The sequence below is a fragment of the Martelella sp. NC20 genome (assembly GCF_013459645.1).
GTDB lineage: Bacteria > Pseudomonadota > Alphaproteobacteria > Rhizobiales > Rhizobiaceae > Martelella.
This window is the reverse complement of sequence record NZ_CP054861.1, coordinates 801,274-912,947: the sequence shown is the minus strand read 5'-3', so window position 1 is coordinate 912,947 and position 111,674 is coordinate 801,274. Positions and strand designations below refer to the sequence as shown.

Genomic DNA, 111,674 nt, shown 5'->3' with positions numbered 1-111,674 from the left:
GCAGTAGTCGCAGGCGAGGGAGCCAGGCTTTCCTTCGCGGAAGGCGTACCAGACCTTGGGATGCCCGAGCTGTGGATCGGCCCCATTGCATGACACGCGGGTCTCTCGTGTGATCACGACGTCGGTAAAGAGCGGGGTGTCGTTCTGGGTTGGGGGCTGTTTCCGGAGCGTTGCCGCGACGATCTCGGGAAACGCAGATGCGCAAGACTCGATTGTGCCATTTGGTTCGACAGGCTCGACCGCGTAGGAGGACCTGATCGGGATGGTTGTCCGCGTCGTCGGCGACCCGTTGCCGATCGAGAATGCTTGTATTGCCGCGTCGAGCTGCATTGCGACGAGGTGGGCAGCGTGTGTGGATTCGGCGTATACGATAATCTCCGCCCATGCGGGATGCCTGACATGCTCCGGCTGGTCGCACGGCTCCTCGGGCTGAATTCGCCACAGCGACGTTGGGCGTTTGAATTGCGTCCGGTCGGCGTGCATTCAGAATATCCCAAGGACAATCGCGATGAGGAAGAGGAAGGCTGCACCGGCAATCAGGTGAGGAGCGAGAAAGGCGCATCGGGAGCGTACGGTGTCCGTCGCTCTCAACCACATATCTGGGCGGAAACCCGCTTGATGCGCACGGCATGCGTGTCCAGCAACAGTGGTGGTCATCGATCGGGCTCCCGCTCGTCGGAAGCTGATGGGAGGCGGGCATCGGCAATGGCAGGATCGTGAGAGACGATATGCTCGGCTTGCCGAGGCGGCTCGGTCCAGGTCAAGCGCGGTGTCTGGCGATGCAAGAAGACGTCGAAGCGGCGGGCAATGTCAGGTTGCGATGTTCGCAGCAGCGCGTAGGTGCGGCCGGCGAAACGGCATGCCTTTTCGGCCTCTCCGGCTTGAGCCAGGCTGCGGAAGCTTTCGAGAAGAAGATCGGCAATGGGGAAGGCCGGTCTAACCGGCTCGTTACGGGCCGCGATACGGTGCTTGGATGTCGAGTTCATCGTCAACCAGCCCTCAGCGAATGCCAAAATGCACCTTGGCGTCGTCGCTCATCAGCTCTGGCGACCAGCGCGGTTCATGGGTCAACGTGATCTCGGCCATTTCGACGCCCTCGACAGAGGCCGTACACGCCCGTGCACCTTCGGTGAGATAGCTGGTGGCGGGACAGCCGGGCGTCGTGGTCGTCATGATGACCGAGGCGACGCCATCGGCATCAACATGCACATCATAGATCAAGCCGAGATCGACGATATTGTAGCCGAGCTCGGGATCGATGACTCGACGAAGGGCGTCCTTGATCTTCTGAGAGACTGCGTCCGTTTCGGTCGGCGCTGCGGCGTCGACGGATTGTTCGATGATGATCGGCGCGCCAGCCATGAAATGTTCCATGATCGCGCCGAGGAGAGCCGGCTTGAGATGTTGCCACTCACCCTTGTTCTTGGTGACGGTGATGTAGTCCGACCCGAAGGACAGGGCCGCAACGCCAGGCACCTCGAACAGCTTTGCGGCGAGCGGAGAGTGAGCGGCTTTGCTTCGATCAGAGATGCTTAGGGTTCGGCCCGGAAGCACGTCTCTGCCAGGGAGGAACTTCAGGCTCGCCGGGTCGCTTGTCGCTTCGGTCTGGATAAACATCGTGAGACTCCCAAGGGGTCGGCGACGGGCAGCAGGCTCTCAAGCCGCCGGTTTCTGGCCTTCGCCGACGCGCACGAGGATCTTGTAGGTGGTGCCGTCCGGCTCGAAACCGCCCCGCCATGCATGCCCTCGCTTGGCGAGTTCGGGGAACAGAAACATCGGTTCGCGGCAGAGCAGCGCTTCGAGAACGTCGCCTGATCGCATCGTCTCCAGCGCCGCCAGGATGCGGACCATCGGCTCGGGTGGCTCGAGGTCGCGATTGTCCATCTGCTGGGCAGGCTCCGGCCAATCATGCATGTCGGGGGCTTCGGCCGCAGCGCTTGCCCCGCCTTCGACGGGGGCTTCAGCACGCCTGAACAGGACTTCCCAGTCGCCGCCCTCGATCTCCCTGGCTTCGTGAGCAAAGCCCTTGCGACCGAGCACCTGGAACAGCGGAACCGGCTTGAATGTCGCGTAAAGCCGCAATCCTTCGTCGGGGGCGAGAGCATCGATGGTTTGCATGATCTTTTCGAATGGCTCACCGCCGCCGCGGAGGATCGGACGAACGTCGAGGTCGACAAAGGTCTGTGGCATGGGGGTTGGCCTCCTTTCCGATCAGGTTGACTTCGGCAGGGATACGAGGAGATGCGGCCGGTGCGTGCCGTCGGGCAGCGGAACCTCTGCCGTCAGGTCCGACAGCAGCCGTGTGCGCAGGAGCTGCGCCGCAATCGCGAGTGTGGCGACAACCATCACTCCGCTCGCCATTCTGAAAGCTGTGGCATGCGCGAAGAGCAGAGCCGCGGTCGCGCCCCAGACGGACAGAAAATAAAGGAGGAACCACGGCCGAGCGCGTCGTTCGTTGACGAGATCCTGCACCCGAGGCGTTGCAGTCTTGCCGAGCACCGGGCCGTAGCATTCGAGCCAGGTCAGGAAGGCAACGATCTTGTAGAGCTTGGCGAGCCCGAGGCCGGTCAGCCAACCGAATGCTGCGAGGAAGACGACGGCGTCTATCTGCTCTGAAAGACGATTCGTCGCGATCAGAACGACCATCAACGCGACGGCTGCGGCGAGCGAGATCAGCGCGAGCGCGGCCATCTGGCTGTTGAGCTCAATGATGCGGCGCTTGCGGGCGCGGTAGAGATAGAAGATGTCGGCGCCGTAGAGAGCCAGACCGGCAAGCCCGAGAAGGGCGCCGATGGAGAGCGCCGGCAGGATCGTCACGTCGCGAAGGAGCTGCGCAACCCCGCCGAGGATCAGCACGGCGAGCGCGCCCGTCCCAAGCCAGAAGACCGCACGGGGACGGGCGCCTTCCAATTCCGGTGCGAGCATGAACATCGCCAGGAGACGGTAGCTCACGCCCATAGCGGCAAATGTGAGCCAGCCGCCGAGCCCGGCGATGACGTGCAGCGGCAGACCGCCCGCGGCGGTCGTCAGGAGCGCCTCGGAATGGACCGGTCCGGCGAAGGCGAGACTGAAGGTTGCGCCGAGTGCGACTGTTGCGGCGAGGCAAAGGAGAGCAACCGCGACGAAACGCGCTGGCAGGGGGAGAGGTCGCGCCTGCCAGAGCGTGCGACCGAGATTATAGAGGAGGAGCGCAAATCCGGTTGCAAGCAAGCCGGCGGCGAGCGGGAAGAGCCATGTGCCCACGTCGATCGTGCCGGAGAGCTGGAGAAAACCGGAAAGCAGCGCGGCGAGCCCCGCCACAAGCAAGACAAGGGTTGGTAGAGGCAGCGAGTTGCTGTGAAGGGGCCGTGCGATGAGAACCGGGACAAACTGGAAGAGCGCCCCGCAGAGCAGAAAACTGAGCCAGCCGATGGCGATGAGATGGACAAGAACGAGCGTCTGCGGAGCCCGGATCGGCGCGGACGGAAAACCATATCCCGCCGTCATCAGGCACTCGCCGAGGATCAGCGACAGAAGCGCTGCCGCGAAATAGGACATGGTCCAACGTGAGAGCGTGACACCCATCTTGAAATTTTCCACCGGACGCGACGCCGGCCAGAGCCGGCGTCGCGTCGAAGCGCCTCAGACCGCCTTGGCGTGCTTGCCGATCTCGACGCGCCAGACCTGCGGCCCCTGTTCGACATAGGTCCAGGAGAACTGGCCCGGATACTCGGCTTCGAGCTGATAGTAGAGCGGCTTGGGATCGTGATCGTTGACCAGGACGAAGGACGTGCCCGGTTCCAATGCGTTCACGAGCTCGAAGATCTTGGCGTGGCGTTTCGCCGGCACAAGGCTCCGCAAATCAACGACATCGGCCGTGTTTGTAGGCTCACTCATGGCATTCTCCTTGTCTTGATGTGAGGTCTTGAGAGCAGGTCATGGCCGAAGCGGCTCTGCCCAGCGTCGCTGGTCCGCCGCATGGTGGCGAAGGCCCTCGCCAGAAGCCTTCCCGTCGCTTCTCCGCGCAGCAGCCATCGATTTTGTGCCGTGGCGCCAAACGGCGCCGCGGATCGAAGGGTCGGATAGGTGTGGTCGTTGTGGTTCATGGCAGCGCGTCTCCAGTGGCGGCATTCACGCTTTCCAGTCTTCCCGCTAAAAGATGTATTGTCAATATATCTTTTATGGATTAGGAGAAATGGGACGGAAGCGGAGGGGCCGGCCGGTTGGTCGGCGAGGCCGCTGAACAATCCTACGGAGGTGCGCCATGAACATGATGGTAAGCGGGATCAAACCGATGCATGCCGCCGGATCAGGACAGGTGGCGGCCCTCATGGATGGACTTCGTGAGCCGCCCCCCTCGCTCGCCGCCGACGTCATCGCAGAGCTGCCGATATCGGAGTTGGCGGCGATCGTCGTGTCGCATTTCCGTGCGCATGGCCACATCTGCAATGTGATGACGCACATTTCCGGCGCGCGGTGGGATCGTGTGGAGGAGGCGATCCGCGTGATCCTCGATCCCTGCGCCGGCAAGGGTCAAATGACGCCGCTCGCCGAAAACATCGTCGATCTTCTGTGCGCCGAGCGGGGAGTCACGGGGCGGATCGTCAAGCCATATTTCGAGACGTTCCTGGGCCGACTGCTGCCGGCTGAAGTCGCGGCGCGGTTGTGCGCCCATGTGGCATGTCTGGGCGGCGAGCAGTCGAGATAGCGTCATGCGTGAGCAGGCTTTGTCCAAGGAACGGGTCGTGGACGTTCGAGAGATCGGTCCAAGCGTTCGGCATACGGTCATAACTCAACTGGTCACGCATCTCGCGGCGGGCGAGACGCTGCAGCTCATCGTCGACCACGATCCGCGCCGGCTGAAGCTGCAGCTCGAGGCCGGCCGCGACGGCGGTATTTGTTGGGAATACCTCGAGAAGGGTCCCGACATCTGGCGCGTTCGCCTCGGTCGGGGAGCGAGCACATGAGCTTGGGGAAAGCCGTCACTCCGGTTTGGAACCGGTTCCGCCGGGCATGCGGCGTGGGGACGCCTGCACTGTCCAGGCCGTCGCCGCAGAGGCTGCAGAACGACCGCAGTACGGATTACCAGGACCGCCGGCTCGATCAGCTGGAGCGAATTTACATGGCTGCGAAATGGGGGGCTGTGGGGTGACATAAGCGTGATGGTTGCGGTGGCTGAAATGCTCGAAAGAGACAGATTTGCGGAGACGAGGAGCGAGCGATGATGCGATCGACCGAAGAACGGTTCCACATGTCAGCAAATGGAATAAGACAGCCAATCGGCCCGGACGACGCCGGCATCCGTCCCTACCACGAGTCGCTTATTTGCGCGGATTACGAGCGGTGCCATCCGGACGACTCTTTCGAGGATCTGAAGCATCGCGCCCGGTTCTCGAAAGAGGACCAGGGCTTGCTGCGCGACTGGATGGCGGTCGCCGCCGGGCGGGCGCGGCAACAGCAGACGGATGCGACGCCTGAGATCAGGCGGCCTTCGATTGCGGCCTAGCGCAGGCCGTTCACGTGGAACAGCGCCTGGTTGGGCGCGGATCGTTTTTGATCAGCAAGAGGACAGACCGATGCCCGAAAAGATCTTGTACACGGCCGTGGCGACCGCTCGAGGTGGGCGCGAGGGCCAGATCCGCAGCGACGATGGCGTGCTCGAGGCTGCGCTCTCGGTGCCGAAGGAGATGGGCGGTCGGGGCGGCGCACGAACCAATCCGGAGCAGCTGTTTGCGGCCGGCTATGCGGCGTGCTTCGAGGGAGCCGTGCGACTCGCAGCCAAGGAAGCCGCTCTTCAGGTCGGTCCCGACACGAATGTCACGGCCCATGTCGGCATCGGGCCGCGGCAGGCGGGCGGCTTCGAGCTTGCGGTAACGCTGGAGGTCCATGTCGACGGCGTGGCCAAGGATCGGGCGGAAGAGCTCGCAAAGACGGCACATTAGAAAATCTGCCCCTATTCCCATGCGACGCGCGGAAATGTCGAGGTTCAAATCCGCGTGATCTGAAATTATGACGCACCAGGCCAAACAGGGCTACGTCTTCTTCCGCGCCCATGCACGAAGGAGCATCGGCCCGTAGAAAACCACGAAGGCGACAAACGCTGCCGTCCAGGCGGCGGCGGCCAGCTCGTGCAGCGTGGCGGTCCGGTCGGGGAGGATAATCGTTGCCAGGCGCAGAACCACCGAAAGGATCACGAGCAGATAAATCAGCGTCGTCGTCCGGGGAGACGTGAGGGGGCGGCCGGAATGCCCGCGAGTCGCACGCGTCATCACCCCCACCGCGCCAGCGGTCCAAGCATGAAGCGCGACGGCGGGCGGAACGGCCTGCGGCCATATATTCGAGATGCCGACAGGATACCGATTCGCCCGGCCAGCCAGAGCGTGAAGAGAGCAAGCAATGGCATGCCGCGAATCGGCAGTCGGCCGGTCCAGTTCGGAACCGCCGTCAGCAGGAAACCTGCCACGACGGCGGCGCCGTAACCGAAGAGGAGCTCGTGGGCGTGCCAAGCAACGGCGCCTTAACGTGACGCAAAGCTCAGATGCCCGGTCAGCAGCGCGACCCATAGAACCATCGCGAACGCCGTCCAGGTGGCGGCACCGAGGAAGAACGGGCGGAAGCCATAGCTGAAGAGCGCGAAGCGCGATGAGGCCATCGGCATATGTGTCACCATGGGAGCAGGCTCAGCGGGTCGGGATCGATGAGCAGCCGATGACCCTGGAGGAGAAACCACAGATAGGCGGCGAGGCTGACGGCCGTGTGCAGCATGAATGGCCCGGAGAACCGGATACGGGCATTGCGCGAGGCGATAGCGAGAAAGGGCAGGACGGAGGTGCCGCGCGAAAGCGCCTTCCAGCGCTCGTCTCCGAGACGCGCTCGCGCACGACGATCGATGAGGGGCATTCCCGCCACAGCCAATGCGGCCATGTCGCCGAAGAGAATGAGGGACACGATGTCGCCGTTGGGCGGAAGATGCGCTCCAGCCCAGATCAGGAAGCCCCGAAGCACGGGATGCCGCGTTATGATGACAATCGGCGCAAGCGGGAGCGTCGGATCGCGGCGGCGAAGCGAAATCGATAGGGGATTGGGTTCGGCAATCCCGGCGACGACAAACCAGAAAGCCAATGGCATGGCGACGACAGGTATGACGGACTGCCATGGCGCGAAATTCCAGAGCGCCATGTAAGGCGCATTTCTCGCAGTGACGACGATCCAGACGAGCAGCGTGAGCGAGAGAACGGAATATGCCAGAAGGTATCCGCGGCGGCCGAGGAGCGCGACCAGTCGACGGCGGACCGGCGGTGCTGGCGGTACGATGTACGCGGTCAGAAAGAGAAGGATCGCAAGGAGAAACTGGGCCATGGTCGGGGAAACGTCAGCGATGAGTGGACTCTAGAATAAGATTCATCTATTATCCATCATATATCTGGTGCAGAGGAATTTCATGTATTCCGCGAACAGTCGAGACGAGGCAGATTCTGAACGAGGCGCGGGGCGTGCGGCGCGCTCTCGGCTCCCCTTGCCAACCCGTGCGCGCTGATCGTCGCGATGCCGCATTGCGGACCAGGTAGAAACACATGCGTCTAACCACATTCTCCGACTACGCACTGCGCGTGCTGATGTACGCCGGATCCGTTGGTGACCGCCTGATCACCATTGAGGAGACCTCGAGGGTTTACGGTATCTCCCGCGCGCACCTGATGAAGGTCGTCAATATCCTGACGAAGACGGGATATCTGAAGGGGGTTCGCGGGCGATCGGGCGGTTTCACGCTCGCCAGACGGCCCGAAAAGATAAATCTCGGGGCGGTCGTGCGGGCGACCGAGCCGGATTTCATCTTGGTCGAATGCTTCGCAACCGGCAATCAGTGCGTGATTACCGGTTGCTGCCGCCTGCCCAACGTCCTCAATGAAGCATTGACCTCATTCGTCACCACATTGGACCGCTATACCCTTGCCGACATCATGCTGGCGGAACGCGATTTCAGGGTGCCGAATCCGCCGGTTGAGGAAACGCGCGGGCCCGATTTCGCGGCTGTCGGGACGCGCCGCAAGTCGGGACAAGGGGCCGGTGCGGGGCAAGCCTGATACCGGCCTGCACGGACCGCGAAGCGAGATGTCGCTTGCTAAAAGATATATATAGCATATATCTTTTAGCATCGGAATGAGGATGGGTATGACCCACGTTGTCACTGACAATTGCATCATTTGCAAGTTCACCGATTGTGTGGAGGTCTGTCCTGTAGACTGCTTCTACGAGGGGGAGAACATGTTGGTGATTCATCCTGACGAATGCATCGATTGCGGTGTCTGCGTTCCTGAATGTCCGGCGGAAGCGATCTTTCCGGACAGCGATCCGGCGGCCGAGTCGCAATGGCTTCGCCTGAACCAGGAATACGCTGACAAGTGGCCGAATATTACCCGGAAGAAAGACCCCATGCCGGACGCGGACGCCTTGAATGGTGTTCCGAGCAAGCTCTCGGAGTTCAGTCCGAATCCAGGCGAGGGCGACTGAGGTCACCGAGGCGTCTCCTTGCACCTCCCACGCGGACAGGGATTGCCTTGTGATGAGATAAATGATACATTTTTGATGTATGTTATGGCTTGAGCGACGCCCATCAAACATGGTCGAGCCTGCGCGTGCTGCGAAGCGGGCGGTGAGTTGGCGTTCGGCTTGGAGGCGGATGCGCATATCGAGGGAAAGGACGGCATGTCACAGAAAAACCGGCGCGCGCTTATCAGGGCTGAAATCGTATCGAACACGGGGATCGATGAAGAACTGATCCACCGGCTTGTGCATGCTTTTTACGCTCGCGTTCGTGAAGATTCCATTCTGGCGCCGATATTCGACAGTCACGTTGATGATTGGGGCGCGCATCTGGAAAACATGTGCGCGTTCTGGTCGTCGGTCGCGCTGTTGACCGGACGATACCATGGTCGTCCCATGGAAAAGCACTTGCCGCTCCCGATCGATGCGCATCATTTCGATCGGTGGCTGGCCTTGCTCGAGGACACGGCGAGACAGGTATGCGGGCCTGCCGCCGCAGATCATTTTATCGAACGCGCCCGACGCATCGCCGAAAGTCTGGAGATGGGAATCGCTACCCAGGCGGGCGTTCTCCTGGGCAAAGGAGAGCGTTACATAAGCAATGACTTGAAAGGCGCAAGAGTCGGCAGAATAGCGGAGGTCTACCGTGGCGAATCAGGAGAATGAGAATGGGCAATACGCCTCTCCGTCATGTCTCATGCACGAGATTGAACCCGGTTATTCCGGTCTGCCGGTGTTAGATCCGAAACAGGAGGAGGTCGACGTCGGTCGCTGACGCAAAGCCGAACGGTCCACTACCCGACGGATTTCGCCGCGATGCCCATTGCGTGGATCGACCGGATCAGCTTGCGCGGGGAACAGTTGACCAAGGCACTTATCCGCGAATATCAGCCGCACCTGCTTGGTGGTTAGCTGTTCACAGACTCAAACGACCACTACGATTGAATGTTGGTATCGGTAGTTGCGAGCCCCCGCAACCAACACTGTTTTATCAATAATATCAAAGGCTTAACTCTCAACGGGTGAGGCCTTTTTGGCTATTTTGCGCCGATACACCCGTTGCAAGGGGTAGGAGACCTGCAATCGCACCATAGAGGTCGATATCGAGACCGGCGCCGTCTTGCGATGGCGTCAGAACGATCTTCTCGATCAGATCGCGCAGAGCTTCCTTCGAGCCTAGAGCGTTTCTGTGCTTTTCTGAATCAGTTGGGATTCCCAAATCGGTTTTGTTCTGATTCATTGATGCTGGCTGGACAGGAGGCCAGCATCGTATGACCGCACCGATTTCGAATGATCTTCGTGAACGCGTTGTTGCTGCCGTCCAGAATGGCGAAAGCGTTCGTTGTGTTGCGAGCCGGTTTGAGGTTGCCGTGTCGTCCGTGGTGAAGTGGTCGCAGCGTTACCGTGCCACCGGTTCGGTCGCGCCGGGCAAGATGGGCGGGTATCGCAAACGCATCCTGGAACCGCACCGGGCCTTCATCATCGAGCGCATCAACCAGACGTCGCATCTGACGCTGCATGGGCTGAAGGCAGAACTGGCCGCGCGTGGCGTAAAGGTCTCGCACGATACGGTCTGGAAGTTCCTGCGGCGCGAGGGTCTCAGCTTCAAAAAAAACACTGTTCGCCCTTGAGCAGGCACGCGCCGACATCGCCAGACGGCGTCAACGCTGGCAGTCTTTGCAGGCCGGGCTTGACCCCAGCAGGCTGGTGTTCATCGATGAAACCTGGATCAAGACCAATATGGCGCCGCTCAGGGGGTGGGGCAAACGCGGAAAACGCCTTCGGGGCTTTGCGCCGCATGGCCATTGGCGGACCCTGACCTTTCTCGGCGCGTTGCGCTGCGACCGGCTGACGGCCCCTTGCGTCTTCGACGGTCCGATCAACGGCCAGTGCTTCCAAGCCTATGTCGAACAGATCCTCGTGCCGGTGCTCAAGCCGGGCGATATCGTCGTCATGGACAATCTCGGCAGCCACAAGTCAGCCGCGGTCCGCAAGGCGATCAAAGCGGCAGGCGCAAGGCTCTGGTTCCTGCCGCCCTATTCGCCCGACCTCAATCCGATCGAACAGGCGTTCGCCAAAATCAAGCACTGGATGCGAATGCTTCAGAAGCGAACCGTTGAGGATACATGGCGCGCCATCGGCAGCCTTGTCACCACCATCAAGCCGCAAGAGTGCGCCAACTATATCGAAAATGCAGGATATGCTTCCGTCAAAACCTGAAACGTGTCAACGGCGGCGTAAAAACCGGCCACGGGGCGGAGCAAAAGTCGGCCACCTCGGGCGCAGGTATGAGGCCCGCGGGAGGGCGTAGCCCGAGCGGGGGCCTCATACCTGCGTAGCGATTTTTGAAGGGTTTCAGCTGGCCTTTCGGGCACGGCTTTGGGCGAGACGATAGCTGTCGCCATTCATTTCGAGAATGTTGACATGGTGCGTGACGCGGTCGAGCAGAGCGCCGGTCAGGCGCTCGGATCCCATGATTTCTGTCCATTCGTCAAAGGGCAAATTGCTGGTGATCAGGGTGGCGCCCCGCTCATAACGTTGCGAGATCAACTCGAACAGCAGTTCCGCGCCAGTCTTGGAGAGCGGCACGAAGCCGAGTTCGTCGATGATCAGCAACTTGTACCCTGCCATCTGCTTCTGGAAACGCAAGAGGCGCCGCTCGTCACGGGCTTCCATCATCTCACTGACCATGGCTGCGGCTGTGGTGAAGCCAACGGACAGGCCCTTCTGGCAGGCTGAAAGGCCGAGGGCGAGCGCTATGTGCGTCTTCCCGGTTCCGCTGGGGCCGAGAGCGATGACGTTCTCGCGACGCTCGATCCATTCGCAGCGGGCCAGCTCCAGCACCTGCATCTTGTTGAGCTTCGGGATGGCGGCAAAATCGAAACTGTCGAGGCTTTTGACAACCGGGAATTTGGCTGCCTTGATACGCCGCTCGACCTTGCGGCGATCCCGTTCGATCATTTCCCGCTCGGCAAGCCGGGTGAGGTATCCGATGTGGTCGACACCCTCGGTGGCGCAAAGCCGGGCCAGTTTCTGATACTCCCGCTGGAAGGTCGGCAGCTTCAGGCTCTTGAGATAGTGGGCAAGCAGGATCTCGGGTGCTTCGGCGCTCATGCCGCTTCTCCCTTCCCCGATGACAGGAGGCCCATATACGCCTTCGCCGATGTCGTCTCGACGGTTGCTCTCGGCAGATAGGGATAAATCGACAGATCCAGTCGCGGCGGCCGGCGCTCTATCCGGCAAAGAATCAGATGTTTGACGGCGTCGAAGCCAATCGCCCCGAGTTGCAGGGCTTGCTTGATCGCCGCATGCAGGTCAGCCATATCGAAGCTTTCCAGCAGACGAAGAACCTGCACGTATTCCCGCCTGCCATGTTTTGCCATGCGGCCTTCCATCAGGCGGCACAGTGTGGCGAATTCCTCCGGGAGATCCCAGCCCTGCAAAGGGGCTGCCTGATCCAGCGCATTGATCTTCCGCTCGATCAGCGGCAGGTAATGCACAGGGTCGAAGATGACATCCTCCCGGTCCCAACTCCGGGGATGGCGGGCGATGATCTCGCCGCGGCAGCCGATCACCACCTTGTCGACATAGCCTCGAACCCAAACGTCCTGATGACCGTAGGCGACAGGCACGGAATAGTCGTTGGTCTTGTAGCGAACGAGAGACTGGGCCGTCACCCTGGCGCTGGCTTGGTCGCAGGCGTCAAATGGCGACGCTGGCAAGGACTGCATGGCAGCGAGATCGCGCTGCAGCCGTTCACCGATCGTCTCGCTCTCACCGCGCAGCCTGTCACGTTGGCGCTTCCGGCACTGTTCTTCCAGAAAGGCGTTGAACGCATCAAAGGTCGCAAACTGCGGGATGGGGACCATGAAGTTACGCCGGGCATAGCCCACGAGGCCCTCGACGTTACCCTTGTCATTGCCCTTTCCGGGGCGGCCATAGCGATCCCGGATCAGATAATGGGACAGGAACCCGCTGAACAGTGTTGCCCGCTTGCGCGCGCCGTCAGGCAGGATCCTGGCCACAAGGCAGCGGTCATTGTCATAAACGATCGATTGCGGCACGGCCCCGAAGAAGGCGAACGCATGGACGTGGCCATCAACCCAGGCCTCGGCCACCGCCGCCGGATAAGCCCGCACGTAGCAGCCGTCGCTATGCGGAAGGTCGAGCACAAAGAACCGGGCTTTCTGCTCGACACCGCCGATCACCACCGTCGCCTCACCGAAATCCGCCTGCGCATGGCCGGGCGGATGAGAAAGCGGCACGAACACTTCCTGACGGCGCTGTTCCCGCTCCCGGATATAGTCCTTGATAATCGTATAGCCGCCGGTGAACCCGCACTCATCACGAAGCCGGTCGAAAACACGCTTGGCCGTATGGCGCTGTTTGCGCGGCACTTGTCTGTCTTCATCCAACCAGTGGTCGATCGTCGAAACGAACGCGTCCAGCTTCGGCCGCCGGACTGGTGATTGTCGCTGATAGCCAGGTGGCGTCGAATACGACAGCATCTTCGCTACGCTGTCGCGGGATATGTTGAAGTGTTTGGCTGCCTGACGCCGGCTCATCCCTTCCGAGACGGCCAGACGAACCTTCAGATAAAGATCCACGGTGTAAATCCTCTGTCCCTCCTGCGCTCATTGCAGAAGGAAGATAGGTGGCCGGATTTTACTCCGCCCGCGGACGAATTATTCCGCCGCTTCCGTGGCCGACTTTTGCACCGCCGATCTCATTTAGATCCTCTCAAGCCCTGTCGACTATCACACGGGCCAATGCCCCGGCGGGACCCTCGAGCGATGCGGTCACGTCCCCCCAGGCATCGACACCGACGCCGAGTGCGGTGCGAAACCATGCCAGGGTCAGGCGCTTGGTTGCTTCGAGGCTATCCGGCGCTTCGGTTTCGGTCTCCTTGGCATCCAGCCCCGCAATGCCGCCCAAGCCATGTCCGACCCCATGCAGGGTTACAAGAGCCTCGGCTCCGGGGCTGTCATGGAAGGCATCGGCATGCCATTCCGGCCCGCGCGGGGTGAAGTGTGGATTGTCGTCGGCGCCGCAGACGACGAGGCTGCGTGTCGTCATATGCGAAAAGTCCACGTCGAAGAATGGAAAGCGCGCCGCGCTTTCCGGGGTGAGATCGCTGCCGCCGCGACCGGGCGCCGCCAGCAATATGCCGGCGGAGATGCGCGGGTCGGCGAAACTTTCCTCCTGAAGCCGTGCGCCCAGAAGCAGCCCGACCGTGAAACCGCCGAACGAGTGGCCGGCAGCCGCTATCCGCTGATGGTCGAGACGACCTGCAATGGCGGGCGCCTGGCGTTCAATCTCATCCAGCCGATCGAGGCTCGTCGTCATTTCCGTCACGCGCTCGCGCCAGAAATAGGGAGCACCGGGGGCGCCACGCGGCAGACCAGCGACGGGGGAATTACCGTGTGTCGGCTGGATCACGGCAAATCCGCGCTCGGCCCAGAACTGCGCCAGCGGCGCATAGCCGTCCTTCGACGGGATGTATTTTGAAGGGCCCGCCCCGTGCGACAGCAGCACGATTGGCAGGCTTTCACCTTCGGCGGGTGCGGTCAGGCGCAGCTCCAGCGACGGTCGCCCCGCCATCGGCAGGGTGATCGGAGTATAGGCCACGGTCAGCCCAGGCTCTGGCGTCGGGATGGTCCGCGAGTGATCGATGAGGTTGTTCATGAGTTGTTATCCTTGTGACGCCCTTGCGGCCGGCAAGATCGAAGGGCGGAAAAGCTCAGTTCGCGTTGGCGGTCGTTTCCCGGAAGATCGCTTCCGCATCGGCGCCCGCCGGCAGGCGCATCGGAGCTTCCGGTTCCGTCACCGCCCGCCAGACGGCCTGAGCGGCATCCTCCGCGTCCGTCTTCTTCTCGCTCGAACCGCGCATGGTCGCGAAGATGTCCTGCACGAACGCGTCATAGGGAGCGGGGACGTCCATCCCCATCCGCGCTACCGCGTTCTTTCCGAAGGAGGTCGTGGGCGCCGAACCAGGCAGCACAAGTCGCGTGCGGATACCGAACTGCGCCGTCTCAAGAGCGAGGCTCTCCGTGAACGCATTCAGCGCGGCCTTACTGGCGCTATAGACCGACAGCGCCGGAAGCGGGCGCAGCGTTACGCTGGAACTGATGTTGACGATCACGCCCGCCTTGCGCGCCCGCATGCCAGGCAGGACCGCCTGGGTCCCGGCCATCGCGCCAAGGACGTTGGTTTCGAACAGCTCGCGGGCCTTCGCGATATCTACGCCCTCCAGCGCGTTCAGCATGCCGACGCCGGCATTGTTGACCAGCGCATCGAGAGGACTAGCATCCGCGACCGCCTGCGCGATGCTCGCGCCGTCAGTGACGTCGAGGGGCAGGATTTGCAGACGTTCGTGCCGGGGCATTTCGTGTGCGTCCGGGGTTCGCATGGTCGCGACGACCTCCCACCCCTGAGCGAGGAAGAGCTGCGCCGTGGCGAGGCCAAAGCCGGACGAGGCGCCGATGATGAGAATTCTGGGCATTGCTGTATCTCCTGTCGGTTCCAGAACACGAAGATGGACACATCGGCTCGGACTATCTATATTTGATAGTCCGTATTAATCCAGTGAAAGTCCGATTTGGTCACCAAATCATCTTCCGATCCGCTTGCCAGTGTTGTCGCGCTGCTCAAGCCGGAACCCTCGATCTCCAAGCTCGTCAGCGGGGGAGGCCGCTGGCTGGTCGAGCGCAGGAACATGCGAAGCCCGTTCTATTGCGCCATGACCGAGGGGACCTGTTTGCTGACCATCCGGGAGCACGCGCCCCTGATCCTCGAAGCGGGTGACTTCGTGCTGGTGCCCGAAGTGTTCGATTTCACCATGTCGAGCATCGATCCGCCGCCCCGGGGTGCACCGTGCCTGCCGCTGGAGACGGGGCCAGGCGTGTTCCGCCTTGGCGAACCGGATGCTCCGACCGAGGTGCGTTGCCTGGTGGGCCACTGCACCTTTGCCTCGCCGGACAGGGATCTGCTCGTCTCGCTCCTGCCGGAAGTGATCCATGTGCGCGCGCAGGATCGCCTGATCACGCTGATGCAGATGATCCAGGAGGAGACGCAGGATGATCGTGCGGCGCGCGACATGGTGCTCCGGCGGCTTCTGGAGTTGCTATTGATCGAAGCATTGCGGTCCGTCGAGAGCACGATGGCCGAGCCCGGCCTGCTCCGCGGACTTGCCGATCCCCAACTGGCATTAGCGCTGCGACAGATCCATGCCGATCCTGCCGCACCTCTGTCGGTGGCGGGACTGGCCGACGCTGCTGCCATGTCCCGTTCCACCTTCTTCGACCGCTTCCGCCGCGAGGTCGGAACAGCGCCCATGGAGTATGTCACGGCCTGGCGGATGGCGGTAGCGAAGGATCTGTTATTACAGGGCAACCTTGCGATGGCGGAGATTGCCCAGCGCGTCGGTTATGCGTCGCCAAGCGCATTCGGCATGGCCTTTTCGCGGCATGTCGGGATATCGCCCGGAGCCTTCGCAGGTAGCCGTCGAGCAGCGTGACACCGGCAAAAAGATCGGCAAAGCTGCTGGACGTTGCGCGACTGTGTCACGCCTTGTTGGCCGCCGCCTGTTCCAGGATCCGCTTGTAACCCTCGCGCGAAAGCCATTGCGCGCGTTCGAGATGGCTTTGCCAGCATCGGCGTGTTCTGAATTCGTCGCCGGCCGGATCGCGGTGCAACACGATCTCGGCCACTTCCTTCCAGTCAGCGTCTTCGGCCCTTGCGTCGAGCAAGCGCAGATAGGTCACGAAATGCTGCTCGTCATAGGGCGTGATGTCGTTCCCCGTTGGCGCTTCGTCCTCCACATCGGGATCGAGTTCGACGGGTGTTTGCATCGTCATTCCCCTTCTACCTGGAGGAGCCTGGCTTGCGGTGCGCCCCCGCAAATGGCCCCTCTGACCTGGTGATCGGGGAGTTAGTAACCGTGTTGGACGGCCCCATGGCCTTTAGCTCGGAAAGCCTGTTGTATACGCCACAGGCTCCCCGACCATAGGGTCAAGGAGTGTGGTGCCGTCACGGCCGACACCAACCGCCAACAGGGGTTACTACGCCCCGGAACAGCGCGTCTGCTCCGTGTTCAGTCTTAACTGACCAGCACGGAATTGTCTTCGCCTATTCGGCACGAAAGACAATGACACGCTGAATTTCCTCATCTTTTCAGTCTGATCCCTGCCCGGAGGGGGTGCCGCCAGCGCATGGGCGCAAATGCGGCACGCTACAGGCCGCCGGTCCCTCGCCATGGTTCGCCATATCCCGCCGCCGTCACCGGCAGCGCCAATAACTGACGAATCGGAGGTGATCCATGGCCAACCGCCGCAATGCGGACCTGCCGCCGCGCCTGCTACGCACACAGGAAGCCGCGCGCTTCCTCGGCATATCACTGCGCACCCTTGAGAAACACCGGACCTACGGAACCGGCCCGGTCTACCGCAAGATCGGAGGCCGTGTCCTTTACGCCCTTCGGGATCTCGAAGCCTGGACCGAGATCGGCGCCCGCAAATCCACCAGCGACGAGAACGCCGGGACGGTCTTTCCCGCACGCCCGCTGACGCCCGACGAGCGGAGCAAACTCTAGGATGTTGCGCGACGACGATCATAGCCCCGCGCAACCTGAGAACGACAGCGAGCGCAGCCGCCTCGACCCCTTCGTGGTCGCGACCGGCGATGCGAGCCCACGCGATCAGCGCGATTTGATGGAGCGGCCCTTCTTTTCGCTGGCGAAGCGGCCGCGTACCAAGCCCATTGTCTACAAAGCTGCCGATGTCGAGGTGCAAGTCTTCGCCATGCCCGAGCATGGCATGGCGACGATCTGGGATGCCGACGTGCTGATCTGGGCCGCCTCGCAGATCGTCGCGGCCGAGAACAGCGGCTTCACCACGTCGCGCTTCTTTCGTTTCATGCCCTATCAGCTCCTGCGCTCCATCGGGCGCGCGACGGGCAACCGGGATTATCTGCTGCTCAAGGCCGCGCTCGCCCGCCTGCAATCGACCGTCATCGCCACCACGATCCGCAACGGCAAACATTGGCGACGCCGGCAATTCTCCTGGATCAACGAATGGGAAGAGATGACGACGCGCAACGGTCGCGTCGAGGGCATGGAATTCGTCCTGCCCGAATGGTTCTACAACAGCGTCATCGACCGCTCGCTGGTGCTGACCATCGACCCGGCCTATTTCCGGCTGACCGGCGGCATCGAGCGCTGGCTGTATCGCGTCGCCCGCAAGCACGCCGGACGCCAGCCCGAGGGCTGGGCGTTTGAGTTTTCCCACCTCCATCAGAAATCCGGCAGCCTGGCGCGACCGTCCGATTTCGCACTTGGTCTGCGCGGCCTCACAGCCCGCCAGTCGCTGCCCAGCTATCGCCTCCAGATAGAATGGGAGGATGGGCGGGAACTGCTACGCTTTCTCCCGGAAAAACTATCCACAGTGCCTGTGGAAACCCCTGTGAATCCAATCGGGACATTAGGCGCACGCAGTATCGGGACATTAGGCGCAAATCGAGCGCCGGACTCTATAGAAGACTCTAACTTAGAATCTAACCTTGATTCTTATGCGCCGGGAAAACCCAGGCACGGTGCCGCAAATCGCGGTGTTGCGACGAGAGTGTCTTCTTCGGGGAGGCGCAGATGATCGTCGCGTTACTCAATCAGAAGGGTGGCGTTGGCAAAACCACCCTGGCGCTGCATCTCGCCGGTGAATTGGCCGGAAGGGGAAAGCGGGTCACGCTGATCGACGCGGACCCGCAAGGCTCGGCTCTGGACTGGTCGGAGCGCCGCGGCCATGAGGGCCTGCCACGCGCCTTTGGCGTCGTCGGTCTGGCCCGCGACACGCTGCACCGCGAAGCGCCGGAGCTGGCCCGCGACGCCGATCATGTCGTCATCGACGGGCCGCCGCGTGTTGCCGGCCTCATGCGCTCCGCGCTGCTTGCCGCCGACCTGGTGCTGATCCCGGTGCAGCCGTCCCCTTTCGACGGTTGGGCCTCGGCCGAGATGCTGGCGCTTCTGAACGAAGCCCGCATCTACCGGCCTGAGCTTGCCGCCCGCTTCGTCCTCAACCGGTGCGGCGCGCGCACGGTCATTGCGCGGGAGACGGCCGAGACATTGGCCGATCACGATCCGCCGGTACTCGCCGCCACCATTGGCCAGCGCGTCGTCTTCGCCGACGCCGCGCGATCCGGCCGGCTCGCCTCCGAAATCGACGCCGACAGTCCGGCCGCGCGCGAGGTCGCGGCGCTGGCCGACGAAACCGATCAGCTTCGCATCGGGAGGGGGGCATGACTGGACGCACAGGCAAACGCGGTTTCGCATCCCGGCCGGGCGATGTTGAACGCTGGATCAAGGCGGCCGAGACGCTGCCGCACGGCAACGCTGCCCGCGAAACGTTCACCGCGCGCCTGACCATCGACATTACGCCCGAGTTGCGCGGCCGCATCAAGGTTGCGGCCTTCCGGCGGGGAATCACCGTCGCCGACATGCTGCGCGATCTGCTCGCGCGCGAATTTCCATCCACCGAGGGAGCCCCGAAATGACCGGCAAGGCAGCACGCCGCATGCACGGCCGTCCGCTGCCGGACGGACCTGCGCCCTTCACCACATTGGTCGAACTGACCTTCCAGAAGCAGAAGGTCGAGCACTGGATCAGGTTCGGCCGCAAGAGCTACGAACAAATCATCGACCGCCGCCGCAGCATCGTCGGCTTCCCACCGAACAGCGTCTTTGCCTTCGTCCGCTGGGCATCCGGCGAGCATGGCACGATCATCTCGCGCATCGACATCGTGCGCGCGATCGGCCGTGGCGAGCCGTTCCAGACATTGCCCTTCGTGCGTCCCGGTGGCGACATCCTGTTGCGTCTCCATAGCTGGACGAAGGTGCAACACGCTTTGCAGGCTATAGACGCCGTGGAAGCGCTCGGCCTCGATCCGGCCGACATATCGCCGGAGTACTGGCGGCACGTCCACAACCGTCTGACCGCCGGTCTGGAGCCTCACGCCTACACGCCCGAGAGACACGCCGCCTGGATCGGCCACCAGAGGATCGACCCATGACGCGCCGCCGCATCCTCACGGTGACGGCGCTGGCTGTCATCGGCATCGTCGCCACAAGCGCTGTCGATTGGCCGACGAAATTGATCTGGAACGCCACCGCCAGCACGCCGGTCGGCTTCTACACGGTCGAGCCAGCAGACACGCTCGACGTGCCCGATCTGGTCGCCGTCATGCCGCCCGAACCGCTGGAGCGATTCATGGTCGAGCGCGGCTATGTCGGGCGCGGGGTGCCGCTCTTGAAGCGCGTCCTGGGCCTGCCCGGACAGCGCATTTGCCGCTTGCGATCTGCCATCACTGTTGATGGCGTTGAGGTGGGCCAGGCCTTGCAGCGCGACCGCATGGGCCGTGATTTGCCCGTCTGGCAGGGCTGCCGCGTCATCGGCGACGATGAAATCTTCCTCATGAATTGGGAGGTCCGCGACAGCCTCGACGGCCGTTATTTCGGACCCATCCCCGCAAGTTCCGTCATCGGCCGGGCGCTGCCGCTCTGGACCGATGAGGAAGGCGACGGCCGCTACCAATGGCGCGCGCCGACGCAATGAACCCGACCCGAAAATCCACAACCGCAGGAAGCTTTCCATGCCGCAGATCGGTCAATTCACGCGAGAAGTCACCGGCTTCACGGGCCGCATCCACACGCTGACTCTGTTCCGTGAACTCACCATCGTCCCCGCCGAGCACACTGATGCGGAGAATGCACCGGACTATCGCATCCACCATGGTGCGGACGACGGCCCGGAGATCGGCGCGGCCTGGAAGCGCACCGGCGAGAAGGCCGGCGAATTTCTTTCCGTGCTGTTGGACGATCCGGCTCTGCCACAGCCGATCCGCGCCAATCTGTTCCGTAACGACGATGCTGGCGCCTCATGGTCGCTGCATTGGAACCGTCCGAAGCCGCGCGACGAGCGCGACTGATGACAATGCGATCTCCTGGTCTCTTTCTCTTCGCGGCCTTGCTATCGCTTGGCAGCGCTGCGGAGCCGGCGGTCGCGCAAGCCTCGCCATCCGCTGAATCGATCATTGCACGTCCCTACGCTACCTTCATCGCGGAAGGCGCGCAGCGGTTCGGCATTCCGGAGCACTGGATTGCTGCCGTGCTGCGCGCCGAAAGCGCGGGCGATGTACGCGCGATCTCGTCGGCCGGGGCAAGGGGGCTGATGCAGGTGATGCCCGACACCTGGGCGGGCCTGCGTGACCGCTACAGGCTCGGTCGTGACCCCTATGACCCACGCGACAACATCCTCGCGGGCGCAGCCTATCTGCGCGAGATGTGGGATCGCTACGGCAATGTCGCGGCAATGCTGGGGGCCTATAACGCCGGACCCGACCGCTACGACGACTACCTTGCGTCCGGCCGAACATTGCCGGCCGAGACCCGGGCTTATGTCGCCGCGCTGGTGCCGGTCCTCGACGGCGCGGTTGCCTCCGACGCACCTTCGCCACCACCATCCGACTGGCGCGAAGCCCCGCTCTTCGTCACGCGCCCGACCGACAGGCGGACTGCAGCCGCGCCGCTGTCCGGGGAGCGTTCCGATGACACCCGTGCAACCGTGCCGGCGCTCGATCCCGACGATACCAAGCCGGAAACCGACGGCATTTTCGTGGCCCGCGCCAACGACGGAGGAACGCCATGAGGACTGTGTTCCCGCGCTCGGCGCGAGCCGTTCCAGTGTCCAGTCAGGCAGGTTTGCGCCTGGCTGAAATCCTGGCAAGAAGAGCGGAAAGGGCGAAAAGCAGGGAGGGCAAGATTGAAGGAACCGGCACCATATGGGGCCAGTTCTGGAAATTGTTGTTGTCTGCACACTGGTTAGGCGGCCGATTCCGGCACCATGGTTTTGAGGCGTGGAGTGCCGCGATTTCGCGCAAACCCTTGGCCTTGCGGGGTTTCATCCGGCACCATACCCGCCGATTGCCCGATTTTCCGCGATTTCGGCCGGAGGCGCATCTATGAGTGCCGACGACGAAAATCGCTTCCGGCCGAAGCCTGGCCGCATCCGCTCCGACACGCCGCGCGCGGGCAAGGCAAAGAGCTTTCTCACCCAGGCCAAGAAGATCGCCCGGCAGCAGCGCCGCACCTCGCCCCGTGTCGATTTCGGAACGGCGGCGTTCACGCCACCGCCTGCGGCTGGTCGTCATGCCGTGCTTTCGAGCGGAAAGGGCGTGAAGCGCGGGCGCGGCGCGGTCTTCGTGCGCACCCGCAATCTCGGCGGAGGCTGGCTTCACCGGCAGCCGGGCGCACGCCGGGTCATGGTCCAGCAGCGCTACATTCTCCATCCCGGAAAGAACCGCCGCGCCCAATCCCATCTGCGCTATATCCAGCGTGACGGCACCTCGCGCGACGGCGAGCGCGGTCAGCTCTATTCGGGCATCGATGATCGCGCCGATGGCGACGCCTTTCTTGAACGCGGCCAGGACGACCGTCACCAGTTCCGGTTCATCGTCTCGCCCGAAGATGGCGCGGAGCTGTCGGACCTCAGGGCCTATACTCGCGACCTCATGGGCCGGATGGAAGCCGACCTCGGCACCCAGCTCGATTGGGTCGCGGTCAACCACTACAACACCGGCCATCCCCATGTGCATGTCATGGTCCGGGGCAAGGACGATCTCGGGGAAGATCTGGTCATCAACGGCGATTACATCGCCCACGGTGTCCGCGAACGCGCCAGCGAATTGGCGACGCTGGAACTCGGTCCCATCCGAGAGATCGAGCAGACCCGCAAGCTCACCGCCGAGATAGACCAGGACCGGTTTACGCGCATCGACCGGGCGATGGTGGAAGAAGCCGATGCCCGTTTCCTCGACCTGCGCCATGAGCCTGGCGAGCCGAAACGGCAGTTCGAGCGCACACTTCGCCTTCGACGTCTCGCCAAGTTGGGGCGGATGGACCTCGCCACCGAACATGCGCCCGGCGTCTGGGAATTGAACGAACGGCTGGAACCGACCCTGCGGGAACTGAGCGAGCGCGGCGACATCATCCGCACCATGCAAAGGTCGCTCGCCGCGGATGGGCTTGAACGCGACCCCATGACCTTCCGCATCCATGACGGCGCACCCGCCACGCCCGTCACCGGCCGCGTCCTCGACAAATATCTCGCCAACGAGCTGGGAGACAATCTCACCGTGGTCGTGGATGGGATCGACGGGCGGACCCATCACATCGCCAATATCGACCCTATGCAGTTGGAGGATGCCCGGATCGGCAGCGTCATCGAAATCGGTCGCGCCGAGACGACGGCCCGACCGTCCGACCGCGCCATCTCCTCCATCGCCGAGGGCGGCATCTATCGACCGAGCCGCCATCTGGAGCAGGCGAAGTTCGAGGGCCGTGTTCCAGGCGGCGATCATGAGGGCTATGTTGATGCCCATGTCCGGCGGCTGGAGGCATTGCGCCGCGCGCGTGTGGTCGAGCGGATCGACGCCGATCAGTGGCGCATTCCCGAAGATTTCGAGAGCCGCGCCGCCGCTTATGATGCCGGTCGTAGTCGGCAGGCCAGCGTTCGCATCCTTTCCGCCTTCGATCTGGACAAGCAGATCGGCGCGGATGGCGCAACCTGGCTCGACAGGCGGCTGGTTTCGCCCGAGACATCGGATCTCGCCCCGGCCGGCTTTGGCCAGCAGGTGCGCGAGGCGATGGACCAGCGTCGCGAGCATCATGTCGAACAGGGCGACGCCACCCGGAGCCGGGATGGCCGCCTGTTCTATCGGCGCAATCTTCTCGCCACGCTGCGCGAGCGGGAACTCGCCGGCGTCGGTGCCGAGATAGCTGCCGACAAGGGGCTGCCGTTCCGGGCTGCCGCCGATGGCGAGAGCGTCAGCGGCAAGTTCACCGGAACCGTGCAGCTATCGAGTGGCAAGTTCGCGGTGGTCGAAAAGGCGCACGAGTTCACCCTCGTTCCATGGCGGCCGGTTATCGACCGTCAGCTCGACCGCGAAGTGATGGGTATCGTAAAGGGCGGTTCGGTGTCGTGGCAGCTTGGACGGCAACGCGGCTTGGGTCTCTAAGCCTCCTCTGTCGGGCCGGATGCTTCGCGTATCCGCCCGGCATGGCTGAAGATGGCCAGCCCCAGAGTGACCAACGCCAACCCCGCCGCAGCGGTGAAGGTCATCGAAAAGGCACGTGCAATATCCGCGACGGAAGCCTGCGCAGCATCCCCTGTTCCGAGGATGACGACAAACAAGGTGGACATGGCGGAGGCGCCGGTCATCAGGCCCAGGTTCCGCGAGAGGCCAAGCAGACCCGACAGGCGCCCACGCTGCTCTTTCGAGGCGTCGGCAAGTACCGCCGTGTTGTTGGCGGCAAGGAAGAGTTGAAAGGCCGGCGTCAACGTGATCAACGCGACAACATAGCCACTCACGCCGAAATATCGCGGCAGGAAGGCCAGGCACAGCAGTCCGAGCATGGTCTGCACCAGACCGATGACGATCACGCGGTTCGCGCCGAGCCGATCCGTCAGCCGCCCCGCCGGAATGCCGGAGAGCGCAGAGACCACGGGCCCGACCGCCATTGCCAGACCGATGAGCGCTTCGTTCAGCCCAAGCGCGAAGGCAAGGAAGAAGGGGCCGACAACCAGGGTGGACATCATGATCGTGCCGACAGCCAGGTTCATGACAAACCCAATGCCCGTCTTGCGGTCGCGAAGCAGAGCCATCGGCACCAGCGGTGAGGTCACGCGGTTTTCGACGATCACAAACAGGGCGATCGCGATCAGGGCGCCAGAAATCAATACGTTCGGTGGCAGGGGAATACCAGCGGTTCCCCCGCTGGTCGCGAGTGCATAGGACGCGAGCGCGATCACCAGTACAAAGGTCCCCGGAAAATCCAGTTCCCTCCACAACGCGTTTCTGGGCGCGGAATTCCTGGGGAGGGAGGCGACGGACAGGAGAAGCGTTGCACTGGCGACACCGGTGAGGAGCCAGAAGGCCATTCGCCAGTCGCCCCAGGCCAGCAGCACACCGCCCAGCGAAGGGCCGAGTGCCGTACCGACCGCAGATGTCGTCCCAAGCAGCCCCATCGCCGTGCCAAGCCGCTCTGCAGGGACGAGATCACGCGCGATCGACATAGGCAGCGCGATCAGGATCGCCCCGCCGAGCCCCTGCAACGCGCGTCCTGTGACCAGCCAGACGAGGTCCGGAGCAATCGCACACAGAACCGACGCAGTAACAAAGACAGCGAGGCCGGCAATCAGAACGCGGCGATGGCCGAGGATGTCTCCGAGCCGTCCGGCGGAGACGATAGCGATGGTCACGGACATGAGATAGGCCAACACAACCCACTGAACGTCTGACGCCGTCGCGGAGAAGCTGCGCGTCAAAGTCGGAAGCAGGACGGAAGCAATACTGATACCGAGAGACGCGGTCAGCGTTGCGGTGGCAAGGGCGATCAGGATGGGGATGGGAGTTCGGGTCTGTGCCGTGTCGGCCATGGTGTGTCCTCTTGTCATCGGCGGGAGTAGGCGATTACCTTGCCACTTCAAGCCAACTTGAGGTCAACCATGAAACTTCTCGATATAGGTGTTCTGTCGAAACGGAGCGGCGTCGCGCCGTCGACCTTGCGCTATTACGAGGAAATCGGACTGATCCAGTCGGTCGCGCGGCATGGGTTGCGGCGGCAGTTCGATACGCCGGTGGTGACGCAGCTCGCGCTGATTTCATTGGGAAAGATGGCGGGATTTTCGCTGGACGACATCAAGGGCATGTTCGCCAAAGACGGAACGCCGCAATTGCCGCGCGCTGAATTGCATCTGCGCGCAGATCTGCTCGACGAGCAGATCCGTGGCCTCACGAGGCTACGCGATGCGCTCCGACATGTGGCTGATTGTCCGGCGGAGACCCATATGGACTGCACGAAATTCAAGCGCCTGATGCAGTTTGCGTCGCGGTCCCCCGGGATCCAAAAGCGGTGAACGCCCCGGCGTCGATCCTGCTCGATACCTGATATTCGGATCGCGAGAAACATCGTGCAGTTTAGCCTCGAAGCCACCTATCGTTGCTCTCTCCACACGGATCTGTTTCGGGCTTGGCTGGTTCGTCCTCAACAAAACGGCAAGCCATCCTGGCACCTTCCGTCGTAACCATCGATGGATCCCTACGTCGTCGGCTTGAGCCATTAATTGCCTGGCGGCAAGCCATCTGCCAGCCCTTGAAAATCGAAGAGAACCGATATAATAGGGTCCTATGAATAGGAGCCTATTATAATGACCGACCATGAATAATATCCGAGGATCACAGGTCACCGTTGTCGGTGCAGGTCCTACCGGACTGATGTTGGCCTGCGAGCTTAAGCTGCTGGGCGTCAATGTCACCGTCGTCGAAAGGCGTTCCACGGGCACAGGGGAATCCCGTGCGCCGGGCATCAATGCCCGAACGATGGAAATCTTCGGACAACGCGGCCTGGCCGACCTCTTTCTCGAAAAGGGTCGCCCGCTTCCGGCTGTCCTGTTCTCAGGAATTCCTATGTTTCCGGGTGAGATTGAGGCCTGCTGGCCCGACGCGCTCATCCTGCCGCAGCATGAGACGGAGCGGATACTGACCGACCGCGCCATCGAACTCGGGGTAGCAATTGAGTGGGGGGCGGAACTGCTGCATTTCTCGCAGGACGCTGGAAATGTGAAGATGCTCGTGCAGACAAGGGATGGAATTCAGCAGTTGCATGCCGACTATCTCGTTGGCTGTGACGGCGGCCACAGCACTGTGCGGCGTCTGTGCGGAGCGACTTTCCACGGTGATGACCCGGTCTCGCACTGGGTGGTTGCCGACGTGCAGCTTGATTCACCGCCAAGCGATAAGGACTCCTTCGGGCGAAATATACGCGTCGGAACCTATCAGGTCTCCCGCATCGAACCTGACTGGTTCCGGGTCAGCCTGATGAGGATGACACCGCCGGCAGACCGTAGCGCTCCGGTCACCCTGCAGGAATTGCGTCAAACCTTGTTCGATGGTCTCGGCACCGATTACGGCTTGCGCCGGGCCCGTTGGATCTCGAGATTTGCCGACGGTTTTCGGCAAGTCGATCGGTATCGCAATGGTCGCGTCTTCCTTGCCGGCGATGCGGGGCATACGCACTCGCCGATCGGTGGCCAGGGTTTGAACCTGGGCATACAGGATGCGGTGAACCTCGGCTGGAAGCTGGCGACCGTTATCAACCATGGCGCCTCGGATACAGTGCTCGACACCTATCACGAAGAACGCCATCCCGTCGCAGAGGGCGTACTGCAAATCGCCAAGGCCCAGACAGCCCTGATAAAGCCCGGTTCCCAGATAGAGGCCTTGCGCCACATCGTTTCACAGATGTTGGCTGTCCCCGAGGTCACTCTGAACCTGGCGGGCACTCTGAGCGGGCTTTCCCTTCGCTATGCATGGGGCGACGGTCGGCACCCGCTTGTCGGGCGAAGGATGCCGAACCTCATGCTGGATACGCGTTGGGGGAAGAGGGACGTATTTTCCTTCATGCACGCGGCGCGTCCAGTGCTGTTTGGCTTCGGTGACTCCGCAGGCTTGGCCATTCCAGATCGCTGGGCTTCGCGGGTCGATGTGGTCGAAGGCTCTCCAGAGGTCGATCAGGAAGATTCGATGTGGCGGCTTCCTGTTACTGGTCGCGTTCCAGCCTTGGCGTCGGCTTTCGTTCGGCCAGACGGCTATGTCGCCTGGGTTGGATCGGCCGGCGAACCTTATTCGGTCAAAAATTTTCATGAAGCGTTTGACAGGTGGCTGGGATGACGAACGAGAAAGACACCGTTTCTGCAACGCAGGCCCGTGACCCCGAGCCTGTTGATGCGCTTGATCCCCGGCAGGCACCTTCCTTTTACATCAAGCTGCTGTCGCAGGAATTGACGCGCATTGCCGAGGCCGGGTTGCGGCCTCTCGGTCTGGGAATGGGGAGCCTGCACGTCCTGACCGCCCTCAAGACCGGGGAGGCGTCAACGCAGGCCGACCTCGTGAAACTCCTGCATGTGGAACAGCCATCGATGGCGCAGATGCTTGCCAGGCTCGAACGCGATGGGTTGATTGCAAGGTCGCCGCATCCCTCGAACGGGCGTCTCCAACTCATTGAACTCACACCTGTCGCGAAGTCGCTCCTGCCCCGTTCCAAGGAAATCCTGATGGAGGGAAACAAGCGCGCCCTGGCGGACTTTTCTGGCGAGGAGACCCAGCACCTGCTCGCGCTTCTCAAGCGCATGCACCGCAATCTGTCTGGCGGCGTCAACGAAACCTAGGTGATGGGGCGATATGTGGCAACTGGCGTCAGTCATGAAGATCGAAAAGAGAAGCGGTCCTCGTGCTCCCAACCAAGGAGGCTGGCGCGTGATAGGGGGCAGAGAGTGAATGCGAAGACGGCGGCATTCAGCACCCATGATCGACCGTCAAAGGGGAAGGGCGACCTTGCTGGGGTCGCGCATTCCTCTCGCCTCGCTGATCCAGGCGCTCGCGGTCGCCGAATATCTCAATTTCCGCCATGCTGCCAACGCGCTGGGTGTCAGCATTTCTAGCATCAGCACCCGCATGAAGGCTCTGGAGGAAGATCTTGGTGTTCTCTTGTTCGAGCGCCATGCGCGAGGGGTCCGGCTGACAGAGGCCGGTCGCCGCTTCGTCAAGCACGTCGCCGTCGGCGTGGATCAACTCGACCATGCTGTAAAGACGGCCGGCATGGCGGCATCGGGGGAATGCGGCCGCCTTCGCGTCGGCATCCACGCCCTGATTCCGGGCAGCTTCCTTGCCAAGCTGATCGGCCGGTATCGTGAAAGTCATCCTCGCCTCGACATTGAGATGACGGAAGGCACGGCCCGCGATGCGGTGATGCAGCTTCGCGCAGACCGTCTCGACCTTGTTTTCCTGGCTGGTGCGCCTGAGCTGCCCGACTGCCACTCTCGTCGAATATGGACCGAGTCGCTGGTCGTCGCGCTGCCGAAGCAGCATCGGCTGGCTCGTCGCGCTGCCGTCACGTGGTCCGACCTTTCAGGAGAAACGTTCCTGGCCAGGCATGGCGGCACCGGCCCACAAGCGCATGACCATATCGTTCTGCGTCTCACCGGGCGCTGGCCGGCTCCCTCGATCATTCGGTTCGATGTTGGGCACAGCACGCTGCTTTCGATGGTCGGGCAGGGTTTTGGTATCACCATCGTCGGGGATGCCACGTCGCTCCTGCCGAATTCCGATATCGTCTTCCTCCCGATTTCCGACGAGCCTGAGCCAATCCCTTTCTCAGCGGTTTGGTCGCCGCATAATCGAAGCACAACCCTTCGTAACCTTCTTGCACTCGCTGGAGCGATGGGTCGCCATTGCGAGTCGTCTCAGCCGGTCCGACAGCGGTAACGAGGGAGGTGCCAGCGAAAGGGCAACCGTCCTATTTGCCGCCGATAGTATCCAGCAGCCCTCCAGCATCCTATTTCCTGTTGCCTGTCGTGCAATTGCCCGTTCTCTGATCGGCTCCATCTCTTTTGCCGACTGGAGCCCGTATGCGCGGAGGCCGAATCCTTTGGGGTCAGATCGCTGTCGTCTTTACCATCGTTCTGGTGATGACGTGGGCGGCGACGCAATGGGTAGCGTTCCGCCTCGGCTTCCAGTTCCAGCTTGGAAGTCCATGGTTCGAGCTGGCTGGCTGGCCGATTTATTATCCGCCGGCCTTCTTCTGGTGGTGGTTTTGCTTTGACGCCTATGCGCCGGCAATCTTCGTCGAGGGCGCGGTCATCGCCGCGTCGGGTGGCTTCATCGCCATCGCCGGCGCCATCGTCATGTCCATCATCCGGGCGCGCGAGGCGAGGAATGTGGCGACCTACGGCTCCGCACGTTGGGCAGAAGACCGCGAAATCCGCACCGCTGGCCTTCTCGGTCCCGATGGTGTTGTGCTCGGCCAATATGACCACGACTATCTGCGCCATGATGGACCGGAGCATGTTTTGTGTTTCGCGCCGACACGCTCCGGCAAAGGCGTCGGCCTCGTGGTGCCGACGCTGCTGACCTGGCCGGGAAGCTGTATCGTCCATGACATCAAGGGAGAGAACTGGACGCTGACAGCGGGCTTCCGCGCAAAGCATGGCCGCGTCCTGCTGTTCGATCCAACCAACGTCAAATCCTCCGCCTACAACCCACTTCTGGAAGTGCGGCAGGGCGAATGGGAAGTTCGCGACGTGCAGAACATCGCCGATATTCTGGTCGATCCCGAAGGCAGCCTCGACAAGCGAAATCATTGGGAAAAGACCAGCCATGCCTTGCTGGTCGGCGCGATCCTGCACGTCCTTTATGCCGAGCCCGACAAGACGCTGGCCGGCGTGGCAAATTTCTTGTCCGATCCAAAGCGGCCGATCGAGGTTACGTTGCGCGCGATGATGGACACGCCGCATCTGGGCGAGGCCAGCGTTCACCCCGTTGTCGCCTCCGCCGCGCGCGAGCTGTTAAACAAGGCAGACAACGAACGATCGGGGGTGCTCAGCACGGCCATGTCGTTCCTGGGCCTCTACCGCGATCCCGTCGTTGCCAAGGTAACGCGACGCTGCGACTGGCGCATTGCCGATCTGGTCGGAAGCAACGAGCCGGTCAGCCTCTACCTCGTCGTACCGCCGTCCGACATCAACCGGACGAAACCGCTGATCCGACTCATCCTCAACCAGATCGGCAGACGGTTGACCGAGGACCTGAACACCTCCGGCAAGCGCCATCGTCTGCTGCTTATGCTGGACGAGTTTCCGGCGCTCGGCCGGCTGGATTTCTTCGGGTCAGCCTTGGCCTTCATGGCTGGCTACGGTCTCAAGAGTTTCCTGATCGCGCAGTCGCTCAATCAGATCGAACGGGCCTACGGCCAGAACAATTCGATCCTCGACAATTGCCATGTGCGGGTAAGCTTCGCGACCAATGACGAACGCACGGCCAAGCGCGTGTCCGATGCGCTCGGCACCGCGACGGAACTGCGTGACTCCACCAACTATGCTGGCCATCGCCTCGCACCGTGGCTGGGGCATCTCATGGTCTCGCGGCAGGAGACAGCGCGCCCGCTGCTAACGCCCGGCGAGATCATGCAGCTTCCGCCCACCAACGAAATCGTCATGGTCGCAGGTGCGCCGCCGATCCGCGCCACTAAGGCCAGGTATTTCGAGGATGCCCGGTTTCAGGAACGTATCCTGACGCCGCCCGATCTGGCCACCGTGCCGACTACCGCCCCCACACCGGCATCCGATGACTGGACAAGTCGGGTGATCGCGGCGGCAGGTCATTCCGAGAGGAACACCGACAACGGGACCGAGGGAGATCCGGCCAATGCCGGCATCCGCCGCGAACCGGAATTGCCCGAGCATGAGGACATCGTCCCCCCATCACCATCGCCCGCCCGCGAGTTCGATATCCTCGACGACGAGCCGGACGTAGATGCCGCAAAGGCGCGTGCCCTTCGTCAGCGTGTTCGGGTTGTGGCGCGGCAGGCATCGATGAACCCCGATGACGGTATTGAGCTTTGAGGAACTACTGATGGCCACACGAACCCGCATGAATGTCTACTTCGACCCGGAACTGCTCAAGCAGGTCGAAATGCTGGCGCTGCGCCGCAACGTCTCGAAATCCGCCATCGTGGAGGCGTCCGTCGCCTCCTTCCTGTCGGGCGACGCGGCGGACCGGCTGGAGGCGGCCATGTCGCGACGCCTCGACAGGCTCGGGCGCCAGATCGACGGGCTCGACGAGGATCTCGCAGTGCTCGGTGAGACACTCTCGCTGTTCATCCGCTTCTGGCTGACCGTCACGCCGCCAACCTCGGACACCGCACAATCGTCCGCCCGTGCCAAAGGCGTCGAGCGCTTCGAGGGCTTCATGCAGTCCCTTGGCAGACGCCTCGCCACAGGAGACAGGTTCCTCAAGGAACTGTCGCGCGACATACCGGCTCCATCCATGCCGGATGAACCGGCCGGCGAAATGGCTGCCGATGATTCCTTGAAAAACCCATCACGATAGGTTATTTACTCAATGGTCACGATTCACCGCGCGCACGGGCTACGTATCGTCATTTTCACCGATGACCATGAGCCTGCCCATGTGCATGTGTTCGGCGATGGTCACGCCAAGATCAACCTGACCGGCCCCGACGGCGGGCCGGAGCTGGTCTGGGCGGAGGACATGAAGCGGAACGAGCTGCGCCGCGCGATGCGGATCGTGAACGAGGAACGCGATGCCTTCCTGGCGCGATGGAGAGAGATACATGGCTGACCTGACCGATGCCGCAATCGACGCCGCCCTTGAACGGGGACGTGCCGCGCACGCCAGTGAGCCACGGGCCGCCGCCGCGCGCTATGACCGCGCCTCCGGACGGGTGATCGTCGATCTCGATAACGGCTGCACCTTCGCCTTCCCGCCGCGTCTGGCGCAGGGGCTTGAGGGTGCGTCCGACGACCAACTCGCCGCCGTCGAAATCCTCGGCCGGGGCTACGGTCTGCATTGGGAGGAACTGGACGTCGATCTGTCGTTGCCGGGGCTGATGGCCGGCATCTTCGGCACCAGGGCCTGGGTGGCCCGTCGCGCCGGACAGTCCACCTCGGCGGCCAAGGCCGCCGCCGCGCGCGCCAATGGGGCGAAGGGCGGCCGCCCGCGTAAATCCGCGAATCAATAAGCTGGCGCCGAGCATTGATTTCACACCGGTTCCTTCGGACCAAGCAATGCGAACCCATCCTATTTGCCGCCGATCACCGCCGATGGCCGCACGCGCGTAAATATCTGTTGAACCAGCCAAAAATCAGGTTCTTTTAATCGACCCCGATGCGGGGACCGTCTGTTGCGCGCCCCGCCGGAAGCGGGGCCGAGATGACTGCCACACACCACAAACCGGAAGCGATCGCCCGCGGCGCGCGCATGCTGCGCACGGCGCTCGGGTCCGCCATTGCCCGGTTTCTCGAAGACCCCGCCGTCATCGAGGTCATGCTGAACCCGGACGGCCGCATCTGGCTGGATCGGCTGTCCGAAGGTCTGGCCGACACGGGCGAGACCATGTCGTCTGCCGATGGCGAACGCATCATCCGGCTTGTCGCCCATCATGTCGGCGTAGAGGTGCATACGCGATCTCCGCGCGTCTCGGCCGAACTGCCCGAGACCGGCGAGCGGTTCGAGGGCCTCTTGCCGCCGGTGGTTGCCGCGCCCACCTTTGCCATCCGCAAACCCGCCGTCGCCGTGTTCACGCTCGACGATTACGTCGCCGCCGGCATCATGACGACCGATCAGGCGGAAACGCTTAGCGCGGCCGTTCAGTCGCGCGCCAACATCCTTGTCGCCGGCGGCACGTCCACCGGCAAGACCACGCTGACCAACGCACTGCTCGCCGAGGTCGCGAAGACCGACGATCGTGTCGTCATCATCGAGGATACGCGCGAGCTGCAATGCGCCGCGTCCAATCTGGTGGCGATGCGCACCAAGGATGGCGTGGCGACGCTTTCCGATCTGGTTCGTTCGTCGTTGCGCCTGCGCCCCGACCGCATTCCCATCGGGGAGGTGCGCGGCTCCGAAGCCCTCGACCTTCTTAAAGCATGGGGCACGGGGCATCCCGGCGGCATCGGCACCATCCATGCCGGTTCCGGTATCGGCGCGCTGCGCCGGCTCGAGCAGCTCATCCAGGAAGCCGTCGTCACGGTCCCGCGGGCGCTGATCGCGGAAACCATCGACCTCGTGGCCGTGCTTTCCGGGCGTGGCTCTGCGCGCCGACTGGCGGAACTTGCCCGCGTCGAGGGGCTCGGGCCGGACGGCGATTACCGCATCACCCCAGCCATCCCGAACACAGGAGACCCCACATGATCCACCACGCATTTCGCATCCGCCGTCGCATCGCCTCGGCCGCCGCCTTCGCCACGATCAGCCTGCTCATGGCGCCCGCAGCGCATGCGTCCGGCTCGTCGATGCCCTGGGAGGCGCCGCTGCAATCCATCCTCGAATCCATCGAGGGGCCGGTCGCCAAGATCATTGCCGTTATCATCATCATCGTCACCGGCCTGACGCTCGCCTTCGGCGATACGGGCGGAGGTTTCCGCAAGCTGATCCAGATCGTCTTCGGCCTCAGCATCGCCTTCGCGGCGTCGAGCTTCTTCCTGTCATTCTTCTCGTTTGGCGGCGGGGCGCTGGTCTGATGGCGGCCGGCTTCGAACAACTCGACTCGGTGCCGGGATTCTCCATTCCGGTCCACCGCGCGCTGACCGAGCATATCCTGCTCGGCGGCGCCCCGAGAAGCATCGCCATCATGAATGGCACGCTTGCCGGAGCCCTGGGCCTCGGACTGCGCCTTTGGCTGGTCGGCCTTGGCATCTGGGCAGTCGGCCACTTCCTGGCGGTCTGGGCGGCGAAGCGCGATCCGCTCTTTGTGGAAGTCGGTCGCCGGCATCTGCGTATTCCGGCCTTTCTGACGGTGTGAGGGCGTGGCCATGATGAACCTTGCCGAATACCGCCGCACCGCCGCACAACTCGCCGACTATCTGCCCTGGGCCGCGCTGGTCGGCCAGGGCGTCGTTCTCAACAAGGACGGGAGTTTCCAGAGGACGGCGAAGTTTCGGGGGCCGGATCTGGATTCCGCCGTCGCGGCCGAACTGGTCGCGGTCGCCGGGCGGATAAACAACGCGTTCCGCCGTCTCGGCTCCGGCTGGAGCGTCTTCGTCGAAGCGCAGCGCAGCGAGGCCGCAACCTATCCCGACGACACCTTCCCCGACGCCGCATCCGCGCTCGTCGATGCCGAGCGCAAGGCCGGGTTCGAGGAAGCCGGCACGCATTTCGTATCGGGCTATTTTCTGAGCATCCTTTATCTGCCGCCGGCCGAGGACGCGGCCCGCGCCGAAACCTGGCTCTACGAGGGCCGGGAGCAATCGGGCGTCAATCCATGGGAACTGCTGCGCGGCTTCATCGACCGCACCGACCGCGTGCTGGCGCTGCTCGACGGCTTCATGCCCGAATGCCGCTGGTTGGATGACAGCGCGACGCTGACCTATCTCCATTCCACCATCTCGACCAACCGGCATCGCGTGCGCGTGCCCGAGGTGCCGATGCACCTCGACGCGCTCTTGGCCGACCAGCCGCTGACCGGTGGGTTGGAGCCGCGCCTCGGCGGTGCGCATCTGCGTGTTCTCACAATCACCGGCTTTCCCTCCGCGACGACGCCCGGTCTCCTGGACGAGATGAATCGCCTGCCGTTCCCATATCGCTGGTCGACGCGCGCCATCCTCATGGACAAGACCCACGCGACGCGGCTGCTGACCCGGATCAGGCGGCAATGGTTCGCCAAGCGCAAGAGCATCGCCGCGATCCTCAAGGAGGTGATGACCAACGAACAATCCGCACTCGTGGACACCGACGCGGCGAACAAGGCCACCGACGCCGACATGGCCCTGCAGGAACTTGGGCAAGACATGGCGGGCATGGCCTATGTCACCGCCACGATCACGGTCTGGGATGCCGATCCGCGCATTGCGGACGAGAAATTGCGGCTGGTCGAGAAGATCGTCCAGGGCCGCGACTTCACCGCCATGCCGGAAGCCGTCAATGCCGTCGATGCCTGGCTCGGCTCGCTCCCCGGACACGCTTACGCCAATGTCCGCCAGCCGCCGGTCTCGACGCTCAACCTTGCCCACATGATCCCCCTGAGTGCCGTGTGGGCGGGGCCGGAACGGGACGAGCATTTCGATGCGCCCCCCTTGCTCTACGGCAAGACCGAAGGCTCGACCCCGTTCCGGTTTTCCCTTCACGTTGGCGATGTCGGGCACACGCTCGTCGTCGGCCCGACAGGCGCCGGCAAGTCCGTGCTGCTCGCGCTCATGGCGCTGCAGTTCCGGCGTTATGCCGGCGCCCAGGTTTTCGCCTTCGACTTCGGCGGATCGATCCGCGCCGCCGCGCTCGCCATGGGCGGCGACTGGCATGATCTCGGCGGCGGACTGACGGAGGGAGACGAGGTTTCGGTTTCGCTCCAGCCACTCGCCCGCATCCACAACACCTACGAGCGCGCCTGGACCGCCGACTGGATCACTGCCATCCTGATGCGCGAAGGCATCGCGATCACGCCCGAGGTGAAGGAACACCTCTGGACGGCGTTGACATCGCTCGCCTCCGCGCCGGTCGAGGAACGCACGATCACCGGCCTGAGCGTGCTGCTCCAGTCGAATGACCTGAAACAGGCATTGCGTCCGTTCTGCGTCGGCGGCGCCTATGGCCGGCTGCTCGACGCCGAGACGGAACATCTCGGCTCGGCCGATGTGCAGGCATTCGAGATCGAGGGGCTTGTCGGGACCGGCGCGGCTCCGGCGGTGCTGGCTTATCTGTTCCATCGCATTGGCGACCGGCTCGACGGGCGGCCGACGCTGCTCATCATCGACGAGGGCTGGCTGGCGCTGGACGATGAAGGTTTCGCCAACCAACTTCGCGAATGGCTGAAGACGCTCAGGAAGAAGAACGCCAGCGTCATCTTCGCCACGCAGAGCCTGTCGGACATCGACGGCAGCAATATCGCGCCGGCCATCATCGAAAGCTGCCCGACGCGGCTGCTTCTGCCGAACGAACGGGCCATCGAACCGCAGATCACGGCCATCTATCGGCGTTTCGGTCTCAATGACCGGCAGATCGAAATCCTCGCGCGGGCGACGCCCAAGCGCGACTATTACTGTCAGTCGCGGCGCGGCAACCGGCTATTCGAGCTGGGCCTCAGCGAGGTCGGCCTCGCGCTCTGCGCTGCATCCGCCAAATCCGATCAGACCCGCATAGCCGAACTCTTCGCCGAACACGGGCGTGACGGCTTCCTCGCTGCCTGGCTGCGCCAGCGCGGCGTCGATTGGGCGGCCGACCTGATCCCGAACCTCACCAATCTCGCGCTCAAGGCACCCGGAGGGGAGGTCACATCGTCTCCCGATGCACGGCCAGAGACCGAACCGGACGATTCCATTCCGACCAGAACGGACCCCAGCCCGAATGAAGAGGAGATCCTTCCATGACACATTTTGCCGTACCCCGCATCGCCGGTGCATCCATAATCGCGCTGGCGCTCGCCATGCCCGTAGCCATTTCGCCCATGCTGACAAGTCCGGCCCATGCGCAATGGATCGTCTACGATCCGTCCAACTACGCGCAGAACGTGCTCACGGCAGCGCGCACGCTCGAACAGATCAATAACCAGATCACCTCGCTCCAGAACGAGGCGACGATGCTCATCAATCAGGCCCGCAATCTGGCGAGCCTGCCATATTCCTCGCTCCAGCAACTCCAGCAGAACGTCCAGCGCACCCAGCAGCTTCTTGGGCAGGCGCAGAACATCGCCTTCGACGTGCAGAACATCGATCAGGCGTTCCAGCAGAAATACGGCAATATCTCACTGTCCGCGACCGACACGCAGCTCGTCGACGACGCCCGCTCCCGCTGGGAGAATACGGTCGGCGGCCTGCAGGACGCCATGCGCGTTCAGGCAGGCGTCGTCGGCAATATCGACGCCAACCGCACGGAAATGTCGATGCTGGTTGGGCAAAGCCAGGGCGCGACGGGCGCATTGCAGGCCACCCAGGCCGGCAACCAGCTTCTTGCCCTGCAATCGCAGCAGCTTTCCGACCTCGTGGCGCTGATGTCGGCCAACGGACGGTCGGAAGCCTTGATCGAGGCCGAGCGCGCGACGGTCGCCGAACAGGGGCGCATCCAGCGCGAGCGTTTCCTGACGCCGGGCGCGGGCTATCAGCCCGGCAACGCGCAGATGTTCAACGGCAACAACTGAGGCGGCGGGTCGCCGGAAAGGGGGAAGCGATGGAGGGCAAGACCCTCGCACGGATCGGAGCGATCGTCTTCGTCGCCTTCGCCATTACGGCGACAGTGATCGAGATGACGCGGAAGGACGAACCGGCGCCGGCCAGGGCCGTGCCGGTCCTTCAGTCGCCAGCCGATCCGCTGCGCGCGACGCTCCGTCGGTGCCAGCGGCTTGGTGAAGCGGCAACCGGCAATGCCGATTGCCTCGCGGCCTGGGCGGAATCCCGCGACCGCTTCCTCGGCCGCACGCCTGCGCCAGCCGCATCGAACAGCAACGAGGGGCGGTGAGCCGATGGGCGGAACGGGCGTTATAGATTCGTTTCTCGGAGTCTTCACCAGTTACATAGATTCCGGCTTCGGCCTGCTGGGCGGCGAGGTGGCGTTCATCGCCACGACGCTGATCGTCATCGACGTGACGCTCGCCGCGCTGTTCTGGAGCTGGGGCGCCGATGACGACATCATCGCCCGCCTGGCCAAGAAAACGCTGTTCGTCGGCGTTTTCGCCTATCTCATCGGCAACTGGAACAATCTCGCCCGCATCGTCTTCGAGAGCTTCGCCGGCCTCGGCCTGAAAGCTTCGGGCACCGGCTTTTCCGCCGCCGATCTGATGCGCCCTGGTCGCGTCGCCCAAACCGGCCTCGACGCCGGACGGCCGCTCCTCGATTCTATCTCCGACCTGATGGGCTATTGGGCCTTCTTCGAGAACTTCATCCAGATCGCCTGCCTGCTCTTCGCCTGGGCACTGGTCATCCTCGCTTTCTTCATCCTGGCCGTGCAGCTCTTCGTCACGCTGATCGAGTTCAAGCTGACCACGCTCGCCGGCTTCGTGCTGATTCCCTTCGGTCTCTTCGGCAAGACCGCCTTCATGGCCGAGCGGGTGCTGGGCAATGTGGTATCCTCCGGGATCAAGGTGCTGGTGCTCGCTGTCATCATCGGCATCGGCTCGACGCTGTTCGGCCAGTTCACCGCAGGCTTTGGCGGCGCGACCCCAACGATCGACGACGCCATGGCGATCGTGCTGGCGGCTCTGTCGCTGCTCGGTCTTGGCATCTTCGGTCCCGGCATCGCCGCCGGCCTCGTGTCCGGCGGGCCGCAACTCGGGGCAGGGTCTGCCGTAGGCACGGGCCTTGCCGCCGGCGGCATGGTGCTCGCGGGTGGTGCTGCGGCCGGTGGCGCGGCCATGCTTGGCGCAAAGGGAGGCGCGGCCGCGCTCTCCGGCGGCGCCGCGGCCGTTCGCGGCGGTGCGGCTGCCGCCGGAGCGACTTCCGCCGCCTACAGCCTCGGCTCGCTCGGCCAGCCCGGGGCGTCTGGTGTCGCCTCCGGCCTTGGCGGCGTCGCCCGCGCGGCAGGGTCCGCTGCCGTCTCGCCATTGAAACGCGCTGCATCGAAAGCGTCAGGCAGCGTCAAATCCAGCTTTGCCGAAGGGGCACGGGCAGGATTCGGCGCGAGCGGCGGCGCCACCATGGGCACCGTCGGCGGTGCCAGCGAAACCACAACCTCATCATCTTCCGCCCCTGCCGGTGGGCCACCGGCCTGGGCGCAGCGAATGCACCGCCGGCAGGCGCTCCATCACGGCACCACGATGGCTGCCCATGCCGTCCGTTCCGGCGACAGCCACGGTTCCGGCTCTTCCGTCAATCTCTCCGAAAGCGACCGTTCATGAATCTCTTCAAACGACCATCGACCCATTACAGCAAGACGCCGGAACCCGAGACCCCGTACCAGAAAGCCGCGCAGGTCTGGGACGAGCGTATCGGCTCGGCCCGCGTGCAGGCGAAAAACTGGCGCTATATGGCCTTCGGCTCCCTGATCCTTTCGGCCGGCTTCGCCGCCGCCCTGGTCTGGCAATCGGCACGCGGAACCGTGGTGCCCTGGGTGGTGCAGGTGGACAATCTCGGTCAGGCGCAGGCTGTCGCGCCCGCGAATGCCGACTATCGGCCGACCGATCCGCAGGTCGCCTTCCATCTCGGCCGCTTCATCGAAGAGGTCCGCTCGATCCCCGCCGATCCGATCATCGTGCGCCAGAACTGGCTGCGGGCCTATGAGTTTACCACCGATCGCGGCGCGGCCGCTCTGAACGATTATGCACGCAGCAACGATCCATTCGCGAAGGTCGGCCACCAACAGATCGCGGTCGAAGTGTCGAGCGTCATCCGGGCATCCCCCGACAGCTTCCGCGTGGCATGGACCGAACGCCACTATGAGAACGGCCAGCTCTCCACGACGGAGCGATGGACCGCGATCCTGACCATCGTCATCCAGACTCCGCGCACTGCGGAGCGCCTGCGCGCCAATCCCCTTGGCATCTATGTCAACGCGATCTCCTGGTCGCGGGAGATGGGCCAATGATCCGCACGTCCTTCCGTAAACGCGTCCTTCCGGGTTTTCGCAAATCCGCCTTTGCGGTTTCGCTGCTTTCCGCGAGCGTGCTGGCCGGCTGCGCTACCAATCACACGCCGCAATTCTCCTATGACGAGTCAGTGCCGCCGGTGCCCACGGTGCAGGCGGCCGCCACCGATGACCGTCCCCGGCCATTGCACACGCCGCCGGCCTGGACCGTCGCGCGCGGGGGACAGGCGGCCGGTACGCCGACCGGCCGGGTCGAGAACGCCAATGCCGCCGCTCGCGTCGAGCCACGACGCGAGGGCTACTACAACGCCATCCAGATTTATCCCTGGAGCGAAGGCGCGCTCTATCAGGTCTACGGTTCGCCGGGGCAGATCACCGACATCGCGCTGGAGCCCGGCGAGAGCCTGACCGGCGCGGGACCGATCGCGGCGGGCGACACGACCCGCTGGATCATCGGCGATACCGAGAGCGGGAGCGGCAACAGCCGCCGCGTTCATATCCTCGTCAAGCCGACCCGGCCGGACATCACCACCAACCTTGTCGTCACCACCGACCGCCGTACCTACATGATCGAGCTTCGCGCGCGGGAATCGCTCTACATGCCTTCCGTGGCCTGGGCCTATCCCGCGCCGCCGGCAGGGCAGCACCAGAGCGTGCCCGCAGCCCCGATCATTCCGGCCGAAGCCGCGCGCAAATACCGTTACGGATTGCAGGTGCAGGGTGATAGCCCGCCATGGCGGCCGGTCTCCGTCTTTGATGACGGGCGGCGCGTCTATGTCGTCTTCCCGGCCGGCATCGCGCAGGGCGAGATGCCGCCTCTGTTCGTCCTCGGCTCCGATGGTGAGCCGCAGATCGTCAACAGCCGCATCCATCGCAACGTCCTGATCGTGGACCGCCTGTTCGGCGCGGCCGAACTGCGTCTTGGTAGCGGCGAGCATCAGCAGGTCGTCAGGGTCGTGCGCATTGAAGAGCGGAAGGCGGCCGCTCAGCAACAAGGCGGCACGCACGACGGAGGGTCATCGTCATGAGTGACACCGAAACCGCAGCCCCGATGCGCCTGCGTGCGGAACCCCCGCGCGTCACGCGACTGTCCCGGAAGATGCTTGCCGGCGTCGGCGCGGTGGCCCTTCTCGGCATCGGCGGGGCGCTGATCTATGCTCTTCAGACGCCTGACAGAAGCGGGACCGACGAAGAACTCTATTCCACCGAGAACCGGCCCACCGCGGATGGCCTCACCGGCCTGCCGTCCGACTATACCGGGCCGGTCCTCGGTCCGGCACTGCCGGGCGATCTCGGCCGTCCAATCCTTGACGCGCAGGAACGTGGACAACCCGTCGCTTCGCCCGCCATCGCCACACCTGCCGTCGATCCCGAGGAAGAACGCCGACGCGCCGAGGAAGAAGCCGCGCGGCTCAGCAACGTGTTCTTCCAGTCCGGCCCGCGCGGGACCACACCTGGCGCCGCCGCACCCGGCGTTGCGAACCCCAACTCTGGAGGCCAGTCCGCAACGCAGGACAGGCATGCGGCATTCCTCAACGGTCCGGTGGACCGGCAGACCGTCGCGGCGGATCGCATCATGCTGCCGGCATCGCCCTATATCCTGCAGGCGGGTTCCGTCATCCCCGCCGCGCTCATCACTGGCATCCGTTCGGACCTTCCGGGCCAGATCACCGCGCAAGTCACCGAGAATGTCTATGACAGCCCGACCGGCTCGCTGCTCCTGATCCCGCAGGGGACGAGGATCATCGGTCAATATGATGACGGCGTGACCTTCGGTCAGCGCCGCGTGTTGCTGGTCTGGAACCGCCTGATCCTGCCGGGCGGCCGCTCAATCGTGCTGGAGCGCCTGCCGGGCGCGGATGCCTCCGGCTATGCCGGGCTCGAGGATGGCGTCGATTATCACTGGTGGGATGTGATGAAAGCCGCCGGGCTGTCCACCTTGCTTGGCGTCGGCACGGAACTCGCCACCGATGACGAGGACCGGCTGATCCGCGCCATTCGCGACGGCGCGCAGGATACCATCAATCAGGCCGGCCAGCAGATCGTCCAGCGCCAGTTGCAGGTCGCGCCCACGCTGACCATCCGGCCAGGTTTCCCGGTCAGGATCATCGTGACGCGAGATTTGGTATTCGAGCCCGCAGGAGGTTGATCATGACGAAACTGAAACTTGGGCCGCTGCCCGACGACAAGCCAGTGAAGGTGACGGTGGAACTGCCTGCGCCGCTCCACCGTGATCTCGTCGCCTATGCCGACGTGCTGGCCCGCGAAACCGGCCAGCCCGTCGCCGATCCCGTGAAGCTCATCGTGCCGATGCTGGAGCGTTTCATCGCTACGGATCGGGGGTTTGCGAAGGCGCGACGGATGACCGCAGATTAATCCGCGTCGGCGCGTGACGTGCGAACTTGAGCGCAATATCGAGGAATGCGCGTAAGGCTGGATTGCGATTGTGAGGAAACCAGACACCGACAAACGCAACATCTTCTGGTTCATCTAGAACTTTAAGATATCGAACTCCCGTTGTGCGAGCATCCGTTGCCGACTCGCATGTCAAGGTGACACCTTCATCTTCTGCAACCATTTGGGCTAGCGTATCGCGCCCAACAGCTCGTCTCTCGACACGCGGAGTGAGACCGCGTTCACCAAATCGTCTGATGACATGCTGATAAGCCTGTAGCGAGGCCCCACCACGACGAAACAAAAAAAGTTCGTCCAGAAGATCCGACCATTTGATTCCGCGCCCACGCTCCGCCAACGGATGCATTGCCGAGACCGTGACAATCATGGATTCGGTCCACAGCATGCGCGTGTGACAACTCGGTATATCCGACTGGCCAATCACCAAGGCGATATCGAGCGCACCTTCAATCACTTGCCGAATTAGTTCCGATCGCGCCCCCTCCACAAGAATCATTTTAATTCCGGGCAAGGCATTCTGATAGTGCTGGCGGAGTTCGGCTAAGAACCCGCCTGAAATTGGCGAGCAAACCCCCAACCGAAGCTGCCCAACTTCGCACCGAGAAACAGCACCGGCCAAATTTATTGCGTGGTCGAGCTGCTCGATGCCAACAGTGATTTCATCAATGAACCAACGACCTGTATCTGTCAGCCTCACGCCGTGGTGGCGGCGCTCAAAGATAAGGATGCCGAGTTCTTCTTCTAAATTTTTGATGCGGGTGCTCACGCTCGACTGGCTAACGCCGAGGGCATTGGCAGCGTGTCGAAAATTGAGGTGCTCGGCTACGACCACTGCTTGCCTTAGGGCTGCGAGCGGAATCCTGCTGACATCTCGAAGAACTTTCTTTTGAGAATCGGTCGGACGAGCATTCCTGTTCTTCTTATTACGCCTCATACCTGCCTATCGGCGCATTCTCTGATCAGCTTCTTTTCAGCAGACTGGCCGCAGCTGCCTGAACCATTTCCATATCGACGCTGGAAAGTTCTCCCGATACCACTGAGTCGATCCACGTGATTGCCTCTTCCACGCTGTCGAAGCACTTGGCCGGCACCCCAAACAGCCTTTCAGCATTCATTCGGCTTACCTCGTCAAGTTTGTCGGGCGGGACTACCGTAGCCATACCCTTCACAAGCAATTTTATCCGATCGCTGTTGGACTGGAGCCAGGCTTTTGCCTCCCGTGCCCCATCTTCCGGACGATGCAGAGATTCGGCATCGGCAAAAATTCGAAGCGTCACGAACGGATCGCCACGGTCCAGCCAGTCCGTCCAGTCGGCGAGGAAGGCAGCATTTTCCTCGCTCGTCATGGCGCCTTTCGCAACACTTATAACTAGGGGCCAATGGCTCAGATCGGTCTTTATCATTTGATTCAGTTCTCCGTTTGGCTGGAACTCGATCCAGGAAAGCGAGCCTCGAGCAACGCCGCCGCACCTCGGATCAACAGCAAAAGTTTCTTTCGCCACCATTCTTTTGGTTCGCCTTCGATCACGGCACTCATCAGGCATACATGCGTCTCAGTTTGATCGTCGGCGCCGGCCTGCCACGAGGCCCGAAGGCGCTCGGCAATTGTACCATCGGCGTTTTCGCGACGCAGACGCTCCCACATCGACGCGCTGTCGCTGGTCATGTCCATTACGCTGTCCATGATCAGTGCGGCGTCCTCAGTACCGAACCCCTGTGCCTCAAGATGACGGCAGGCCCGGGAGAAGGCGCGGATACCAGCAGGCGGCGTCCTGTCCATGGTGCGCATGGCCTCAGCCAAGCCGGGGTTACGGGCGTAAAGCTCCCATACGGCCTCCGCGGCCGCATGAATATAATCACGCCAGTCTTCCGTTTCTCGCTCCCAGTCGAGTGTCGCGATCGCCCGGTCCGCCGCCGCGAAGACAATATCATCCCAACCTTTGACGTGCCGGTAGAGCGAGGAATGATCGACGCCGAGGCGCCCGGCAATTGTTTTCACCGTTGCCGCGTGCAGACCAATTTCCAAGGCCGCGTCAGCGATATCCTCGCGCGAAATACGCGCTGGCCGACCAACCGATCTTGGACGCTCAAGCCTCATCGCGATGTTTCCAGTTCTGTGGCGACTTATGGCCAATCCGCCAATTTGCGGCTTCGGTCCAGTGCCGCCACAATCCGGCATAAAGGCCGTCCGTGCCGACCAGATCGCTGTGGAGGCCGCGCTCGACGATCCTTCCGGCGTCGAGCACCAGGATTTCATCCGCAGCCTGGACTGTGGAGAGCTTGTGCGCCACCACAATGAGGGTCTTCTCGGCGACAAGGGCGGCAAGCGCCGCCTGCAAAGCCCGCTCGTTGGTCGGGTCGATAGCGGCGGTCGCCTCGTCCAGCAGAATGATCGGCGCGTCTTTCAGGATCGCCCGCGCGATGGAGATGCGCTGGCGCTCACCCCCCGAAAGCGACGCGCCACCTTCACCGACACGAGTCTGGTATCCATTTGACAACCCCGTGATGAATTCGTGGGCCTGTGCGGTGCGGGCCGCAGCTTCCACGTCCTCCGCCGAAGCACTCGGTCGGCCAAAGGCTATGTTGTCGAAGATCGTGCCCGAGAAGAGGTAGACATCCTGGAAGACAACGGTGATGAGGTTTGCCAGCCGTTCCGACGACATTTCCCTGATATCGACACCACCGATCATGATGGCACCGCCACCAACGTCCCAAAAACGCGGTATGAGGTTCAATACCGTGCTCTTACCGGCCCCCGATGGCCCGACAATCGCCGTCATCGTTCGTTCGGGCGCTGTGAACGACAGTGCCTCTACGACCATCTCGCCGTTGTATCCAAAGCGGACATCGTTGAACGTGATATCGAAACCCTGAGGTTCCTTGGGCGTCGACGGCTCGGGCAATGGCTTTGCTGTCAAAATGCGGTCCATGCGGGTCAATGACGCATCAGCCATGCGTGTATTTTCCATCACCGCGATCAAGCCTAGAAGGGGACCATAGGTGGCGTAGATCAGCATACAGGCAGTGATGGCGGTCGCCGCATCGATCTCGCCGCCCAGCCATCGCCAGCCGGCGGTAAAGAGGATGAGGGGAACGCCAAGCATCAGGATCAGGCCAAAACCCACAAGAGGCAACGTCAACTGCATCACCATCCGGACCGACAGATCGCGGAAGGTTTCGAGCGCGGTCCTGAAATCCTCCGCCCCTTTGGCGATCCGGTTGAAGGCACGGATGACGGCAATCCCCTGGACGAATTCGATCATGCGAGCCGCCGCAGCAGCCTGCATGTCCTGACGCCGAATGCCGAGCTTCGCCAGATGCCGACTGGCCTTGAGATAGACCGGGATAGCGACGGCGATCGACACAAGCGCGGCCAGAGCCACCACCCAGTCCTGAAAGGCAAGGAAGATCAGGATTGCGACGGGCAGGCCCAGGGCCTCGGCGATGCGCGGCATGCCATCCGACATGAAGCTTTCTACCGTCTGCATGTCCGAGGTCAGCATGGTCACCGTGTCGCCGCGATTACGCGACAGATGAAAGCCGAGCGGCAATTGCCGCAGCCTGTCGAGCATGGACAGGCGTAGCTGGCCGCCGAGATCGAAAGCGGCAAGCCAGGTCGTTTTCGCCGCCAGGTGGCTGAACAGGATTTGCCCGGCGAGGGACAGCGCCGCCAACGCGGTGATCTGAAGCGCCCAGCCTGTGTCTGGACTAAAGCCATCGCGAAGAAGATGGGTGACAAGCTTGATCGCCGTTCCGAACCCAAGCCCCAGGCAGAAGGATTGAGCGAACCGGTAGGCAACGCCTGTCACGATCCTGCCCCGCAGCGGCCCGGCAAGCTCCCATAGCCGCTTCAGACTTTGAAGATCGGAGCGGATATCGTTCGTATCCGACGTTACACCAGTCATCGTGCTTTCGATGTCAGTCATATTCACGCCTCCGTCTGTACTTCCGAAGCGCCGCGCAGACCCGTCCGACGCGCCGCGACGAAATCATCCCAAAGCTGTGCATAAAGACCGTTTGCGGCCACCAGATCATCATGCCGTCCCGAATCTACGACCCGGCCGGCATCCACGGTTACGATTAGATCGGCCTCGGAAATCGTATGGAGGCGGTGCGCCACCACGATCAATGTACGGCCGGCTGCAAGGGACTCGATGGCCTCCTGAATGGCCGCTTCGTTGTCGGGGTCGGCGAAGGCGGTTGCCTCGTCCAGCACGATGACTGGCGCGTCCTTCAGAATCGCTCGTGCAATCGCGATACGTTGGCGCTCGCCGCCGGACAATTTGCGGCCGAGATCGCCAAGCCGCGTGCCGTATCCCTCCGGCAATTCTACGATGAACTCATGGGCGCGCGCCGCCTTTGCCGCAGCTTCAACTTCCACATCTGTCGCATCGGGTTTGCCAAAACGGATATTATTGGCGATCGTGTCAGTGAAGAGAATGGTATCCTGGAAAACGAAGGCCACGGTGTCCATGAGCTGGCTAAGCCCGATCTCGCGTACATCGACGCCACCGATGGCAATTCGGCCCGAACCCACGTCAAAGAAGCGGGGGATGAGGCTGGCGATGGTGCTCTTGCCGGAACCGGATGGCCCCACGAGAGCCGTCACCGCACCTTCTCGGGCAGTGAAGGACACGCCATGCAGCACATTCTCCACGTCATAGCCGAAAAGAACGTTCTCGAAGGTTACGTCATGACTCTTAAGCGGGACGACCTTGCCACTATCGGCCTGTGGCGGCGCGGCCAGGACTTCCGCAACAAGACTCGAGCCCATGCTGATATGGGCGAGCTCATGAAACAGGTTGAATAGCTTCATCAGGGGGCGGCTGTAATTGGCACCCAGGATGATGAAGAAAATGAGGGTGGTGATTTCGAGATTGCCAGACGCGATCAGGAATGCGCCGACGGGCACGATGAAGACAATGTTCGACAGCACAAGGCTGAGGAACGTGCCGCCAAAAGGCAAATAGGCATCGGACATTTGCTTTTCGGCGGCGGTATAGGCGCTCACAGCTTCGCTGGCTTCGCGGAAACTTTCGCCGGAGCGATTGAAAATCTTCACCACCGGCATGCCTGCGATATACTCGACGACCGCCGCGTTCATCCGTTGGCCGGCGGTCTGATAATCGCGCGCAAAGCGCCCGCCTGACTTCATGGCAAGCACAAGGAGCGCGAAGGAGATGGGGGCGACGATTACCGCCGCCAGCGCCATGCGCCAATCGGCGACGAACAGCCAGGTCGATACCGCCAGCCAGGTGGCTACAGCGCTGATGCCCTCCGGGGTACCGTGGGCGATCACCAATTCCAGTTTTTCCGGATCGTCGACAACCAGCTTCTTCGCATCGCCGCTTTTCCGTCCTGCAAAATAGCCGAGCGGTAGTCGTGCGAGATGGCGCGAGAGTGACAGCCTCAGCCGGTAGATCGCCTCGAAGGCAACTAGATGCGATACCATCGTCGCCGCGCCCATCACGAGATAGCCGAGCACGACTGCACCGAGAGAAACCAGTGTATAGGTCAGAAGGCCCGCGGCCGTCAGGCTTCCAGCGATCAACTCACCGACAAAGACGGTAATGACGTAGACCGGCACCAGTTCGAGAACGACGGCCACCGTCGCGAGCAAAACCGCCAGAAGCAAGCTCAACCTTTGCCCGGCCAGATACGGCCATATCAGGCGCAGGCTCGCCAGATAATCAGGCGCTTCCGATGCGCTCCCGCTGCTACCGGCATCTGGTTCGTTCTCAAGCGCAATATCTGCTGTGGCCATTTGGAGACCCCCAATCCCTCGGTGTCGGGATATCTATTGTTGAGTAATAAAGTCGACTTATCGCAGTTACAGGAAATTTGCAACATTCTGTTTCTAATTGGACGTGTGCGATTGGGGGGCAAACTGGATGGTCCCTCCATCCAGCTTTATTGCAGGCCGTTGACAGCGAGAAAAACCTCGCCCTCTGACCCGCGATCCAGCCTGGCGTTGACGCGGTAGACTTCGCGCAGCAGGTCTGAGGTCAACACATCGGCGGGTTTTCCAGCGCCTGCGACACGTCCCTCATGCAGAAGAACCAGAGAATCGGCCCAATTTGCCGCCAAGGCTAGGTCATGAAGAACAACAATCACTATGCGTCCGCTCGCAGCGACCGAGCGAAGCACGGCCATCACTCGGACAAGAACCAGCCGACGACGCAATCGGTTTAACTCCGACGCGAGATGTTGCGGCAGCTTTCGACCGTCGTCGGTCTCAAGGAGTGCCATATCTCGCTCCCAGTTGCGCAGTGATGGCCGCGAGCGAATGCCCTGAGTGATTAGCAGAGCCGCTATACGATTTTCGATCCGTGTTCGCTCTTGCACCAGATGTTCTCGCTCGCGATGTACCCGTTTGCCATCTTCCTCGTCTGGAGTTGGTACATGCACCATGCTGCATATCTGGCAATCTCCAGCAATATAGGCGGCGAGAACACGCAACATTCCTTCAGCATCGAGACGATCCGTCTTCGCCCTTTTTGCCCTTCGGTTTACCAGAATGCTCGTGGGCTCCACCACAAATGTCGGAATATCTTGAGCCATCAGCAGACGATGAAGCCAAAATCCATCACGTCCCGCCTCGAAGCAAACCGCAATTGGTGACAGGATATCTTGTTCCTGTTCGGCTGCCCGTAGCCCATTCAATAACCGCAGTAGCGTCGCAGTATCGCCAGCACGGACACGGTGCATCTGGCTGCTCTGGGCACCCGCCTTGCGAGTGCCAACAAGCCACAGGGAGTTACTGAGTTCGAGGGCAACGAGGATAGTATCACTGGTAAATGACATGATCGGCTCCTTGGTTTGTGGACGCCGTATTATGACCCGAGAGGCCGCTGGTGTTCGCCCTCATAGCATCTGGAACCAGACTTCCAGAGTTTTGCCGCGTGCGGCATCGGGCAGAGCGGCGGCTACCGTGGCGGAAAAGTTTGTTTGAACGTCTCCTGCGCCGCAGGGTCGGATTTCGGATGGCGCGGTCGGACCGAGAGCCGCCGGAAGCCGAGTGAAGCCAGTTGCTTGCCGACCGTCCGCTCGTGCATGACGACGCCGAAGCAGTCCTCGATCTTGCGCTGCAGGTCGATACGCCGCCAGCGCACGACGCCATCCACTTCAGGATCAGGCCCCTCGCGGACCATTCTCGCCAGTTCGGCTTTCTGCTCGGCTCCCAGCCGTGACCTCCGGCCGGTCGAGCGCCGGTTTGACAGGCCGTCCAATCCTTCTTCGTTGTAACGATGAATCCGGTCGCGAAGGGTCTGGCGATCCATACCGCAGGTCTCCGCCGCCGACCGGCGGTCCACGCCTTCCATGACCAGTGCGATCGCAAGCATGCGCCGCGCCGCCTTCGCATCGCAACGTCTCGCCGCTGCCGCGCGAAGCGACGCTGGCGAATGCTCCACCCGGGTAATCTCCACTGCCATCAAAACCTCCATGTTTCGACGCCAGTGAATCAGGGCCTCAGCCTGAAGGAAACCCAGACGGAGTCAGAATTTAAGGCCGTTGGTATCAGTCCGGCGATCGGGATGTGACAGGCTCGATCTCCAGGCAGGGCGACGAGATGTTGCGGCACTATCTGTATGAGGCGGCGGGCTGCCTGCTGACGACAGTGACCGCACCGTCCGCTCTGCGAAGCTGGGGGTTGAGGCTGGCCAGGCGGCTGGGTCCCAAGCGTGCACGGACGGCGGTCGCCCGCAAACTGGCGGTGCTGCTGCTTGGGCTCTAGAAAAGGGAGGATCATTTCCGCGCAGTGCCCGGCGGAAAAGCTTTTTAGAAACCGAGATCGAGAAGTTCGTTCGCAGGCAAATCCTCAGCATCCATGAGGTAAAGCGACCGGACCGGGAAGGACGAATGCGAGACAGTTGGATGCGGATCAAGGACCGCGCTTAATACACTGCATCGGCCCCTGGAGGGGTCTCCAGTCTTCAACCGCAAGCTCCGCCGCGCTGAAGTGCTGCGGTTCTTCGCGAAGCAGCCTTCGTGTCTGGTCGGCCTCGAGGCCTGTGGCAGTTCGCACTACTGGGCTCGCCAGATCGCAGCACTTGGACATGACGTTCGCGTGATCCCACCGGTCTATGTCAAGCCCTTCGTGAAGTGCGGTAAGACTGATGCCGCTGATGCCGCTGATGCCGAGGCGATCAGCGAGGCCGTGACGCGCAAAACCATGCGCTTCGTCCCCATCAAATCGGCGGAGCAACAGGCGGCAGCGATGGTGTTAAAAACGCGCAGCCTTCTGGTCCGCCAACAAACCCAGGCGATTAATGCGCTACGCGCTCATCTGTCGGAATTGGGTATCATCACCGCCATCGGCACAACGAAGGTTTCCGGCCTAATCGACATCGTGCGTGATGCGACCGATGCTCGCCTGCCGAAGACTGCGCGCTTCGCTCTGTCCACCCTCGCCGATCAGATCGAGGCGTTGTTCGCGCAGATCGTGAAGCTCGAACGGGAGATTGTCGCCGAAGCGAAGCGCGATGAGGATATGCGACGTCTGGCCACTATACCAGGCGTCGGCCCGATCACGGCGGCGTCAATCAAGGCGCTTGTTCCAGATCCCGGCGGGTTCAAATCCGCTCGCCACTTCGCAGCCTGGCTGGGATTAACGCCGAGATCCCATTCGAGCGGTGGCAAAGAGAGGTTGGGAGGAATATCAAAGATGGGCAATCCCGAGCTCCGCTCCTTGCTCGTCCTCGGCGCGAGCTCTGTCCTGCGACGCGTCCGAGGCAACGATAAAGCGCCGAAATGGCTGAGCGCGCTTCTGACCCGACGGCCCTACAAGGTCGTGGCCGTCGCGCTCGCAAACAAGACGGCCCGGGTCATATGGGCACTTCTGACCAAGGGCGGGATATATCGAGGCATGGCACCGGTAGATAGCGTCGCGAATGCTTGAACCGGAAGTCGGCCAAAATGAACTGCCGGCGCGGTAGCCGGCAGAGGTGAGGTGCAAAAGCAGACGATGATTCCATGGGACGAAATCCCGAGGCGAGAGAGGCCGCTTGTGTCAACGCGCTCAAAGCGCGTGCCGTTGATTAGCCGCTCGCATCGCGGATCTCATCGAGGCCAGCGGTTAATCGCCGCGCTGAAAGGCCGAACATATGACCGCACCGTTCCCGCGTGATCAACTGTCTGAAAAAGCCCTTGCCAAGCGGGTCGTTCCACATATGACAGCCGGGCAGAAGTTGCGAAAAGCGCTGCGGGAATGTGGCCAATGGAACCTTGAGATCATCAAGCGCTCCGACATAGCGAAAGGCTTTGAGGTTCTGCCCCGCCGATGGGTGGTCGAGCGTATCTTCGGCTGGTTCGGACGATGCCGTCGACTGGCCAAAGATTGGGAAAAGTCCATCGCAAGCGCCACAGCATGCATCAACATCGCCAGCATCAGGGTGATGACCCGGACGCCTCGCCCGATATTGTTTCCCTTCATGAACTTTTGAATCCGGTTCTAAGAGAACGTGCCGACTATCACCCACACGCTCAGACCTCGTAGCCGAGATCGATCGAGATCGCCTCGGCATAGTGGAGGACTAGGTCAGTGAGCGACCGGATCCGCGCGTCGTCCATCTCGGACTTGCGCCCGCTGACGCTAAGGGCCGCGAAGACCCTGCCCGAGGCGTTTCGGATCGGGACCCCGACGCAACGCACACCCGGCTCGGATTCCTCGTCGTCGATGGCGTAGCCCCTCTTGTGGCAAAGAGCGAGTTCCTCCCGGAGCAACCGGGGATCCGAGATCGTCTTCGGAGCGACCTTGCGCAGTCCCGAAGCGAGGAAGCGGTCGATGGTCTCGGCCGGCTGGAATGCCAAGGCTGCTTTGCCGGTCGAGCAAGCATTCGCCGGCGTGGTTTTGAGCACATAGGTCTGTAGCGCCTCGACAGCCTGGCTGTTTCCGCTGTTGACCACGATCGAGTTGGTGCCGTCGAACACCGCCAGATGGACGGTCTCGCCGGTAGCAGCCTTAAGGGCTTCAACATGCACGCGGGCGACATGGTTCAGGTCGAGGTTCGCCAGCATCGTGACACCAAGGCCCAGGACGGTGGTTCCCAGCGTGTAATGATCGCGCCGGCGCACCTGATCGAGCAGACCGAGGTTCACCATGGTCGCGACGAGGCGGTGGACAGTGGGGCGGGGTATGCGAGTGCGATGCGCGATCTCGGCGGCCGACAGCTTGGCATGGACAAGGGTGAAGCAGTTGAGCACCGCCATCATCTTGACCAAGCTGTTCACGTTTCCATCGGCCATGCCTGGAATCGGCTCCCTTGCGATCTGCCCCTCATTGTCGGGCAGATTGGCGAAAATGCAGATCTTCTGTTGAAGCGAAGAAGCGCGTCTACACTCTTAGGGAGTGTGAAAAACCATGTCAACTTGAACATTATTAAAAACGTATTGTCCGCAATACAGACATATGGTATCAAAAAGCAGTAAAAACCTGATTTGAGGAGACATCCGTGCCCAGACTATTGACCAAGGACGACATGACGGGAATGTTTCCACCACTCGTCTCCCCGTTCGATGCCAGCGAGGATCTCGATCTCGCCGCTTTCCGCAACGAGGTCGATTTCTACATCGGCCACAAGGGATTTACCGGTGTCTGCATCGGTGGCAGCACTGGGGAGGGCTATGCGCTGGAGGCCGAGGAAGTCGGCCAACTGGTCGACGCGGCGCAGGATGTCGCCGCCGGTCGCGTGCCGGTGATGGCTGGAATCATCACGACAACGACCCGCAAAGCGATACGCAGCGCCAAGGCAGCGGCAGCGGCCGGGGCGCAGGCGCTGATGGTGACGCCACCGATCGCGCAATCCAACCGCGAGGACGATCTCTATGCCTATTTCGCGACGATCCATCGCGAAACCGGTCTGCCGATCATGACCTACAACGTCGTCGCCGGGAACCCCGTGACGCCCGGCCTGATGCGCCGGATGGCCGAAAATCAGCATGAGACCGGACTGTTCGGCGCGAAGGAAAGCGTTGGGAGCTCGCTGATCTGGATGACCGAACTGCTGGACACGGTGGCCGACAAGATCGCGATCACCTGGGCGCATGACTGGATGCTCTATCCCGGCCTTGCCGTCGGGGCCGTGGGCTCGGTATCGGGCGCGGCAGCGGTGATGCCGCAGCATTGCCTCGAGCTCTGGGACGCGGTGCAGGCAGGCGATCTTCCCCGGGCGCGCCGTTTGAACCAGGCTATCACCGATGTGTCGAACCAGATCACCACCCTGAACTGGCCGGCCGGGGTCAAGGCGGCGATCAATTTGCAGGGGCGCAAGGTCGGCAAATGCCGCGCGCCATTCTACGACGTGTCCGAGGAGCAGCGCGAGCGGATCGCTGCGGCGTTGAAGCGCGGGGAGGGAGCGCTCGGCATTTAAGCGGCGAACTCACGCGTTATTCGCCCACGCGAGGCGCATCATCAAGGGAGGAGAATAAAATGACCATATACAAACCTTTCGGTCTGACCGGCTGCGTCGCGGCGGTACTGGTTGCAACGACAGCCATGCCGGTGATGGCGCGGCCGACCGAACTGACTTTCGCGCATATATTCCAGCCGGGTCACAGCGCCTTTGTCGGGGCGGAGGCCTTTGCCACACGGGTCGCTGACGAGACCGATGGTCGTGTCATCATCAACGTGGTGCCGGCCGGAGCGCTGGGCGGCATGGATTCGAACCTTGAGGGGTTGTCGCTGGGCTCGGTTGACATTGCCTTCGCCGGAGCCAGCTACACCAGTCAGTATTACAAGCCGATGTCGTTGACCGCTGCACCCTATGCCTTTCAATCCGAGGCGCATTTCGACAAGTTCATCGGCAGCGATCTCTACAACGAGATGAACGAAGGCTTTGACGAGGCCACCGGTAACCATATCGTCGGAGCTTTCACGACCGGTTTTCGCAATGTCACCTCGAACACGCCGGTGCGCGAACCCGCGGATATGAAGGGTATGAAGATCCGGGTGCCGGATGCCGAGATGTTCACCGCGATGCCGCTTGCGGTGGGGGCCAACCCCACGCCCGTCGCCTTCGCCGAGGTCTATCTGGCGCTGCAGCAGGGCGTCGTGGATGCCGAGGAGAACCCGATCGACACGATCTATAGCATGAAGTTCTACGAGGTGCAGAAATACGTGAACCTCACCCATCATATGATGGAACCGGCCTACCTGATTCTGTCGGGCGCGGCCTGGGACCGGCTGAGCGACGCGGATCGGGCGACGATCGCCGGGATTGGCGACGAGGTCAGCAAGTCGATCACGGCGGATGCGCGGGAGCGGACCGCCGATTTGCTGAAGACGCTGCAAGAGCACGGGACCGAGGTCGTTCGCGACGTCGATATTCCCGCCTTCGCTGCGACGGTGCATGACTTCAATACCAGTGACGCGCGGGGGTGGAGCAAGGCGCAATTCGACGCGCTCGAATCGCTGAACCAGTGAGGATTGCAATGTGCGCTCCACGGATCACAGAGGGCGGCGGCAGGGCCGCTAGCCGGACTTGGCGTAGTGTCTTCCCGGAGGATGTCATCAGTGTCGCATTGACCCTGATGCTGGTTTTGACCGTCGCACTGCAGGTATTTGCGCGTTACGTCCTGGGCAATGCCCTGGGCTGGACCGAGGAACTCGCGCGCGTCGAGTTGATCGCGCTGGTCTTCTTTGCCGCGGCCATCGCGTCGCGGCGGAGTACCCACATGGCGCTGGACTTCATCGTCGATATGCTGCCAGCGCGTCTGGCGCGCCGGATCGGAGAATTCGCCGTGTTGGCCGATGTGGTGTTTTATATACTGGTCACATGGACCGCCTGGGAGATGGCGCAGATCTCGATGCGGCGTAGCCTCGTCACCCTGGATCTGCCGCGCGGCTATCTCTACGGACTCGTTACCCTCGGAGCGGCGATGTCGGCGCTGCGTTGCGGGCAGATCCTTTATCGCCTGCTGCGCGGCCACGCCACCAGCCGCGACGGCGGGCGCTGATCATGCTGGTCTCGATCATGTTCGCGGCTATCGTCGTGTTGTTGCTTTGCGGTGTTCCAATCGCCGCTTCCTTCGGTCTCGGCTCGGCGCTGTACCTGATACTGGCGCCAAGGCTACCGGACCTGATCCTGGCCAAGACGATGGTCGAGGGCATAGACAGCTTCACATTGCTGGCGATCCCGTTTTTCATCCTTGCCGGGAACCTGATGAACGTCAGCGGCATCACCGAACGTATCTTTCTGTTTGCCCGAACCGCCGTCGGCCATCTTCCCGGCGGGCTGGGGCAGGTTAACATCTTCTCGTCGCTGATTTTCGCCGGCATGTCCGGCTCGGCGGTAGCGGATGCCGGCGGGCTGGGAGCGGTGCAGGCAAAGGAGATGATCCGGCAGGGGTATGACGCGGATTTTGCCGCCGGTATCACCAGCACTTCCTCGACCATCGGTCCGATCATTCCACCGTCGATTCCGATGCTGGTATTCGCCGTCCTGTCCTCGGTCTCGGTCAGGGATTTGTTCCTGGCCGGGATCCTGCCGGGAGTGCTGATGGCGGCGGGCTTGATGGTAATGACCTTTTTCTTTGCCCGGCGAAGGGGGTATCCGGTGACTGAGAGCTTCAGCCTGCGGGCCGTGCTCCGTGAAGCCGTGCCGGCGCTGCCGGCGATGCTGACGCCGGTGCTCCTGGTCGGCGGCATCACCCTGGGTATCGTCACGCCGACCGAAAGCGCGGTGATCGTGATTGGCTACGCCCTGGTGCTGGCAGGTCTGGTCTATCATGGCTTGACGTTCAAGACGCTGTGGTCAGTGTTGCGGGATACAGCGGAGACGACCGCCACGGTGATGCTGATCCTGGCAACTGCCGCGACCTTTTCCTGGATCCTCGCCAGCGAGGGCGTGCCGCAGAAGGCGGCGATGTTGCTATCGGGCATGGTCGACAGGCCGCTGGAGTTCGGACTTTTGATCTTCGTTGCGCTGCTCGTCGTCGGCACGTTCATGGAGGCCGGCGCGGCGATGGTGATTCTCGTGCCGGTGTTCCTGCCGGTGGCGGATGCCGTTGGCATGGACAGGACCCATCTCGGCATGATCGTGGTCTTCACGCTGATGCTGGGGCTGATTACCCCGCCGGTGGGGCTGGTGCTGTTCGTGTTGAGCCGGGCCGCCGACATTCCCGTGGGCCGGGTCATCCGCGGCACCATGATGTTCATGGCGCCGCTGCTGATCGTCGGTCTGCTGATCGCCACCCTTCCGGCGATTTCCACCGGCATACCCGATCTCCTGCGATGACGGCAGGGTACCGTGCGGGGCCGGGCCGGTCTTTATCGGTGCCGCCCCTGTCGGGCAGCGCCTTCGGGTCGCGGCCGGCAAGAGCATATGGCTTTGCCGAATAACTCCCAAGTCTTCTCGCCCCGGAGGGGAAAGATACCCCGAAAGGGGGAGTGAAGGGGGGAGACGATCCCCTCGAACGTCCTCGCGAGCGGAAATGCTGGATCACCCTCACTGCCCCTTTCGGGGCATCTCTCCTGCAGGCGGGAGAGCTAGTGGGTGCAAGCCTCGATGCCCATAGCCCTGGGGTCGTGGCTGGCAAGAGCATATGCCGCCTGAACACAGCTGGCGCTTTCGTCGTTGACATTCCTAAATATAGAATATATTTGATATTCAAACGAAGGCGGTCGCGACAAGCGATCGCTGGCGCGGAAATCCTGGTTCTCCAAATCAGGGCGCGCCGATGATGATTGGCTGGGTGCATGATGTATTCGCTTGATTTCACAGTGGTCGTGGATCGTATGTCTGAGCTGTTGTGGGGCGCGGCAGGGACCGTCATGCTCTCGGTGGCCGGAATGGCACTGGCGCTGGTTATCGGCGTGCTGGGGGTGATCACCCGTCAGTCGAAGTCCTTGCTCCTGTCGGTACCGACCCGGGTTTTTGTGGAAGTCATTCGCAATACTCCGTTTCTGGTGCAGGTGTTCTTTCTCTTTTTCGCGCTCCCATATCTGGGGGTTCGTCTCAATCCCACGATCACCGCAATCATTGCGCTGGCCATCAATGGCGGCGCTTACGCCATCGAGATTATCCGCGGCGGCGTTGAGGCCATACCGAAGGGCCAGCGCGAAGCCGGCTACGCCCTTGGTCTCTCGGGCGCGCAGACATTTCGGTATATCGTCCTCAAGCCGGCGGTCAGGGCGATCTATCCTGCGCTGGCCGCGCAGGCGATATTGCTGACCCTCACATCGAGTGTTTGTTCCTCGATCGCCGCGTTCGAACTGACGTCGGTGGCCGGCCGCATCGAGGCTGAATCCTTCAGAAGCTTTGAGGTCTATTTCACGATCACGTTCATCTATCTGCTGATCGCCTGGACCATCATGGTGCTTCTCAAATTTCTGGGAAAACAGTTCCTGGACTATCCGGCAAGGTAAGGAGTTCGAAATGGGAAAACCTGAATTCCTCTTTTTGTTGCAGGGACTTAAGTGGACGGTCTTGTTGACGCTTATCGGCTTCGCCGGAGGAGCGGTGATTGGCTTGCTTGTCGCGCTGGCCCGCACGTCCGGCAGCGCTTTCCTGATGCGTCTGACGACTGCCTATACAGCTTTCTTCCAAGGCACGCCGCTGCTCATGCAATTGTTCGTGGTCTATTACGGCTTGGCTCTTTTGCAGTTCAATATCGACCCCTGGATCGCGGTCAGTATCGCTTTTACCGCGCATGCAAGCGCCTTCCTCGGCGATATCTGGAGGGGTGGCATCATGGCGTTGCCCAAGGGGCAGTTCGAGGCCGCCAACGCACTTGGTATTCCTTATGTGTCGCGCATGCGTTACGTGATACTGCCTCAGGCCTTGAAGATTTCGCTGCCCGCCACGATCGGCTTTCTGGTGCAGCTACTCAAGGGCACGTCGCTGGCAGCTATTGTCGGGTTCGTCGAGCTGACGCGTGCAGGGCAGATCGTTTCCAATCAGATCTTTCAGCCTCTACTCGTCTTTGGCGTCGTTGGGCTGGGCTACTTTGTTCTGTGCTGGCCGTTGTCGCTTTATGGCGCCCGGCTCGAACGAAAAATGGCGATGGCAACACGATAGAACGAACCGGCAGGAAGCCGGGGAGGAAAAGCCTGCGCCTAACTTGGAGAGGAGAAAATGTTGAATAAATTACTCAAGTCGATTGTCGCGATGGCCGCTGCCGGCCTCGCATTCACGGCCACCGCTGCCACTGCCCAGACTTTGGAAAACATCGAGAGCCGTGGCAAAGTTATCGTCGGCATTCAGGGCGACAACCCGCCATATGGTTTCCTCGACTCTCAGGGTCGAAATGACGGATATGATGCAGGTGTGGCGACCCTTCTTGGTGAGTTCATCAATGAACCCGTCGAGCTCATGATCGTGACCAACCAAAACCGGATCGCGGCTCTTCAAACGGGGCGTGTCGATGTTATCTTCGCCACGCTTTCGATGACCGCGGAGCGGGCGAAAGCGCTTCAGTACTCGAAGCCTTATGCCGAACAGCCATTCTATGTGCTGGCGCCTGCGGATATGCAGGTCACCGGCATAGATGATCTGGCAGGCAAGACGATTGGCGTGCCGCGCGGGGCGATTATGGATCTTCAGCTCACGGCCATGGCCAAGGATTCCGAGATTCTGCGTTTCGATGATGACTCCTCGAATATCCAGGCGCTGCTCTCCGGCCAGGTCGATGCCATCGGCGGCAGCATGTTCTACGCAGATCGCCTTAACCAGCAGGCTCCGGGCAAGTTTGAGAACAAGTTCTCGACCGGTTCACTGTACATCGGAGCAGGTACGCGTCTCGGCGACATCAAGTGGAATGCAACGATCAATTCATTCCTTGATGAGGTTACCGAGAACGGCAAACTCGATGAACTCTACCAAAAGTGGTTCAAGATGAAATTGCCGGAAATGACGACTCCTATCGAAGGTGTGTCGTGGACAGCAGAATGACATCCGGTACAAAAAACTAGTCAGTGGCACCGGTGAAGACCGGTGCCACCAAAAGGAACCTGGGATTTCCTCATGTCTTCACCATTAAACTCAGCGCATTCGACCGGTACTCCATTCATCGAATTGCGTGGTATCAACAAATGGTATGGTCAGTTCCATGCGCTCAAGGATATCAATCTGACGGTCGATGAAGGTGAGCGGATTGTGCTGTGTGGTCCTTCCGGATCGGGAAAATCTACCCTCATTCGTTGTATCAACAGGCTTGAGCCGTTTGAGAAAGGAGCCATCACTGTCGACGGGATCGAATTGACGGATCGGGGCGACGCCATCGCGTCGGTGCGTCGTGAGGTCGGGATGGTGTTCCAGGGTTTCAATCTGTTCCCGCATCTCACGGTTCTTCAGAACTGTACGCTGGCGCCCATGAAGGTGCGTGGCGTGAGTTCCGATGTCGCCAGAGAGACGGCCATGAAATATCTAGAGCGGGTTCATATCGGTGAGCAGGCGCTCAAATATCCGGCGCATCTTTCCGGCGGGCAGCAGCAGCGCGTTGCGATCGCCCGTGCGCTCTGCATGGAGCCCAAGGTCATGCTGTTCGACGAGCCGACAAGCGCGCTCGATCCGGAAATGGTCAAGGAGGTGCTCGACACAATGATCTCGTTGGCCGGGGATGGCATGACCATGATTTGTGTCACGCACGAAATGGGGTTCGCGCGGCGCGTCGCCGACCGCGTGATCTTCATGGCCGATGGCGGAATCGTTGAGGAAGCGCCCCCGGAGGAATTCTTCGCGAACCCGAAACACAGCAGGACCAAAAGCTTCCTAGGCGAAATTCTGGCGCATCACTGAGACAGGTCCATCATGCCCAAGTCCCTTAAATCCGTCCCGATTCTCATTCCCGGTGCAATCAATCCGATTACGCTAGACCGCCTGCGGCCTATTTTCGACGTCTCTTACATCGAAGCGGGCTTTTCTGCGGTTCCTGCCGAACTTGCCCGGCAGGTGCGCGGTATTGCCGCCATTATCCCCATGGACGCCGCCACCATCGATCTTTTTCCCAATCTTGAAATCATCGCTCATTTCGGAGTGGGCTACGACAGTGTGGATGCGGTACATGCGGCTTCGCGCGGCATCGTGGTCACCAACACACCGGGCGTCCTCAACGAGGATGTGGCCGATCTCGCTGTCGGCCTGTTGATCAACGCCATCCGTCAGCTTCCGCAGGCAGAGCAATGGCTGCGCGCCGGCCACTGGGCGGACAAGGGCCCCTATCCATTGACCAGGCTCACTCTTCGTGAACGGCGAGTGGGAATCTATGGCCTGGGGCGTGTCGGTCAGGCGGTTGCGAGGCGACTTGAAGGCTTCGGGGTCGAAATCCGCTATCACAACCGCAATCCGGTTGAGGGCGTGTCCTATCAATACCATGCGTCGCTTTTGGAACTGGCTGAAGCCGTCGACACGATCATCTCCGTCGCTCCCAGCACGCCTGAGACAGCCAAATCCGTTAACGCAGCAGTGCTGACGGCTTTGGGGCAGAACGGTGTTTTCGTGAATATCGGTCGAGGCGCCACCGTCGATCAGGATGCGTTAATCCTGGCGCTTCAGCGCGGTACGATCGCCGCAGCTGGCCTTGACGTCTATGCCAACGAGCCAAATGTGCCCAAAGCGCTTCTCGATCTGGCCAATGTTTCGCTTGCACCGCATGTTGGTTCGGCGACGGAATACACACGTGCGGCAATGGCCACTTTGTGCGCCGATAACGTGATCGCCTGGTTTTCGGAAGGCTGGCCGCGCACCCCCGTTGCCGAAACGACGAATATTCGCCGGCAAACTGCAACCGACGCCAGCCCGTAAACCTTCGCACCCGAAATAACCTGGCAGTCGAGATGTTTTTTTTTAGCTTACCTGACCGCTTCTACGACCAAAACTTGGATCAACCATGGAAGACACGCCTATAGAATACCCATCGCGCCCTCTGGCAAAGAGCCAGGGTTTGACCGAGCATGTTTATCACGCGCTGCTTCAGATGCTTGTGCAGGGAGTGCTGAAACGCGGATCCGTCCTGAGGATCGATCTTCTGGCCAAGACGCTGGATGTGTCTCCCACTCCCGTACGCGAGGCGCTTGCGAGGTTGGCGACCACGGGCTTGGTACAGCATGAGGCTCGGCGGGGATACACCATCGCGCCTCCTCTCGATCGCAAACAACTTGCCGAACTGATGGATGCCAGGCGTCTTATCGAGGTGGCGGCAATCGGGCGGGCTTGCGAAAACGGCTGTGCCGCCTTCCTCGCGGATCTCGAGAAGGCGCTGGATACGCAACGAAAAGCCGTTGAGGCCTATCAGTCTCAGAAAGATGAGGGAGGCGAGGACCTCGCATGGCAGGTTATGGTGGCCGACTTACGGTTTCACCACACCATTTTTGAGAACACTGGCAACCGCTTCATTCGGGTCATGTCTCAGGCACTGTCGGCGCAGTTGCACCGTATACGCCAGTCAGCCCAAGCCGGAATATCGGACGATCGCAACGCGCTTGAGGAGCACGAGGAAATTCTCGCGGCGCTTCGGACCGGCGATAGGGCTGTCGCCGAACGCGCTATGGAAAAGCATATCAACAATGTCGAACGGCGTTCCGAACTGGACCTGACAGACTAACAGGACGCGCCGCTCCAGTACCGAACAATCACAGGAACGCTCATGACAAATCAATATCCCGCCAACAAAACAGCGATCATCACTGGTGCCGGGTCTCCCCGCGGCATCGGCCGAAATCTTGCTCAACGTCTCGGTGAGAAGGGTTGGAATCTCGGGTTGATCGACCGGGACGTTTCTCTTGCCAAAGATTTGGCGGATACACTCCAGCAGAAATATGACATCAAGGTAGTCGCCGTCGAGACCGACATCTCCGATGCCGCTGCCGTCGACGATGCGGGTAGCGCGTTTGAGCGCGCTTTGCCTCCGGTTCTGGCGGTTGTCAACATCGCGGGTATCAGCGATTCGACGTCTTTCTCGGACACAGACCTTGCTCGATGGGAGCGGGTTCTCAAGATCAATGCCACGGGAACCTTTCTTGTCACGAAGCGGTTCCTCGCCGGAATGGTCGAACGCGGAATAGGGCGGGTCGTCAGCCTGTCTTCGACGGCGGCCCAAAGCGGCGGCGGGACATTCAGCGCGGCCGCCTACGCCGCGTCCAAGGCCGCCATCGAAGGCATGACGCGCGGTCTGGCACTTGAAGTCGCGAATACCGGCGTGACCGCGAATGCGATCGCCCCCGCGATTATCGATACCGATATCATGGGCGGAACGATTACGCCGGACCGGCTCGAATACTTCACCAGCCGCCTGCCGGTCGGACGGCTTGGCCGCGTTGACGAAGTTTCGGCCCTTGTCGAATTCCTGATCGGCCCGGAAGCCGGCTACATCACCGGAGCAACGCTCAATATCAACGGCGGGGCGAGGATCGGATAATGCTCAAACATCGCAAAATCGATATCTTCAATCCGCCAGGAGCAGGTCCGCAAGGGGTTGATCGGTGGCAGGCGGCGGCGACGCTATCCGCGGTGGACCTGCCGCTCGCCCTACCGTACGCGCCCGAGAATTGGCCGATCGCGGCTGCCATGCTGCAGTTCCCTTCAACTACCGCCGGAGGCAAATCCATGCGCGTTGCGGGGCCGGAACGTTGGCTTCGGGATTTGGCCATTATCGCGGCTGAAGGCTTCAATTCTGTGGAGATTCCCAGTGCCTGGTTGTCAATCGGAGAACTCGATCGACATGAGCACGAAGACCTGAAATCGGTTCTGGCTCAGGTCGGATTGTCGGTTTGCGCAACTTCCGTGGTGCGTCGAAGCATCATTGAGGAGGGGCGTGAGCAGGAGAATATGGCGATCTCCCATGCCGCGATCGATGGCGCGGCAGCGGTCGGGTCACCGCTTATCTGCCTGGGATTGCACGAGGCGCTGCAGCCAGGGCAACTGGATGCAACCTGGTTTTGGACCATGCCGACCCACCATAATCCGGATGACCGTGAGGTCTGGAACCGGGCGGTGGCCGGCTATCGCGAACTGGCTGATCATGCAGCTTCGGTCGGTGTGCAGATTTCACTCGAGCTTTACGAGGGGACATTTCTGTGCTCTGCCGATAGTGCCGTTGCCTTTCTGCAGGACATTGATCGCGACAATGTGGGTCTCAACCCTGATCTCGGCAATCTCGTTCGCGCGCAAATGCCCATCGAGCCGTGGGAATCCATGGCCATCAAGACCTTTCCCTACGCCAACTACTGGCATGTGAAGAATTATAGCCGCGTCGAGTTTCCAGAAAATAACCTATATCTGACGACGCCGACTCCGATGGAAAGCGGCTTTATTGACTATCGCAAAGCCATCTCTTTCGCCGTCGCGCACGGCTTTCAAGGGGCATTTCTGTGCGAGAACTACGGCGGGGACGGACTTTCGGTTTCCGCGGAAAACGGTCGCTATATCCAGCGGGTTCTCAAGAGTATTTCTCTCGACGTCGCACGCCCTGATGGCGCGCCGCGAATTGCTGCGAGGACAAAGTGAATCTCGCCAATTGGGAAGACGCCCGCGACGCAGCCAGACGCCGACTCCCGAAAATCTTCTTCGACTTCATCGATGGCGCCGCCTTCAGCGAAACAACGGCAAGGGCGAATATCGACGACTTCGAGAAATGGACACTGGAGCAGCGGGTGCTCGTCGATGTAGCTGACCGCCATCTCTCCACGCGCTATCTCGGCACCGGGCGTCCGTCCCCTCTCATTCTCGGTCCCGTCGGCTTTGCCGGGCTCTTTGCGCCTAACGCCGAGATAAAGGCGGCCAGGGCCGCCCATAACGCAGGCATCCCCTTTTGTCTTTCCAATTTCGGCATCGTATCGATGGAGGCGTTGCGCGATGCGACGGATGGCCCGCTCTGGTTCCAGCTCTACGTTCTCAAGGACAGGGATCTGTCCGAAAATCTGCTGCGCCGTGCGCAGAGCATCGGTGTCGAAGCTCTCGTCATCACTGTCGATAGCCAGGTCAAGAGTGTCCGCGAAAAGGACACACGCAATGGCTTTCGCACATTGACGAAGCTGACACCCGGACTTGCTCTGAAGCTCATGCGCAAACCGCGTTGGGTGGCGGGTGCACTGATGGCCGGACCGATCCGCATCAACAATCTTTCCGACTATCCGGAATATGGCACAAACGCCTTGGAACAGGCGGCGAAGCTCGGCCATCTCATCGATTCATCGATGACCTGGGACGATGTTGCCCGGTTCCGCGAGCGATGGAAGGGCAAGCTGATCATAAAAGGCATTCTGAGCCTCGAGGACGCCGCCCAATGCGCGCGGCTCGGGGTCGATGCGATTATCGTATCCAATCACGGGGGGCGCCAGCTCGATGGCGCTCGTTCGTCCATCTCGGTGCTTCCGGAAGTTGTCGGCGAAGTGGGAGACAAACTCGACGTTCTGTTCGACGGTGGTGTGCGTCGTGGCGGCCATGTCGTGAAGGCCATGGCCCTTGGCGCAAAAGGCGTGTTGCTGGGGCGCAGCTACGCCTATGCCGTTGCCGCCGATGGACAGCGCGGGGTGGAAACCCTGCTCGAACTGATGCGTGTCGAAATGGATGTTGCCATCGGGCATATCGGGGTCCGCAACTTCAACGAACTGTTCGAGCACCGTGATCGAGTACTTCGGCGTCATGCTTGAGCAAGGAGGTTAAAATGCGGTGACCGGTCGTGACCCGAGGCCTTGCGCGCCTATCTGGCTCACAAACGCGTTCATCCCTGCCGTGGATGAACGCGTTGGGTTGCCGGGCAAGGCAGATGCGACCGAATGGTTTGATTGAAGGCTGGCCGCGGACGGGAAGAGAAAATCAGCCGGATGCGCTCGAAACCAGCACCTGTTTCGGCTTTTCATTTTTCTGATAACGGTCGCTGACGCGCACGACGAGTTCGGCGCCGACCAGGATCTTAACCGAGGGCTGACGCTCCGAGGCGTTGATGAGATCGCTGAGGACCGCAATTGCTTGGTAGCCGATCTTGCGTTTGGATACGTCAATCGTCGTCAGCGGCGGATCGGCGGTGGCGCTCATTGGCAGATTGTCGAACCCGATAATCGAGACGTCCTCGGGAATGCGGATGCTATTCTCGCGCAGTGCCTTGGCGAAGCCATAGGCAATGATGTCGTTGGTACAAAAATAGCACTCCGCAGTCGGAGCGCCGGTTGCCAGATAGGCGAGCGTCTGCTCATAGGCTGCTTGGAACGTCGACTCCACGGAGAGTATGTAGGCCGGGTCGACGACCAGCCCCAGGCGTTCCATGTTGGAATGAAAAGCGTTGCGGCGAAGCTCGAAATTCGTGGTTGCCGTATGGCTGCCGATAAAACCGATTCTTTCGAAACCATTGGCGCGAAAGCGCTGCAGCACCTTGTAGACGGCATCGGCATTGTTCATGTTGACGAAATTCGCCTCAACAACTTCATGGAACGTATCGATGAACACGCTCGGCAGTCCGACGCCCTGAATCATGCGAATGTCGGCTTCACTCAGTTCCGTTCCCAAAACGACAATGCCGCGCACCGAAGCGCCGGTGAGCGATTCTGCGATCGTCCGCATCGGCAGGCCTTCATAGCTGACAACCTCTAGCGTATAACCGCTACGTAGCGCTTCTTGCGACATACCGTCGATATAATCGGATATGAAATGGCTGTGGTCGCGGTTTACGGTTTGTCCGTGCTTGGCGATCTTAAGAAAGCGCAAAGTTTCGCTGGTCCCGGCGGTTCGCCCTTTTGATTTACGCGGCACATAATTGAGCCGTGAAACCGCTTCGAGCACGCGCAAGCGTGTTGCCTCCGAAATCTCGCCCTTCCCGTTGAGGACAAGAGACACCGTGGCCGCCGAGACGCCTGATGCCTTGGCGATGTCCCGAATCGTCAGTCCTTTTTTTGTATTCATGCTTCTTAAGTCGCTCATCGGCACGTGGGTTGCAACCATGCACGCAAACTGTTTTGTTTAGTGATTATTTTAGGAAGTTTGTCATGGTTTTGACGACCAAGAAAGGAAAACCGCCAAAATACTCCTCGAAAAACGCTTGTTGCCGCACTTTTCCTCTGATATCTTTACTAAAGGGCAGGAATATTTAGTAAACGAAAGGATGGGAAATGCGTTGGCTTGATGGCCAGTTCGTGATGCTTTTTGCCATTAATATCGCTCTCCTGGTGGTTGGCGCTCTAATCTCGAACGGCACTTATCTATCAATCTTCAATCTTCAGTCCATGGCGGGCCAGGTGCCGGAAATCGGCCTTCTGGCAATTGGCGTCGGACTCGCAATGTGCGCGGGCAATGGCGGCATCGATCTGTCGGGCATATCGCTTGCCAATCTCTCGGGCGTCGTTTCTGCACTTGTCGTTACGCAAATCATGTCGCCGAGCGACCAGCCGATGGGTTTCACGATCGCCTTCGCTGCAGGCGCAATCGCGGTAGGATTTCTCGGCGGACTTCTAAACGGATTACTGATTTCGTTTCTCAAGATAACGCCGATCCTGTGTACGCTCGGCACGCAGATGGTCTTTACCGGGCTTGCCGTTATCTTCTCCGGGGGGCGCGCGGTCACGGTCGGCAGCCCTGATCCACTATATAACCTGGGCAACGGCTATCTGTTCTCGGTACCGATAGGCTTTATCATTTTCATCGCGATAGCCACGGTCGTCGGTCTCGTGGTCCGGTTCACGCCTTATGGCAAATGGCTGATGCTCGGCGGCTCGAACCTCACCGCCGCAACCTTCGCCGGTTTTCCCAAGCGGGCGGTGATCACCGCGACCTACACGCTCAGCGGCACACTGGCCGGCGTGGCAGGCGTCATCATCGCGGCGCGCAACGTCAATGTGAAATGGGATTACGGCACGTCATACCTGCTGATCGCCATCCTGATCGCGGTGATGGCCGGGGTTCGCCCGGATGGCGGCTATGGCCGCGTGATTTGCGTCGTGCTGTCGGCGATTGCGCTGCAGTTGATGTCCAGCCTGCTGAATTTCGGTGGTCTTTCCAACTTCGTTCGGGACTTCGCCTGGGGTGCGCTGCTCCTCGCGTTCCTGATCGTGGGCCGACACAATCTCGTCGGTTCTCTGTTTCCGAGAGGAATTCGCTAGCTCGTCCGGCGAGACCCCTCACGCGGACGGGAATATTGGTTCGAGGGAAAAAAGTGGAGGAATCAATGAATACTCATCTGAAGAAAATCGTTGCGGCATCGTTGTTCGCGGCAACGGCAACTACCGGTTCGGTCGGTATCGCCGTCGCGCAAGACAAGCCTGACATCGCAACCGTGTTCAAGATCAGCGGTATCCCGTGGTTTGATCGCATGAACACCGGTGTCGAGGAGTTCGCCGCGGAAAATCCGGACGTCAATGCCGAGGGTTACGGACCTGCCACCGCTGATGCCGCTCAGCAACTTCAGATCATCCAGGATCTTGTCGCCAAGGGAGTCGATGCACTCGCTGTCGTGCCAATGGACCCGGCCGTGATCGAGGGCACGCTGCGGCGCGCCATGGACCGTGGCGTTATCGTGGTTACCCATGAGGCCGACAACCAGAAGAACACCATGGTCGATGTCGAGGCCTTCGACAATGACAGCTATGGCACCGCGCTGAACGAACGCCTAGCCGAGTGCATGGGCGGCGAGGGCAAGTGGACGACCTTCGTCGGTTCGCTCGGCAGCCGCACGCATATGCAGTGGGTCGGCGCTGGCGAGGAAAACGCCAAGAAGTATCCTGGTATGGAACTGGTCGATCCAAACAATGAATCGTTCGACGATGCCAACGCCACGTATGAAAAAGCCAAGGAAGTCCTGCGCAAGCACCCCGATATCAAGGGCTTCCAGACCTCAGCCGGCAATGACGTTCTCGGCGTCGGTCGTGCTATCGAGGAAGCCGGACTTGCGGGCAAGGTATGCCTGGTCGGCACGGGTCTGCCAGCGCCGTCTGCAGCCTATCTGGAATCGGGTGCGATCACCGCAATCGGCTTCTGGGATCCGATGAAGGCCGGCATGGCCATGAACTCGCTGGCGAAGAAGCTGCTCAACGGCGAAGAGATCGTCGATGGCATGGATCTCGGCGTCGACGGCTACCATAATATCACGGTCACCCAAGGCGTTGGCGAGGGCCTGTTGGCGATCGGTGACGGCATGGTGCTTGCCGACAAGGATACCTACAAAGACGTTTACTTCTGATCCAACCCGCTCCTCCCGAGCAAATCGCCGGGGCGCACGGTTGTGCGTCCCGGCACCGCGAATGGCGTTGTCCGGTAACGGGAAAGACCGGATGTTGATGAAAGGAGTCGGGGCGTGAACGAAGCATCCTCCAATGGCAACCTTTTTCTCCAGTTGCGCGGTATTCACAAGCGTTATGGCGGTGTGCATGCCCTGCGTGGCGTCGATATGAGTATCGAGCCAGGAGAAGCCTATCATCTTCTGGGAGAGAATGGCTGTGGCAAGAGCACTGTGATCAAGGTGATGTCAGGGGCGATCTCCCCGAGCGAAGGCGAGATTTTCCTCGACGGCAAGCGCTATGAGGCACTAACTCCGATTCAGGCGCTGAGCGCCGGGATCGAAACCGTCTATCAGGACCTTTCGCTGATCCCCAATTTCACGGTCGCGGAAAATGTCGCGCTCAGTGAGCAACTGGTGATGGGCAATGGCCGACTGGTGCGCTTGTTTGACCGCAAGCGGCTGCGTGAAACTGCGACCAGGGCACTCGACGCGGTCGACCTGCCGACCACGCGCATTTTCCTCAATACCGTGGTTTCCGATCTGCCGCTTGCGCAGCGCCAACTGGTCGCCATCGCCCGCGCGATTGCCACCAACGCCAAGCTGGTGATCATGGATGAACCCACCACCTCGCTGACCCGGCGCGAGGTAGAAAAGCTGATTACGGTGGTCAACCGGTTGCGGGCAGAGAATATCGCCGTGCTTTTCGTCACGCACAAGCTTGAGGAATGCTACCGCATTGGCGGCCATGCAATCATTTTTCGCGATGGTGAGTGTGTGGCCCAGGGGCCGCTGGAAGACTACACAAAAACTGAAATTTCCGAACTGATGACCGGGCGCAAGATCGACTCGATCCGCTATCGCACGGGAAAGCCTTCCGATGAAGTTCTGTTTTCCGCCGAGGCGCTGTCTGGAAATGGCTTCCAGGATCTGACGCTCTCTTTGAAGAAGGGTGAGATATTGGGCATCACCGGCCTTGCCGATTCTGGCCGAAACGAACTGGCTCTGGCGATTTCCGGCGTGGTGCCGGCGGTACGCGGGCGCATGCAGATCGATGGCGAACCGCTCACGGTCCGCCGGCCTTCCGATTCCATCGCTCACGGCATTGGTTACGTCCCCGAGGATCGGTTGGGAGAGGGCCTGTTTCTGGAAAAGTCGATTCTCGACAACGAAATTGCCCTCATAGTCGCCAAACTCGCCAATCGCTTCGGGGTAATTGACAACAAGGAAGGCCGTGCCGTTGCTGCCGGACTGTCGGAGGAAATGAAGCTCAACACGCGCGACATCGACCTTCCTGTCGGGGCGCTTTCCGGTGGCAACCAGCAACGCGTGCTGATTGGCCGCTGGCTCAGTATCGCGCCCAAGCTGCTGGTGCTTCACGGCCCGACTATGGGAGTCGATGTCGGCTCCAAGGATACCATCTATCGCGTGATTCAGCGTCTGGCCGAAGCTGGAATGGGCCTGATTGTCGTCAGCGACGATCTGCCGGAACTGCTGCAGAATTGCGACCGCATTCTCGTGATGTTCGGCGGACGTGTGTCGGCGAGTTTCAGTGCCGAGGAGGCAAGTGAAGATGGCCTCTACCAAGCGATGACGGCACCGGATCTGGAGGCCGCGCAATGACGTCTGGGAATGCCGAGAAAGCCGTATCGCAGAAGATCGGGCCGCAGAAGACCGGGCGTGAGGGCTTCAGACTCCGCACCTTTCTGAGCAATCGCCCCGAGATGATCACGCTGGCGCTGCTGGTGATCATCTGCGTTGTCGTCTCAATCATCAATCCCGATTTCCTGCAACCGTCGTCGCTGATCGATATCGGCCGCGCCAGTGTGGTCATCGGCCTGTTCGCGCTCGGTGTTTTCGTCATTCTCGCCGCCGGCGGCATCGATGTGTCATTCACCGCCATCGCAGCGCTTTCGATGTATTCGGTCACGCTGGTCACGGTGAACCATTTTCCGCACATGCCGATGGCGATCATCGTGCTGGTGGCTACATTGGGCGGGATGCTGCTCGGTCTCGTCAATGGCATACTGGCCTATCATCTGCGGGTTCCGTCGCTGATCATCACCATCGGAACGCAATATCTGTTCCGTGGCATCTTGCTGGCCTTCATCGGCACGGTCTGGATCATGGAACTGCCGCCTCAGATGGTTGGTTTCGGCAGGGCGGCGCTTCTGGAATTCCAGAACGGCAATGGCGCGACCGTCACTCTGCCGATTTATTTTCTCGCTCTGCCGGCAGCAGCGGTGGTTACTTGGTGGATACTGAATCGCACGCTGATGGGCCGTGCCATCTTTGCCATCGGTGGTAATGCAGGCGTGGCCGAGCGGCTCGGCTACAATCTGCGCACCGTCCAGCTTTTTCTGTTCGGCTATGCCGGAGCGCTGGCGGGGCTAGCGGGAATCATCCACGTGGCCAGCAACCGGCTTGCAAATCCGTTCGATCTCGTCGGCAGCGAAATACCCGTCATTGCGGCGGTGGTCCTCGGCGGTGCGCGCATCACCGGCGGCACGGGAACGGTGTTCGGCACCATTCTGGGCGTCCTGCTGGTCACCGTGCTCAACAACGTTCTCGTCATGGTCGGCATCCCCAGCACCTGGCAGAGATTCGTCGTCGGCTTTTTCATTCTTCTCGCAGCGGCCTTCTTCGTTACCCGCCAGCGGCAATCGTAAACTCATCTATGAAAGCATAATCCCATGAAGAAGTTCATCAATGACCCCGTAAACTTCGTCGAGGAGATGTTGGACGGCATTTATCGCGCCCATCCGGCTGTCACCTACACAGCCGACGACAGGCACTGCCTTGTGATCGCCACCCCAATGCCCGGCAAGGTCGGTATCGCCACCGGTGGCGGCTCCGGCCATCTGCCGCTGTTTCTCGGTTATGTGGGCGACGGCATGCTGGATGGCTGCGCCGTTGGCGACGTGTTTCAATCGCCGAGCGCGGAGCAGATGCTCGAGGTTACGAAATATATCGATCAGGGCGCTGGCGTTCTCTACATCTATGGCAACTACACCGGCGACATCATCAATTTCGACATGGCTGCGGAGCTGGCCGAATTCGAGGACATCCGCGTCACTTCCGTTGTCGGCAATGACGACGCCGCCTCCTCTATCGTCGGCGAGGAACATAAGCGCCGCGGCGTGGCCGGCATCTTCTTCGTCTACAAGGCGGCCGGAGCGGCCGCTGCCGAAGGAAAGAACCTCGACGACGTGACCCGCATCGCCGAAAAAGCACGGCTTAACACACGTACCATGGGGGTGGCATTGTCGAGCTGCATCGTTCCGGAGATCGGCAAGCCGACCTTTGAGATCGGCGACGATGAAATGGAGATCGGCATGGGCATCCATGGCGAGCCCGGCATCAGCCGGCGTAAACTGGAGCCGGCCGACGATGTGGTCGACGAATTGATGGCGCGCATCTTCGCCGAGCAGGATTACGGCGAAGGCGACGTGGCCGTTCTGGTCAACGGGCTGGGCGGCACGCCGCGCGAGGAACTCTATATCCTCTTCCGCCGCCTGTCGCAGCTTCTGGAAGACCGCATGATCAAGGCGAAGCATGTCTGGATCGGCGAATATGCAACCTCGATGGAGATGGCGGGCGCCTCGATTTCGATTCTCAAGCTGGACGACGAACTGGAGCGGCTGATCGCCGCGCCCGCGAACACGCCGTTCTTCACGCATGTAAAGCTGTGACCGGGAGGCAATGATGGAACGCGTAAATGCCGAGGGGCTGGCTGGAATTATCGCCGGACTGGCGCAGACATTCGCCGACAAGAGGGACTTTCTGATCGCGCTTGACGGCAAGGTCGGCGACAGCGATCTGGGCATTACCATGAGCAAGGCATTCGCCGCCGCGCGCGATGCCGTCAACGCCGAGCAGGAAGTGTCGATCGGCAAATATCTGCGTGTCGCCGGCATGGCGATGGCCAAGGCCGCGCCATCCACCATGGGAACGCTGATGGCCACGGGTTTTCTGCGCGGAAGCAAGGCGCTCGACGACGGTGAGAATATCGGAACCGCCGAAATGGCCATATTCTGGCGCGCTTACCGCGACGGGGTCGCCGAACGCGGCAAGGCCAAACCCGGCGACAAGACGGTGGTTGATGTGCTCGACCCCATCGCCACCAGCATGGAAGCCTCCGCCAAGGCTGGCGAGACGCTGCCGGAGGCAATGGACAATGCCGTCTCCGCTGCCCGCGCGGCGCTGGAAAACACCAAGACGATGGTGGCGCAGCACGGCAAGGCGGCGGCGTTTCAGGAAAAGTCGATGGGCCTTCAGGACGCCGGCGCCACGGTCGCGGTCATCATCATCGAATCCATGGCGGAGAGTGTTTCAGGTGCTTGAGCCGGTGGGGCCTTCTGTCGGAGGGCGCTGTCTGCCCGATTAAAGCCACGCGCCAGCGATCCGTCGCCGCGTGCCCGACCGAAATCGCTCAGGAAGAGGAGTGAAATATGGATATCGCATTTGTTGGCCTTGGAATTATGGGGCAGGGCATGGTTCGCAACCTGTTGCGGGCCGGCCACGACGTTACGGTCTGGAACCGAAGCCTTTTTGATCTGCCGGCCGACCTTGCTGGGGCAAATCGCGCGCCGAACATAGCTGCGGCTATTGCAGGTAAATCTTTGGTCATGGTCTGCGTCACCGGCCCGGATGCCCAGCGTGCGATCTATTTCGGCGACGACGGGTTGATCGCCCATCTGGACAGCGGTGCGATTGTCGCCGACGCGACGACGACCGATCCGGCCGTTTCTCTGGAAATCGCCGCGGCAATCGAGGCCAGGGGCGGCTCCTATCTCGATACACCGGTCTTCGGCAGCAAGGGGGAGGCCTGGGACGGACGACTGGATTTCGTTTGCGGCGGCGCAAAGGAAGCATTCGACCGGTCCCTGCCGGTACTTGAGCCGCTGGCTGCGAGCGTTCACCATTTGGGGGCATCCGGCAATGGCGCGGCGATGAAGCTGGTCGGCAATCTGCTCGTGGCCGCCCAGATGGAATCGCTGGGCGAGGCGCTGTCGCTGGCGATCAAGTCCGGTCTCGACGGCGATGCCGTGATGGGCGTTTTCGATGTTACCGACTACAGTTCGCTTTTGATACGCAATGTCGGGCGCGCCACGCTCGGCAATGATTTCGCTCCGAGCTTTTTCCTGCGGCACATGCTCAAGGACACGCGGCTGGTGCGCGACTTCGCCCGGCTGAAGGAGGTTCCTGTTCCCATAACGGCGGCGATCAGCGAGCTTTACACCGCCGCCCTCAACAAGGGGCTGGGTGACCTGAACGCCTCGGCGCTGCACAAGATGCAGTTCGAGATGGCGGGGGTATCTACGAGTTAGTATGAAGTGTCTTGACAGGGAATAATATTTTAAGAGATGTATCGTTCTGCCCCTTTCGCTTGCGACGTTGTCCGGATCGGAGGCAACTCCGATCGATCTCTCAAATTCATTGGTACGGGACCGCACCGGTCGACCGCGTCACTCACTACGTCAACATTCTCGAAATGGCTGGCGACAGCAATCGTCTCGCCCAAAGCCGTGCCTGAAAGGCTGGCTGAAAACCTTCAAGAAATCACAAACGCAGGTATGAGACCCCCGCTCGGGCTACGCCTGTCATTCGGCGCGGCACCGAGACCCCACACGCTTTAGATATTTCAAAGACTTATCGTGCCGATCGGCGTCGAACCCCTATGCCGGTTTACACCCTACCCGGGTGCACCTCGCAAGGTGTCGATCGCTGGAGTGCCGATCAAGATGGAAAAAACCCCAGGCAGCGTGCGGAGTCCTGCGCCGTTGTTAGGGCAGCATACACGGGAGATTTTGCAGCAAATGCTCAATTATAATGATTTCGAGATCGACGCACTTATCGCGCAAGGTGCCATCGGCGACATGACGATTCCGGAGATCGCTTGATGGATAATGAGCTCAAGTCATTAAGGGATCAGATTGCCGTTGTTGGAGTGGGTACGACCGCCTATGGCAGCTTTCCTGAAACTGACGATTACGGATTGGGCGCAGCAGCCTTCAAACAGGCGCTGGATGACAGCGGCCTCGAGAAAAAGGTGATAGACGGTCTGCTTGTTTGCCGCGTTCCTTATTACGGGCGCATGGGGGAGATGCTTGGCTTGGACCCACGCTGGACCATGTCGCTCCCTCCGCACGGACGAATGTCTGGAATGGCCGTCATTGAAGCAATGATGGCATTGCATTGTGGCGCGGCAGACTATGTCGCCCTCATCTACACGAATATCGGCAGGTCGCGCCGAATGAATTACGGGGGCGAGGAAACCGGCTTTTGGGACCCGTGGGGCTTTACCTCTCCCGGAGCCGCGCACGCCATGATGTTCCGCATGCATATGGAGAAGTACGGCACCACAACGCGCCAGCTTGCCGAGGTGTCCGTTGCGTTCCGAAAACACGCCTTGCTCAACCCCGATGCAGTGATGAAAAAACCGATGACGATCGAGGACCACGAAGAAAGCCGGCCCATCGTCGAACCCTTGAGGCTCTTCGACTACTGCCTGATCAATGACGGCGCGGTCTGCATGATCATGACCACCAAGGATCGGGCGAAGGACCTCAAGCAAAAGCCGGTCCTCATCAGTGGTATTGGGGCCCAGGAATCTTTCTCCGAAGCTTCCATTTCCAATTTTGCACTGGATTTCTGGCACGGGGCGACCAGCAAGGCGGGTGCTGAAGCTTTCGCGATGGCCGGGGTCGGGACCAACGATATCGATGTGTTGCTCGCCTATGACAACTTCAGTCCGACCGTCTTGTTCACGTTAGAAGGGCTTGGATTCTGCGGGCAGGGCGAAGCCGGTGGATTCGTTGAAGGCGGTACCCTGGCACTTGGCGGCGAGTTGCCCACGAACACCGACGGTGGACACCTGTCCAATTCCTATATGCAGGGCTGGGCCCTCAATATCGAAGCAGTGCGCCAAGTTCGTGGAGATTGTGGCGCCCGACAGGTGAAAGATTGCGAAGTCGCGCTCTACGCCCAGGCTACTCCGTGTTCGCGCGCTATCGTTTATACGGCTGGCTGAGCAACAGGAGAGACCAATGACGAGTTATGACAAACCTCTGCCTGATTTGGACGATGTGCATGCGCGGCCATTCTGGGACCACGCGGCGCGGGGCGAACTGACGATCCAGCGCTGCAATTCTTGCGGAGATCGACATTTTCCGCCCACGCCGATCTGCCGGGTCTGTCTCAGCGAGACGCAGAGCCCGGAAGTCGTCAGCGGCAAAGGCAAGATTTTGTCCTGGGTGACATTCCATCAAATCTACTGGGAAGGCTGAAGTGGCTCGGTTTGTTTGAACAGGCAGATGGTCGTTCTTAAGTGGTTTTCGGCCTTGTTTATGCTGCCGCCGCTATTGCGGGCAGCGCGTTGAAGTAAGCCTGATCGGGTGTCTTGCGGTCAAGCGATGAATGCGGACGGCGGCTGTTGTAGAAGGTCAGATATCGTCCGATACCCGCCCGGGCTTCGGCGACAGACTTGTAGGCGTGAAGGTAAACCTCTTCATATTTGATAGACTGTAAATCGGGATAGGGGTTCGACGCCGATCGGCACGATAAGTCTTTGAAATATTTGCAGCGTGTGGGGTCCCGGTGCCGCGCCTAATAACAGGCCCGGCCTTCCGCGATGCCGCTTTTGTCCGTTTTCGCCGGAAACGCTTTCAGCGCGTGAAGGCATCAATTCCCGTCAACGGATCATTTGCAGAATTCCAAGGCTGATCGCCGGCAGATAGGTGACGAGCGCGAGGCATGCGAGGATGACGAGAACCAGGGGAACCAGATGCGGGATCATGCGATCCAGCGAGACCTTGCCGACGGCGCTGGCGGCAAAAAGGTTGACGCCGAATGGCGGCGTGATCATGCCCATGGCAAGGTTCATGATCATGATCATGCCGAAATGAACCGGATTGATGCCGAACGACATCGCGACCGGGGCCAGGATCGGCGCCAGCACCACAATCGAGGCCGAGGTTTCGATAAACATGCCGATGACGAACAGGAAGGCGTTGACCGCGAGCAGGAAGCCCAGCTTGCTTTCGAAATTGAGCACGATCCAGTCGCCGATGGCCGCGGGGACGCCGGCCCGCGTCAACACGAACGAAAAGAGGCCGGCCATGGAAATGATGAACATGATAATGGCCGAGGACAGCGCGGACGCGCGCAGAACGCCGATCAGTGCGCGAAACGAGAGGTCGCGATAGATGAAGACGCTGACGACCAGCGCGTAGGCCACAGCCATGATCGAGGCTTCCGTCGGCGTGAACACGCCGCCATAGATGCCGCCGAGGATCAGGACCGGCATGAACAGCGCAAGTGTCGCGCCACGGAGGCTCTTCCAGAAGGGCTTGCGGACAATGTCACGCGGCTTTTCGTGACTGGAGAACCGCGTCCAGATGACGACATAGATCGCAAGCGCCGCGGCCACCAGAAGGCCCGGCCCGAGACCGGCGATGAACAGGTCGCCGACGGGAGCGCTCGCGGAGACGCCGTAAAGGATCATCGGTATCGACGGCGGAATGAGAACGCCGAGCTCGGCCGAGGTGGCCTGAAGCGAGGCGGCATAGCCGACCGGGTAATTCTGCCGGACCATGGCGGGGATCAGGATCGCGCCGATGGCGTAGGTGGTCGCGACGGACGAGCCCGAAACCGCCGCAAACACCATGCAGACGACAACGCAGGAGATCGGCAGGCCCGCGCTGCGGCGGCCGACGACACTCTCGACAAGGTCGATCAGCCGGCGCGAGATACCGCCGGCGGCCATGATATTACCGGCGAGGATGAAGAACGGCACGGCGGCCAGCGGAAACTTGTCGAGCGCGACAAAGGCCTGCTGGGGAATGACGATCAGCGGAAGGTTGGTGAAGCCGACAATGCCCAGCATGCCGGCGAGACCGATCGCCACGGCGACCGGAACCGCCATCACCATCAGGACAATCATGGCTGTGATCATGACGAGAAGCATGGCGGCGTCCTATTCAGAGAGAATATGCTGGTCGCGCGGCGGCGGATCGATCAGATGGGCGAGCAGCGCCAGCATCGAGAAGGCGGACCCCATCGGGAGGGCTAGATATGCCCATGCAGCCGAGATGTTGAGCCCGGCAATCGTCTGGAAACGCACGCGGGTAACCAGTTCGATCCCGAACCACGCCAGGACGCCCAGCAGGCAGAATACCGCGGCCGCGACCACCAGACGCAGGAACCGGCGCGTCACGTCCGTGCCGAGCCGCAATGCCAGGTCGACCGCGATAAGGCTTCCGGCCCGTATCGCTGCGGCCAGCGCAAGGTAAGTCATCCAGATCAACGCAATCTGAATGAACGGTTCCGTCCATGCTGCCGAGCGCAACAGGACGAAACGCGCGAGCACCTGATAGGCGCCCGCCGCGAATGCCAGTGTCAGGGCGACGCATCCAAGTGAGAGTGCGATCTTGGTGATCGCACTCTCGATACGAAGCAGGACCGGTATCAAACCGCGCATCGTGTTCACTTGGTTTGCGCGATCGCATTCAGGCGATCCGCACCGAACTGCTCGGCGAACTGGTCATAGAGGTCGTCGAGTTTTTCGCGGAAGGAGGCCTTGTCCACGTCCTCGATGACGGTCACGCCCTGGGCCCGGAGTTCATCGAGCCCTGCGGAAAGGCCGTTCTCGACTTCTTGCCGGTTGCGGAGCATGGCGTTTTCGGCTGCGGTCTTGATGATCGCCTGATCTCCGGTATCCAGGCTGCTCCACACGGACGGCGAGATGAGGACGACCAGCGGCGTGAACGCATGGTCGGTCATGCTCAGATATTTCTGCACCTCGCCGAAGCGGTTGTTGAGAATGGCGCCGACCGGGTTCTCCTGCCCGTCAACCACGCCCTGCTGCAAGGCCGTGTAAACTTCGGGAATGGCCATTGGCGTGGGCAATACACCGAGCGCCTCCCATACGGCGATATGCATGTCGTTTTGCTGGGTGCGGATCTTGAGCCCTTCGACATCCGCCGCCGTTTGCACCGGCCGAACATTATTGGTCAGTTCACGGAAACCCATCCCGCCATAAGCCAGGCCCACAAGACCCTGATCGGGCATCTCGTCAAGGATTTCTTGACCGATGGGACCAGTCAGCACAGCCTCGGCATGGTCGAAATCGCGAAACAGGAACGGAATGTCGAAGACCTTCATATCCGGTACGAAATTGGCGACGACCGATGTTGACGGCACGGCCATCTCGACGGTTCCAAGCTGAACGCCTTCGATGACGTCCCGGTCTCCGCCCAGCGCGCCGCCGCTTTGGACGCGCACCTCGATGCGTCCGTCCGTCGCCTTTTCAACCTCGTCGGCGAATTGGCCCATGGCGACGACTTCAGGGGCTTGCGGGCCTCCGACGAGACCAACATTGAGCGTGTAGTCGGCGGCGAGCGAAGCCATCGGCATGCTTCCCGCCAGAATGAGCGTTGCGAAGATAGTGCGATAGGTCATGGTTCATTCCTCCCTGATTGATTCAATAAACAGAATTCACTCCATCACCCAATGGCGGGTGATGAATGGCTCTATACTTTCCCTGTTGATATCGCGACCCAGGCCCGGACCATCGGGAATGGCAATGTGACCGTCGGCATCGGGCAGATCAGCGAAGATCGCCTCGCGCAATGGGTTGTGGCTCATGTCATATTCGAGCATCGGCATCGGAAGGCTGCCGGCCCGAGGGCGCAACAGCGCGCAAACCTGAAGCGCTGCAAGCATGTTGATACCGGTGCCCCAGACATGCGGCGCGATCTTGACCCCGAAGGCGTCGGCAAGCGCGGAGATCCGCAGCGTCTCGGTAATCCCGCCGCAAAGTGCGGGATCAGGCTGCACGATATCCAGCGCTTCGGCCTGAAGACTGTCGCGGAAGGCTTGCACGCCGCAGAAGGATTCCCCGCCCGCGACCGGCAGGTTCGAACGGCTCGCCATACGTCTGTAGCCCGGCAGGTCGTCATGCGGAAGAGGCTCCTCGATCCATCCGAGGCGACAGTCCGACACGCGCCGCGTCAGTTCCATCGCATCGTGCATGGTGCTGGCCTCGTTGAGATCGATCATCAGCGGTGCTTCTGGACCGACGATCTCGCGCGCCAGGCGGATCGCCCGTTCGTCTTCTTCAAGCGAGACGCCGACGCGGATCTTGAAAGCGCGAAAGCCGAGGTCGCGGTAGCGCTCCAGCGCCGCGCCGAAACCGGCATAGCGATCATTTCCCGCGACAAGAAGCGGACCGCTGGCATAGGCCAGTACTTTTGCGCGCAGAGCGCCGCCATGCAGCGCTGCAACCGGGAGCGCCGTGATCCTTCCGAAAAGATCCCAGCAGGCGATATCGATCGCGCTGATCGCCATATGCGCCTGGCCGCGTCGGTCAGGCACAACGCGTTGCAATAATGCCTGTTGCAACGCGAGCGGGGCGTCAGCAGCGCTACCGATAGTGTCGGGAACCAGGACATTCTGGATGAAGGCGCTGGCGGTTTCCGGAAATGCCCATGTTTCGCCCCAACCGACATGGCCGGCCTCGGTAGTCAGCCGGATCAGCAGCGCGCCGCGACGGCGAAAGGCACGCAGGGCATTGCCCGCCGGCTCGGGCATATCGCAAGCGACTTCAAACCCTTCGATCCGCGAGATCCGATCACGCTCGGCCATTTTTCCTCCCTGAACTATCTCTCTCCGCATTAATATATTGTATGTTCTTTTTCCAATCGGATTATTTGAGCTAAACACATAGGAAAAGTTGATGATTCGAATGACACTGGCCCAACTGGAAGCTTTTTACTGGACGGTAACACTCGGCTCCGTCGAGGCGGCATCGCAACGGCTCCACCTGAGCCAGCCATCCGTGTCACAAAGGCTGAAATTGTTGCAGTCACAATTCGACATGCCATTGACGGAACGTCAGGGGCGCGGCTTGCGGATAACCCCGTCCGGACAGGAGGTACTGTTCCGGGCCGAACGTATCCTGAGGGAAGTCGAGGAGATGGAATCGGCCTCTGAGCCGGCGCAACTGCGTGGTCCTGTCAGGATTGGCGTCGCAGAGGGACTGGCGCTGGTGTGCCTCCCTCTGTTGATGCAGCAGTTGCGTGATCGCCATACCCTGCTGAAACTGGAGATCGCTGTCGGCATTTCTTCAGACCTCGAGCCGCGACTTCAGAGCCACGAGCTCGATATCGCATTTCTGGTGAACCCGAGCGAGCATCCGGATTTCACGCTCTCGCCCATGGGGTTGCAGGAAACAAGCTGGGTCGCGGGCGCCAACTGGTCGTTGCCTGACCTCGTGCGGCCGCGCGACCTGATCGACGTGCCGATCGTCACCAATGATCCGGGGAGCATCAATTTCCGGCAGGTCAAAAGCTGGTTTGCGTCCGCCGGCCTCGCCCCGCAAAGAGAAGACATCTGCAGCAGCGTCTCGATGCTGGCCCATGTGGTTACGAGCGGCGCGGCGGTCGGTGTTCTGCCGGTTCGCATGACGGAACCTTATCGGCTGCGCGGCGAACTCAGAATTCTGCGCACCAGCCCGGCCATACCGGCCACCCCGATCCATGCGAAATTCAGAACGCAGGGCGTGGATCCGGCAGCGCGTGCCGTTCTGGGGGTTATGCGGCAATTGCTGGAAGGGCTCGGCTATACCGGTAACGATTGAATTCTGGCGGAACGACGCTGCCGTTTTCAGCGCTCTTTCACGTTGTGATCAAATCAAGGTGAGGTTGAAACTTGACGGTTGCAGGAAGGCTTCGCGCATGCCTAAGCTTGCTCGGGTCGCGGCAATCGGTTGCGGCAGGATTGAAGCGGGCCATGGGGGCCGCAGACGAGGGAGAGAGTGGCATGAACGAGCATCAGCAACGGTTGACCGCCAAGGATTTCAGCCCGGAGCTTCTCGAGCTCTATGACTTTTACGCCCATGGCATGATCACCAAGCGCGAGTTTCTCGAGCGCGCCGGCAAGTACACGGTCGGCGGTCTCACGGCGGCGGCTGTGTTGGGCATGATGAGCCCCGACTACGCGAGGGCCGAGCAGGTCAGCTTCAATGATCCCGATATTCTGGCCGAGTGGATCACCTACCCGTCGCCGAACGGCCACGGCGAGATGCGGGCCTATTACGTTCGTCCGACCGGCGTCGAGACCGCGCCAGGCGTGGTCGTGGTGCACGAAAATCGCGGCCTCAATCCCTATATTCAGGACGTTGCCCGCCGTCTGGCCAAGGCCGGCTTCATCGCCATGGCGCCGGATGGCCTGACGCCGATGGGCGGCTATCCCGGCAATGACGAAGAGGGGCGCGCCCTCCAGCAGCAGGTCGACGGCGAGAAACTGATGAATGATTTCTTCGCTGCCGTGGAGTTTCTGATGGCGGACGAGGCTGTGACCGGCAAGGTCGGCATCACCGGCTTCTGCTACGGCGGCGGGGTCGCCAATGCGGCGGCGGTCGCCTATCCGGAACTCGGCGCCGCTGTGCCGTTTTACGGACGGCAGCCGGATGCGGCCGATGTTGCCCGTATCGAGGCGCCGGTGCTGCTGCACTATGGCGGTCTCGACGAACGCGTGAATGCCGGCTGGCCCGCCTATCGCGATGCGCTCGACGCTGCCGGCAAGACCTATGAAGCCTATATCTATGAAGGGGCCAATCACGGCTTCCACAATGATTCGACGCCGCGCTACGACGAAGCCGCCGCCGAGCTTGCCTGGTCGCGGACAATCGAATGGTTCAATCGTTACCTGCCGCAAGAATAAGGGAACTGGAGCGCCGTGCGTCCATTCGAACGCACAAAGACCGCTCTAACCTATTGAATCTGCGCATCGCGCTGTCCGGGCACACCGGAACAGAACGTATCTGTAAGCCGAGCCATCGCTTTCAAAAAAGGCGCCCCGAAACGGGACGCCTTCTGCTGTTGCGCGACCCTTACTGGGATTTAGCTGTCGGAATCCCGAGTTGGTCAAGGACGTTGCCAAAATTGGCGATCACGCCCTGAAGGTAGGCGTCAAGCTCTTCGGGTCCCCGGTAGCCTTTGGTCGCAACGAGGCGATCGAGGGTTTCCTGAAAGTCCGGCGTGTCCATGGCCTTGTGGAATGCCGTATCGAGTTTGACCACGATTTCCTTCGGCGTGCCCTTCGGCGCGACGATGACGCTGAGGGCATGGTCGATCCTGCACCGGATGTCGCATAGGTCACCTTGCCCGTGCTCTCCTTGGCATAGGTAATGAATTCGTCAAACGGCTGCCAGCCACTGCCTTCATGATGTTCTCCGGCTTGTCGCAATCCCCGATTCGCGTAGATCTCACCGGGAAAGCGACCAGCCAGTTCGGCGAAGAACGTGTTGTCCGGCTTCAGGCCGACCGCAGTTCGATCATCTCGTCATCCGGATCACGCGCGCGGACCATGTCCTCACCGATTTCCTCGACCGTGGTTTTCGTCAATATTTCGATGCGCTCGTGGGCAAGTATGCGGAGCAGCATGTTTTTGTTCGAGCGGGCCAACGGGAATGTTGATCGCACCGGTGAGGCGTTCGACAATGCGCACCTTCTTGCCATTCTGGGTCAGCCAGCGCGCGACCTTGCAAGGCCACTGATCCGTCCCTCACTCTTCAGGAGCACGGTGTTTCAACGCCCGTCCATATCTCGATCCTGCATTCCCGCAACGCTGCAGCCAGATGCGCGACCAGTGCGTTGCCGAGCACAAGACGCGTCCCGCAGCGATGGCGGGTGTGATCAGCGAGATAGCGCGTGAAGCGCGGTGCCGTTCAGGAGGTGAGCGCAGCATCCCACTGGGTCAGTGTCTCCCATCGCTGCTGTTCGAAGTGCAGCCATAAAAGCCATTTTTTCTCATAATGTTAAATTCAATTTTGCAATAGCAAAACATCAAGCGAGTTGGGCGGCGAAGGGAAGCTGCCTATTTCGCCGTGATGAAACACCGACAGCGCGGAAGATGAATGGAAGGAAGCAAAGCCGGCTTCGCTCAGAAAATATCGGCACACTCCGCAGATACGCCATGGCGTTCGAGTATCTGGCCGACCCTGCCGGAGCGGGTGAGGTCGGTGATAAAGGTCTTGAGAAACACCGCCGCTTCGCTCCGGCTCGCGGGCGTGCCCATGGCCTGGAGTATTTCCATGAAAGGCGGATCGAGCACTCTGGATCCGGGCCGTTTTTCCGCTTCATGGAGCAAGGGCTGTCGCACACCGGCAATCGCGGCGACCTGTCCTGCGTCCATCGCCGCGAGAGCCGATTGGAAGTCAGGAAAAATCACCAGTTTGTCCGAAACCGGTTGACGTGCCAGATGAAGCGTATAGGCGCTGCCCTCCACGGAGCTGATGGCGACGTCAGCGGCGACGAGCGCATCGGGATCGGTGATCCCGACGCCTTGCGCGACCAGAAAGCAGCCCTCGATCCGGATATAGGGATGGGTAAAGGCGATCGTTTCCGCGCGCTTCGGATCGACGGCGAGGAAACAAATATCCCAGAGATCGTCTCCGGCCGTCGACGAGACGTCGATGGCGCGTTCATGGTCAATGAGGGTGAGTTCCAGGCCGATCTCGTCGGCAAGCGCACGGGCGATGTCCACCGTGATGCCGAAGGCGTCGCCATTCGCATCACGGTTTACCAGAACGCGATTGCCATGGTTAAGCGCTGCACGCAGCACGCCGTGGGGCGCCAGGTCGCGGCGCACACTGTCCGAGACCGGCATGCTCAATCCTCTCCGACCTGCTGCATCCACTCGTCCCACACCGGAAAGACGGTCACCATGGCTTCGAGCCCTTTCTCTCCCGCTTTCAGCACCGGCGCCGCTTCGGTTTTCGATACCCACAGAAGCGACCAGGGCTCGTACTCAGCGCCGTCATGGATAAGGCTGCCATTCATGACGATGACGAAGTATCCGCCGGTGCCATCGGTATCGGGAGCCCTGGTTTCCATGCCGGACCCCATTCGGTAGACCTTCACGGTCATGCCGTCATCTCCGGGCTTCTCCGGCATGACCGTTTCCGTCGTCACCTCTTCGCGGTGCTCTAAAACGGGAGGGATGGACAATACGACCTTCTCCGAGACGCGGTGACGGCGTTTGGTGGGCTTCAGCTGTTCGCGAACATTCGGCGTGGAGAGCTTGACCAGGCCAGCGTCGGTTTTCGAGCGCAGGGTCAGGTAGGACATGCCGTTTCCATCCGCCACAAGAGGCCCATAGCCGGTATGGTGATCGGCATAGTGGGCCGTGATCATGTCCGCGCGATCGCGTCCGATGACACCGCTTCCGGCGATGAAGATCTGGAACTGGTCAACGATATGGAAGTGGCTGTCGAGCTGCATATTCGAGCTCATGTCGATCCGGAAAGCCTGCAACTCCTTTCCAGGAACGTCGGAATTCTGGCCGAACAGGTTTACTTTCCAGCCGCGCCCGCGCTTGAAACGCTGCGGCTCTTTTTCTGCGTAGGATACGATCTGCATGGCGGGTCTCCTCCCTGCTGTGTTGTTGTCAATTCACGCCCGACGCATGGAAGGCGCGGCGGGTTCTCTACCAAGGGCGCTCAATCGTGAAACTTCCGAGGCGAATGCTCTCGGCGCGTCGAGCGTCTGAACGGCGAGCAGGCGATCGCCCTCATAAGCACGAAGCAGCATGCCGTTGTGCTCCAGTCTTTCGACCTCGACGCGCGCACCGGCAACGACCGGTCCCGCCATCTGAATGCGTATCGCCCCCTGATTGGACCAAAGCCGCAACGGTTCGGCAACTGGGTTATCCTGTCGCATCAGAGCGGCGGCCACGCATTTCGCCTGCCAAAGGGTTGCAGCGACGCTTTCATGGCGAACATGCCGCCTGCCTTCGCGCCAGCGGGCGCAATCGCCAAGTGCATAGATAGAAGGATCGGCGGTCGCGCCGCATGCGCTCGTGATCACGCCGTCATCCGTGGCCAATCCTGCATTTCGCGCCAGTTCGTCGCGCGCGCGGCTGCCGGTTGCGGCAAGCACCACGTCGGCATCGATGTGCTCGCCATCGGCCATTTCCAGGCCGCTGTCGGATATAGCCCTGACCGAAGCCGACAGGCGAATATCGATGCCATTCGCAACATGCCGGTCACGAACCTCGGTGGACATTGCGGGGTAGAGGCTGCGCACCATCAACCGATCTGCGTTTTCGCACACCGTGACGGCAAGTCCTCTGATCTGTGCCGCTGCGGCGATTTCGAGACCGATCAGCCCGCCGCCGATGATGGCGATGCGTTCCGCGGTCGACAAGTTCCCGACCAACTGCCGCCAGTCGGTGCGATTGCGCAGCAAAAGCGCCTTGTCCGCACCGGCGATCTCATCGGGAAGCCTGCGTGCAACCGCGCCCGTCGCCAGTACCAGCTTGCCATAGGCGACCGTGCTACCATCGTCGAGCGTGATACGGCCGGCATTGCGGTCGATCGAGGCAACCGACGCCCTTCGGCGATCGATCTCCTGTTTGTCATAGAAATCGGCCGGCCGGAGCGGTTTCGGCTCGACATCTCCGTGGAGCGCTTCCTTCGATAAATGCGGTCGATGGTAGGGGAGGCCATTCTCATCGCCAAACACCACAATGGGAGCGCTCCAGCCTGCGGAACGAAGCGCCGATGCGAGCGAAATTCCCGCGTGGGACGCACCGACAATCACGCATGTGTCGGACGTTTCGGCAACCATCAGGAAACGACCTGCATGTCAAAATCGACCTTTCTTGCACCGCATTCCGGGCAAACCCAATCCTCGGGAACATCTTCCCAGCGGGTGCCGGGCGACACGCCACCATCAGGATCGCCTTCGGCTTCATCATAGCGATAGCCGCAAAGCACACATTCCCAAACACGCCAGACTGTCTCGTCTGTCATCAAATCCTCCCTGACGACATTCTTTCATGAAACTTACGGATACGGCTTGCCTATGACAATAAGCGATAATAACCTATCAGATATCTCATTTTGGCAAGTTTTGTCGGGGGAGCAATGGACATCCGACAACTCAACTATTTCATTCGTGTTGTTGAACTCGGCAGTTTCAGCAGGGCGGCGGCATTTCTGCATATCGCTCAGTCGGCGCTGAGCAGGCAGGTCAACAACCTCGAGACGGAGCTTCAGGAGCGGCTGCTGGTGCGCGACGGACGTGGTGTCACCACGACCGAAGCCGGCGACCGGTTGCTCGGCCATGCGCGCTCCCTGCTGGACCTGCACGAGCGAACTTATGAGGATATGGAGAATGCGCGTCTCGGGCGCACCGGTTCGATTGCAATCGGTATGCCTGGATCGCTGTCCGGAACGATCAGCACCCCGCTCATCCGGAAACTGAGGGGAGAACTGCCCGAGGCGAAGGTGCATGTGCTCACCGGTCGTTCGACACAGCTTCAGGAATCCCTGATTTCGGGGCGCCTCGACATGGCGGTGCTTTTTGATGCTCCGACCAACTCGATGCTGGAAATCCATGACCTGCTTGAGGAAAAGCTGCACCTGTTCGAGAAGATGCCCGAGGGCGAGAGCGAGATCGAAGGGCCTCCGCTGCCGTTGACCGCACTGACGGACATACCGCTTATCATCACCAGCCGTCCCAACCGTGTGCGCGAGATACTCGAAACAGCGCTTGCGCGCGAAGGCGCCAAGCTGCTGGTCGATTGCGAACTTGACGCTCTCGATACGACCTTCGATCTCGCCAATGACGGCTTTGGTCGCACGGTGGCTTCGCTGCGCGTCCGCAAGACAACGAGAACGGCGAAATTGCTGCGCATCCGCCGCATCGTCGAGCCGGAACTGGTTCTGAAGCTTCAGATCGTGTTGCGAACCAGACGGCTCAACAACCGACTGCACGACACCGCCTTCCGCATTCTCCGCGACCTCTGCCTCGACATATTCAAGACCTGAGGTTCACATCAATTCCCGGAGCGAGCGGGCCTGCCGCCGGGTCACGGGCGCAAGCACGAGAACGACAAGCATAAGCAGCGCCGACGCCGTTGTTATCGACGCTTTCAGCCCGATACGGTCGGCGGCAAAACCGACGGCGAGGGCGCCGAGCGCGGGGCTGCCGCGCGCGATGAGACCGTGTATGCTCAGCACGCGGCCTCTCAGCTTTCCAGGCGTGGTCAGTTGCACGAATGTCTGTGTCGACACCAGACCGCAAGTGACTGCGGCGCCGAGCATGGTTGCCATCGGAATAGCCATCAACGGCGAGGACGAACGCACGAGAAAGAATGCCGCAAGCGCGCCCACGCTCCACCAGAGGAGAACGCCGAACAACAGGCGCTCGACCTTCGAGCGACCAACGGTAAGACCCGCTCCAACGGCGCCCGCGGCGGCCGACGCCGTGATAATGGCCAGACCGGCCGCCGCGTTGGAAAAGGTCTGGGCGGCGATCGCGGGCACGAGTTCGATCATGGCGCGGACCAGTACGCCGCCGCAAAACAGCACGAGGAGAATCAGGCGGAGTGCGGGCTGCCGCGCGACATGGATGAAACCTTCCTTCATTTCGCCGAAAAACGAGCCGGTTTCGGTGCGCTTTTCCTGGGCCGTGAGCCGCAGGCGCGTGAGGACGAACACAAAAATGGCGGTTACGATCGCGTTGGCAATGAACACCCAGACAATATCGACATAGAGGATCATCGCCCCCGCGATCGCCGGTCCAAGGAGACGCGCCAGATTGACGTTGACTGAATTGAGAGCAACCGCCGTGCCCAGATCCTCCGGCTGAACCATCTCCTGAATCATTGCCAGGCGTGACGGTTGCATCGCAGCAACAAGCGTACCCTGCAGGGTTACCAGCACGACTGTTCCGTGGAGCCCCAGATGGCCGGTTGCCAGAAGAACGGCCATAAGCACGGCAAGTGCGGCGGAGGCGGTCTGTGCCCAGATGTTTTGCCGCAACCGGTTCCACCGGTCCGCGGCGACCCCCGCAAACGGGCCGGTCAGCACAACGGGAAGAAGGTCGCCGGCAGCAAGAACGCCCACCCAGAACGCCGAACCCGTCCAGTCCCAGACCAGCCAGCTACAGGCGATCCGCTGCATCCACGAGCCGACGAGCGACAAGCCGTTTCCCGCAAAGAAAAGACCGAACTGTGTGCCTTTGATCAGGCGCAGCGGCGCCGGCAGCTTCGTCGCCCTAGTCATTGCCGCTGACCACGCGCAGCGGCGCGCCATCAAGGAAGGAAACGATGTTCTCTACGGCATAGGTATAATACGCTCCCAGCATCCCTTTGGTGAAATAGCCGAGATGCGGCGTCAGAACCACATTGGGCAACCGGCGCAGCACGTGCTCCGCTGGCAGTGGCTCTGTCGAGTAGACATCCAGCGCCGCCCCGCCGATTCGTCCTTCGGAAAGGGCCGAGATCAGCGCTTTCTCGTTGACCAGCCCGGCCCGTGCGGTGTTGACGAGACAGGCCGTCGGTTTCATGGCGGCAATATCATTTTCACCGACGATGCCTCTCGTGCTCTCGGCCAGGGCGAGATGGAGACTGATGACGTCGGCGGTCGAGAACAGCGATTTCTTGTCGTGATAGCTGACGCCAGCGGCACGTGCGCGTTCCTCGGTCAGATTGGGCGACCAGGCGACGACATCCATGCCGAAGGCAAGACCGATGCGCGCGACATCGCTGCCAAGCCCACCAAGGCCGACGATGCCAAGCCGTTTGCCGCGCAGGGTATGCCCCGCAAAATGCTGCCATCCTCCCTCGCGCATCATGCGGTCTTCGGCGGCGATATTGCGCGCCAGCGAAATGATCAAACCCCAGGTGAGTTCGGTGACAGCGCCTGACCCGGCGCCCGAAACCGGCGTGTTGGAGACGACAACACCGTGATTACGGCATGCAGCGACGTCGACGGTGTCGTAGCGTTTTCCCGTGACGCACAGATATTTCAGTTTTGGCAGCGCCTCAATGAGCGCGCGCGGAAATGCAGTGCGCTCGCGCAGCGTGCAGAGAATGTCGAAGTCGGCCAGGGTTTCGGCAGCGTCCGCGACCGAGGTGAACGGGCGATCGATTACGCTGATCGATGCCCGGCCGTCCAACGGCGAGAAGTCTGCGCATCTTGTGGCAAGGTTGAGGTAGTCATCGAGGAGTGCAACTTGCATGAGAATGCCACCGGAATAAGCTTGTAACATTTCGCAGTCGGGCGGAATCGCCTGACGTCCGCGAGTATGCGGCGAAAGCAATGGCAAGGTGCAACGGGCATCCGCGCCCGTTCCACCTTGCCTGATTGGCATGGTTGAACTGAACTGCGGGTTCAGTCCCTGTACCAGTCGTTCGCCCAGATCATCAGAGGGTCGTAGGTGTCGAGACGGAACCCCTTCAGGTCGGGAACCGTGACATAGGCTTCGGTATAGAAGTACAGCGGCAGCATCGGCAGGTCTGCAGCGAATTTGGCCTGGATCTTCTGCCACGCCGCCTTCTGTCCGTCCTGGTCCAGCGCCTGCTGGAACTCTTCAAGAGCCGCATCCATATCGGGATTTGAATATCCCGAAAAGTTGTTGCCGACGAAATTGTTCTCCGCATTGGGGATCTTGTCGGTCGCCAGCGCGATGGCCGGAGATGTCGATGGCGAGAACCGGATGGAGGACATGATCATGCCGGTGAACTCCCGGCGGCGCGACAACTCCCCGTTATAGGTCTGGAGCGACACGAATTTGGGCGTCACCGCAATGCATATCTGTTCGAGCTGGCTCTGGATGACCAGGGCAATCTGCTCGCGCGTCTGGTTGCCTGCCGTCGTGGCCAGGTCGAAGGCGAGCCGGTCGCCGTCGTCATTTGTGCAGATACCATCGGAACCAGGTGTCCACCCGTCTTCCGCAAGCAAGGCTTTTGCCGCATCCGGATCGTAGGAATAGGTTGTCATATCCGGATTGAAGAAGGGGCTGGACTGCGAAAGGAGGCCATTTGCCACGGACTATTTTCCGTTAAAAAGCGCATCGGTTATCGCCTTCCGGTCGATCCCCATCATAATCGCTTTGCGGATATCCGGGACTGCGAGTATCTCGTTGTCCAGATTGACCGCTATCCGTTCGAGATTGGTGCCGTCGGTGAAGTGATAGCTGAGCTGATCGGGACGCTGCGTCTGGACGTCAAGCATCTGACTGAAGCTGATCCCTCCGGGGCTGACCGGAACGGCGTCAATCTCGCCGGCCAGCAAGTTCTGCACCAGCGCCGAGGAATTGTCGCGATACGTCAAGATAATGCGATCGAAGCCCGGCGCCTTGCCCGGCCAATGCGGATTGGGAACCCAGGTCAATCGCGTTCCGATCTGGTATTCGGAAAGCATGAAATGGCCGTTCCACAGGCCCGGATTGGTCGGGTCGGTATTGTAAAGCGTCTGCTTCACGTAGCTTTCATTGTCGCCTGTGGCATCGTAGATCGGACCTTCGATATGCTCCGGCAGAATCTGGTCCCACGAGGCGAAGCCGGGCGTTACCTCCGGCAGCGTCAAGATGAAGGTCCGGTCGTCGACAATCTCGATATCGCTGGCGCGGGTCCACGGATTGAAGGCGGAAAAGCCGATATCGGGATCATTCGCCATCTTCAGCGTGAAAGCCACGTCGTTGGACGTGACCGGTTCGCCGTCGCCCCAGGAAAGCCCTTCCTTCAGCGTGAACCTGACCTTCATGCCCTTCAAGCCATCGGGCATGTCGATGATTTCGGCAAGGCCGTTCTGAAGCGTCGGCAGCGTTTCGCAAAGGATGCACTGGTTGGTGGCATCAGGGTCGAACGCGGTCAGCGGCAGAAGACCGTAGTTGATCTGCAGCCGCTTGGTGTTGTTGACCTGAATCAGCGGATGAAAATTCTTCAGGAACTGGAGTTGCCCTACAACAAGCTCGTTCTTGTTCGGCTGGGCCGTCGCCATCGACATCATGCCGCCGACCCCAAGGGCCAGCGCTGCTATTGTCGTCATTAAAACCTTCGTTCTCATGTGATTTTCCTCCCAATGGTCACAAGATGAAGTCAGCGTGATCAACCCTCGTTTTCTGCCCGTGGGTCAAAGGCATACCGTACGCCATCGCCGACAAAATTGACGGCCATGACAGTGGCGAAGATCAGCAGCCCCGGGTAGACGGCAAGATGCGGGGCCGAGATGATCAATTGCTGTGCATTGGTCAGCATGTTTCCCCAGGTCGGCGTCGGCGGAACGATGCCGAACCCGAGGAAGCTGAGCGTGGATTCAAGAAGAATGACGCGCCCGACCGTCAGCGTTGCCGCAACGATGAGCGGTGTCGAGATGTTGGGAATGATGTGCACTATGACGTTGTAGAAGCGCCTTGCGCCGCTCACCGTCGCCGCCTTGACATAGTCGCGGTCTCTCATCTGGATCGTGCCGGCGCGGGCGATGCGGGCCGTTGTCGTCCAGTCGACGATGGCGATAATGATCACGATGCGCAGGAATATGTAGAGTGGCGAGTTCGCGGCCGAAGAGGAAAGACCGATCTTGGTAAGGTCGATGGACCCCAGAACGATCAGCAGGGGGATCAGAGGGATCGCGATCAGGCAATCGGTTGCGCGCATCAGTATGCCGTCGATCCGGCTGCCTAAAACGCCTGCCGCCACCCCGATCGTGATGCCGATGATTGACGTCAGCAGCGTTGTAAGGAGACCAGCCGCAATCGAAACCTGGCCGCCGTAGAGCAACCGCAGGAAAACATCGCGTCCGAGATCATCGGTTCCGAGCCAATGTCTGGCCGATGGCGGCTGGAACCGCGCGAGAAGGTTCGTTGCGTTCACGTCGATGCCGCGCAATTCGCTGATAGGCCAGGCGGACAGGCAGACAACGACGAGAGCGATCAGAAAAATCAGCGAAACCATAGCGATATGATGGCTGCGGAACTTGTCATAGCGCATTCGCCAGATTGTCTGCTGCGGCGGCAGCGGCGCGCGGGCGAAAACTGGTGTGTCGGTCACATCGGTCATAGCGTGATCCTCGGGTCGAGTACGGCATAGGCGAGGTCGGCGAGAAGATTGGATATCAGTACGACAATGGTTGCGAGCAGCAGCCCGACAAGAGCCAGATTGAAGTCGACATTGGCAATGGCGTCGTAGATCATCTTGCCCATGCCGAGCATGCCGAAGATGGTCTCGATCACCAGTGCGCCGGAAAACAGGTGCCCGAAACTCAGAGCCAGCACGGTGACCATCGGGATCAGTGCGTTGCGCAAGGCATGCCGGACTACCACGACGCGCTCGCTCAACCCCTTGGCTCTGGCTGTGCGGACGAAATCGGACGATAGCGTTTCGATCATCGCAGCGCGGACATAGCGGATCAGCGGGCCGACATGAAACATCACGAGAACGGTGACCGGCAGAACCAGGTGACGTATCTCGGTCCAGAACGATGCATCGTTGGACATCGGAGAGCCTGATGCGGGAAGCCAACCGAGCTTGACCGAAAAAAGGATGATCAGGAGCAGCGCGACCCAGAAATTCGGCAGTGAGATTGCCGCGAATGAAAACATGCTGACCACGGTGTCGACGAACCGATTGGGTTTTCTTGCCGCGATCGCGCCGAGGGTCATCGCCAGTGGAACGGAGACGAGCAGCGTCAGTCCCAGAAGTTTTGTGGTCTGCAGCATTGCCGGCAGCAAGACATCCAGAACGGGACGGAAATAGAGGCTCGAATAACCGAGATCGCCGTGGACGGCGGCGATGAGCCAATGCCAGTAGCGCACGTATATGGGCTGGTTAATTCCGTAGAGCTGCCGCACCTGGTCGATCAGCTCCGGGGTCAGGGACGGGTTGCCCTCGAACATGTTCTCGATCGGGTCGCCGGGCATCAGCCCGATCAGCAGAAACAGCAGAAATGACATCACAAAGATGACGATGACGGCCTGCGACAGACGTGAGAGGGAATAGCGCAACATTCATTCTGTCCTTCTTGTCAATCTTTGTGGTGGCAAGCGGAAAGCTGCTCGGGTCTTCCGGGCGCAGGCAAAAGCTCGGGTCGCGTCGTGGTGCAGATCGCGGTCGCCTTCGGGCAGCGCGGATGAAACACGCAGCCCGAGGGCGGGTTCAGCGGCGTCGGTATCTCGCCCTTGAGCACCGAACCGCGCTTGCGCCGCCCGCGCCCGATCCTCGGGACGGCTTCGAACAGCGCCTGTGTATACGGATGGCTCGGCGTCGCGAAAATATCGTTGGCATTCGCCAGTTCCATGATCCGGCCGAGATAAAGAACCGCGACGCGATCTGCCAGATGCCGGACAACCCCGAAATCGTGACTGATGAACAAATAGCTGATGTTGTGCTTTCCCCGGATGTCCTCGAGAAGGTTGAGGATCTTCGATTGTATCGAGACATCGAGTGCGGAAAGAGGCTCATCCGCAACGATCAGTTCGGGATCCCCGATCAATGCCCGGGCGATCGCTATTCGCTGGCGCTGACCGCCGGAAAACTGATGCGGATATCGATTGGCGGCGTCGGCGGGCATGCCCACCTGCTCGAGGACGTCCGCCACGCTTTCGCGGCGTATCTTGCGATGAATGTCGGCAAGACGCAGCGGTTCGGCGACAATATCCTCGACAGACATACGCGGATCAAGCGCCGAGAACGGATCCTGGAAGATCATTTGCACTGGATCGCGTCCGCCCGGATGGGTGCGTGCCGGCGTGATACGGATGGAGCCGGATGTGGGCTCGCGCAACCGCGCCACCGAATAGCCAAGCGTCGACTTGCCCGAGCCGCTTTCGCCGACGATCGCAAGCGTCTCGCCGCGCTTCAGGGACAGGGTGACGTTATCGACGGCGCGGAGCCAGAGGCCGGGTTTGAAGATCCCCGCGCGGATTGGAAAACGAATGCTGACATTGTCGATTTCGAGAAGATCCGTCATGACGATACCTTTATGCAGGCGACGAAATGATCCGGCTCGACTTCGACAAGCGGGGGTTCGGCGACCCGGCATTCGTCCGTTGCCAGCCGGCAGCGGGCCGCAAAGCGACAACCCTTGGGCGGCAGAACCCTGAGGCTTCCCGAAATGACCTTGAGGCGATCGACCTTCCGGTCCGGATCCGGCAGGGTTTCGATCAGGCCGCGCGTGTAGGGGTGCAGTGGGTTGGCAAACACCTTTTCGGAAGGGGCGTATTCGACCCCGCGCCCGGCATACATGACGAGGATCCGGTGGGCGAGTTCGGACACCACCGCGAGATTGTGGGTGATGAACTGAATGGCCATGCCGGTGTCTTCCTGCAACTCGAGCATCAGATCGAGGATTTGAGCCTGAATGGTGACATCGAGCGCGGTGGTCGGTTCGTCGGCGACGAGCAGTTTCGGACGACAGGCGAGTGCCATGGCGATCATAGCCCGCTGGCGCATGCCGCCTGAAAGCTGGTGAGGATAATCGCTGGCGCGTTGCCGCGGCGAGGGAATGCCGACAGCCTCCAGCAATTCCACCGCGCGGTCGAAGCCGGCGCGGGAGCCCAGCCCTTCGTGAACCTTCAGGACTTCGGCAATCTGTTTGCCGACCGACATGACCGGATTCATCGCCGTCATTGGTTCCTGAAAGATCATGGCGATATCGGCGCCGCGCAGGTTGCGCCATTGCCTTTCGTTCTGATCGAGCAGGTTGCGGCCTTCGAAGACGATCTCGCCGCCGATCCGTCCATTGCCGGGCACCAGGCCCATGAGCGAGAGCGATGTCATCGTCTTGCCGCAACCGGACTCCCCGACGATGCCGAGGGTCTCTCCGGCGTCGATGCGATAGGAGAGACCGGCCACGACGAGGCTCTCGCCCCCCTCCTTGGCTGGAAAGGCGATGCGAAGGTCACGAACCTCCAGAAGCGCTGCGTTGTGAACCGCCATGCCAGCTGTCGGCACGGCGTTCACTGCCGATGTTGTGGCGGGCGTGAACTGCCCCATTCCATCCTCCCTTGCCGTCAGTGAAACCCGCGACGGCGGCATTTGATCGACCTGAAGGTCTTTCGACCTTTCCTCCCAGGTATTCTCCTTGTTATCAGACCCTGATAATTCCTACGCCGTCTTCTATTTCGATGTTCGTGCCGAACGGTTCCGAAAGGTGCCTGTAGCGCTCAAGAATGCGGACGGCGTCCTCGCCTTTCGCGCGCATGGGCCGACCCTCGGTGAGGGCATGCTTTCCCTTGCCAGTCCGCCGGTGAAGTGTCGCTTCCTTGTTGGATTCACGCCCCATCTCGACGGGATGGAGGCGCAGGCTGGCGAGCTTGCCGTCTTTCATCGCGGCCTGAAGGATACACGAACTCCACCATGTCGACGACGGCGTATCGAGGCCGGGATGCAGCGGGTGAAGAGCGGGGTGCAATGTCGGCAGGGCGTCCACGTCGTGTCCCCACGCATCATAGCTGTCATAGGGGACATGCTGGATGAATTCGGAATGAGCGAAGAAGTTGCCAATGCCGTAAATGATCGGCTTCCCCTTGTATATCTCGATTCCCAGGGTCTTGTGCCAGCCGTGGCCGACATAGATGTCGGCGCCGCCGTCGATGGCATGATGCGCAAATTCACGCACGAAACGCGGCGGCGTGTCGCCGCGCGGGCCATCCGAAACCGAGAAATGGTGCGCCACGATGACCAGATCGGCCATCGAACTTGCTTCTTCGATCGAGCGCAGATTGCGGGCGAGATCGCGTTTGTTACAGCTCGAAACGATTTCGCATTCATCGCCCTCGACGAAACATTCAGGATCGCCCCATTGCTGCGCACCGGGGATCAGAAAGCCGAACGCATCTTTCGGGCCGTGCTTCGGCGGTTTGACGATATTGAGCTTCTCGGCAAAATCCTTAAGGTTTTGCATGGTCTGAGGGTCGACCTTGAATTCGAACTGCAGACGCTGCGGGTTCACGCCTGGCCGCGCCATGAACGAGCCCTTGGCGTGGTTGGCCCACATGAAATGCTGGTTGCCGGAGGAGGTTGATACCAGCGCAACCCGACCGTTCTTTTTTTCGACGTAACCCGGCTCGGAGGCGCGCTCGAGATCGACGCCGGTCCCGGCGGTCACGATTTCCGCTTCCTTCATGTGTTTTTTCGTCGCGACGAGACCTTCGGCGCCGAAGTCGAAACTGTGATTGTGGGCCGTGGACATGATGTCGAAGCCGGCCCATTTCAGATCTTTGGCAATTGCCGGGTCGGACATCATGAAACTGCCGATACCCTGTCCCCGGGCCGGCCATTTCAGCTCTTCGGGCACAGCAAAGTTCATCTCGAGATGACCGTAGGAAACATCCGCATCTTTTATGAGATCCCAGACTTCTAGAAATTCGGGCTCATCATGCATCGAGAAGGGGCGGCTAACCATGCATTCTCCAGCCAGAGATACCCGCCAGTCACCTTTTGTTTCCATGCTATCTGTCTCCTCCGAGCTTTGCTTTGCTGCAAACCGATCTGCCTGTTCCGGCGATACGGAGCGCAGCTTATGTCTTCCGTGTCTGTTTTTTTCGCCTGCCGAGGTATGCCTCTGCTGGTAGACAGAGATTACAAAAGTCAAATTTCTATCGCAATACGAGCTATATTGCTTTCAGATATGCCGAATTGAGATACTTTGGTGACAATTCAGTCGTGTTCGGTTGATCCGGCGTGATGCGGGCAATAGGTATCTGCTTGAATGTCTTTGCCTTGAGGGCGCTTTTTGCCCTGAAAGGTTGCAGGGCTGTTTGCCGGTTGGCTCTTTACGGTTCCGGCGACTTGCGACATATCTGCGAGCCGAGGAGTCCATGATGAATTTGAGAAGCGGTGTAAAGCTATACGACAACGACTGGTTCATCCGTTACGGCTGGGAGCCGGAGCAACTGGCCGATCATCTGGCCGATCTCAATATGACCTATGTGATTGCCCAGAGCCGATTCCTGCCAATGGCGAATTCGGCAGTCGAAAGTGCCGTCTCCAAGACGGACCGACTGCGTTATGAGGCTCTGGATGATCGTGCCCTGAGGGATTGCCTGCGCGAGCGCGATATCGGATATATCGCGGTCGAGAATATCTGCTTCGATCCTGCCTATGCAGACGCGCACCCCGAAGACCTGCCGATCGACCAGTTCGGTCGGCGTCATCATCGGGAAGACTGGTATGTCGGCGTTCCACCGGATCGGCATCCGAATATCGAAGAAAAGGCGGCGCGTCTGAAGGCGGCGGTGGCTGCGCTCGATCCCGACGGTGTCCATCTCGGTTTCATCCGGTGGCCCGGTTTCTGGGAAACGTGGCTGCCCGGCGACCGGCGCGCCGACAAGCCGGAATACTGCTTTTCCGCGCAGACGATTTCGGAGTTCAACAGCTTCGCCGGTCTTTCCCTCGACCCACAGTCGCCGCAACACACGGCAGAAGCTATTCTGGCCGGGCACAGGGAGGCGTGGACGACATTCAAATGCAGGGTCACCTGCGATGCCATAAAGACGATCAGAACCGTATTCGAGGATGGCCAACGTCACCTGCCGGTGTCGATCAATACCGTACCGCTCTTTCGCGATGATTTCGGTTGCGCCGGCGCCGAAGTCTTCGGCCAGGATATCGAAATGCTCAGCGATGTCGTGGAGGTCTTCGAGGTGATGGCCTACCATCAGATCATGAAGCAGGATGCGCTGTGGCCCGCGCGGATTGCCGAGCATATCCGTATGCGAAGCGGCAGTTCCGCGGCAATCTGCACGGTTCAGGCAAGCCCGCTCTATCTCGACGGCATGCACGCCGGGGCAAACAGGTCGGCCACGCTCGACGCTTCGGAATTCAGTGCCATGCTGGACGCACTGGAGAATGCCAATGTCGAAGGCATCTGTCTCTTCACGATGACCGAGCTTATGGACCGCGCGGACACCGAAGACGGCCGTGCGATGCAGCAGCGTCTTCGACGGTTCAGAATGTAGAAACCGCCCGGAACGCGCTCAGGATGCCTGCAATTCCGTTTCCTCTCGCCGGGCTCCGTGACTCATGGCGGCGAGCAGCGATGCGGGGGTGAATTCGGAAGCGGGGCGGGGAGGCTGGATCTTGCCCTCGGAGATGACCGCGATGCGGTCCGACAGCCCGATCAGTTCTTCCAGTTCGTCGGAGATCAGCACGACGGTGGCTCCCTCCTCGGTGGCCAAACGCACCAACCCGTGAAGATCGGCCTTCGCCCCGACATCGACGCCGGCGGTAGGTTGGTCGAGAATGAGAACCTTGGGTCTGGCCGCAAGTGCACGGGCGACCAGAACCTTCTGGGCGTTGCCGCCGGAAAGGCGGTTGACGCGCTGGGTCGGGTCTGGCGGGCGAATCCCGAAGTCGGATATGTATTTTTCAGCGAAAGCCCGTCGCTTGCCGAGTGAGACAAAGCCAGAAAAGGCGAGCAGCCTGTTGATGGCGGTGACGGCCATATTGGCCTCGATGCTGGCGTTCGGCGCAAGTCCGCTGATCTTGCGGTCTTCGGGCACCATGACCAGTCCCGCCCGCGCAGAGGTCCGTGGCGTACGGCTATGGAGCGTCGTATCGGCGACCCTCACGGAGCCTTTGGACTGGAGGTCGCCGACGATGGCTCTTGCAATCCGGGTCCGTCCCGAACCGATGAGGCCGGCGATGCCAAGGATTTCGCCTGAATTGACAGTCAGCGAGAATGCGGACCGTCCGGGAAAGGTGAGATCCTTGATCTCGAAGACGGCGTCGTCTTTCAAGGCAAGGGGAGCCTCGTGCTTCGCCGGGGCTTCGAGATCGTCCTTGTCGACCAGAAGGCGTGAGAGGCTCTCCACCGTATAATCGCGGCTGTCTCGACTTTCGACGACGCTGCCGTCGCGCAGAACCGTGATGCGATCGGCGACATTGATGACTTCATCGAGGAAATGGCTGATATAGACAATGCCGACACCGTGATTTTGGGCCATGTTGCGCATGACCCTGAAAAGATGCTCGCGTTCGGCAGGCGCCAGCCGCGCGGTGGGTTCGTCCATTACCAGTATTTTTATCTTGCGCGAACATGCGCGCACGATTTCGGTCAGTTGCTGGCCTGCAACGCCGAGCTTTCGGACGGGGCTGTCCATGGGCAGATCGATATCGAGAGCGGACGCTTCTTCAGCCGAGCGTTCTCGCAACGCCCGATGATTGACCAGTGCGTTCGATATTCCCGCCGGTTCGCGTCCGAGCGCGATGTTCTCGGCCACCGTCATGTCGGGAATGAGCGAGAAATCCTGATAAATCATCGCGACGCCCTCGGCGATCGCGGCACCCGGCGAATTCAGGATGAGCGGCTTGCCCTCGATCGAGATATCGCCGCCATAGTCGCTGAAATTGCCGCCGAGCACTTTCATCAGGGTACTCTTGCCGGCCCCGTTATGGCCGACAAGAGCATGGATCTCGCCACGCTTCACGGTGAAGTCAACGCCGTGGAGAACTTCGATCGGGCCGAAGGTCTTGCGGATGTTTTTCATTTCGAGCAGCATGGCGTCCTCGCTTTTAGCCGCCCCAGGCCGGCGGAAAATCAGCAACATTGCTTTTGTCGATGATCGGCAGGTCCAGATAGTGGTTCGGCTTCGGGATTGTGTCGCCCTTGCCGTTGAAGTAGGCGACGGCGTCCTCGATCGCGACCTGTCCCTGCGGTGCCGGATCCTGGATCACGGTCCCGTAGACGTAGCCGTCCTGAATGGCCTTGCGAACATCGGCCGGATAGTCGCCCATGACGAACAGGACATCGTCGCGTCCGTTCTGATGGGCGAAGATCGCGCCCGTCACACCTTCCGGTCCCTGGTCGATGATTGCATCGATATTGCCCTTGGGATAGCGGCTGAGAAAGTCCTGCGTGATCGCAAGAGCCTTGGCGTTATCCCAGTCTGCGGCCTGCTTGCCGATAATTTCGATGCCCGGGTGTTTCGAAAGCGTGTCCATCAGACCGGATTCGCGTGCCAGTTGCGCAGATGTGCCGAGCTTTCCGAGAATATAGGCAACCTTGGCGTTTTCGCCGACGGCCTGAACCAGCAGTTCGCCCTGCTTCTGACCGAAGACATAGTCGTCCACGCCCACATAGGTGAGGATATCGGCGCCGCTTTCGGTGTCGGCCTTGGTGTTGACGGCCATGACCGGGATGCCGGCCTTGTTTGCCTGCTTGACGACCGGCACAATGCCTTTCGGATCGCTTGGCGCGATCATGATCATGTCGACATTCTGGGCGATGAACTGCTGAACGATGGAGATCTGTGTCGACAGGTCGCCGTTGCCGCTTTGAATGTTGAGATCGATGTCGTTTTCTTTCGCGGTCTTTTCCGCGGTGCTGATCAGGTTGGAATAGAATGGAACGGACGTATTCCAGATCATGAAGCCGATACTTTTTTCGGCGGCGAGGGTCGGGGATGTGGTGGCCACAGCCAGGCCCACGCCAACGGCCATCAGCGAGAGATTTTTGAGTATTTTCATCATTTCATTTCCTCCTCTTTGAGAATCAACGCAGTTCACTACGACGGCGTTGGTAGCTATCGGTTCCCACCGCTATGAGAATGACAGCGCCGGTAACGGCGGGCTGCCAGAATGGTGAGACCCCGAGTAGATTGAGCGCATTGGCGATAAAGCCAAGCAACAGAGTGCCAAGGACAGCGCCGCCGACGTTGCCGACGCCGCCGCTGAGCGGAATGCCGCCGACCACAACGGCGGCGATCGCTGTCAACGGCCAGTCGCCGGCGCTGGCGGGCTGTCCGATATTGGTCTGGCCGAGCAGCACGATCCCCGCGATCGCCGCAAAAAGCCCGCCGAGGCCATAGGTCAGGATGACGATCCGGTCGACATTGATGCCGGCGAGGCGGGCGGCAGCCTTGTTGCCGCCGACGATGTAGATGTAATGGCCGAAGCGGCTGTATCTGAGCATGAGCCATGTCGCGATGGCCACGATGGCGAAAATGATCGTCGGAACGGGGATCGGTCCGATGCGGCCGAGGCCGAGCATGGTGAAGTAGTCGGGCATGCCATAAACCGGCTGCGCGGCCGTACCGACGAACATGATGCCGGTTACGAGCACCTGCGTGGCGAGCGTTGTCACAAACGGGCTCATGCCGATTTTGGCGATGAAGAAACCGTTGAATACGCCGATGCACAGCCCCAGCAGAAGCGCGGCCACGATGCCCAGCGGCAAGGAAACATGGACGATCAGTGCTGCCGCCACCACCGAGGATACCGCGCCGACGGCGCCCACGGAGAGATCGAACCCGCCAAGCAGGATCATCAGCAACATGCCGCAGGCAACGATGCCGATGATCGAGTTACGCTGAAGGACATTGGCAAAATTCGCCCAAGTGGCGAAGTTGGGGATGGTCAGGCAAAAGACGACGATGAGCAGGACAAATATCGCCAGAAGGGCGTAGTTCGTCCATTGGAACTCTTTCGGGAATATCTTCCTGAATACCGAAGGCGCTTCTGCCTGCGCAGACTTGCTCATCCTATCCTCCACTTACCGTGTGTTTTTTCTGTCAGCTGGCGCATGCATGGCCCTGAGTGCCTTTTGATGGGCGAAGATCGCGGCGCCGTAGAGCTCGGCGAGTTCGCCGAGGGCGCCGGGGCGAACCGCCACGGACTCGACGGCCCGGGCGATCGTCGTGCGCGCCATCGAATCCTTGATCGCATCGATCAGAATGTTTCCGGCGCGCATCAACTCGCCGCCAACCAGGATAAGGTCCGGGTTAAAATAATTGCACAGCGCGCCGACCTGCCGTCCGGCCATGGCGCCGGCATCGATAACGACGCGGCGAGCAACGAGATCCCCTTCGGCGGCGCGTTTCAGCATCTGCGTTGCCGTAAGGTCGCGATGGGTTGCGGACAACGACTGAGCCAGAGCGTTGACCGATATCTGCGCTTCAAGGCAGCCGCGGCTGCCGCAACGGCATACCGGACCATTTTCGTTTGTCACGACATGCCCAAGCTCTCCGGCAATTCCGCCAGTGCCTCTGAAAACCTCGCCATTGATCGCGATGCCGAGGCCGACGCCGACGGAAAGCAGCACATAGAGCGCGACTTTCGCATGCATTGCGCCGCCCATCTGGCTTTCGGCCAGCATGCCGAGATTGGCGTCGTTGTCCATGAAGACCGGCAGGCCGAGTCGCTTCGACAGTTCTCCGGGTACATCGGTGCCGATCCAGCCGGCCAGAATGGATCCGGCGTGAATGCATCCGGTCTCGGCTTCGACGGGACCGGGGACGCCCACGCCGACGGCCTCTACCGAGGTTTTGTCGATATTGTTCTTGGAAAGGAGAATGTCGACCTGACGGGCGGCGGCTTCAAGCGCTTCATTGGCATCGACATCGACGCTGAAATCGCCGTCATAAGAATCGATCAGCCGGTAGCGGGGATCGAAAAGACCGACCTTCAGGCCGAGGCGTCCGAAGTCGATGGCGACGAGAAAGGCCCGATCCTGGCACAATGCGACGAGCGAGCCCGGACGTCCGGCCGCGCGTGTCGCGTCAGGCCCCATCTCGATGATCTCGACGATACCTTCCTCCAGTAATTCGGAAATGATCCCCGATGATGTGGAGCGGGAAATGTCGGCGTGCCGGGACAGCATCGCCCGCGTTTGCGGGCCGCCTTTTTCAAGCGCCGCGATAACGCGCGCTCTTGCTTTGTTGGGTGCTGATGCTCGGCTCATTTCCTTCTCCCTGATGGAAAGCATTTCATCTTTGTGCTAATAAGTCAATAATGTTATAAAAGGGAGAGTAATTATGTCAAAAACGAACAAAAGACCCAGTCATCTTTACCTTCGCGCCGACCGTATTCTCGCGGGAACGCGACTTGAGCTTGTCGGAGGTTCCGGCATGCTCGTGGAGGGGGCGAAAATCCTGGCTGTGGGCGTGGGGGCCGCCGATGTTCCACCGGATGCGGAGGAAATGGATTTTGGCGACGCAACGATCATGCCCGGACTGATCGATGCGCATATGCACACATTCGGCATGGACTCCCTGGCGCTCGGCGGCCTGATGAGCGCGCGCGAGACGGGCCGGGCGCTGCGGGCCGCCTCGGAACTTGGAGAGCTGCTGGAAGCCGGGTTTACCTCCGCCCGCTGCCTCGGTTCGTCTGTCGGCCCTGACCTGAGCAGGGCCATTGCGGCCGGTCTCATCAAGGGACCACGTCTTGTGGCTGCCGGCGAATTCATTTCCACGACCGCCGGCACATGGGGCGGCAAGCCCGCGGCGCTTCTGCCGGAAGGGCGTGCCTGCGCTGTGGCCGATGGTCCCGTCGAAATGCGCCGGCGCGTGCGCCAGCGGCTTCAGGAAGGCACCGACTTCATCAAGCTTGGGCTGACCAAGGGTCGGCCGAACGATATCAACAAGGCGTGGGGCGATGACCCCTTCGGCCAGCTTTTGGCGATGAGCGATGAAGAACTGGCGGCTGCGGTCGACGAGGCCCATCGCAACGGGTTCAAGGTGAGTGTTCATGCTATCGGCGATCAGGCCGTGGCCCAGGCGCTTGATCATGGCGTCGACATTATCGAGCACGGCTACGCCATATCGGAGGAAACCCGCAAGCGGCTTGCGCACGCGCAAACACCTGTGGTCACCACACTTTCGCAATTGCATTACCATCGCATGGCGTTTGACGAATTCGGGTATTCGCGACAGGAACGGGTTTCCTTCGAGGCGCACTGGAAGGCGATGCTGGAGAGTTTCCGGACGGGCCTCGAAGCGGGCGTCAAATTCGTTCTCGGGACTGACCTGATCGGCCGGCCGACGCATCCGCTCGCTTTCGCGGCCAAGGAGTTCGAGCTTGCCGTTGCAGGAGGGATGGAGGCGACCGAGGCGCTTCGAGCAGGCACTGTGCTGGGCGCCGAGATATTGGGTATTTCAACGCAAACGGGACAACTGACGCAGGGCTACGACGCCGATATCGTTGTTGTCAACGGATCGGCTGTTGACGATGTGCGCCGGTTGCAGCAGCCGATCTGCGTGATCAAGTCGGGACAGTTTGCCCTCAATCGGCTCGGATAGGGCAGGGAGGCCTTCGGTGTTTTCCGACCGGACGCCGCATTTCCCCTTTGCCGCTCCCGCGTTCACCGCGGGAACACCCTTCCGTCGAAAAGCTTGCGGGCGGAGCGGCGATTGCCGGCGCGCCGGATTTCGCCATCGGGCCCGATATCGAGGAAGACATCGAGCGCGCCGGTCGGATGCTCGATCAGGTAGTTGCCGTCGTCGGGCGCGACCGCGAGATCGGCGCCCACGGCGCCGGCAGTGCGGGCAGCGGTCGCGACCGAAACGGCCGCGAAAACGCCGATGGCGGCGTGGACGCGGTGGGGAATGAACGATCGTGTCGCAATCGAGCCACCATTTTGCGGCGCCGAGACCAGCGTCATCTTCGGAACCGATGCCTCGCTGACGTCGCCGAGCGCCATCATCGGCCCGGCTTTCAGACGGATCGCCTCGATCCTGGCCTTCAATTCGCTGTTGTTCTCGAGCGCATCGAGGCTTTCCTGCCCGGTCAGTCCGAAATCGGCCGCGCGCATCACCACGCAGGGCATGCCGTTGTCGATCAGCGTCACGTCGATACCGTCGATCGTGTCGGCCGGATTGCCGGTCGGCAGCAATGCGCCGCACATCGAGCCGGCGGTGTTTGCAAACAGCAGCGGGATGGCGGCATGGTGACCGGGGACGCCGGCAATCGCGGCATCGCCACGATAATTGACCTTGCCTGCGGGCGTCTCGATACGGGCGACGGCGACTTCGCCGCTGTTGACCATGTGGATACGGACCTCGGTGACATTGTCTTTCGCCGGAACCAGCCCGCGCTCGATTGCCGCCGGGCCGACGCCCGCCAGAATGTTGCCGCAGCCCTGCTTGTCGCTGACCAGTCTCTGATCGACGAAAACCTGCAGGAACAGGTAGTCGACATCGGCATCCGGCCGGCTTGGCGGCGACAGGATCGCGACTTTCGATGTCAACGGATCGCCGCCGCCGATGCCGTCGATCTGGCGCGGATCGGGCGACCCCATGATCCGCAACAGAAGATCGTCGCGATCCGCCGTTTGCCGCGGCAGATCCGAGCCAAGAAAATAGGCGCCCTTGGAGGTGCCGCCGCGCATCCACAGACACGCGATGCCGTCATCCTCAGGCATATTTGAGCCCCTTTTCCGCAAGGCGCTGTCGCATGTCGTATATGTCCAGTCCCAACTCGCCGGCGGCAAGCCGCTTGCGCTTCATCTCCTCGTTGGCGGTGCGCCTGTCGGCGGCGGCAAGCACGGTCTCGGCCTCCTCGCGGGCGACGACGCAGACGCCGTCGTCATCGGCGACGATAATATCGCCGGGATTGACCGCCGCGCCGGCGCAAACCACAGGGATATTGACCGATCCCAGTGTCTCCTTGACGGTCCCCTGGGCGGAGACGGCGCGCGACCAGACCGGAAAACCCATCTCGGTCAGGTCGCGGATGTCGCGCACGCCGGCATCGATGATCAGGCCGCGGCAACCGCGCGCCTGCGCGGAGGTGGCAAGCAGGTCGCCGAAATAGCCGTCGTCGCAGGGGCTCGTCGGCGCAAGCACCAGAATGTCGCCGGACATCAACTGCTCGATCGCCACATGGATCATCCAGTTGTCGCCGGGAGGCGCCGAGATGGTGACGGCGGAACCGGCAATCCGCGCGCCGGCATAGATCGGGCGGATCTGGCTCTGGAGCAGGCCCTTGCGGCCCTGCGCCTCGTGCACGGTGGCGACGCCCGCCGCGGCGAGCCCGTCGATGACCGCCGGATCGGCGCGCATGATATTCCGGACGACCTTTGCCATGGTCACGCGCCCGTCTTCGTCACGGGCGGCGTGCCGTGGGTGTGGAATGTCTCGATCGTCTTCAGCCCCCAGGCTTGCCCCTTCATGCGGTCGGACTGGGTCCAGCAGACCGGCTGCCAGTCGGGCGCGAGAACGAGGCGCGCGCCCGAATTGGCGAGCTCGACGCGATTGCCGGCCGGTTCCCAGACATAGAGAAAGAAGGTGCCCTGGATCGCATGCTTGTGCGGACCGGTTTCGATGTGCACGCCGTTCTGCAGGAATATATCGGCGGCCCGCAGGATATCCTCGCGCTGGTCGGTGGCGTAGGTGATATGGTGAAACCGGCCACTGCCGCCGCCATGCTCCTCGGTGCAGGCAAGATCATAGGTCTTGTTGTTGACGGTGAACCAGCAGCCGCCCAGCCGGCCGTTGTCGAGAAGGATGTACTCCGTCACCCGCGCGCCAAGGCAGGTCGTCATGAAACGGCGGAACTCGGTGACATCTTCCGACAGCAGGTTCAGGTGGTCGATGCGGCGGGGGGCGGCGCCGGTATAGGCGGATGCCGTGTTCTTCAGCGCCGGCTTCTCGGCGTCTTCCTGCGGTACATACCAGTTGGTGTCGTAATAGATCTCGAAGATATGACCGAACGGATCCTCGAAACGGAAGGCGCGGCCATGGCTCAAATCGCCATCGTTCCAGCCGATGACCCTGAAGTCCGAAGCCTCGATGGCCTCGACGCGGCGGGCGAGCGCTTCCGGCGAAGCGGCGCGATAGGCGATATGGCCGACCCCGGTGGCGTCGGATCGCGTCAGTTTCAATGTCGCGAATTCGTAGTCGTCCCAGGCCCTGAGATAGGCCGAGTTCTCATCCCGGCCGGAGAGCTTCAGTCCATAGACGCGGGTAAAGAAGTCGAGGCTTTCTTCGAACTTGTCGGTCAACACCTCGACATGGCCGAGATGGGCGATGTCGAAACTCGGATTGGTCGGATCATGACTCACGATATTTCCTCCACAGATATCAAACCGCGTCTTTCGCAGCGCGACGGGCGCATCGCCCGTTCTTGCCCGATCGTTAAAGCTCGTCGACCGTGCGCGGGAAGATCGACTGAAAACCCTCGGCATATTTGCAGTCACGCCCGCCCGACTGGCCGCCGGAATTGCGCTTGAAATGATTGGCGCGGTTGATTGCGACGCGGGTGTAATATTCCCACAGATGCTCCTGGCCCTCCATGCATTCGATGGCCGCGCGTTTCTTGTCCCAGACCTGGGTGATGTCGAGGAAGGTGTCGGGCTTCCAGCCCATCTGCTCGGTCTGGTGCGGCTCGAACAGATAGAGCTGCGGCGCGCCGAGAACCTTTTCACCCGGATTATGGCCCCAGGCCTGCGCGATCATGCGGCATTCGAGCGCCACCTGCGTGGTGTACATGTGGTCGGTATTATAGGGATCGTATTGCGAGTGGGAGAGCATGAAGGCCGGCTGCGCCTTGCGGATCACCTCGACAACCTTGTTCTTGTCCTCGCGCGAGAGGTCCAGCGGATAATCACCAAGATCGAGGCAGACGAGATCGGCAACGCCGAGCGCTCTTGCGGCATTTTCGGCCTCGGCCCGACGGGCGGCCTTGACCTTTTCGAGCGTCATGCCCGGCTCTTTCCACAATTTGGCGCTCTCGCCGCGCTCGCCGAAAGACAGGCAGAGCACCGTCACGTCATAGCCTTTTTCCACGTGAAGCGCGATCGCGCCGCCACAGCGCCACACGAAGTCGGCGGCATGTGCGCTTATGACAAGCGCGGACTTGTTGTTCTCCGGCATGGTTGCCTCCGTTTTCCAGTTGCACCTTTCTCACGGCGGAAGCCCGGAAATGCCAATTCGGATTAGCGCCATTGTCATAAGAAATGGCTATAGGGACTTCGAAAACCTTTTCCGGAAGCGTTGTCGGGTTCTCTGCTATAGCTATTTCTTATGACAACGACGATCTTCTGAATGGCATTGGGCGAATATGCCGGCGTAATGACGACGTCAGAAAGTCCTGAAAACCGCAGGTCCTGCCGTTCTTTGTGACATGTGACGCTTCAAGCGCCAGGATCCGGTGTGAACTCCAGGGAGGAGACAACATGACGATGTTTAAATCCATTACGGCAGCCGCGGCCCTCGTGGCGTTGACGACCCTCGGCGCGAAGGCCGAAGAGATGAAGTTCGCCAACTATATGCCGGCGATGCATCCCTATGTGGCGGGCGCGTTCCAGCCTTTCGCCGAGATGGTGGAAAAAGGCACCAATGGCGACGTGACGGTGCGCCTTTACAATGGCGGCGAACTCGGTCCGGGACCGGTCGAACAGTATACCCGCGTCAGCGAGGGTGTTGCCGAATTCGCCATCAGCCTGCCCGGCTATACGGCATCGAACTTCCCCCGCACGCTGCTTGCGGAATTGCCCGGCGTCATCAATGTCGACACGGGCACCAGGGACATCTGGAAGAATATCGAGCTGTTCGAGCCTGAATACCGGCGCGTCAAGCTCATCGGCCTCTGGTCGAGCGCACCCAATCTGCTCTATATGCGCGACAAGGCCGTGCATTCGCCCGAAGACCTCAAGGGGCTGAAGATCCGTGTACCTTCCCGCAATTCGGGCCTGATGGTCGAGGCCTGGGGCGCCTCGCCTGTATCGATCCCGGTTTCCGACATTTATAACGCCATGCAGACCGGCGTCATCGACGGCGCCATGATCGACGGAACCGCGACCAAGGCCTTCAAGCTCGGCGAAGTCGCCAACTACCTGACCGTCGGCATGGAAAGCACCGTGTCGCCCTTCTTCATCCTGATGAACCGCGACGCTTTCGAGAGCCTTTCTCCGGAAGATCAGGCCGCAGTCGAGAAGGCAGGCATGGAAGCCTCCCTGCTCGGCCAGAAGGTCCAGCTCGACGTGGCGGCGGACGGCATCCAGGCCTTTGCGGACATGCAGGGCAAGGAAGTCATCGAACTGACGCCTGAAGAGGCAGAGGCCTTCAACACGCTGTCCGCCCCGATCGTCGGCGAGGTGATCGCCGAGGAGGCCGCCAACGGGATCGAAGCGCAGCAGATCGTCGATGCGCTCAGGGCCGACCAGTAAGCGTCCGGGTAATATGTCCGAAAAAACGCATTCCTCTGCAGGAAAAGTGTTCCATGGCGCCGCGACCGTCCTTGCGGCGGTCGCGGGTCTGGGGCTGATCGCCATGGTGGTGTTGATCGCCACCGGCGTCGTCATGCGCTATTTCCTCAACGCCCCGATTCTCGGCATCAACGAAATCGTCCAGTTTCTGTCGGTCATGACCGTGATGTTGGCGCTGCCGATGTGCACGCTTGCCGATGGCCATGTGAATGTCGATATCTTCGACCGGCATCTCGGCGAACGCGGCCGCCGCCTCGCCGATCTGTTGGCAAGGGTGCTTTCGGCCGGCGTGCTCTACGTGCTGGCGCGCCGCGCGTTCCTGAAAGCGCTCGATGCCCATGAATACGGCGACATGACAAACATGCTGGGGCTTCCGCTCTGGCCGACCTATGCGCTGATCGCGCTTGGTTCGGCGCTCTGCGTCGCGGTTCTTGCCTTTCAGGTCGTCATTCTTGTTTTCGGAAGGCATACGGAATGAGTGTCCAGATCATCGGCCTGATCGCGATCGGCATCATGTTCGTCCTGCTGGCGCTCAGAACGCCGGTGGCTTTCGCCATGCTCATCGTGGGCTTTGGCGGCATGTGGTACCTGAACGGCATGCGCTCGGCCGGTGCGGTGCTGATTACCGAAGGCTTCGGGACGGTAACCAACTATTCCCTGATTGTCGTGCCGATGTTCGTTTTGCTCGGCAATGTCGCATCTGCGGCAGGTTTCAGCCGGGGCCTTTACGACGCCGCCTATGCCTGGGTCGGATGGTTGCGCGGCGGCCTCGCCTCGGCCTCGGTTATCGGCTGCGCCGCGTTTTCGGCCGTTTCCGGATCCTCGGTCGCCACCGCCGTGACCATCGGCAAGGTCGCGCTTCCGGAAATGAAGCGTCTCGGCTATAGCGCCAGCCTATCCACAGGCGCGATTGCCGCGGGCGGCACGCTTGGCTTTCTGATACCGCCCTCAACAGGCTTCGTGATTTACGCTATCCTAACGGAGGAAAGCATCGGCCGCCTGTTCATGGCGGGTATCCTTCCCGGCCTCCTGATGATGGCGATGTTCATGGCGACGGTTGGGATCGTCACCTGGCTCGATCCGACCTCCGGTCCGCGCGGCGAACCGATGTCGCTTGCCCGCCGTTTCGCGAGCCTCGCCAGGGCGCTGCCAATGATCGCGGTGATCGTTATCTCGATCGGCGGCATCTATCTCGGCGTGTTCACCCCGGTCGAGGCTTCGGGCATCGGCGCGGCGCTGGTCATCATTCTGGCGGTCGCTTCGCGCGCCATCACATGGGGGCGGTTTCTCGAAGCGGTGATGGAAACCACGCGCACATCCGCGATGCTCTACATGATCGTCATCGGTGCCAATGTCCTCAATCCGTTTCTCGCTGTGACCCACATACCCGACCTGCTCGGAACCGCGCTTCTCGGCCTTGGACCCTACGGCACGCTGGCAGTGATCATCCTCGCCTACATCGTCCTCGGCATGTTCCTCGATGGTCTTTCGATGCTGGTGGTGACGATCCCGATCGTCTATCCGGCTATCGTTGCCGCCGGCTTCGACTCGATCTGGTTCGGCGTGGTTGCCGTCATCGTTATCGAAATGGGGATGATCACGCCCCCCGTGGGTCTCAACGTCTTCGTCATCAAGGGCGTGGCGCGCGATGTGCCGCTGGCTACGATCTTCAAGGGCGTGATGCCGTTCCTGATCGCGATGATCGTCTGCCTGCTGCTGATCATCGCCTTCCCGCAGATAGCCCTTGTCATTCCGAACTCGATGTTCGGCTGATCATTCGAGAGGTGCCGTCATGGAAACGATCGGTTTTATCGGATTCGGAGAAGCCGCGCGCGCGATCAGTGACGGCTGGGCCGAAGCGGGTGTTTCGGCCTCGCTCGCCGCCTTCGATGTCAAGACGCTGGACGCCGGGGCGGCAGAAACAATCGCTGCGGCCTGCGACGCGCGCGGTGTCTTCTGCGCACCGGCGCTTTCGGACATGCTTGCCCGCAGCGACATTGTCTTCAGTCTCGTGACCGCCGATAACGCTTTGGTTGCAGCCGAAACCGCTGCGGCGGCGCTGAGGCCTGGCATGTTTTATCTTGATGGCAATTCGTGCTCGCCCGAGACCAAGCGCCGGGCATCCCGCCTGATCGGCGGGGCCGGCGGAAGCTACGCAGATGTCGCGATCATGAGCCCGATTTATCCCAAACTGCATCGCACACCCTGTCTCGTCTCCGGTCCCGCTGCCGAAGCGGCGGCAAGGACCATGTCAACCCTCGGCATGGAAGCGACGGCCGCCGGCCCTCAAATCGGCGACGCCTCGTCGGTCAAGATGATCCGGTCGGTGATGATCAAGGGCACGGAGGCGCTGATGGCCGAATGTTTCCTTGCTGCGGAGAAGGCGGGCGTCACCGCTCAGGTGCTTGCTTCGCTTTCCGCGAGCGATCCCGCGATCGACTGGCCCGCCAAATCGGCCTATTGCCTCGAACGCATGATGGTGCACGGCAAAAGAAGAGCCGCCGAAATGCGCGAAGTCATGGCGACCCTTGAGGAACTCGGCATTACCCCACGCATGGCTGCCGCCGCTGCCGTCTGGCAGGATGCCGTTGGTCACCTCGGGCTGGCGGCGGGAGAGCCGGAACTTGCCGAACGCACGGCGCTCATCCTCGCGGCAATGGACGAACAGGAGAGCGGTGGCCCGAACGGCGCGCGCGTGGCCGGGCAGCAATAGGACCTTGCCGCACCACCTCTCCGTTTCACGCCGCCGCTGGTGT

The 111,674-nt window shown here is 61.1% G+C and carries 118 protein-coding genes and 7 pseudogenes (1 of these 125 running past the window's edge); 72 read left to right on the top strand and 53 right to left on the bottom strand.

What is annotated here, in order from left to right; translation table 11 throughout:
* The 7 genes from HQ843_RS29970 to HQ843_RS04475 all read right to left on the bottom strand — a co-directional run.
* Positions 1 to 483 carry the 5' portion of a DUF1971 domain-containing protein gene (locus HQ843_RS29970; protein ID WP_180899631.1) on the bottom strand. Its footprint begins 426 nt before the window's first position, so 483 of the gene's 909 nt are visible here — the first part of the coding sequence; the start codon lies at positions 481 to 483; the stop codon falls past the left edge of the window.
* Between the two features lie 170 nt (positions 484 to 653).
* Positions 654 to 986 carry a hypothetical protein gene (locus HQ843_RS04500; protein WP_180899632.1) on the bottom strand — a complete coding sequence of 111 codons (333 nt, stop codon included), beginning with the start codon at positions 984 to 986 and terminating at the stop codon, positions 654 to 656.
* 13 nt (positions 987 to 999) lie between these two features.
* A complete protein-coding gene (locus HQ843_RS04495; protein WP_180899633.1) occupies positions 1,000 to 1,617 on the bottom strand; it encodes a NifU N-terminal domain-containing protein in 618 nt (205 codons plus the stop codon).
* 39 nt (positions 1,618 to 1,656) lie between these two features.
* A complete protein-coding gene (locus HQ843_RS04490) occupies positions 1,657 to 2,190 on the bottom strand; it encodes a DUF2249 domain-containing protein (RefSeq protein ID WP_180899634.1) in 534 nt (177 codons plus the stop codon).
* 21 nt (positions 2,191 to 2,211) lie between these two features.
* Positions 2,212 to 3,564, bottom strand: a complete 1,353-nt coding sequence (locus HQ843_RS04485) for a hypothetical protein (protein WP_180899635.1) — start codon at positions 3,562 to 3,564, stop codon at positions 2,212 to 2,214.
* Positions 3,565 to 3,621: 57 nt separating this feature from the next.
* Complete coding sequence (locus tag HQ843_RS04480) at positions 3,622 to 3,876, bottom strand: DUF2249 domain-containing protein (protein WP_180899636.1); 255 nt, start codon at positions 3,874 to 3,876, stop codon at positions 3,622 to 3,624.
* Positions 3,873 to 4,085 carry a hypothetical protein gene (locus tag HQ843_RS04475; protein WP_180899637.1) on the bottom strand — a complete coding sequence of 71 codons (213 nt, stop codon included), beginning with the start codon at positions 4,083 to 4,085 and terminating at the stop codon, positions 3,873 to 3,875. The genes HQ843_RS04480 and HQ843_RS04475 overlap by 4 nt, the downstream gene beginning before the upstream one ends.
* Before the next feature lie 158 nt (positions 4,086 to 4,243).
* On the opposite strand from HQ843_RS04475, the gene HQ843_RS04470 reads away from it, so the two are divergent.
* The 4 genes from HQ843_RS04470 (at position 4,244) to HQ843_RS04455 (ending at position 5,921) form a co-directional block, all read left to right on the top strand.
* Positions 4,244 to 4,687 (top strand): hypothetical protein, encoded by a 444-nt coding sequence (locus tag HQ843_RS04470; protein ID WP_180899638.1) that lies wholly within the window; start codon positions 4,244 to 4,246, stop codon positions 4,685 to 4,687.
* Between the two features lie 4 nt (positions 4,688 to 4,691).
* Positions 4,692 to 4,946 carry a DUF2249 domain-containing protein gene (locus tag HQ843_RS04465; protein WP_180899639.1) on the top strand — a complete coding sequence of 85 codons (255 nt, stop codon included), beginning with the start codon at positions 4,692 to 4,694 and terminating at the stop codon, positions 4,944 to 4,946.
* A gap of 254 nt (positions 4,947 to 5,200) precedes the next feature.
* Complete coding sequence (locus HQ843_RS04460; RefSeq protein WP_246710275.1) at positions 5,201 to 5,485, top strand: hypothetical protein; 285 nt, start codon at positions 5,201 to 5,203, stop codon at positions 5,483 to 5,485.
* Between the two features lie 70 nt (positions 5,486 to 5,555).
* A complete protein-coding gene (locus tag HQ843_RS04455; protein ID WP_180899640.1) occupies positions 5,556 to 5,921 on the top strand; it encodes an Ohr family peroxiredoxin in 366 nt (121 codons plus the stop codon).
* 90 nt (positions 5,922 to 6,011) lie between these two features.
* Here HQ843_RS04455 and HQ843_RS04450 read toward each other — a convergent pair whose 3' ends face one another.
* From HQ843_RS04450 to HQ843_RS04440, 3 genes and pseudogenes are all read right to left on the bottom strand, one after another.
* Complete coding sequence (locus HQ843_RS04450; protein WP_246710388.1) at positions 6,012 to 6,314, bottom strand: NnrS family protein; 303 nt, start codon at positions 6,312 to 6,314, stop codon at positions 6,012 to 6,014.
* 11 nt (positions 6,315 to 6,325) lie between these two features.
* Positions 6,326 to 6,649, bottom strand: a pseudogene (locus HQ843_RS04445) (NnrS family protein); the annotation flags it as partial.
* A complete protein-coding gene (locus HQ843_RS04440; RefSeq protein WP_180899641.1) occupies positions 6,643 to 7,338 on the bottom strand; it encodes an NnrU family protein in 696 nt (231 codons plus the stop codon). The pseudogene HQ843_RS04445 and the gene HQ843_RS04440, both read right to left, overlap by 7 nt.
* Positions 7,339 to 7,553: 215 nt before the next feature.
* On the opposite strand from HQ843_RS04440, the gene HQ843_RS04435 reads away from it, so the two are divergent.
* The 3 genes from HQ843_RS04435 to HQ843_RS04425 all read left to right on the top strand — a co-directional run bounded on the left by HQ843_RS04435 (position 7,554) and on the right by HQ843_RS04425 (position 9,189).
* On the top strand, positions 7,554 to 8,063 hold the full coding sequence (locus tag HQ843_RS04435; RefSeq protein WP_180899642.1) for an RrF2 family transcriptional regulator: 510 nt from the start codon (positions 7,554 to 7,556) through the stop codon (positions 8,061 to 8,063).
* An 88-nt stretch (positions 8,064 to 8,151) separates the two neighbouring features.
* Positions 8,152 to 8,490 (top strand): ferredoxin FdxA, encoded by a 339-nt coding sequence (fdxA, locus tag HQ843_RS04430; RefSeq protein ID WP_180899643.1) that lies wholly within the window; start codon positions 8,152 to 8,154, stop codon positions 8,488 to 8,490.
* Between the two features lie 195 nt (positions 8,491 to 8,685).
* A complete protein-coding gene (locus HQ843_RS04425; protein WP_180899644.1) occupies positions 8,686 to 9,189 on the top strand; it encodes a group III truncated hemoglobin in 504 nt (167 codons plus the stop codon).
* A gap of 349 nt (positions 9,190 to 9,538) precedes the next feature.
* Here HQ843_RS04425 and HQ843_RS04420 read toward each other — a convergent pair whose 3' ends face one another.
* The gene (locus HQ843_RS04420) at positions 9,539 to 9,763 is read right to left on the bottom strand and encodes a hypothetical protein (RefSeq protein ID WP_180899645.1); all 225 of its coding nucleotides are present in this window, start codon (positions 9,761 to 9,763) and stop codon (positions 9,539 to 9,541) included.
* Positions 9,764 to 9,794: 31 nt separating this feature from the next.
* Between HQ843_RS04420 and HQ843_RS04415 the strand changes: the two genes are divergently transcribed.
* A protein-coding gene (locus HQ843_RS04415) for an IS630 family transposase (protein WP_180899646.1) occupies positions 9,795 to 10,743 on the top strand; the annotation gives its coding sequence in 2 pieces (ribosomal slippage) (positions 9,795 to 10,130 and positions 10,132 to 10,743; 948 coding nt in all).
* A gap of 135 nt (positions 10,744 to 10,878) precedes the next feature.
* Here the strand turns inward: HQ843_RS04415 and istB are convergent.
* The 4 genes from istB to HQ843_RS04395 all read right to left on the bottom strand — a co-directional run bounded on the left by istB (position 10,879) and on the right by HQ843_RS04395 (position 15,025).
* A complete protein-coding gene (gene istB / locus HQ843_RS04410) occupies positions 10,879 to 11,637 on the bottom strand; it encodes an IS21-like element helper ATPase IstB (RefSeq protein WP_180899597.1) in 759 nt (252 codons plus the stop codon).
* Positions 11,634 to 13,130, bottom strand: a complete 1,497-nt coding sequence (gene istA / locus HQ843_RS04405; RefSeq protein ID WP_180899598.1) for an IS21 family transposase — start codon at positions 13,128 to 13,130, stop codon at positions 11,634 to 11,636. Before istA ends, istB begins: the two co-directional genes overlap by 4 nt.
* 133 nt (positions 13,131 to 13,263) lie before the next feature.
* The gene (locus tag HQ843_RS04400; protein ID WP_180899647.1) at positions 13,264 to 14,208 is read right to left on the bottom strand and encodes an alpha/beta hydrolase family protein; all 945 of its coding nucleotides are present in this window, start codon (positions 14,206 to 14,208) and stop codon (positions 13,264 to 13,266) included.
* A gap of 55 nt (positions 14,209 to 14,263) precedes the next feature.
* Positions 14,264 to 15,025: an SDR family oxidoreductase gene (locus HQ843_RS04395; RefSeq protein WP_180899648.1), complete on the bottom strand. Its 762-nt coding sequence runs from the start codon at positions 15,023 to 15,025 to the stop codon at positions 14,264 to 14,266.
* A 96-nt stretch (positions 15,026 to 15,121) separates the two neighbouring features.
* Between HQ843_RS04395 and HQ843_RS04390 the strand changes: the two genes are divergently transcribed.
* Positions 15,122 to 16,039, top strand: a complete 918-nt coding sequence (locus tag HQ843_RS04390; protein WP_180899649.1) for a helix-turn-helix transcriptional regulator — start codon at positions 15,122 to 15,124, stop codon at positions 16,037 to 16,039.
* A 46-nt stretch (positions 16,040 to 16,085) separates the two neighbouring features.
* Here HQ843_RS04390 and HQ843_RS04385 read toward each other — a convergent pair whose 3' ends face one another.
* Positions 16,086 to 16,373, bottom strand: coding sequence for a DNA -binding domain-containing protein (locus HQ843_RS04385; RefSeq protein WP_180899650.1), 288 nt, complete (start codon positions 16,371 to 16,373; stop codon positions 16,086 to 16,088).
* A gap of 467 nt (positions 16,374 to 16,840) precedes the next feature.
* Between HQ843_RS04385 and HQ843_RS04380 the strand changes: the two genes are divergently transcribed.
* From HQ843_RS04380 to HQ843_RS29965, 9 genes are all read left to right on the top strand, one after another.
* A complete protein-coding gene (locus HQ843_RS04380; protein ID WP_180899651.1) occupies positions 16,841 to 17,113 on the top strand; it encodes a helix-turn-helix transcriptional regulator in 273 nt (90 codons plus the stop codon).
* 1 nt (position 17,114) lies between these two features.
* The gene (locus HQ843_RS04375; protein WP_180903417.1) at positions 17,115 to 18,167 is read left to right on the top strand and encodes a replication initiator protein A; all 1,053 of its coding nucleotides are present in this window, start codon (positions 17,115 to 17,117) and stop codon (positions 18,165 to 18,167) included.
* Entirely contained in the window at positions 18,164 to 18,814 is a 651-nt protein-coding gene (gene parA, locus HQ843_RS04370) for a ParA family partition ATPase (protein ID WP_180899652.1), read from the top strand. Before HQ843_RS04375 ends, parA begins: the two co-directional genes overlap by 4 nt.
* The gene (locus tag HQ843_RS04365; protein WP_180899653.1) at positions 18,811 to 19,065 is read left to right on the top strand and encodes a hypothetical protein; all 255 of its coding nucleotides are present in this window, start codon (positions 18,811 to 18,813) and stop codon (positions 19,063 to 19,065) included. The genes parA and HQ843_RS04365 overlap by 4 nt, the downstream gene beginning before the upstream one ends.
* The gene (locus HQ843_RS04360) at positions 19,062 to 19,580 is read left to right on the top strand and encodes a DUF2840 domain-containing protein (RefSeq protein ID WP_180899654.1); all 519 of its coding nucleotides are present in this window, start codon (positions 19,062 to 19,064) and stop codon (positions 19,578 to 19,580) included. Before HQ843_RS04365 ends, HQ843_RS04360 begins: the two co-directional genes overlap by 4 nt.
* The gene (locus HQ843_RS04355) at positions 19,577 to 20,122 is read left to right on the top strand and encodes a S26 family signal peptidase (protein WP_180899655.1); all 546 of its coding nucleotides are present in this window, start codon (positions 19,577 to 19,579) and stop codon (positions 20,120 to 20,122) included. The genes HQ843_RS04360 and HQ843_RS04355 overlap by 4 nt, the downstream gene beginning before the upstream one ends.
* A gap of 37 nt (positions 20,123 to 20,159) precedes the next feature.
* Positions 20,160 to 20,495, top strand: coding sequence for a DUF736 domain-containing protein (locus HQ843_RS04350; protein WP_180899656.1), 336 nt, complete (start codon positions 20,160 to 20,162; stop codon positions 20,493 to 20,495).
* Positions 20,495 to 21,214 carry a lytic transglycosylase domain-containing protein gene (locus tag HQ843_RS04345; protein ID WP_457769308.1) on the top strand — a complete coding sequence of 240 codons (720 nt, stop codon included), beginning with the start codon at positions 20,495 to 20,497 and terminating at the stop codon, positions 21,212 to 21,214. The genes HQ843_RS04350 and HQ843_RS04345 overlap by 1 nt, the downstream gene beginning before the upstream one ends.
* Positions 21,215 to 21,527: 313 nt before the next feature.
* Positions 21,528 to 23,582, top strand: a complete 2,055-nt coding sequence (locus HQ843_RS29965) for a relaxase/mobilization nuclease domain-containing protein (protein WP_371824613.1) — start codon at positions 21,528 to 21,530, stop codon at positions 23,580 to 23,582.
* On the opposite strand, the gene HQ843_RS04335 is transcribed toward HQ843_RS29965, so the two are convergent.
* Positions 23,579 to 25,003 carry an MFS transporter gene (locus HQ843_RS04335; RefSeq protein ID WP_180899657.1) on the bottom strand — a complete coding sequence of 475 codons (1,425 nt, stop codon included), beginning with the start codon at positions 25,001 to 25,003 and terminating at the stop codon, positions 23,579 to 23,581. The two genes, HQ843_RS29965 and HQ843_RS04335, sit on opposite strands and share 4 nt — an antisense overlap.
* A 69-nt stretch (positions 25,004 to 25,072) precedes the next feature.
* On the opposite strand from HQ843_RS04335, the gene HQ843_RS04330 reads away from it, so the two are divergent.
* The 19 genes from HQ843_RS04330 (at position 25,073) to HQ843_RS04240 (ending at position 42,023) form a co-directional block, all read left to right on the top strand.
* Positions 25,073 to 25,483: a helix-turn-helix domain-containing protein gene (locus HQ843_RS04330; protein WP_180899658.1), complete on the top strand. Its 411-nt coding sequence runs from the start codon at positions 25,073 to 25,075 to the stop codon at positions 25,481 to 25,483.
* 301 nt (positions 25,484 to 25,784) lie between these two features.
* The gene (locus tag HQ843_RS04325) at positions 25,785 to 27,296 is read left to right on the top strand and encodes an FAD-dependent monooxygenase (RefSeq protein ID WP_180903414.1); all 1,512 of its coding nucleotides are present in this window, start codon (positions 25,785 to 25,787) and stop codon (positions 27,294 to 27,296) included.
* The gene (locus tag HQ843_RS04320) at positions 27,293 to 27,793 is read left to right on the top strand and encodes a MarR family winged helix-turn-helix transcriptional regulator (RefSeq protein WP_180899659.1); all 501 of its coding nucleotides are present in this window, start codon (positions 27,293 to 27,295) and stop codon (positions 27,791 to 27,793) included. Before HQ843_RS04325 ends, HQ843_RS04320 begins: the two co-directional genes overlap by 4 nt.
* A 136-nt stretch (positions 27,794 to 27,929) precedes the next feature.
* Entirely contained in the window at positions 27,930 to 28,889 is a 960-nt protein-coding gene (locus tag HQ843_RS04315) for a LysR family transcriptional regulator (protein WP_180899660.1), read from the top strand.
* Positions 28,890 to 29,032: 143 nt separating this feature from the next.
* The gene (locus HQ843_RS04310) at positions 29,033 to 31,024 is read left to right on the top strand and encodes a conjugal transfer protein TraG (protein ID WP_180899661.1); all 1,992 of its coding nucleotides are present in this window, start codon (positions 29,033 to 29,035) and stop codon (positions 31,022 to 31,024) included.
* Between the two features lie 10 nt (positions 31,025 to 31,034).
* Positions 31,035 to 31,511: a ribbon-helix-helix domain-containing protein gene (locus HQ843_RS04305; RefSeq protein WP_180899662.1), complete on the top strand. Its 477-nt coding sequence runs from the start codon at positions 31,035 to 31,037 to the stop codon at positions 31,509 to 31,511.
* Between the two features lie 12 nt (positions 31,512 to 31,523).
* Complete coding sequence (locus tag HQ843_RS04300; protein WP_180899663.1) at positions 31,524 to 31,763, top strand: DUF4160 domain-containing protein; 240 nt, start codon at positions 31,524 to 31,526, stop codon at positions 31,761 to 31,763.
* On the top strand, positions 31,756 to 32,163 hold the full coding sequence (locus HQ843_RS04295; RefSeq protein WP_180899664.1) for a DUF2442 domain-containing protein: 408 nt from the start codon (positions 31,756 to 31,758) through the stop codon (positions 32,161 to 32,163). The genes HQ843_RS04300 and HQ843_RS04295 overlap by 8 nt, the downstream gene beginning before the upstream one ends.
* Positions 32,164 to 32,354: 191 nt before the next feature.
* Entirely contained in the window at positions 32,355 to 33,335 is a 981-nt protein-coding gene (gene trbB / locus HQ843_RS04290) for a P-type conjugative transfer ATPase TrbB (protein WP_180899665.1), read from the top strand.
* Positions 33,332 to 33,664, top strand: coding sequence for a TrbC/VirB2 family protein (locus HQ843_RS04285; protein ID WP_180899666.1), 333 nt, complete (start codon positions 33,332 to 33,334; stop codon positions 33,662 to 33,664). The genes trbB and HQ843_RS04285 overlap by 4 nt, the downstream gene beginning before the upstream one ends.
* Entirely contained in the window at positions 33,664 to 33,945 is a 282-nt protein-coding gene (locus HQ843_RS04280) for a VirB3 family type IV secretion system protein (protein WP_180899667.1), read from the top strand. Before HQ843_RS04285 ends, HQ843_RS04280 begins: the two co-directional genes overlap by 1 nt.
* A 10-nt stretch (positions 33,946 to 33,955) precedes the next feature.
* Positions 33,956 to 36,502 (top strand): conjugal transfer protein TrbE, encoded by a 2,547-nt coding sequence (trbE, locus tag HQ843_RS04275; RefSeq protein ID WP_180902328.1) that lies wholly within the window; start codon positions 33,956 to 33,958, stop codon positions 36,500 to 36,502.
* On the top strand, positions 36,499 to 37,269 hold the full coding sequence (trbJ, locus tag HQ843_RS04270) for a P-type conjugative transfer protein TrbJ (protein WP_180899668.1): 771 nt from the start codon (positions 36,499 to 36,501) through the stop codon (positions 37,267 to 37,269). Before trbE ends, trbJ begins: the two co-directional genes overlap by 4 nt.
* A 29-nt stretch (positions 37,270 to 37,298) precedes the next feature.
* The gene (trbK-alt, locus tag HQ843_RS04265; RefSeq protein ID WP_180899669.1) at positions 37,299 to 37,586 is read left to right on the top strand and encodes a putative entry exclusion protein TrbK-alt; all 288 of its coding nucleotides are present in this window, start codon (positions 37,299 to 37,301) and stop codon (positions 37,584 to 37,586) included.
* 4 nt (positions 37,587 to 37,590) lie between these two features.
* Positions 37,591 to 38,961 (top strand): P-type conjugative transfer protein TrbL, encoded by a 1,371-nt coding sequence (gene trbL / locus HQ843_RS04260; RefSeq protein WP_180899670.1) that lies wholly within the window; start codon positions 37,591 to 37,593, stop codon positions 38,959 to 38,961.
* Positions 38,958 to 39,647, top strand: coding sequence for a conjugal transfer protein TrbF (gene trbF, locus HQ843_RS04255; RefSeq protein WP_180899671.1), 690 nt, complete (start codon positions 38,958 to 38,960; stop codon positions 39,645 to 39,647). The genes trbL and trbF overlap by 4 nt, the downstream gene beginning before the upstream one ends.
* Positions 39,644 to 40,675 (top strand): P-type conjugative transfer protein TrbG, encoded by a 1,032-nt coding sequence (gene trbG / locus HQ843_RS04250; RefSeq protein ID WP_180899672.1) that lies wholly within the window; start codon positions 39,644 to 39,646, stop codon positions 40,673 to 40,675. The genes trbF and trbG overlap by 4 nt, the downstream gene beginning before the upstream one ends.
* Entirely contained in the window at positions 40,672 to 41,796 is a 1,125-nt protein-coding gene (locus HQ843_RS04245; RefSeq protein WP_180899673.1) for a TrbI/VirB10 family protein, read from the top strand. The genes trbG and HQ843_RS04245 overlap by 4 nt, the downstream gene beginning before the upstream one ends.
* Before the next feature lie 2 nt (positions 41,797 to 41,798).
* Entirely contained in the window at positions 41,799 to 42,023 is a 225-nt protein-coding gene (locus tag HQ843_RS04240) for a DUF2274 domain-containing protein (protein WP_180899674.1), read from the top strand.
* On the opposite strand, the gene HQ843_RS04235 is transcribed toward HQ843_RS04240, so the two are convergent.
* The 7 genes and pseudogenes from HQ843_RS04235 to HQ843_RS04205 all read right to left on the bottom strand — a co-directional run.
* On the bottom strand, positions 41,977 to 42,996 hold the full coding sequence (locus HQ843_RS04235) for a LysR family transcriptional regulator (protein ID WP_180899675.1): 1,020 nt from the start codon (positions 42,994 to 42,996) through the stop codon (positions 41,977 to 41,979). The two genes, HQ843_RS04240 and HQ843_RS04235, sit on opposite strands and share 47 nt — an antisense overlap.
* A gap of 25 nt (positions 42,997 to 43,021) precedes the next feature.
* Positions 43,022 to 43,408: a hypothetical protein gene (locus tag HQ843_RS04230; protein WP_180899676.1), complete on the bottom strand. Its 387-nt coding sequence runs from the start codon at positions 43,406 to 43,408 to the stop codon at positions 43,022 to 43,024.
* Between the two features lie 62 nt (positions 43,409 to 43,470).
* The gene (locus HQ843_RS04225) at positions 43,471 to 44,160 is read right to left on the bottom strand and encodes a TetR/AcrR family transcriptional regulator (RefSeq protein WP_180899677.1); all 690 of its coding nucleotides are present in this window, start codon (positions 44,158 to 44,160) and stop codon (positions 43,471 to 43,473) included.
* Positions 44,150 to 45,988 (bottom strand): ABC transporter ATP-binding protein, encoded by a 1,839-nt coding sequence (locus HQ843_RS04220; protein WP_246710274.1) that lies wholly within the window; start codon positions 45,986 to 45,988, stop codon positions 44,150 to 44,152. The genes HQ843_RS04225 and HQ843_RS04220 overlap by 11 nt, the downstream gene beginning before the upstream one ends.
* A 2-nt stretch (positions 45,989 to 45,990) precedes the next feature.
* Positions 45,991 to 47,826 (bottom strand): ABC transporter ATP-binding protein, encoded by a 1,836-nt coding sequence (locus tag HQ843_RS04215; RefSeq protein WP_180899678.1) that lies wholly within the window; start codon positions 47,824 to 47,826, stop codon positions 45,991 to 45,993.
* A gap of 398 nt (positions 47,827 to 48,224) precedes the next feature.
* Positions 48,225 to 48,866 (bottom strand): annotated as a pseudogene (locus HQ843_RS04210) (IS110 family transposase); the annotation flags it as partial.
* A gap of 69 nt (positions 48,867 to 48,935) precedes the next feature.
* Positions 48,936 to 49,498, bottom strand: a pseudogene (locus tag HQ843_RS04205) (winged helix-turn-helix domain-containing protein); the annotation flags it as partial.
* Between the two features lie 92 nt (positions 49,499 to 49,590).
* Here HQ843_RS04205 and HQ843_RS04200 point away from each other — a divergent pair.
* The 3 genes and pseudogenes from HQ843_RS04200 to HQ843_RS04190 form a co-directional block, all read left to right on the top strand.
* Positions 49,591 to 49,797 (top strand): annotated as a pseudogene (locus tag HQ843_RS04200) (IS110 family transposase); the annotation flags it as partial.
* Positions 49,798 to 49,965: 168 nt separating this feature from the next.
* Positions 49,966 to 50,961 (top strand): IS110 family RNA-guided transposase, encoded by a 996-nt coding sequence (locus HQ843_RS04195; RefSeq protein WP_180902330.1) that lies wholly within the window; start codon positions 49,966 to 49,968, stop codon positions 50,959 to 50,961.
* Positions 50,962 to 51,238: 277 nt separating this feature from the next.
* Positions 51,239 to 51,497, top strand: a pseudogene (locus tag HQ843_RS04190) (transposase); the annotation flags it as partial.
* Between the two features lie 48 nt (positions 51,498 to 51,545).
* On the opposite strand, the gene HQ843_RS04185 reads toward HQ843_RS04190, so the two are convergent.
* Positions 51,546 to 52,292, bottom strand: a complete 747-nt coding sequence (locus HQ843_RS04185) for an IclR family transcriptional regulator (protein ID WP_180899681.1) — start codon at positions 52,290 to 52,292, stop codon at positions 51,546 to 51,548.
* Between the two features lie 221 nt (positions 52,293 to 52,513).
* Between HQ843_RS04185 and HQ843_RS04180 the strand changes: the two genes are divergently transcribed.
* The 13 genes from HQ843_RS04180 to HQ843_RS04120 all read left to right on the top strand — a co-directional run bounded on the left by HQ843_RS04180 (position 52,514) and on the right by HQ843_RS04120 (position 64,647).
* Positions 52,514 to 53,431 carry a dihydrodipicolinate synthase family protein gene (locus HQ843_RS04180; protein ID WP_180899682.1) on the top strand — a complete coding sequence of 306 codons (918 nt, stop codon included), beginning with the start codon at positions 52,514 to 52,516 and terminating at the stop codon, positions 53,429 to 53,431.
* 59 nt (positions 53,432 to 53,490) lie between these two features.
* Positions 53,491 to 54,483, top strand: coding sequence for a DctP family TRAP transporter solute-binding subunit (locus HQ843_RS04175; RefSeq protein WP_180899683.1), 993 nt, complete (start codon positions 53,491 to 53,493; stop codon positions 54,481 to 54,483).
* Positions 54,484 to 54,590: 107 nt separating this feature from the next.
* A complete protein-coding gene (locus HQ843_RS04170) occupies positions 54,591 to 55,016 on the top strand; it encodes a TRAP transporter small permease (protein WP_246710385.1) in 426 nt (141 codons plus the stop codon).
* A gap of 2 nt (positions 55,017 to 55,018) precedes the next feature.
* Positions 55,019 to 56,296, top strand: a complete 1,278-nt coding sequence (locus HQ843_RS04165) for a TRAP transporter large permease (RefSeq protein ID WP_180899685.1) — start codon at positions 55,019 to 55,021, stop codon at positions 56,294 to 56,296.
* A 461-nt stretch (positions 56,297 to 56,757) separates the two neighbouring features.
* Entirely contained in the window at positions 56,758 to 57,426 is a 669-nt protein-coding gene (locus tag HQ843_RS04160; protein WP_180899686.1) for an amino acid ABC transporter permease, read from the top strand.
* A gap of 10 nt (positions 57,427 to 57,436) precedes the next feature.
* Positions 57,437 to 58,078: an amino acid ABC transporter permease gene (locus HQ843_RS04155; RefSeq protein ID WP_180899687.1), complete on the top strand. Its 642-nt coding sequence runs from the start codon at positions 57,437 to 57,439 to the stop codon at positions 58,076 to 58,078.
* Between the two features lie 60 nt (positions 58,079 to 58,138).
* On the top strand, positions 58,139 to 58,951 hold the full coding sequence (locus tag HQ843_RS04150) for a transporter substrate-binding domain-containing protein (protein ID WP_180899688.1): 813 nt from the start codon (positions 58,139 to 58,141) through the stop codon (positions 58,949 to 58,951).
* A 72-nt stretch (positions 58,952 to 59,023) separates the two neighbouring features.
* On the top strand, positions 59,024 to 59,797 hold the full coding sequence (locus HQ843_RS04145) for an amino acid ABC transporter ATP-binding protein (protein WP_180899689.1): 774 nt from the start codon (positions 59,024 to 59,026) through the stop codon (positions 59,795 to 59,797).
* A gap of 12 nt (positions 59,798 to 59,809) precedes the next feature.
* On the top strand, positions 59,810 to 60,802 hold the full coding sequence (locus HQ843_RS04140; protein ID WP_180899690.1) for a 2-hydroxyacid dehydrogenase: 993 nt from the start codon (positions 59,810 to 59,812) through the stop codon (positions 60,800 to 60,802).
* Between the two features lie 139 nt (positions 60,803 to 60,941).
* Complete coding sequence (locus tag HQ843_RS04135; RefSeq protein ID WP_180899691.1) at positions 60,942 to 61,601, top strand: GntR family transcriptional regulator; 660 nt, start codon at positions 60,942 to 60,944, stop codon at positions 61,599 to 61,601.
* A gap of 42 nt (positions 61,602 to 61,643) precedes the next feature.
* Positions 61,644 to 62,414: an SDR family NAD(P)-dependent oxidoreductase gene (locus tag HQ843_RS04130; RefSeq protein WP_180899692.1), complete on the top strand. Its 771-nt coding sequence runs from the start codon at positions 61,644 to 61,646 to the stop codon at positions 62,412 to 62,414.
* Positions 62,414 to 63,502 (top strand): sugar phosphate isomerase/epimerase family protein, encoded by a 1,089-nt coding sequence (locus HQ843_RS04125; RefSeq protein ID WP_180899693.1) that lies wholly within the window; start codon positions 62,414 to 62,416, stop codon positions 63,500 to 63,502. The genes HQ843_RS04130 and HQ843_RS04125 overlap by 1 nt, the downstream gene beginning before the upstream one ends.
* A complete protein-coding gene (locus HQ843_RS04120) occupies positions 63,499 to 64,647 on the top strand; it encodes an alpha-hydroxy acid oxidase (RefSeq protein WP_180899694.1) in 1,149 nt (382 codons plus the stop codon). The genes HQ843_RS04125 and HQ843_RS04120 overlap by 4 nt, the downstream gene beginning before the upstream one ends.
* A gap of 166 nt (positions 64,648 to 64,813) precedes the next feature.
* On the opposite strand, the gene HQ843_RS04115 is transcribed toward HQ843_RS04120, so the two are convergent.
* Entirely contained in the window at positions 64,814 to 65,932 is a 1,119-nt protein-coding gene (locus HQ843_RS04115; RefSeq protein ID WP_246710273.1) for a LacI family DNA-binding transcriptional regulator, read from the bottom strand.
* Positions 65,933 to 66,099: 167 nt separating this feature from the next.
* Between HQ843_RS04115 and HQ843_RS04110 the strand changes: the two genes are divergently transcribed.
* From HQ843_RS04110 to HQ843_RS04065, 10 genes are all read left to right on the top strand, one after another.
* A complete protein-coding gene (locus tag HQ843_RS04110; RefSeq protein ID WP_180899695.1) occupies positions 66,100 to 67,086 on the top strand; it encodes an ABC transporter permease in 987 nt (328 codons plus the stop codon).
* 65 nt (positions 67,087 to 67,151) lie between these two features.
* Positions 67,152 to 68,162 (top strand): substrate-binding domain-containing protein, encoded by a 1,011-nt coding sequence (locus HQ843_RS04105; protein ID WP_180899696.1) that lies wholly within the window; start codon positions 67,152 to 67,154, stop codon positions 68,160 to 68,162.
* Positions 68,163 to 68,276: 114 nt separating this feature from the next.
* A complete protein-coding gene (locus HQ843_RS04100; RefSeq protein WP_246710272.1) occupies positions 68,277 to 69,821 on the top strand; it encodes a sugar ABC transporter ATP-binding protein in 1,545 nt (514 codons plus the stop codon).
* On the top strand, positions 69,818 to 70,867 hold the full coding sequence (locus HQ843_RS04095; RefSeq protein ID WP_180899697.1) for an ABC transporter permease: 1,050 nt from the start codon (positions 69,818 to 69,820) through the stop codon (positions 70,865 to 70,867). The genes HQ843_RS04100 and HQ843_RS04095 overlap by 4 nt, the downstream gene beginning before the upstream one ends.
* Positions 70,868 to 70,891: 24 nt before the next feature.
* Positions 70,892 to 71,890 (top strand): dihydroxyacetone kinase subunit DhaK, encoded by a 999-nt coding sequence (locus tag HQ843_RS04090; protein WP_180899698.1) that lies wholly within the window; start codon positions 70,892 to 70,894, stop codon positions 71,888 to 71,890.
* Between the two features lie 13 nt (positions 71,891 to 71,903).
* Positions 71,904 to 72,542 carry a dihydroxyacetone kinase subunit L gene (locus tag HQ843_RS04085; protein WP_180899699.1) on the top strand — a complete coding sequence of 213 codons (639 nt, stop codon included), beginning with the start codon at positions 71,904 to 71,906 and terminating at the stop codon, positions 72,540 to 72,542.
* Between the two features lie 107 nt (positions 72,543 to 72,649).
* A complete protein-coding gene (locus HQ843_RS04080; protein ID WP_180899700.1) occupies positions 72,650 to 73,528 on the top strand; it encodes an NAD(P)-dependent oxidoreductase in 879 nt (292 codons plus the stop codon).
* Between the two features lie 327 nt (positions 73,529 to 73,855).
* A complete protein-coding gene (locus tag HQ843_RS04075) occupies positions 73,856 to 74,101 on the top strand; it encodes a hypothetical protein (protein WP_180899701.1) in 246 nt (81 codons plus the stop codon).
* On the top strand, positions 74,101 to 75,231 hold the full coding sequence (locus tag HQ843_RS04070) for a thiolase family protein (protein ID WP_180899702.1): 1,131 nt from the start codon (positions 74,101 to 74,103) through the stop codon (positions 75,229 to 75,231). Before HQ843_RS04075 ends, HQ843_RS04070 begins: the two co-directional genes overlap by 1 nt.
* 16 nt (positions 75,232 to 75,247) lie before the next feature.
* Complete coding sequence (locus tag HQ843_RS04065) at positions 75,248 to 75,487, top strand: Zn-ribbon domain-containing OB-fold protein (RefSeq protein WP_180899703.1); 240 nt, start codon at positions 75,248 to 75,250, stop codon at positions 75,485 to 75,487.
* Between the two features lie 58 nt (positions 75,488 to 75,545).
* On the opposite strand, the pseudogene HQ843_RS04060 reads toward HQ843_RS04065, so the two are convergent.
* From HQ843_RS04060 to HQ843_RS04040, 5 genes and pseudogenes are all read right to left on the bottom strand, one after another.
* A pseudogene (locus HQ843_RS04060) lies at positions 75,546 to 75,725 on the bottom strand (integrase core domain-containing protein); the annotation flags it as partial.
* Positions 75,726 to 75,891: 166 nt separating this feature from the next.
* On the bottom strand, positions 75,892 to 77,166 hold the full coding sequence (locus tag HQ843_RS04055; protein WP_180899704.1) for a TRAP transporter large permease: 1,275 nt from the start codon (positions 77,164 to 77,166) through the stop codon (positions 75,892 to 75,894).
* A 9-nt stretch (positions 77,167 to 77,175) separates the two neighbouring features.
* A complete protein-coding gene (locus HQ843_RS04050; protein ID WP_180899705.1) occupies positions 77,176 to 77,679 on the bottom strand; it encodes a TRAP transporter small permease in 504 nt (167 codons plus the stop codon).
* Between the two features lie 5 nt (positions 77,680 to 77,684).
* On the bottom strand, positions 77,685 to 78,659 hold the full coding sequence (locus HQ843_RS04045; protein ID WP_180899706.1) for a DctP family TRAP transporter solute-binding subunit: 975 nt from the start codon (positions 78,657 to 78,659) through the stop codon (positions 77,685 to 77,687).
* A 36-nt stretch (positions 78,660 to 78,695) separates the two neighbouring features.
* Positions 78,696 to 79,844, bottom strand: a complete 1,149-nt coding sequence (locus tag HQ843_RS04040; protein ID WP_180899707.1) for a mandelate racemase/muconate lactonizing enzyme family protein — start codon at positions 79,842 to 79,844, stop codon at positions 78,696 to 78,698.
* A gap of 91 nt (positions 79,845 to 79,935) precedes the next feature.
* Between HQ843_RS04040 and HQ843_RS04035 the strand changes: the two genes are divergently transcribed.
* A complete protein-coding gene (locus HQ843_RS04035; RefSeq protein ID WP_180899708.1) occupies positions 79,936 to 80,838 on the top strand; it encodes a LysR family transcriptional regulator in 903 nt (300 codons plus the stop codon).
* Between the two features lie 182 nt (positions 80,839 to 81,020).
* Complete coding sequence (yghX, locus tag HQ843_RS04030) at positions 81,021 to 81,923, top strand: YghX family hydrolase (RefSeq protein ID WP_180899709.1); 903 nt, start codon at positions 81,021 to 81,023, stop codon at positions 81,921 to 81,923.
* Positions 81,924 to 82,092: 169 nt separating this feature from the next.
* Here the strand turns inward: yghX and HQ843_RS04025 are convergent, their stop codons facing one another.
* The 6 genes from HQ843_RS04025 to HQ843_RS04005 form a co-directional block, all read right to left on the bottom strand.
* Complete coding sequence (locus HQ843_RS04025; protein WP_256432949.1) at positions 82,093 to 82,314, bottom strand: tripartite tricarboxylate transporter substrate-binding protein; 222 nt, start codon at positions 82,312 to 82,314, stop codon at positions 82,093 to 82,095.
* 202 nt (positions 82,315 to 82,516) lie between these two features.
* Positions 82,517 to 82,645, bottom strand: a complete 129-nt coding sequence (locus HQ843_RS29765) for a hypothetical protein (protein ID WP_256432939.1) — start codon at positions 82,643 to 82,645, stop codon at positions 82,517 to 82,519.
* 499 nt (positions 82,646 to 83,144) lie between these two features.
* Positions 83,145 to 83,870, bottom strand: a complete 726-nt coding sequence (locus HQ843_RS04020) for a transporter substrate-binding domain-containing protein (protein WP_180899711.1) — start codon at positions 83,868 to 83,870, stop codon at positions 83,145 to 83,147.
* 2 nt (positions 83,871 to 83,872) lie between these two features.
* Entirely contained in the window at positions 83,873 to 84,622 is a 750-nt protein-coding gene (locus HQ843_RS04015; RefSeq protein WP_180899712.1) for a hypothetical protein, read from the bottom strand.
* A gap of 33 nt (positions 84,623 to 84,655) precedes the next feature.
* Positions 84,656 to 85,831 carry an NAD(P)/FAD-dependent oxidoreductase gene (locus HQ843_RS04010; protein ID WP_180899713.1) on the bottom strand — a complete coding sequence of 392 codons (1,176 nt, stop codon included), beginning with the start codon at positions 85,829 to 85,831 and terminating at the stop codon, positions 84,656 to 84,658.
* Positions 85,831 to 86,016 carry a rubredoxin gene (locus HQ843_RS04005; RefSeq protein WP_180899714.1) on the bottom strand — a complete coding sequence of 62 codons (186 nt, stop codon included), beginning with the start codon at positions 86,014 to 86,016 and terminating at the stop codon, positions 85,831 to 85,833. Before HQ843_RS04005 ends, HQ843_RS04010 begins: the two co-directional genes overlap by 1 nt.
* 114 nt (positions 86,017 to 86,130) lie before the next feature.
* Between HQ843_RS04005 and HQ843_RS04000 the strand changes: the two genes are divergently transcribed.
* Complete coding sequence (locus HQ843_RS04000; RefSeq protein WP_180899715.1) at positions 86,131 to 87,036, top strand: LysR substrate-binding domain-containing protein; 906 nt, start codon at positions 86,131 to 86,133, stop codon at positions 87,034 to 87,036.
* Positions 87,037 to 87,039: 3 nt separating this feature from the next.
* Here HQ843_RS04000 and HQ843_RS03995 read toward each other — a convergent pair whose 3' ends face one another.
* The 8 genes and pseudogenes from HQ843_RS03995 to HQ843_RS03960 all read right to left on the bottom strand — a co-directional run bounded on the left by HQ843_RS03995 (position 87,040) and on the right by HQ843_RS03960 (position 96,444).
* The gene (locus tag HQ843_RS03995; protein ID WP_210275252.1) at positions 87,040 to 88,275 is read right to left on the bottom strand and encodes an MFS transporter; all 1,236 of its coding nucleotides are present in this window, start codon (positions 88,273 to 88,275) and stop codon (positions 87,040 to 87,042) included.
* The gene (locus HQ843_RS03990) at positions 88,268 to 89,320 is read right to left on the bottom strand and encodes a D-2-hydroxyacid dehydrogenase family protein (RefSeq protein ID WP_246710271.1); all 1,053 of its coding nucleotides are present in this window, start codon (positions 89,318 to 89,320) and stop codon (positions 88,268 to 88,270) included. Before HQ843_RS03990 ends, HQ843_RS03995 begins: the two co-directional genes overlap by 8 nt.
* Positions 89,321 to 89,385: 65 nt before the next feature.
* A pseudogene (locus HQ843_RS03985) lies at positions 89,386 to 90,759 on the bottom strand (peptide ABC transporter substrate-binding protein).
* 344 nt (positions 90,760 to 91,103) lie between these two features.
* Entirely contained in the window at positions 91,104 to 92,054 is a 951-nt protein-coding gene (locus tag HQ843_RS03980) for an ABC transporter permease (RefSeq protein ID WP_180899717.1), read from the bottom strand.
* Positions 92,051 to 93,001, bottom strand: coding sequence for an ABC transporter permease (locus HQ843_RS03975; RefSeq protein ID WP_180899718.1), 951 nt, complete (start codon positions 92,999 to 93,001; stop codon positions 92,051 to 92,053). Before HQ843_RS03975 ends, HQ843_RS03980 begins: the two co-directional genes overlap by 4 nt.
* Positions 93,002 to 93,018: 17 nt before the next feature.
* On the bottom strand, positions 93,019 to 93,963 hold the full coding sequence (locus HQ843_RS03970; RefSeq protein WP_180899719.1) for an ABC transporter ATP-binding protein: 945 nt from the start codon (positions 93,961 to 93,963) through the stop codon (positions 93,019 to 93,021).
* Positions 93,960 to 94,931: an ABC transporter ATP-binding protein gene (locus HQ843_RS03965; protein WP_180901972.1), complete on the bottom strand. Its 972-nt coding sequence runs from the start codon at positions 94,929 to 94,931 to the stop codon at positions 93,960 to 93,962. The genes HQ843_RS03970 and HQ843_RS03965 overlap by 4 nt, the downstream gene beginning before the upstream one ends.
* Before the next feature lie 151 nt (positions 94,932 to 95,082).
* Positions 95,083 to 96,444, bottom strand: a complete 1,362-nt coding sequence (locus HQ843_RS03960; protein ID WP_180899720.1) for a CapA family protein — start codon at positions 96,442 to 96,444, stop codon at positions 95,083 to 95,085.
* Positions 96,445 to 96,814: 370 nt separating this feature from the next.
* Here HQ843_RS03960 and HQ843_RS03955 point away from each other — a divergent pair, with 370 nt between their 5' ends.
* Positions 96,815 to 97,954 (top strand): hypothetical protein, encoded by a 1,140-nt coding sequence (locus HQ843_RS03955; RefSeq protein WP_180903412.1) that lies wholly within the window; start codon positions 96,815 to 96,817, stop codon positions 97,952 to 97,954.
* 18 nt (positions 97,955 to 97,972) lie between these two features.
* On the opposite strand, the gene HQ843_RS03950 is transcribed toward HQ843_RS03955, so the two are convergent.
* Genes HQ843_RS03950 through HQ843_RS03935 form a run of 4 tightly spaced genes read right to left on the bottom strand, consistent with a single transcriptional unit; the run spans position 97,973 to position 102,675 of the window.
* The gene (locus tag HQ843_RS03950; RefSeq protein ID WP_180899722.1) at positions 97,973 to 99,496 is read right to left on the bottom strand and encodes a sugar ABC transporter ATP-binding protein; all 1,524 of its coding nucleotides are present in this window, start codon (positions 99,494 to 99,496) and stop codon (positions 97,973 to 97,975) included.
* A gap of 13 nt (positions 99,497 to 99,509) precedes the next feature.
* Positions 99,510 to 100,463 (bottom strand): sugar ABC transporter substrate-binding protein, encoded by a 954-nt coding sequence (locus HQ843_RS03945; protein ID WP_180899723.1) that lies wholly within the window; start codon positions 100,461 to 100,463, stop codon positions 99,510 to 99,512.
* A gap of 25 nt (positions 100,464 to 100,488) precedes the next feature.
* Positions 100,489 to 101,475 carry an ABC transporter permease gene (locus HQ843_RS03940; RefSeq protein WP_180899724.1) on the bottom strand — a complete coding sequence of 329 codons (987 nt, stop codon included), beginning with the start codon at positions 101,473 to 101,475 and terminating at the stop codon, positions 100,489 to 100,491.
* Between the two features lie 12 nt (positions 101,476 to 101,487).
* Positions 101,488 to 102,675 carry an ROK family transcriptional regulator gene (locus tag HQ843_RS03935; protein ID WP_180899725.1) on the bottom strand — a complete coding sequence of 396 codons (1,188 nt, stop codon included), beginning with the start codon at positions 102,673 to 102,675 and terminating at the stop codon, positions 101,488 to 101,490.
* Between the two features lie 73 nt (positions 102,676 to 102,748).
* Between HQ843_RS03935 and HQ843_RS03930 the strand changes: the two genes are divergently transcribed.
* Positions 102,749 to 104,011, top strand: coding sequence for a metal-dependent hydrolase family protein (locus HQ843_RS03930; protein ID WP_180899726.1), 1,263 nt, complete (start codon positions 102,749 to 102,751; stop codon positions 104,009 to 104,011).
* Positions 104,012 to 104,073: 62 nt separating this feature from the next.
* Here HQ843_RS03930 and HQ843_RS03925 read toward each other — a convergent pair whose 3' ends face one another.
* The 4 genes from HQ843_RS03925 to HQ843_RS03910 form a co-directional block, all read right to left on the bottom strand.
* On the bottom strand, positions 104,074 to 105,132 hold the full coding sequence (locus tag HQ843_RS03925; protein ID WP_180899727.1) for a 4-oxalomesaconate tautomerase: 1,059 nt from the start codon (positions 105,130 to 105,132) through the stop codon (positions 104,074 to 104,076).
* A complete protein-coding gene (locus HQ843_RS03920) occupies positions 105,125 to 105,796 on the bottom strand; it encodes a 4-carboxy-4-hydroxy-2-oxoadipate aldolase/oxaloacetate decarboxylase (RefSeq protein WP_180899728.1) in 672 nt (223 codons plus the stop codon). Before HQ843_RS03920 ends, HQ843_RS03925 begins: the two co-directional genes overlap by 8 nt.
* 2 nt (positions 105,797 to 105,798) lie before the next feature.
* Positions 105,799 to 106,773 (bottom strand): VOC family protein, encoded by a 975-nt coding sequence (locus HQ843_RS03915; RefSeq protein WP_246710270.1) that lies wholly within the window; start codon positions 106,771 to 106,773, stop codon positions 105,799 to 105,801.
* Between the two features lie 73 nt (positions 106,774 to 106,846).
* Positions 106,847 to 107,584, bottom strand: a complete 738-nt coding sequence (locus tag HQ843_RS03910; protein ID WP_180899730.1) for a PIG-L deacetylase family protein — start codon at positions 107,582 to 107,584, stop codon at positions 106,847 to 106,849.
* Between the two features lie 302 nt (positions 107,585 to 107,886).
* Between HQ843_RS03910 and HQ843_RS03905 the strand changes: the two genes are divergently transcribed.
* Genes HQ843_RS03905 through HQ843_RS03890 form a run of 4 tightly spaced genes read left to right on the top strand, consistent with a single transcriptional unit; the run spans position 107,887 to position 111,631 of the window.
* Entirely contained in the window at positions 107,887 to 108,879 is a 993-nt protein-coding gene (locus HQ843_RS03905; protein WP_180899731.1) for a TRAP transporter substrate-binding protein, read from the top strand.
* Positions 108,880 to 108,892: 13 nt separating this feature from the next.
* On the top strand, positions 108,893 to 109,396 hold the full coding sequence (locus tag HQ843_RS03900) for a TRAP transporter small permease (RefSeq protein WP_180899732.1): 504 nt from the start codon (positions 108,893 to 108,895) through the stop codon (positions 109,394 to 109,396).
* Positions 109,393 to 110,691: a TRAP transporter large permease gene (locus HQ843_RS03895; RefSeq protein ID WP_180899733.1), complete on the top strand. Its 1,299-nt coding sequence runs from the start codon at positions 109,393 to 109,395 to the stop codon at positions 110,689 to 110,691. The genes HQ843_RS03900 and HQ843_RS03895 overlap by 4 nt, the downstream gene beginning before the upstream one ends.
* A gap of 19 nt (positions 110,692 to 110,710) precedes the next feature.
* Positions 110,711 to 111,631, top strand: a complete 921-nt coding sequence (locus HQ843_RS03890; RefSeq protein ID WP_180899734.1) for an NAD(P)-dependent oxidoreductase — start codon at positions 110,711 to 110,713, stop codon at positions 111,629 to 111,631.
* Positions 111,632 to 111,674 lie beyond the last annotated feature (43 nt).

Coding starts and splice junctions, on each gene's coding strand:
- HQ843_RS04500 (WP_180899632.1), bottom strand. CDS start 986: ATGAACTCGACATCCAAGCACCGTATCGCGGCCCGTAACGAGCCGGTT.
- HQ843_RS04495 (WP_180899633.1), bottom strand. CDS start 1,617: ATGTTTATCCAGACCGAAGCGACAAGCGACCCGGCGAGCCTGAAGTTC.
- HQ843_RS04490 (WP_180899634.1), bottom strand. CDS start 2,190: ATGCCACAGACCTTTGTCGACCTCGACGTTCGTCCGATCCTCCGCGGC.
- HQ843_RS04485 (WP_180899635.1), bottom strand. CDS start 3,564: ATGGGTGTCACGCTCTCACGTTGGACCATGTCCTATTTCGCGGCAGCG.
- HQ843_RS04480 (WP_180899636.1), bottom strand. CDS start 3,876: ATGAGTGAGCCTACAAACACGGCCGATGTCGTTGATTTGCGGAGCCTT.
- HQ843_RS04475 (WP_180899637.1), bottom strand. CDS start 4,085: ATGAACCACAACGACCACACCTATCCGACCCTTCGATCCGCGGCGCCG.
- HQ843_RS04470 (WP_180899638.1), top strand. CDS start 4,244: ATGAACATGATGGTAAGCGGGATCAAACCGATGCATGCCGCCGGATCA.
- HQ843_RS04465 (WP_180899639.1), top strand. CDS start 4,692: ATGCGTGAGCAGGCTTTGTCCAAGGAACGGGTCGTGGACGTTCGAGAG.
- HQ843_RS04460 (WP_246710275.1), top strand. CDS start 5,201: ATGATGCGATCGACCGAAGAACGGTTCCACATGTCAGCAAATGGAATA.
- HQ843_RS04455 (WP_180899640.1), top strand. CDS start 5,556: ATGCCCGAAAAGATCTTGTACACGGCCGTGGCGACCGCTCGAGGTGGG.
- HQ843_RS04440 (WP_180899641.1), bottom strand. CDS start 7,338: ATGGCCCAGTTTCTCCTTGCGATCCTTCTCTTTCTGACCGCGTACATC.
- HQ843_RS04435 (WP_180899642.1), top strand. CDS start 7,554: ATGCGTCTAACCACATTCTCCGACTACGCACTGCGCGTGCTGATGTAC.
- fdxA (WP_180899643.1), top strand. CDS start 8,152: ATGACCCACGTTGTCACTGACAATTGCATCATTTGCAAGTTCACCGAT.
- HQ843_RS04425 (WP_180899644.1), top strand. CDS start 8,686: ATGTCACAGAAAAACCGGCGCGCGCTTATCAGGGCTGAAATCGTATCG.
- HQ843_RS04420 (WP_180899645.1), bottom strand. CDS start 9,763: ATGAATCAGAACAAAACCGATTTGGGAATCCCAACTGATTCAGAAAAG.
- istB (WP_180899597.1), bottom strand. CDS start 11,637: ATGAGCGCCGAAGCACCCGAGATCCTGCTTGCCCACTATCTCAAGAGC.
- HQ843_RS04400 (WP_180899647.1), bottom strand. CDS start 14,208: ATGAACAACCTCATCGATCACTCGCGGACCATCCCGACGCCAGAGCCT.
- HQ843_RS04395 (WP_180899648.1), bottom strand. CDS start 15,025: ATGCCCAGAATTCTCATCATCGGCGCCTCGTCCGGCTTTGGCCTCGCC.
- HQ843_RS04385 (WP_180899650.1), bottom strand. CDS start 16,373: ATGCAAACACCCGTCGAACTCGATCCCGATGTGGAGGACGAAGCGCCA.
- HQ843_RS04380 (WP_180899651.1), top strand. CDS start 16,841: ATGGCCAACCGCCGCAATGCGGACCTGCCGCCGCGCCTGCTACGCACA.
- HQ843_RS04375 (WP_180903417.1), top strand. CDS start 17,115: ATGTTGCGCGACGACGATCATAGCCCCGCGCAACCTGAGAACGACAGC.
- parA (WP_180899652.1), top strand. CDS start 18,164: ATGATCGTCGCGTTACTCAATCAGAAGGGTGGCGTTGGCAAAACCACC.
- HQ843_RS04365 (WP_180899653.1), top strand. CDS start 18,811: ATGACTGGACGCACAGGCAAACGCGGTTTCGCATCCCGGCCGGGCGAT.
- HQ843_RS04360 (WP_180899654.1), top strand. CDS start 19,062: ATGACCGGCAAGGCAGCACGCCGCATGCACGGCCGTCCGCTGCCGGAC.
- HQ843_RS04355 (WP_180899655.1), top strand. CDS start 19,577: ATGACGCGCCGCCGCATCCTCACGGTGACGGCGCTGGCTGTCATCGGC.
- HQ843_RS04350 (WP_180899656.1), top strand. CDS start 20,160: ATGCCGCAGATCGGTCAATTCACGCGAGAAGTCACCGGCTTCACGGGC.
- HQ843_RS04345 (WP_457769308.1), top strand. CDS start 20,495: ATGACAATGCGATCTCCTGGTCTCTTTCTCTTCGCGGCCTTGCTATCG.
- HQ843_RS29965 (WP_371824613.1), top strand. CDS start 21,528: ATGAGTGCCGACGACGAAAATCGCTTCCGGCCGAAGCCTGGCCGCATC.
- HQ843_RS04335 (WP_180899657.1), bottom strand. CDS start 25,003: ATGGCCGACACGGCACAGACCCGAACTCCCATCCCCATCCTGATCGCC.
- HQ843_RS04330 (WP_180899658.1), top strand. CDS start 25,073: ATGAAACTTCTCGATATAGGTGTTCTGTCGAAACGGAGCGGCGTCGCG.
- HQ843_RS04325 (WP_180903414.1), top strand. CDS start 25,785: ATGAATAATATCCGAGGATCACAGGTCACCGTTGTCGGTGCAGGTCCT.
- HQ843_RS04320 (WP_180899659.1), top strand. CDS start 27,293: ATGACGAACGAGAAAGACACCGTTTCTGCAACGCAGGCCCGTGACCCC.
- HQ843_RS04315 (WP_180899660.1), top strand. CDS start 27,930: ATGATCGACCGTCAAAGGGGAAGGGCGACCTTGCTGGGGTCGCGCATT.
- HQ843_RS04310 (WP_180899661.1), top strand. CDS start 29,033: ATGCGCGGAGGCCGAATCCTTTGGGGTCAGATCGCTGTCGTCTTTACC.
- HQ843_RS04305 (WP_180899662.1), top strand. CDS start 31,035: ATGGCCACACGAACCCGCATGAATGTCTACTTCGACCCGGAACTGCTC.
- HQ843_RS04300 (WP_180899663.1), top strand. CDS start 31,524: ATGGTCACGATTCACCGCGCGCACGGGCTACGTATCGTCATTTTCACC.
- HQ843_RS04295 (WP_180899664.1), top strand. CDS start 31,756: ATGGCTGACCTGACCGATGCCGCAATCGACGCCGCCCTTGAACGGGGA.
- trbB (WP_180899665.1), top strand. CDS start 32,355: ATGACTGCCACACACCACAAACCGGAAGCGATCGCCCGCGGCGCGCGC.
- HQ843_RS04285 (WP_180899666.1), top strand. CDS start 33,332: ATGATCCACCACGCATTTCGCATCCGCCGTCGCATCGCCTCGGCCGCC.
- HQ843_RS04280 (WP_180899667.1), top strand. CDS start 33,664: ATGGCGGCCGGCTTCGAACAACTCGACTCGGTGCCGGGATTCTCCATT.
- trbE (WP_180902328.1), top strand. CDS start 33,956: ATGATGAACCTTGCCGAATACCGCCGCACCGCCGCACAACTCGCCGAC.
- trbJ (WP_180899668.1), top strand. CDS start 36,499: ATGACACATTTTGCCGTACCCCGCATCGCCGGTGCATCCATAATCGCG.
- trbK-alt (WP_180899669.1), top strand. CDS start 37,299: ATGGAGGGCAAGACCCTCGCACGGATCGGAGCGATCGTCTTCGTCGCC.
- trbL (WP_180899670.1), top strand. CDS start 37,591: ATGGGCGGAACGGGCGTTATAGATTCGTTTCTCGGAGTCTTCACCAGT.
- trbF (WP_180899671.1), top strand. CDS start 38,958: ATGAATCTCTTCAAACGACCATCGACCCATTACAGCAAGACGCCGGAA.
- trbG (WP_180899672.1), top strand. CDS start 39,644: ATGATCCGCACGTCCTTCCGTAAACGCGTCCTTCCGGGTTTTCGCAAA.
- HQ843_RS04245 (WP_180899673.1), top strand. CDS start 40,672: ATGAGTGACACCGAAACCGCAGCCCCGATGCGCCTGCGTGCGGAACCC.
- HQ843_RS04240 (WP_180899674.1), top strand. CDS start 41,799: ATGACGAAACTGAAACTTGGGCCGCTGCCCGACGACAAGCCAGTGAAG.
- HQ843_RS04235 (WP_180899675.1), bottom strand. CDS start 42,996: ATGAGGCGTAATAAGAAGAACAGGAATGCTCGTCCGACCGATTCTCAA.
- HQ843_RS04230 (WP_180899676.1), bottom strand. CDS start 43,408: ATGACGAGCGAGGAAAATGCTGCCTTCCTCGCCGACTGGACGGACTGG.
- HQ843_RS04225 (WP_180899677.1), bottom strand. CDS start 44,160: ATGAGGCTTGAGCGTCCAAGATCGGTTGGTCGGCCAGCGCGTATTTCG.
- HQ843_RS04220 (WP_246710274.1), bottom strand. CDS start 45,988: ATGACTGACATCGAAAGCACGATGACTGGTGTAACGTCGGATACGAAC.
- HQ843_RS04215 (WP_180899678.1), bottom strand. CDS start 47,826: ATGGCCACAGCAGATATTGCGCTTGAGAACGAACCAGATGCCGGTAGC.
- HQ843_RS04175 (WP_180899683.1), top strand. CDS start 53,491: ATGACCATATACAAACCTTTCGGTCTGACCGGCTGCGTCGCGGCGGTA.
- HQ843_RS04170 (WP_246710385.1), top strand. CDS start 54,591: ATGCTGGTTTTGACCGTCGCACTGCAGGTATTTGCGCGTTACGTCCTG.
- HQ843_RS04165 (WP_180899685.1), top strand. CDS start 55,019: ATGCTGGTCTCGATCATGTTCGCGGCTATCGTCGTGTTGTTGCTTTGC.
- HQ843_RS04160 (WP_180899686.1), top strand. CDS start 56,758: ATGATGTATTCGCTTGATTTCACAGTGGTCGTGGATCGTATGTCTGAG.
- HQ843_RS04155 (WP_180899687.1), top strand. CDS start 57,437: ATGGGAAAACCTGAATTCCTCTTTTTGTTGCAGGGACTTAAGTGGACG.
- HQ843_RS04145 (WP_180899689.1), top strand. CDS start 59,024: ATGTCTTCACCATTAAACTCAGCGCATTCGACCGGTACTCCATTCATC.
- HQ843_RS04140 (WP_180899690.1), top strand. CDS start 59,810: ATGCCCAAGTCCCTTAAATCCGTCCCGATTCTCATTCCCGGTGCAATC.
- HQ843_RS04130 (WP_180899692.1), top strand. CDS start 61,644: ATGACAAATCAATATCCCGCCAACAAAACAGCGATCATCACTGGTGCC.
- HQ843_RS04125 (WP_180899693.1), top strand. CDS start 62,414: ATGCTCAAACATCGCAAAATCGATATCTTCAATCCGCCAGGAGCAGGT.
- HQ843_RS04115 (WP_246710273.1), bottom strand. CDS start 65,932: ATGGTTGCAACCCACGTGCCGATGAGCGACTTAAGAAGCATGAATACA.
- HQ843_RS04110 (WP_180899695.1), top strand. CDS start 66,100: ATGCGTTGGCTTGATGGCCAGTTCGTGATGCTTTTTGCCATTAATATC.
- HQ843_RS04105 (WP_180899696.1), top strand. CDS start 67,152: ATGAATACTCATCTGAAGAAAATCGTTGCGGCATCGTTGTTCGCGGCA.
- HQ843_RS04095 (WP_180899697.1), top strand. CDS start 69,818: ATGACGTCTGGGAATGCCGAGAAAGCCGTATCGCAGAAGATCGGGCCG.
- HQ843_RS04090 (WP_180899698.1), top strand. CDS start 70,892: ATGAAGAAGTTCATCAATGACCCCGTAAACTTCGTCGAGGAGATGTTG.
- HQ843_RS04085 (WP_180899699.1), top strand. CDS start 71,904: ATGGAACGCGTAAATGCCGAGGGGCTGGCTGGAATTATCGCCGGACTG.
- HQ843_RS04080 (WP_180899700.1), top strand. CDS start 72,650: ATGGATATCGCATTTGTTGGCCTTGGAATTATGGGGCAGGGCATGGTT.
- HQ843_RS04070 (WP_180899702.1), top strand. CDS start 74,101: ATGGATAATGAGCTCAAGTCATTAAGGGATCAGATTGCCGTTGTTGGA.
- HQ843_RS04065 (WP_180899703.1), top strand. CDS start 75,248: ATGACGAGTTATGACAAACCTCTGCCTGATTTGGACGATGTGCATGCG.
- HQ843_RS04055 (WP_180899704.1), bottom strand. CDS start 77,166: ATGCTTCTCGTCATGATCACAGCCATGATTGTCCTGATGGTGATGGCG.
- HQ843_RS04050 (WP_180899705.1), bottom strand. CDS start 77,679: ATGCGCGGTTTGATACCGGTCCTGCTTCGTATCGAGAGTGCGATCACC.
- HQ843_RS04045 (WP_180899706.1), bottom strand. CDS start 78,659: ATGACCTATCGCACTATCTTCGCAACGCTCATTCTGGCGGGAAGCATG.
- HQ843_RS04040 (WP_180899707.1), bottom strand. CDS start 79,844: ATGGCCGAGCGTGATCGGATCTCGCGGATCGAAGGGTTTGAAGTCGCT.
- HQ843_RS04035 (WP_180899708.1), top strand. CDS start 79,936: ATGATTCGAATGACACTGGCCCAACTGGAAGCTTTTTACTGGACGGTA.
- yghX (WP_180899709.1), top strand. CDS start 81,021: ATGAACGAGCATCAGCAACGGTTGACCGCCAAGGATTTCAGCCCGGAG.
- HQ843_RS29765 (WP_256432939.1), bottom strand. CDS start 82,645: ATGCTGCTCCGCATACTTGCCCACGAGCGCATCGAAATATTGACGAAA.
- HQ843_RS04020 (WP_180899711.1), bottom strand. CDS start 83,870: ATGCCGGTCTCGGACAGTGTGCGCCGCGACCTGGCGCCCCACGGCGTG.
- HQ843_RS04015 (WP_180899712.1), bottom strand. CDS start 84,622: ATGCAGATCGTATCCTACGCAGAAAAAGAGCCGCAGCGTTTCAAGCGC.
- HQ843_RS04010 (WP_180899713.1), bottom strand. CDS start 85,831: ATGGTTGCCGAAACGTCCGACACATGCGTGATTGTCGGTGCGTCCCAC.
- HQ843_RS04005 (WP_180899714.1), bottom strand. CDS start 86,016: ATGACAGACGAGACAGTCTGGCGTGTTTGGGAATGTGTGCTTTGCGGC.
- HQ843_RS04000 (WP_180899715.1), top strand. CDS start 86,131: ATGGACATCCGACAACTCAACTATTTCATTCGTGTTGTTGAACTCGGC.
- HQ843_RS03995 (WP_210275252.1), bottom strand. CDS start 88,275: ATGACTAGGGCGACGAAGCTGCCGGCGCCGCTGCGCCTGATCAAAGGC.
- HQ843_RS03980 (WP_180899717.1), bottom strand. CDS start 92,054: ATGACCGATGTGACCGACACACCAGTTTTCGCCCGCGCGCCGCTGCCG.
- HQ843_RS03975 (WP_180899718.1), bottom strand. CDS start 93,001: ATGTTGCGCTATTCCCTCTCACGTCTGTCGCAGGCCGTCATCGTCATC.
- HQ843_RS03970 (WP_180899719.1), bottom strand. CDS start 93,963: ATGACGGATCTTCTCGAAATCGACAATGTCAGCATTCGTTTTCCAATC.
- HQ843_RS03965 (WP_180901972.1), bottom strand. CDS start 94,931: ATGGCGGTTCACAACGCAGCGCTTCTGGAGGTTCGTGACCTTCGCATC.
- HQ843_RS03960 (WP_180899720.1), bottom strand. CDS start 96,444: ATGGAAACAAAAGGTGACTGGCGGGTATCTCTGGCTGGAGAATGCATG.
- HQ843_RS03955 (WP_180903412.1), top strand. CDS start 96,815: ATGATGAATTTGAGAAGCGGTGTAAAGCTATACGACAACGACTGGTTC.
- HQ843_RS03950 (WP_180899722.1), bottom strand. CDS start 99,496: ATGCTGCTCGAAATGAAAAACATCCGCAAGACCTTCGGCCCGATCGAA.
- HQ843_RS03945 (WP_180899723.1), bottom strand. CDS start 100,463: ATGAAAATACTCAAAAATCTCTCGCTGATGGCCGTTGGCGTGGGCCTG.
- HQ843_RS03940 (WP_180899724.1), bottom strand. CDS start 101,475: ATGAGCAAGTCTGCGCAGGCAGAAGCGCCTTCGGTATTCAGGAAGATA.
- HQ843_RS03935 (WP_180899725.1), bottom strand. CDS start 102,675: ATGAGCCGAGCATCAGCACCCAACAAAGCAAGAGCGCGCGTTATCGCG.
- HQ843_RS03930 (WP_180899726.1), top strand. CDS start 102,749: ATGTCAAAAACGAACAAAAGACCCAGTCATCTTTACCTTCGCGCCGAC.
- HQ843_RS03925 (WP_180899727.1), bottom strand. CDS start 105,132: ATGCCTGAGGATGACGGCATCGCGTGTCTGTGGATGCGCGGCGGCACC.
- HQ843_RS03920 (WP_180899728.1), bottom strand. CDS start 105,796: ATGGCAAAGGTCGTCCGGAATATCATGCGCGCCGATCCGGCGGTCATC.
- HQ843_RS03910 (WP_180899730.1), bottom strand. CDS start 107,584: ATGCCGGAGAACAACAAGTCCGCGCTTGTCATAAGCGCACATGCCGCC.
- HQ843_RS03905 (WP_180899731.1), top strand. CDS start 107,887: ATGACGATGTTTAAATCCATTACGGCAGCCGCGGCCCTCGTGGCGTTG.
- HQ843_RS03900 (WP_180899732.1), top strand. CDS start 108,893: ATGTCCGAAAAAACGCATTCCTCTGCAGGAAAAGTGTTCCATGGCGCC.
- HQ843_RS03895 (WP_180899733.1), top strand. CDS start 109,393: ATGAGTGTCCAGATCATCGGCCTGATCGCGATCGGCATCATGTTCGTC.
- HQ843_RS03890 (WP_180899734.1), top strand. CDS start 110,711: ATGGAAACGATCGGTTTTATCGGATTCGGAGAAGCCGCGCGCGCGATC.